At 72.3% G+C, this 111,961-nt stretch carries 104 protein-coding genes, 3 tRNA genes, 2 pseudogenes and 1 riboswitch (1 of these 110 cut by a window edge); of the genes and pseudogenes, 67 read left to right on the forward strand and 42 right to left on the reverse strand.

Going from position 1 to position 111,961, the window contains the following annotated elements:
- Positions 1-17: 17 nt before the first annotated feature.
- The gene (locus OG965_RS33010) at positions 18-2,369 is read right to left on the reverse strand and encodes a Tex family protein (RefSeq protein ID WP_371657125.1); all 2,352 of its coding nucleotides are present in this window, start codon (positions 2,367-2,369) and stop codon (positions 18-20) included.
- A 66-nt stretch (positions 2,370-2,435) separates the two neighbouring features.
- On the reverse strand, positions 2,436-3,299 hold the full coding sequence (locus OG965_RS33015) for a hypothetical protein (RefSeq protein WP_371655714.1): 864 nt from the start codon (positions 3,297-3,299) through the stop codon (positions 2,436-2,438).
- A gap of 122 nt (positions 3,300-3,421) precedes the next feature.
- On the opposite strand from OG965_RS33015, the gene OG965_RS33020 reads away from it, so the two are divergent.
- Positions 3,422-4,384 (forward strand): GlxA family transcriptional regulator, encoded by a 963-nt coding sequence (locus OG965_RS33020; protein ID WP_371655715.1) that lies wholly within the window; start codon positions 3,422-3,424, stop codon positions 4,382-4,384.
- A gap of 32 nt (positions 4,385-4,416) precedes the next feature.
- Entirely contained in the window at positions 4,417-5,052 is a 636-nt protein-coding gene (locus OG965_RS33025; RefSeq protein WP_371655716.1) for a DJ-1/PfpI family protein, read from the forward strand.
- A gap of 7 nt (positions 5,053-5,059) precedes the next feature.
- Here OG965_RS33025 and OG965_RS33030 read toward each other — a convergent pair whose 3' ends face one another.
- Positions 5,060-5,815 carry an enoyl-CoA hydratase/isomerase family protein gene (locus OG965_RS33030; RefSeq protein ID WP_371655717.1) on the reverse strand — a complete coding sequence of 252 codons (756 nt, stop codon included), beginning with the start codon at positions 5,813-5,815 and terminating at the stop codon, positions 5,060-5,062.
- Between the two features lie 75 nt (positions 5,816-5,890).
- Between OG965_RS33030 and OG965_RS33035 the strand changes: the two genes are divergently transcribed.
- Together OG965_RS33035 and OG965_RS33040 are read left to right on the forward strand one after the other, a co-directional pair.
- The gene (locus OG965_RS33035; protein ID WP_371655718.1) at positions 5,891-6,559 is read left to right on the forward strand and encodes an HdeD family acid-resistance protein; all 669 of its coding nucleotides are present in this window, start codon (positions 5,891-5,893) and stop codon (positions 6,557-6,559) included.
- Between the two features lie 133 nt (positions 6,560-6,692).
- Positions 6,693-7,193 (forward strand): ATP-binding protein, encoded by a 501-nt coding sequence (locus tag OG965_RS33040; protein ID WP_371655719.1) that lies wholly within the window; start codon positions 6,693-6,695, stop codon positions 7,191-7,193.
- Here OG965_RS33040 and idi read toward each other — a convergent pair.
- Together idi and OG965_RS33050 are read right to left on the reverse strand one after the other, a co-directional pair.
- Positions 7,168-7,761, reverse strand: coding sequence for an isopentenyl-diphosphate Delta-isomerase (gene idi / locus OG965_RS33045; RefSeq protein ID WP_371655720.1), 594 nt, complete (start codon positions 7,759-7,761; stop codon positions 7,168-7,170). The genes OG965_RS33040 and idi overlap by 26 nt on opposite strands.
- Positions 7,762-7,951: 190 nt before the next feature.
- Positions 7,952-8,893: a cation diffusion facilitator family transporter gene (locus tag OG965_RS33050; protein ID WP_371655721.1), complete on the reverse strand. Its 942-nt coding sequence runs from the start codon at positions 8,891-8,893 to the stop codon at positions 7,952-7,954.
- 442 nt (positions 8,894-9,335) lie between these two features.
- Between OG965_RS33050 and OG965_RS33055 the strand changes: the two genes are divergently transcribed.
- The 19 genes from OG965_RS33055 to OG965_RS33145 all read left to right on the forward strand — a co-directional run bounded on the left by OG965_RS33055 (position 9,336) and on the right by OG965_RS33145 (position 30,406).
- Positions 9,336-11,171: a DUF5941 domain-containing protein gene (locus OG965_RS33055; protein WP_371657126.1), complete on the forward strand. Its 1,836-nt coding sequence runs from the start codon at positions 9,336-9,338 to the stop codon at positions 11,169-11,171.
- Positions 11,168-11,905: a sugar phosphate nucleotidyltransferase gene (locus tag OG965_RS33060; RefSeq protein WP_371655722.1), complete on the forward strand. Its 738-nt coding sequence runs from the start codon at positions 11,168-11,170 to the stop codon at positions 11,903-11,905. The genes OG965_RS33055 and OG965_RS33060 overlap by 4 nt, the downstream gene beginning before the upstream one ends.
- Entirely contained in the window at positions 11,893-12,954 is a 1,062-nt protein-coding gene (locus OG965_RS33065) for an iron-containing alcohol dehydrogenase family protein (protein ID WP_371655723.1), read from the forward strand. The genes OG965_RS33060 and OG965_RS33065 overlap by 13 nt, the downstream gene beginning before the upstream one ends.
- On the forward strand, positions 12,932-13,711 hold the full coding sequence (locus OG965_RS33070; RefSeq protein WP_371655724.1) for a CDP-alcohol phosphatidyltransferase family protein: 780 nt from the start codon (positions 12,932-12,934) through the stop codon (positions 13,709-13,711). The genes OG965_RS33065 and OG965_RS33070 overlap by 23 nt, the downstream gene beginning before the upstream one ends.
- Complete coding sequence (locus tag OG965_RS33075) at positions 13,708-14,592, forward strand: glycosyltransferase family 2 protein (protein ID WP_371655725.1); 885 nt, start codon at positions 13,708-13,710, stop codon at positions 14,590-14,592. Before OG965_RS33070 ends, OG965_RS33075 begins: the two co-directional genes overlap by 4 nt.
- A gap of 100 nt (positions 14,593-14,692) precedes the next feature.
- Positions 14,693-15,574, forward strand: a complete 882-nt coding sequence (locus OG965_RS33080) for an ABC transporter permease (protein ID WP_371655726.1) — start codon at positions 14,693-14,695, stop codon at positions 15,572-15,574.
- Positions 15,567-16,370, forward strand: coding sequence for an ABC transporter ATP-binding protein (locus OG965_RS33085; protein ID WP_371655727.1), 804 nt, complete (start codon positions 15,567-15,569; stop codon positions 16,368-16,370). The genes OG965_RS33080 and OG965_RS33085 overlap by 8 nt, the downstream gene beginning before the upstream one ends.
- 429 nt (positions 16,371-16,799) lie before the next feature.
- Positions 16,800-17,693, forward strand: a complete 894-nt coding sequence (gene hpnC, locus OG965_RS33090; RefSeq protein ID WP_371655728.1) for a squalene synthase HpnC — start codon at positions 16,800-16,802, stop codon at positions 17,691-17,693.
- Positions 17,690-18,640, forward strand: coding sequence for a presqualene diphosphate synthase HpnD (hpnD, locus tag OG965_RS33095; RefSeq protein WP_371655729.1), 951 nt, complete (start codon positions 17,690-17,692; stop codon positions 18,638-18,640). Before hpnC ends, hpnD begins: the two co-directional genes overlap by 4 nt.
- Positions 18,641-18,776: 136 nt before the next feature.
- Positions 18,777-20,174 carry a hydroxysqualene dehydroxylase HpnE gene (hpnE, locus tag OG965_RS33100; RefSeq protein ID WP_371655730.1) on the forward strand — a complete coding sequence of 466 codons (1,398 nt, stop codon included), beginning with the start codon at positions 18,777-18,779 and terminating at the stop codon, positions 20,172-20,174.
- Complete coding sequence (locus OG965_RS33105) at positions 20,171-21,274, forward strand: polyprenyl synthetase family protein (RefSeq protein ID WP_371655731.1); 1,104 nt, start codon at positions 20,171-20,173, stop codon at positions 21,272-21,274. The genes hpnE and OG965_RS33105 overlap by 4 nt, the downstream gene beginning before the upstream one ends.
- 111 nt (positions 21,275-21,385) lie before the next feature.
- Positions 21,386-23,380: a squalene--hopene cyclase gene (gene shc / locus OG965_RS33110; protein WP_371655732.1), complete on the forward strand. Its 1,995-nt coding sequence runs from the start codon at positions 21,386-21,388 to the stop codon at positions 23,378-23,380.
- Positions 23,380-24,033: a 1-hydroxy-2-methyl-2-butenyl 4-diphosphate reductase gene (locus OG965_RS33115; RefSeq protein WP_371655733.1), complete on the forward strand. Its 654-nt coding sequence runs from the start codon at positions 23,380-23,382 to the stop codon at positions 24,031-24,033. Before shc ends, OG965_RS33115 begins: the two co-directional genes overlap by 1 nt.
- A 5-nt stretch (positions 24,034-24,038) precedes the next feature.
- Positions 24,039-25,061 carry an adenosyl-hopene transferase HpnH gene (gene hpnH, locus OG965_RS33120; protein ID WP_371655734.1) on the forward strand — a complete coding sequence of 341 codons (1,023 nt, stop codon included), beginning with the start codon at positions 24,039-24,041 and terminating at the stop codon, positions 25,059-25,061.
- A 4-nt stretch (positions 25,062-25,065) separates the two neighbouring features.
- Entirely contained in the window at positions 25,066-26,235 is a 1,170-nt protein-coding gene (ispG, locus tag OG965_RS33125) for a flavodoxin-dependent (E)-4-hydroxy-3-methylbut-2-enyl-diphosphate synthase (RefSeq protein WP_371655735.1), read from the forward strand.
- Between the two features lie 44 nt (positions 26,236-26,279).
- Positions 26,280-28,187, forward strand: a complete 1,908-nt coding sequence (gene dxs / locus OG965_RS33130) for a 1-deoxy-D-xylulose-5-phosphate synthase (protein ID WP_371655736.1) — start codon at positions 26,280-26,282, stop codon at positions 28,185-28,187.
- Positions 28,184-29,581, forward strand: a complete 1,398-nt coding sequence (locus OG965_RS33135) for an aspartate aminotransferase family protein (RefSeq protein ID WP_371655737.1) — start codon at positions 28,184-28,186, stop codon at positions 29,579-29,581. Before dxs ends, OG965_RS33135 begins: the two co-directional genes overlap by 4 nt.
- A 62-nt stretch (positions 29,582-29,643) precedes the next feature.
- A complete protein-coding gene (locus OG965_RS33140; RefSeq protein WP_371655738.1) occupies positions 29,644-30,252 on the forward strand; it encodes a helix-turn-helix domain-containing protein in 609 nt (202 codons plus the stop codon).
- A 10-nt stretch (positions 30,253-30,262) separates the two neighbouring features.
- Positions 30,263-30,406 carry a DUF6126 family protein gene (locus tag OG965_RS33145; RefSeq protein ID WP_371655739.1) on the forward strand — a complete coding sequence of 48 codons (144 nt, stop codon included), beginning with the start codon at positions 30,263-30,265 and terminating at the stop codon, positions 30,404-30,406.
- Positions 30,407-30,430: 24 nt separating this feature from the next.
- Here OG965_RS33145 and OG965_RS33150 read toward each other — a convergent pair whose 3' ends face one another.
- Positions 30,431-31,246, reverse strand: a complete 816-nt coding sequence (locus OG965_RS33150) for a tyrosine-protein phosphatase (RefSeq protein ID WP_371655740.1) — start codon at positions 31,244-31,246, stop codon at positions 30,431-30,433.
- A gap of 196 nt (positions 31,247-31,442) precedes the next feature.
- Here OG965_RS33150 and OG965_RS33155 point away from each other — a divergent pair, with 196 nt between their 5' ends.
- The 3 genes from OG965_RS33155 to OG965_RS33165 all read left to right on the forward strand — a co-directional run bounded on the left by OG965_RS33155 (position 31,443) and on the right by OG965_RS33165 (position 35,976).
- On the forward strand, positions 31,443-33,557 hold the full coding sequence (locus OG965_RS33155; RefSeq protein ID WP_371655741.1) for an alpha-galactosidase: 2,115 nt from the start codon (positions 31,443-31,445) through the stop codon (positions 33,555-33,557).
- A 387-nt stretch (positions 33,558-33,944) separates the two neighbouring features.
- Positions 33,945-34,111, forward strand: a riboswitch (cyclic di-AMP (ydaO/yuaA leader).
- A gap of 4 nt (positions 34,112-34,115) precedes the next feature.
- Positions 34,116-35,054 (forward strand): peptidoglycan DD-metalloendopeptidase family protein, encoded by a 939-nt coding sequence (locus OG965_RS33160; protein WP_371655742.1) that lies wholly within the window; start codon positions 34,116-34,118, stop codon positions 35,052-35,054.
- A 130-nt stretch (positions 35,055-35,184) separates the two neighbouring features.
- Entirely contained in the window at positions 35,185-35,976 is a 792-nt protein-coding gene (locus OG965_RS33165; protein ID WP_371655743.1) for an SGNH/GDSL hydrolase family protein, read from the forward strand.
- 130 nt (positions 35,977-36,106) lie between these two features.
- Here the strand turns inward: OG965_RS33165 and OG965_RS33170 are convergent, their stop codons facing one another.
- The 4 genes from OG965_RS33170 to OG965_RS33185 all read right to left on the reverse strand — a co-directional run bounded on the left by OG965_RS33170 (position 36,107) and on the right by OG965_RS33185 (position 39,419).
- On the reverse strand, positions 36,107-37,102 hold the full coding sequence (locus OG965_RS33170) for an NAD-dependent epimerase/dehydratase family protein (RefSeq protein WP_371655744.1): 996 nt from the start codon (positions 37,100-37,102) through the stop codon (positions 36,107-36,109).
- Between the two features lie 92 nt (positions 37,103-37,194).
- Positions 37,195-37,992: a polysaccharide deacetylase family protein gene (locus tag OG965_RS33175; protein WP_371655745.1), complete on the reverse strand. Its 798-nt coding sequence runs from the start codon at positions 37,990-37,992 to the stop codon at positions 37,195-37,197.
- 118 nt (positions 37,993-38,110) lie between these two features.
- The gene (locus tag OG965_RS33180) at positions 38,111-39,112 is read right to left on the reverse strand and encodes a pentapeptide repeat-containing protein (protein ID WP_371655746.1); all 1,002 of its coding nucleotides are present in this window, start codon (positions 39,110-39,112) and stop codon (positions 38,111-38,113) included.
- Between the two features lie 127 nt (positions 39,113-39,239).
- Positions 39,240-39,419: a hypothetical protein gene (locus OG965_RS33185; protein WP_371655747.1), complete on the reverse strand. Its 180-nt coding sequence runs from the start codon at positions 39,417-39,419 to the stop codon at positions 39,240-39,242.
- Between the two features lie 147 nt (positions 39,420-39,566).
- Here OG965_RS33185 and OG965_RS33190 point away from each other — a divergent pair, with 147 nt between their 5' ends.
- From OG965_RS33190 to OG965_RS33220, 7 genes are all read left to right on the forward strand, one after another.
- Positions 39,567-40,007, forward strand: a complete 441-nt coding sequence (locus tag OG965_RS33190; protein ID WP_371657127.1) for a PPOX class F420-dependent oxidoreductase — start codon at positions 39,567-39,569, stop codon at positions 40,005-40,007.
- A 97-nt stretch (positions 40,008-40,104) separates the two neighbouring features.
- A complete protein-coding gene (locus OG965_RS33195) occupies positions 40,105-41,298 on the forward strand; it encodes an MBL fold metallo-hydrolase (protein ID WP_371655748.1) in 1,194 nt (397 codons plus the stop codon).
- Positions 41,299-41,494: 196 nt separating this feature from the next.
- Positions 41,495-43,414, forward strand: a complete 1,920-nt coding sequence (locus tag OG965_RS33200; protein WP_371655749.1) for a sensor histidine kinase — start codon at positions 41,495-41,497, stop codon at positions 43,412-43,414.
- Positions 43,415-43,421: 7 nt separating this feature from the next.
- Positions 43,422-43,856 carry a roadblock/LC7 domain-containing protein gene (locus OG965_RS33205; RefSeq protein WP_101391062.1) on the forward strand — a complete coding sequence of 145 codons (435 nt, stop codon included), beginning with the start codon at positions 43,422-43,424 and terminating at the stop codon, positions 43,854-43,856.
- Positions 43,857-43,858: 2 nt separating this feature from the next.
- Positions 43,859-44,230 (forward strand): DUF742 domain-containing protein, encoded by a 372-nt coding sequence (locus OG965_RS33210; RefSeq protein ID WP_067166125.1) that lies wholly within the window; start codon positions 43,859-43,861, stop codon positions 44,228-44,230.
- Positions 44,208-44,822, forward strand: coding sequence for an ATP/GTP-binding protein (locus tag OG965_RS33215; protein WP_371655750.1), 615 nt, complete (start codon positions 44,208-44,210; stop codon positions 44,820-44,822). Before OG965_RS33210 ends, OG965_RS33215 begins: the two co-directional genes overlap by 23 nt.
- Positions 44,819-45,388, forward strand: coding sequence for a GAF domain-containing protein (locus OG965_RS33220; protein WP_266985702.1), 570 nt, complete (start codon positions 44,819-44,821; stop codon positions 45,386-45,388). Before OG965_RS33215 ends, OG965_RS33220 begins: the two co-directional genes overlap by 4 nt.
- A gap of 26 nt (positions 45,389-45,414) precedes the next feature.
- Here OG965_RS33220 and OG965_RS33225 read toward each other — a convergent pair whose 3' ends face one another.
- Entirely contained in the window at positions 45,415-46,620 is a 1,206-nt protein-coding gene (locus OG965_RS33225; protein WP_371655751.1) for an acyl-CoA dehydrogenase family protein, read from the reverse strand.
- Between the two features lie 610 nt (positions 46,621-47,230).
- Between OG965_RS33225 and OG965_RS33230 the strand changes: the two genes are divergently transcribed.
- From OG965_RS33230 to OG965_RS33250, 5 genes are all read left to right on the forward strand, one after another.
- Entirely contained in the window at positions 47,231-48,415 is a 1,185-nt protein-coding gene (locus OG965_RS33230) for a Gfo/Idh/MocA family protein (RefSeq protein WP_371655752.1), read from the forward strand.
- 108 nt (positions 48,416-48,523) lie between these two features.
- Positions 48,524-48,600, forward strand: a tRNA-Pro gene (locus OG965_RS33235).
- A 186-nt stretch (positions 48,601-48,786) separates the two neighbouring features.
- Positions 48,787-51,009: an NADP-dependent isocitrate dehydrogenase gene (locus tag OG965_RS33240; protein WP_371655753.1), complete on the forward strand. Its 2,223-nt coding sequence runs from the start codon at positions 48,787-48,789 to the stop codon at positions 51,007-51,009.
- A gap of 281 nt (positions 51,010-51,290) precedes the next feature.
- Positions 51,291-52,334 (forward strand): trypsin-like peptidase domain-containing protein, encoded by a 1,044-nt coding sequence (locus tag OG965_RS33245; protein WP_371655754.1) that lies wholly within the window; start codon positions 51,291-51,293, stop codon positions 52,332-52,334.
- A 3,034-nt stretch (positions 52,335-55,368) separates the two neighbouring features.
- On the forward strand, positions 55,369-55,608 hold the full coding sequence (locus OG965_RS33250; protein WP_371657128.1) for an acyl carrier protein: 240 nt from the start codon (positions 55,369-55,371) through the stop codon (positions 55,606-55,608).
- Positions 55,609-55,679: 71 nt separating this feature from the next.
- Here the strand turns inward: OG965_RS33250 and OG965_RS33255 are convergent, their stop codons facing one another.
- From OG965_RS33255 to OG965_RS33300, 10 genes are all read right to left on the reverse strand, one after another.
- Complete coding sequence (locus OG965_RS33255) at positions 55,680-56,042, reverse strand: ArsR/SmtB family transcription factor (protein ID WP_371655755.1); 363 nt, start codon at positions 56,040-56,042, stop codon at positions 55,680-55,682.
- A gap of 75 nt (positions 56,043-56,117) precedes the next feature.
- Entirely contained in the window at positions 56,118-56,843 is a 726-nt protein-coding gene (locus OG965_RS33260) for an SDR family NAD(P)-dependent oxidoreductase (RefSeq protein ID WP_371655756.1), read from the reverse strand.
- A gap of 73 nt (positions 56,844-56,916) precedes the next feature.
- Positions 56,917-58,293, reverse strand: coding sequence for an aldehyde dehydrogenase family protein (locus OG965_RS33265; RefSeq protein WP_371655757.1), 1,377 nt, complete (start codon positions 58,291-58,293; stop codon positions 56,917-56,919).
- On the reverse strand, positions 58,293-59,390 hold the full coding sequence (locus OG965_RS33270; protein WP_371655758.1) for a phenazine biosynthesis protein: 1,098 nt from the start codon (positions 59,388-59,390) through the stop codon (positions 58,293-58,295). The genes OG965_RS33265 and OG965_RS33270 overlap by 1 nt, the downstream gene beginning before the upstream one ends.
- 216 nt (positions 59,391-59,606) lie before the next feature.
- Positions 59,607-60,473 carry an inositol monophosphatase family protein gene (locus OG965_RS33275; protein WP_371655759.1) on the reverse strand — a complete coding sequence of 289 codons (867 nt, stop codon included), beginning with the start codon at positions 60,471-60,473 and terminating at the stop codon, positions 59,607-59,609.
- Between the two features lie 4 nt (positions 60,474-60,477).
- The gene (locus OG965_RS33280) at positions 60,478-61,335 is read right to left on the reverse strand and encodes an NAD(P)H-binding protein (protein WP_371655760.1); all 858 of its coding nucleotides are present in this window, start codon (positions 61,333-61,335) and stop codon (positions 60,478-60,480) included.
- 44 nt (positions 61,336-61,379) lie between these two features.
- The gene (locus tag OG965_RS33285) at positions 61,380-62,066 is read right to left on the reverse strand and encodes an FmdE family protein (protein ID WP_371655761.1); all 687 of its coding nucleotides are present in this window, start codon (positions 62,064-62,066) and stop codon (positions 61,380-61,382) included.
- A gap of 62 nt (positions 62,067-62,128) precedes the next feature.
- Positions 62,129-62,746 (reverse strand): hypothetical protein, encoded by a 618-nt coding sequence (locus OG965_RS33290; protein WP_371655762.1) that lies wholly within the window; start codon positions 62,744-62,746, stop codon positions 62,129-62,131.
- On the reverse strand, positions 62,743-64,203 hold the full coding sequence (locus OG965_RS33295; RefSeq protein ID WP_371655763.1) for an adenylosuccinate lyase family protein: 1,461 nt from the start codon (positions 64,201-64,203) through the stop codon (positions 62,743-62,745). The genes OG965_RS33290 and OG965_RS33295 overlap by 4 nt, the downstream gene beginning before the upstream one ends.
- Positions 64,200-65,471 carry a Glu/Leu/Phe/Val dehydrogenase dimerization domain-containing protein gene (locus OG965_RS33300; RefSeq protein WP_371655764.1) on the reverse strand — a complete coding sequence of 424 codons (1,272 nt, stop codon included), beginning with the start codon at positions 65,469-65,471 and terminating at the stop codon, positions 64,200-64,202. The genes OG965_RS33295 and OG965_RS33300 overlap by 4 nt, the downstream gene beginning before the upstream one ends.
- A 144-nt stretch (positions 65,472-65,615) precedes the next feature.
- On the opposite strand from OG965_RS33300, the gene OG965_RS33305 reads away from it, so the two are divergent.
- The gene (locus OG965_RS33305) at positions 65,616-66,089 is read left to right on the forward strand and encodes a MarR family winged helix-turn-helix transcriptional regulator (RefSeq protein ID WP_371655765.1); all 474 of its coding nucleotides are present in this window, start codon (positions 65,616-65,618) and stop codon (positions 66,087-66,089) included.
- 366 nt (positions 66,090-66,455) lie between these two features.
- Here the strand turns inward: OG965_RS33305 and OG965_RS33310 are convergent, their stop codons facing one another.
- Both OG965_RS33310 and OG965_RS33315 read right to left on the reverse strand, forming a co-directional pair.
- Entirely contained in the window at positions 66,456-67,565 is a 1,110-nt protein-coding gene (locus tag OG965_RS33310) for a nitric oxide synthase oxygenase (RefSeq protein ID WP_371657129.1), read from the reverse strand.
- A 459-nt stretch (positions 67,566-68,024) separates the two neighbouring features.
- Positions 68,025-68,876 (reverse strand): annotated as a pseudogene (locus OG965_RS33315) (helix-turn-helix transcriptional regulator); the annotation flags it as partial.
- Between OG965_RS33315 and OG965_RS33320 the strand changes: the two are divergent.
- Entirely contained in the window at positions 68,862-70,043 is a 1,182-nt protein-coding gene (locus tag OG965_RS33320; protein ID WP_371657130.1) for an MFS transporter, read from the forward strand. The pseudogene OG965_RS33315 and the gene OG965_RS33320 overlap by 15 nt on opposite strands.
- Here the strand turns inward: OG965_RS33320 and OG965_RS33325 are convergent.
- Both OG965_RS33325 and OG965_RS33330 read right to left on the reverse strand, forming a co-directional pair.
- Complete coding sequence (locus tag OG965_RS33325; RefSeq protein ID WP_371655766.1) at positions 69,995-70,906, reverse strand: diacylglycerol kinase family protein; 912 nt, start codon at positions 70,904-70,906, stop codon at positions 69,995-69,997. The two genes, OG965_RS33320 and OG965_RS33325, sit on opposite strands and share 49 nt — an antisense overlap.
- A gap of 37 nt (positions 70,907-70,943) precedes the next feature.
- A tRNA-Ala gene (locus tag OG965_RS33330) sits at positions 70,944-71,039 on the reverse strand.
- A gap of 220 nt (positions 71,040-71,259) precedes the next feature.
- Between OG965_RS33330 and OG965_RS33335 the strand changes: the two genes are divergently transcribed.
- A complete protein-coding gene (locus tag OG965_RS33335) occupies positions 71,260-71,931 on the forward strand; it encodes a GDSL-type esterase/lipase family protein (RefSeq protein ID WP_371655767.1) in 672 nt (223 codons plus the stop codon).
- 5 nt (positions 71,932-71,936) lie between these two features.
- Here OG965_RS33335 and OG965_RS33340 read toward each other — a convergent pair whose 3' ends face one another.
- Positions 71,937-73,163, reverse strand: coding sequence for an aminotransferase class III-fold pyridoxal phosphate-dependent enzyme (locus OG965_RS33340; RefSeq protein WP_371655768.1), 1,227 nt, complete (start codon positions 73,161-73,163; stop codon positions 71,937-71,939).
- Between the two features lie 140 nt (positions 73,164-73,303).
- Here OG965_RS33340 and OG965_RS33345 point away from each other — a divergent pair, with 140 nt between their 5' ends.
- Positions 73,304-74,236: a DUF2156 domain-containing protein gene (locus tag OG965_RS33345; protein WP_371655769.1), complete on the forward strand. Its 933-nt coding sequence runs from the start codon at positions 73,304-73,306 to the stop codon at positions 74,234-74,236.
- Positions 74,237-74,262: 26 nt separating this feature from the next.
- On the opposite strand, the gene OG965_RS33350 is transcribed toward OG965_RS33345, so the two are convergent.
- The 3 genes from OG965_RS33350 to OG965_RS33360 form a co-directional block, all read right to left on the reverse strand.
- Positions 74,263-75,000, reverse strand: a complete 738-nt coding sequence (locus OG965_RS33350; protein WP_371655770.1) for a BTAD domain-containing putative transcriptional regulator — start codon at positions 74,998-75,000, stop codon at positions 74,263-74,265.
- A gap of 256 nt (positions 75,001-75,256) precedes the next feature.
- Positions 75,257-76,150: a hypothetical protein gene (locus OG965_RS33355; RefSeq protein WP_371655771.1), complete on the reverse strand. Its 894-nt coding sequence runs from the start codon at positions 76,148-76,150 to the stop codon at positions 75,257-75,259.
- Positions 76,147-77,157 carry an SPFH domain-containing protein gene (locus OG965_RS33360; protein WP_371655772.1) on the reverse strand — a complete coding sequence of 337 codons (1,011 nt, stop codon included), beginning with the start codon at positions 77,155-77,157 and terminating at the stop codon, positions 76,147-76,149. Before OG965_RS33360 ends, OG965_RS33355 begins: the two co-directional genes overlap by 4 nt.
- A gap of 250 nt (positions 77,158-77,407) precedes the next feature.
- Between OG965_RS33360 and OG965_RS33365 the strand changes: the two genes are divergently transcribed.
- Positions 77,408-80,068: a TIM-barrel domain-containing protein gene (locus OG965_RS33365; protein ID WP_371655773.1), complete on the forward strand. Its 2,661-nt coding sequence runs from the start codon at positions 77,408-77,410 to the stop codon at positions 80,066-80,068.
- A 54-nt stretch (positions 80,069-80,122) separates the two neighbouring features.
- On the opposite strand, the gene OG965_RS33370 is transcribed toward OG965_RS33365, so the two are convergent.
- The gene (locus OG965_RS33370) at positions 80,123-80,710 is read right to left on the reverse strand and encodes a CGNR zinc finger domain-containing protein (RefSeq protein ID WP_371655774.1); all 588 of its coding nucleotides are present in this window, start codon (positions 80,708-80,710) and stop codon (positions 80,123-80,125) included.
- 69 nt (positions 80,711-80,779) lie between these two features.
- Between OG965_RS33370 and OG965_RS33375 the strand changes: the two genes are divergently transcribed.
- Both OG965_RS33375 and OG965_RS33380 read left to right on the forward strand, forming a co-directional pair.
- Positions 80,780-81,487 (forward strand): AzlC family ABC transporter permease, encoded by a 708-nt coding sequence (locus OG965_RS33375; protein WP_371655775.1) that lies wholly within the window; start codon positions 80,780-80,782, stop codon positions 81,485-81,487.
- Positions 81,484-81,792 (forward strand): AzlD domain-containing protein, encoded by a 309-nt coding sequence (locus OG965_RS33380; protein ID WP_371655776.1) that lies wholly within the window; start codon positions 81,484-81,486, stop codon positions 81,790-81,792. The genes OG965_RS33375 and OG965_RS33380 overlap by 4 nt, the downstream gene beginning before the upstream one ends.
- A 25-nt stretch (positions 81,793-81,817) precedes the next feature.
- Here OG965_RS33380 and OG965_RS33385 read toward each other — a convergent pair whose 3' ends face one another.
- Both OG965_RS33385 and OG965_RS33390 read right to left on the reverse strand, forming a co-directional pair.
- Complete coding sequence (locus tag OG965_RS33385) at positions 81,818-82,702, reverse strand: DMT family transporter (RefSeq protein WP_371655777.1); 885 nt, start codon at positions 82,700-82,702, stop codon at positions 81,818-81,820.
- A complete protein-coding gene (locus tag OG965_RS33390; RefSeq protein ID WP_371655778.1) occupies positions 82,699-83,610 on the reverse strand; it encodes a phosphatase PAP2 family protein in 912 nt (303 codons plus the stop codon). The genes OG965_RS33385 and OG965_RS33390 overlap by 4 nt, the downstream gene beginning before the upstream one ends.
- Before the next feature lie 168 nt (positions 83,611-83,778).
- Between OG965_RS33390 and OG965_RS33395 the strand changes: the two genes are divergently transcribed.
- On the forward strand, positions 83,779-84,378 hold the full coding sequence (locus OG965_RS33395; RefSeq protein WP_371655779.1) for a TetR/AcrR family transcriptional regulator: 600 nt from the start codon (positions 83,779-83,781) through the stop codon (positions 84,376-84,378).
- A gap of 33 nt (positions 84,379-84,411) precedes the next feature.
- Here OG965_RS33395 and OG965_RS33400 read toward each other — a convergent pair whose 3' ends face one another.
- Positions 84,412-85,191 (reverse strand): DeoR/GlpR family DNA-binding transcription regulator, encoded by a 780-nt coding sequence (locus OG965_RS33400; protein WP_371655780.1) that lies wholly within the window; start codon positions 85,189-85,191, stop codon positions 84,412-84,414.
- Between the two features lie 173 nt (positions 85,192-85,364).
- On the opposite strand from OG965_RS33400, the gene OG965_RS33405 reads away from it, so the two are divergent.
- From OG965_RS33405 to OG965_RS33420, 4 genes are all read left to right on the forward strand, one after another.
- Entirely contained in the window at positions 85,365-86,249 is an 885-nt protein-coding gene (locus OG965_RS33405) for an SIS domain-containing protein (protein WP_371655781.1), read from the forward strand.
- A gap of 49 nt (positions 86,250-86,298) precedes the next feature.
- Positions 86,299-87,156, forward strand: coding sequence for a ketose-bisphosphate aldolase (locus OG965_RS33410; protein ID WP_371655782.1), 858 nt, complete (start codon positions 86,299-86,301; stop codon positions 87,154-87,156).
- Between the two features lie 137 nt (positions 87,157-87,293).
- Complete coding sequence (locus OG965_RS33415; protein WP_371655783.1) at positions 87,294-88,514, forward strand: cytochrome P450; 1,221 nt, start codon at positions 87,294-87,296, stop codon at positions 88,512-88,514.
- 299 nt (positions 88,515-88,813) lie between these two features.
- Complete coding sequence (locus OG965_RS33420) at positions 88,814-89,590, forward strand: cobalt-precorrin-6A reductase (protein WP_371655784.1); 777 nt, start codon at positions 88,814-88,816, stop codon at positions 89,588-89,590.
- On the opposite strand, the gene cobF is transcribed toward OG965_RS33420, so the two are convergent.
- Positions 89,559-90,314: a precorrin-6A synthase (deacetylating) gene (cobF, locus tag OG965_RS33425; RefSeq protein WP_371655785.1), complete on the reverse strand. Its 756-nt coding sequence runs from the start codon at positions 90,312-90,314 to the stop codon at positions 89,559-89,561. The two genes, OG965_RS33420 and cobF, sit on opposite strands and share 32 nt — an antisense overlap.
- An 81-nt stretch (positions 90,315-90,395) precedes the next feature.
- On the opposite strand from cobF, the gene OG965_RS33430 reads away from it, so the two are divergent.
- Genes OG965_RS33430 through OG965_RS33440 form a run of 3 tightly spaced genes read left to right on the forward strand, consistent with a single transcriptional unit; the run spans position 90,396 to position 93,284 of the window.
- A complete protein-coding gene (locus OG965_RS33430; RefSeq protein WP_371655786.1) occupies positions 90,396-91,151 on the forward strand; it encodes a (Fe-S)-binding protein in 756 nt (251 codons plus the stop codon).
- Positions 91,152-91,188: 37 nt separating this feature from the next.
- Complete coding sequence (locus OG965_RS33435; protein ID WP_371655787.1) at positions 91,189-92,607, forward strand: LutB/LldF family L-lactate oxidation iron-sulfur protein; 1,419 nt, start codon at positions 91,189-91,191, stop codon at positions 92,605-92,607.
- Entirely contained in the window at positions 92,604-93,284 is a 681-nt protein-coding gene (locus OG965_RS33440; protein ID WP_371655788.1) for a lactate utilization protein C, read from the forward strand. Before OG965_RS33435 ends, OG965_RS33440 begins: the two co-directional genes overlap by 4 nt.
- 27 nt (positions 93,285-93,311) lie before the next feature.
- Here the strand turns inward: OG965_RS33440 and OG965_RS33445 are convergent, their stop codons facing one another.
- The gene (locus tag OG965_RS33445; protein ID WP_371655789.1) at positions 93,312-93,788 is read right to left on the reverse strand and encodes a DUF309 domain-containing protein; all 477 of its coding nucleotides are present in this window, start codon (positions 93,786-93,788) and stop codon (positions 93,312-93,314) included.
- A gap of 106 nt (positions 93,789-93,894) precedes the next feature.
- Here OG965_RS33445 and OG965_RS33450 point away from each other — a divergent pair.
- Positions 93,895-93,971, forward strand: a tRNA-Pro gene (locus OG965_RS33450).
- 292 nt (positions 93,972-94,263) lie between these two features.
- On the opposite strand, the gene OG965_RS33455 is transcribed toward OG965_RS33450, so the two are convergent.
- Entirely contained in the window at positions 94,264-95,268 is a 1,005-nt protein-coding gene (locus OG965_RS33455; protein ID WP_371655790.1) for an AraC family transcriptional regulator, read from the reverse strand.
- A 243-nt stretch (positions 95,269-95,511) separates the two neighbouring features.
- Here OG965_RS33455 and OG965_RS33460 point away from each other — a divergent pair, with 243 nt between their 5' ends.
- The gene (locus OG965_RS33460) at positions 95,512-96,762 is read left to right on the forward strand and encodes a hypothetical protein (RefSeq protein WP_371655791.1); all 1,251 of its coding nucleotides are present in this window, start codon (positions 95,512-95,514) and stop codon (positions 96,760-96,762) included.
- Positions 96,763-96,855: 93 nt separating this feature from the next.
- On the forward strand, positions 96,856-97,056 hold the full coding sequence (locus OG965_RS33465) for a hypothetical protein (RefSeq protein WP_371655792.1): 201 nt from the start codon (positions 96,856-96,858) through the stop codon (positions 97,054-97,056).
- A gap of 29 nt (positions 97,057-97,085) precedes the next feature.
- Here the strand turns inward: OG965_RS33465 and OG965_RS33470 are convergent, their stop codons facing one another.
- From OG965_RS33470 to OG965_RS33480, 3 genes are read right to left on the reverse strand one after another with little or no spacing between them, the layout of a single operon-like run.
- Positions 97,086-97,745 (reverse strand): phosphatase PAP2 family protein, encoded by a 660-nt coding sequence (locus OG965_RS33470; RefSeq protein WP_371655793.1) that lies wholly within the window; start codon positions 97,743-97,745, stop codon positions 97,086-97,088.
- Positions 97,742-98,323 (reverse strand): phosphatase PAP2 family protein, encoded by a 582-nt coding sequence (locus OG965_RS33475; RefSeq protein WP_371655794.1) that lies wholly within the window; start codon positions 98,321-98,323, stop codon positions 97,742-97,744. The genes OG965_RS33470 and OG965_RS33475 overlap by 4 nt, the downstream gene beginning before the upstream one ends.
- Positions 98,323-98,988 (reverse strand): DedA family protein, encoded by a 666-nt coding sequence (locus tag OG965_RS33480; RefSeq protein ID WP_371655795.1) that lies wholly within the window; start codon positions 98,986-98,988, stop codon positions 98,323-98,325. Before OG965_RS33480 ends, OG965_RS33475 begins: the two co-directional genes overlap by 1 nt.
- Positions 98,989-99,104: 116 nt before the next feature.
- On the opposite strand from OG965_RS33480, the pseudogene OG965_RS33485 reads away from it, so the two are divergent.
- The 5 genes and pseudogenes from OG965_RS33485 to OG965_RS33505 all read left to right on the forward strand — a co-directional run.
- Positions 99,105-99,500, forward strand: a pseudogene (locus OG965_RS33485) (BlaI/MecI/CopY family transcriptional regulator); the annotation flags it as partial.
- A gap of 137 nt (positions 99,501-99,637) precedes the next feature.
- Positions 99,638-100,570: a M56 family metallopeptidase gene (locus OG965_RS33490; protein ID WP_371655796.1), complete on the forward strand. Its 933-nt coding sequence runs from the start codon at positions 99,638-99,640 to the stop codon at positions 100,568-100,570.
- A gap of 130 nt (positions 100,571-100,700) precedes the next feature.
- Positions 100,701-101,273, forward strand: coding sequence for a DoxX family membrane protein (locus OG965_RS33495; protein WP_371655797.1), 573 nt, complete (start codon positions 100,701-100,703; stop codon positions 101,271-101,273).
- A 162-nt stretch (positions 101,274-101,435) separates the two neighbouring features.
- Positions 101,436-101,888 (forward strand): aspartate 1-decarboxylase, encoded by a 453-nt coding sequence (gene panD, locus OG965_RS33500; RefSeq protein WP_371655798.1) that lies wholly within the window; start codon positions 101,436-101,438, stop codon positions 101,886-101,888.
- A gap of 15 nt (positions 101,889-101,903) precedes the next feature.
- Positions 101,904-102,533 carry an aspartate/glutamate racemase family protein gene (locus tag OG965_RS33505; RefSeq protein ID WP_371655799.1) on the forward strand — a complete coding sequence of 210 codons (630 nt, stop codon included), beginning with the start codon at positions 101,904-101,906 and terminating at the stop codon, positions 102,531-102,533.
- Between the two features lie 56 nt (positions 102,534-102,589).
- On the opposite strand, the gene gndA is transcribed toward OG965_RS33505, so the two are convergent.
- Positions 102,590-104,032 carry an NADP-dependent phosphogluconate dehydrogenase gene (gene gndA, locus OG965_RS33510; RefSeq protein ID WP_371655800.1) on the reverse strand — a complete coding sequence of 481 codons (1,443 nt, stop codon included), beginning with the start codon at positions 104,030-104,032 and terminating at the stop codon, positions 102,590-102,592.
- A 164-nt stretch (positions 104,033-104,196) separates the two neighbouring features.
- On the opposite strand from gndA, the gene OG965_RS33515 reads away from it, so the two are divergent.
- Complete coding sequence (locus tag OG965_RS33515) at positions 104,197-105,399, forward strand: transglycosylase family protein (protein WP_371655801.1); 1,203 nt, start codon at positions 104,197-104,199, stop codon at positions 105,397-105,399.
- Here OG965_RS33515 and OG965_RS33520 read toward each other — a convergent pair.
- Positions 105,369-106,319 carry a DMT family transporter gene (locus OG965_RS33520; protein WP_371655802.1) on the reverse strand — a complete coding sequence of 317 codons (951 nt, stop codon included), beginning with the start codon at positions 106,317-106,319 and terminating at the stop codon, positions 105,369-105,371. The two genes, OG965_RS33515 and OG965_RS33520, sit on opposite strands and share 31 nt — an antisense overlap.
- Positions 106,320-106,635: 316 nt before the next feature.
- Here OG965_RS33520 and OG965_RS33525 point away from each other — a divergent pair, with 316 nt between their 5' ends.
- Both OG965_RS33525 and OG965_RS33530 read left to right on the forward strand, forming a co-directional pair.
- The gene (locus tag OG965_RS33525; RefSeq protein ID WP_371655803.1) at positions 106,636-107,328 is read left to right on the forward strand and encodes a (2Fe-2S)-binding protein; all 693 of its coding nucleotides are present in this window, start codon (positions 106,636-106,638) and stop codon (positions 107,326-107,328) included.
- A 117-nt stretch (positions 107,329-107,445) separates the two neighbouring features.
- Positions 107,446-108,972 (forward strand): SDR family NAD(P)-dependent oxidoreductase, encoded by a 1,527-nt coding sequence (locus tag OG965_RS33530; RefSeq protein WP_371655804.1) that lies wholly within the window; start codon positions 107,446-107,448, stop codon positions 108,970-108,972.
- Between the two features lie 69 nt (positions 108,973-109,041).
- Here OG965_RS33530 and OG965_RS33535 read toward each other — a convergent pair whose 3' ends face one another.
- Positions 109,042-109,611: an inositol oxygenase family protein gene (locus OG965_RS33535; RefSeq protein ID WP_371655805.1), complete on the reverse strand. Its 570-nt coding sequence runs from the start codon at positions 109,609-109,611 to the stop codon at positions 109,042-109,044.
- 342 nt (positions 109,612-109,953) lie between these two features.
- On the opposite strand from OG965_RS33535, the gene OG965_RS33540 reads away from it, so the two are divergent.
- The 3 genes from OG965_RS33540 to OG965_RS33550 form a co-directional block, all read left to right on the forward strand.
- A complete protein-coding gene (locus OG965_RS33540; protein ID WP_371657194.1) occupies positions 109,954-110,124 on the forward strand; it encodes a hypothetical protein in 171 nt (56 codons plus the stop codon).
- 210 nt (positions 110,125-110,334) lie between these two features.
- Positions 110,335-111,510 carry a DUF6777 domain-containing protein gene (locus OG965_RS33545; RefSeq protein ID WP_371655806.1) on the forward strand — a complete coding sequence of 392 codons (1,176 nt, stop codon included), beginning with the start codon at positions 110,335-110,337 and terminating at the stop codon, positions 111,508-111,510.
- Positions 111,511-111,546: 36 nt separating this feature from the next.
- Positions 111,547-111,961: the 5' portion of a SpoIIE family protein phosphatase gene (locus tag OG965_RS33550; protein WP_371655807.1), read on the forward strand. It continues 1,631 nt past the right edge of the window; 415 of the gene's 2,046 nt are visible here — the first part of the coding sequence; the start codon lies at positions 111,547-111,549; its stop codon lies beyond the right edge, outside the window.

Here is a 111,961-nt window from a genome sequence, read left to right on the forward strand (position 1 = left end):
CACCCCGCCCGCACCCCTCAGCGGCGACCCTTCGGGTCCAGCAACCCGGCCTTGCGAAGGGCATCCGCCATGGCCCCGTTCGTCGGGGGCGGCGACTGACGGCCACCGCGGTCCCGGTCGCCGCCACCCCGCTGCTGCTGGCGCTGCTGCGGGGGCCGCCCACCCCTCTCCTCCCGCTTCTGCCCGCCGCCCGAGGCGTCGTCATCCAGCCGCAGCGTCAGCGAAATCCGCTTGCGCGGCACATCCACCTCCAGGACCTTCACCTTGACGATGTCGCCCGGCTTGACCACCTCGCGCGGGTCCTTCACGAACGTCTTGGACAGCGCCGACACATGCGCGAGCCCGTCCTGGTGCACCCCGATGTCGATGAACGCGCCGAACGCCGCCACGTTCGTCACCACGCCCTCAAGCACCATCCCCGGCTCCAGGTCGCCGATTTTCTCGACGCCCTCCTTGAAGGTCGCCGTCTTGAAGGCGGGCCGCGGGTCGCGCCCGGGCTTCTCCAGCTCGCGCAGGATGTCCGTGACGGTCGGCAGACCGAACGTCTCGTCCACGAACGTGTCGGGCCGCAGCGACCGCAGCACCGCCGTGTTGCCGATGAGCGCCGCCACCTCGCTCCCCGTCGACTTCACCATCCGGCGCACCACCGGGTACGCCTCGGGGTGCACGCTGGACGAGTCCAGCGGGTCGTCGCCGCCGCGGATCCGCAGGAAGCCCGCGCACTGCTCGTACGCCTTCGGGCCCAGGCGCGCCACGTCCTTGAGCGCCCTGCGGGAGCGGAACGGGCCGTTGGCGTCGCGGTGCGCCACGATGTTCTCGGCGAGCCCGGCGCCGATGCCCGAGACGCGCGAGAGCAGCGGCGCGGACGCCGTGTTGACGTCCACGCCCACCCCGTTCACACAGTCCTCGACGACCGTGTCGAGCGAGCGCGAGAGCTTCACCTCGGAGAGGTCGTGCTGGTACTGGCCGACGCCGATCGACTTGGGGTCGATCTTCACCAGCTCGGCGAGCGGGTCCTGCAGGCGCCGGGCGATGGAGACCGCGCCGCGCAGCGACACGTCCATGTCCGGCAGCTCCTGCGAGGCGAACGCCGACGCCGAGTACACCGAAGCGCCCGCCTCCGACACCATCACCTTGGTGAGTTTCAACTCGGGGTGCTTGGTGATCAGTTCACCGGCGAGCTTGTCGGTCTCGCGGGACGCCGTGCCGTTGCCGATGGCGATCAGGTCGACCGAGTGCTCCTTGGCGAGCCGCGCCAGCTTGGCGAGCGCCTCGTCCCACTTGTTGGCCGGGACGTGCGGGTAGATCACGTCCGTCGCCACGACCTTGCCCGTCGCGTCCACGACGGCCACCTTCACGCCCGTACGGAACCCGGGGTCGAGCCCCAGCGTCGCGCGCGTCCCGGCCGGGGCGGCGAGCAGCAGGTCGCGCAGGTTCGACGCGAAGACCCGCACCGCCTCGTCCTCGGCGGCCGTGCGCAGCCGCAGCCGCAGGTCGATGCCGAGGTGGACCAGGATCCGGGTGCGCCACGCCCAGCGGACGGTGTCCGCCAGCCACTTGTCGCCCGGCCGGCCGCGGTCCGCGATGCCGAAGCGGCGCGCCACCATGTTCTCGTACGCGGAGGGGCCGGGGACTTCCGACGGTTCCTCGGGCTCCAGGACGAGGTCGAGGACGTCCTCCTTCTCGCCGCGCAGCATCGCCAGGACCCGGTGCGAGGGCAGCGCGGTGAACGGCTCGGTGAAGTCGAAGTAGTCGGCGAACTTGGCGCCCGCCTCCTCCTTGCCCGCGCGGACCTTCGCCGCGAGGCGGCCCTTCGTCCACATCCGCTCGCGCACCTCGCCGATCAGGTCGGCGTCCTCCGAGAACTGCTCGGTGAGGATGGAGCGGGCGCCCTCCAGGGCCGCCGCCGGGTCCGCGACGCCCTTGTCCGCGTCGACGAACGCGGCCGCGGCGGTGAGCGGCTCCACCGACGGGTCGGTGAGCAGGCCCTGCGCCAGCGGTTCGAGGCCCGCCTCGCGCGCGATCTGCGCCTTGGTGCGCCGCTTGGGCTTGAAGGGCAGATAGATGTCCTCAAGGCGCGCCTTGGTGTCGGCGCCGCGGATCTGCCGCTCCAGCTCCTCGGTCAGCTTGCCCTGCTCGCGTACGGAGTCGAGGACCGCCGTGCGGCGGTCCTCCAGCTCGCGCAGATACCGCAGCCGCTCCTCCAGGGTGCGCAGCTGGGCGTCGTCGAGCATCTCGGTCGCTTCCTTGCGGTAGCGCGCGATGAACGGCACGGTCGACCCGCCGTCGAGCAGCTCGACGGCGGCCTTCACCTGCCGCTCCCGTACGCCGAGTTCTTCGGCGATCCTGCCTTCGATGGACGTCGTCACGATCACGTACCGCCTTCTCGCAGAGCTTGAGGCGCCATTGTGGCAGGCGGCACCGACAACCGGCGGTCAGCCCTTGCCGGAGAGGTCGGCCGGGAACGCGCCCGCCGCCACCGCCGCCAGCAGGAATCCCCGGGCCAGTTCGGTCAGCCGGTCCACGCCTTCCGCGCCGAGCAGTTCGTACGGGGCGAGGTCGAGCCGGTCGGTGCGGTCCTCGACCTCGGCGCGCAGCGCGGTGCCCGCCTCGGTCAACTCGCCCTCGGCGTCCAGGATCCCGCGCTCGCGCAGCCGTACGGCGGCCGCGTCCCAGTCCGCGCGCCGCCAGCCGCGCGTGCCCAGGATCCAGCGCGGCGCCATGCCCTTGCCGGTGGCGGTGTGGCTGACCAGCGCCTCCAGCGGGTCGAGCCCGGCGTCGAGCAGCGCCGCGAGATGGCCGTCGCCGCGGTGCTCGCGCAGCAGCGTCGCCGCGTGCCAGTACGCCAGGTGCGGCTCCTCGGGCACCGGCAGGTCGGCGTGGGCGGCGTACAGCGGCCGGGCGTAGCGGGTGCAGCCCTCGGCGGCCCGCAGCGCGAGGCGCGCGGCCTCGGCCATCTCCGGCGAGGCCACCGCCTCGTCGCCGAGCAGGCGCCGCAGGGTGCTGTCGACGGCGCGCAGCCGGGCGGCGAGGACCGTCTCGGGGGAGGCGATGTCCCAGACGGCGGGCACGTGCAGGGCGACCAGCTCGTGGTTGAAGTTGTAGAAGGTGGCGGTGACCGTGCCGGGGCCCACCGCGCCCAGTGCGGCGGCGCGTCCGGCGAAGTAGGCGGCGCGCGGGTCCTCGATGCCGATCTCCGCGAGCTCCTTGGCGAAGTCGGGGGAGAAGTAGACGGTCGAGTGCAGCGGGTTGACGGAGTTGTGGCAGCGGCGGCCGGCGCGCGGCGGGAGAGACGTCATACCCGCAGGTTACCGACTGGTCGGTACGCCGTGAAGCCCCGGGGCGGGACGGGCGCCCCGTGGCAGGAAAGGTGGGGTACTCGTCATTGCAGACACCACTGGCACCCCGAAGAATCGTGGGCATGGCACAGAGATCCGTACTCATCGTCCTCTTCGAGGACGTCCAGAGCCTGGACGTCACCGGCCCCATGGAGGTCTTCACCGGGGCCGGCCACTTCGCCGAGGCCGTCGGCGACGAGTACCTCGTCCGCACCGCCACGCTGGACGGCGGCCCGGTCCGCAGCTCCAGCCGCCTCACCCTCGTCCCCGACTTCGCCCTGGCCGAGGCGCCCGAGCCGCACACCCTCCTGGTGCCGGGCGGCCGCGGCACCCGCGCCCCGGACCCGGCCCTGATCGCCTGGCTGCGCGAGCACGGACCCCGGGCCGAGCGGCTGGTCTCCGTCTGCACCGGGGCCGAGCTCCTCGCGGCGGCGGGGCTGCTCGACGGGCGCCGCGCGACCACCCACTGGGCGTACTGCGAGTCGCTCGCGCGCCGGCACCCGAAGGTCACCGTCGAGCCCGACCCCATCTACGTACGCGACGGGAACGTGGCCACCTCGGCGGGGGTGACGGCCGGGATCGACCTCTCCCTCGCGCTCGTCGAGGAGGACCTGGGGCGCGAGGCCGCGCTCACCGTGGCCCGGCACCTGGTGGTGTTCCTGCGCCGCCCCGGCAACCAGGCCCAGTTCAGCGCCCAGCTCTCCGCCCAGACCGCCCGGCGCGAGCCGCTGCGTGAGGTGCAGCACTGGATCACCGAGCACCCGGGCGAGGACCTCTCGGTGGAGGCGCTGGCCGCCCGTGCCCGGCTCTCGCCGCGCCACTTCGCCCGCGCCTTCCACGCCGAGACCGGCTCGACGCCCGGCCGCTATGTCGAGCGCGTCCGCGTCGAACACGCCCGGCGCCTGCTCGAAGACACCGCCGACGGAGTCGAGGAGATCTCCCGCGCCTGCGGCTACGGCACCCCCGAAGCCATGCGCCGCGCCTTCCTCAAGTCCCTCGGAACCGCCCCCGCCGAGTACCGGCGCCGGTTCCACCCCGCCAACTGACCCACCGCCCGAACCGCCCCGAGAGGAACCCGATGCAGATCGCCATCCTGCTCTACGACCGCTTCACCGCCCTGGACGCCATCGGCCCGTACGAGATGCTCTGCCGCCTGCCCGACGCCGAGACGGTCTTCGTCGCCGAGCAGGCCGGTCCGGTGATCAACGACAGGGGCAGCCTGCGCATCGTCGCCGAGAAGACCCTCGACGAGGTGCGCACCCCGGACGTCGTGGTCGTCCCGGGCGGCCCCGGCACCCGGGAGATCCTCGGCAACGAGGCCCTGACCGGTTGGCTGCGCGCGGTCGACGCCGGCACCACCTGGACGACGTCGGTGTGCACCGGCTCGCTGCTGCTCGCGGCGGCCGGGCTGCTGAAGGGCCGGCGCGCCACCACGCACTGGCTCGCCTACGACGCCCTGGCCGCGCTCGGTGCCGAGCCGACCGGCGAGCGGGTGGTGACCGACGGCAAGTACCTCACCGCCGCCGGGGTCTCCTCCGGCATCGACATGGGGCTCACCCTGGTCGGCCGCCTCGCCGGCGACGAGTTCGCGCAGGCCGTGCAGCTGCTGACCGAGTACGACCCGCAGCCGCCCTACGACGCGGGCTCGCCCGACAAGGCCCCGGCGGAGCTGGTGGCCAGGCTGCGCTCGGGGGGCCACGCCGTCGTGGAGTGAGCCCGGTTCAGTCCGAAGCGGTCCAGCCGAAGCGCGGGGCCCTGCGCTCCAGGAACGCGGCGACGCCCTCGGCGGTGTCGTCGCTGCCGCGCGCCTGCTCCGTCCAGTAGGCGTCCCGGTCGGTGCGCCCGTTCGCGAACTCCTTGGCCGCCGCCTGGGTCAGCTGTGAGCGGGCGGCCAGGACGCGGGTGAACTCGGCCACCCGCTTGTCCAGTTCACCGGCCGGCAGCACCTCGTCCACCAGGCCGGTCCGCAGCGCCCGCGCCGAGTCGATCAACTCGGCCGAGAACAGCAGGTACTTGGCGGTCGAGGGACCCACCAGGGCGGCCAGGCGCCGGGTCGAGGACGAGGCGTAGACGATGCCGAGCCTGGCGGGCGTGATCCCGAACGAGGCGCCCTCCTCCGCGAAGCGCAGATCACAGGCGGCCGCGAGCTGACAGCCGCCGCCCACGCAGTAGCCGCGCACGGCGGCCAGCGTCGGCTTGGGGAAGGCGGCGAGCGCCTCCTCGGCCCCCACCGCGAGCGACCGCGGGTCCTCGCCCGGCCCGGGCGCGCGCAGCGAGGAGATGTCCGCGCCCGCGCAGAACGTCGGCCCGGCACCGGTCAGCACCAGGGCCCGTACGTCCCGGTCGGCGGCCAGCTCGTCGAGCAGCGGCGGCAGCGCCCGCCACATCCCGGCCGTCATCGCGTTGCGCTTGGCGGGGTTGCTGATGACGACGGTGGCCACCCCGTCCGCCACGGTGTGCTCCAGCTGCGGCTCCATGCGCCGGATGCTATCCGGGCGGGCCGCTCCTATGATCAAGAGGGGGCCGACCGGCGATGCCACGAGGAGACGCTGATGGCCGCACCCGCAACCGCCCGCGACAGCAGGAAGCTCCGCCGCAGTTTCGGACGACTGACCGTCCTCGGCGCGATCCTCGCGCTCGCGGGCCTGGTCGGTCTCGTCTACACGGGCGTGGCGACCCTCACCTCGATGCTCCTGTTCGGCTGGCTGCTGCTCGTGGGCGGCGTGGTCGGCCTGATGCACGCGATCCAGTCGCGCGGCGGGAACTTCTTCTGGCTCGGCGTGGTGGTCGCGGCCCTGAACATCGCGGCCGGTGTGGTGGTCATCCGCCGCCCCGAGGGCTCGGCCGAGGCGCTGACCATGTTCGCCGCGCTGCTCTTCCTCACCGGCGGGGTGTTCCGGCTCGCGGGCAGCGTGGTGGTGCGCGGGCCGCAGATGGGCTGGACGCTGCTGCAGGGCGCCTTCGGCGTGCTGCTCGGGGTGCTGGTGCTGGCGAGCTGGCCGAGCAGCAGCCGCTATGTGATCGGCTGCTTCTTCTCGCTCGGCCTGCTCTTCGACGGCCTGGGCCTGATCGCGCTCGGCGTCGGCGGTCGGCGGATCGTGGGCCTGGTGACGGACGCGCGGGTGGACACCGACCTCGGAGAGTCCGAATCCGTATCGCAGACACCCCCGCAAGCCGTGGCAAAGCCGTCAGGCAGTGATCAGGGGCGCTTTGGGAGGTGACATCGGCGGGCGATTGCGATCAGAAAGCGTCGATACGCGCTGACTTCTGTTCAGTCGCCCGGTCCGGACCATCCCACTCCCAGACACTCGTTACCAAGAGCCTGACAGCCGAGTGCGAGGGTGGTGCCGGAATATGGAGATCCGCGGGAGCGTGCCACCCGACGCCGCGCCGGCCAGGCCGCTCCCGTACGAGGGGGTCTGGCGCTTCACGGCCCCCGCCATCGACGCCTCGGTCCCACAGGCCCGGCACGCCGTACGCGACCTGCTCCGCCGGCAGGGCGTGCCCATCCACGACGACCTCGTCCAGGGCCTGCTCCTGATCGTCTCCGAACTGGTCACCAACGCGGTCAAGCACGCGGCCCTGCTCTCCCCGCAGGTGGCCGTGGAGGTCGCCATCGGCGCCGAGTGGATCCGGGTCTCGGTGGAGGACAACCACCCCTACCGCCCCAAGGCGCTGGAGACCGACTACGGGCAGACGGGCGGGCGCGGCCTGCTGCTGGTGCGCGAGATCACCTGCGAGGCGGGCGGGGCCTGCGACGTCGAGCAGACCGCGAGCGGCGGCAAGATCATCTGGGTGGCCCTGCCGCTGGCCCCGGTCTCCGGCGCGGTCACCAGCCCGCGGCAGGCCCTGTGAGCTCCCTGACCGCGGGCCGGGCCGCGTCCAGGACCGTCATGAACCACGCGGAGAAGGGCGCCCGCTCGTGCAGCGCGGCCAGCTCCTGCGGGGAGACGAAGGCGGTCTCGTAGACCTCCTCCGGGTCCGGCAGCACGGGCGACTGCACCAGGCCGACGAAGAGGTGGTTGTACTCCTGCTCCACCAGGCCCGAGTCCGGGTCCGGGTGGTTGTAGCGGACCGTGCCCGCCTCGGCGAGCAGCGAGGGCGAGACGCCCAGCTCCTCGTAGGTACGCCGGGCGGCCGCCGCGAAGGGGGACTCGCCGGGGTAGGGGTGTCCGCAGCAGGTGTTCGACCAGACGCCGGGGGAGTGGTACTTGCCGAGCGCGCGGCGCTGGAGCAGCAGCTTGCCCGCCGGGTCGAAGAGGAAGACGGAGAACGCCCGGTGCAGCTTGCCGGGGGCCTGGTGGGCGGAGAGCTTCTCCGCGGTGCCGATGGTGTTGCCGCTCTCGTCGACCAGTTCGAGCATGATCTCTTCGGCGGTCCCGTTCGACGAGCTGTTCGCCGTAGTGGCTGGTGTGGTCGGCATAACCATCCTTCGCTTCGGTCCTCAGCTGCCAAGTCTGCCGTACAAAAGCGGCGTGTCCGCACTTCGACGGGCGGCGCATGTCCGTAATGCGTCGGGTGCGCGACACCACCGAAGAAGGGATCGTGCCCAGCCGCACCGGAGCGGAATCATCGAACGTGCGAGCGAGCCGGGGTGTCCGGCCCGGTGCCGGTCAGTGGCAGAGCCCGGCCTCGTGGGCCGCGTGGCCGCTCGGCTCCAGCTGGAAGGTGCAGTGCTCCACATCGAAGTGATCACCCAGGCAGCCCTGCAGATCGTGCAGCAGCTTCTCGTGGCCCACCGAGTCCAGGGCCTCCTGGCTGACCACCACATGGGCCGAGAGCACCGGCATCCCGGAGGTGATCGTCCAGGCGTGCAGGTCATGGACGTCCTCGACGCCCGGCAGGGCCACGATGTGCGCCCGCACCTCGCCCATGTCGACGCCCTTGGGCGCGGCCTCCAGGAGCACGTTCAGCGTCTCCCGCAGCAGCTTCACCGTACGAGGGACGATCATGAGGCCGATCACCAGCGAGGCGATCGGGTCGGCGGGCTGCCAGCCGGTCGTCATGATGATCACGGCCGAGAGCAGTACGGCCACGGAGCCGAGCGCGTCCGCGAGCACCTCCAGAAAAGCGCCGCGCACATTGAGGCTCTCCTGCTGGCCGCCGACCAGGAGTGAGAGCGAGACCATGTTGGCGACCAGACCGATCAGGCCGAAAATGATCGTCGTCGGCCCCGAGGTGTCGGCCGGTTCGACGAACCGCTGGACCGCCTCGTACAGCACGTATCCACCGACACCGAGCAGCAGCAGACAGTTGGCGAGCGCGGCCAGGATCTCGGCGCGGGCGTAGCCGAACGTCCGGTTGTGGCCGGCCGGGCGGTTGGCGAAGTGGATGGCGAGCAGCGCCATCGCGAGCCCGAGGGCGTCCGTCGCCATGTGCGCCGCGTCCGCGACCAGCGCCAGCGAGTCCGCGAGCAGCCCGCCGACGATCTCGACCACCATCACGCCCAGCGTGATGCCCAGGGCCACCCGCAGCCGCCCCCTGTACGCCGCGGCGGCCGTCCCGGTGGGCGCCGGTCCGCCGTGTGCGTGCCCGTGGTCGTGCCCAGCCCCCATGGAAGGCCACCTCTCAGACTGTCGGCAAGGTTGTGCGATCTGCGTACGAGGGGTCAGTGAACTACGGGCGGGGGGTATGGAGCAACACGGCACTGAACACCGTTGTCATGTGCTCTGACCTGCGGAAACGCTCTCCTCGCGATGTTTGTTCGCCGTTCGCACGAGCGTCGCAGGTCAGAGCGGTGCGCGGCCGTCCGGTACGGCTCGGAGCCCAGGGGCCGACGGACGGGGGGCGGTTTGTGGGGCGCGCCCTTGATCGACGATGATGATCCACGCGGCGGTCCCCCGCCGTAGGGCCCGATCGGGGCGTAAACAGGCGATGAACTCCCGGTTCCACGCATCCGATAGCCTCCCGATAGCCTCTGCCGACGTGCCGCCCGCCGTTTGTTTCCGGGCCGGGCCGTCGGCCATCAGCCATGCCAGCTCCAAGGAGTGAGTTCGTCTGTCGACCGCCATCCTGACCGGGCTCCCGGTCCCCGGGTCGCAGCTCGGGCCCGAGCTTCGCTCGCTGGGCTTCGACGTGCGGTCCGCCCAGCGGCCCGAGGACCTGCCCGGCCTGCTCGCCGAGGTCCCGCCCGGTGAGCGGGTCGCCCTGGTCGACCCGTCCTTCGTGGGCCACACGCACGCCCTGCGCCTCGCCCTGACCGACCCCCGGTTCCCGGCGGCGGCGGTCACCGGAGCCATGACGGTCCAGGCGGAGGCCCGCCCCGCGCTCGTGCGCGCGCTCGCGGACCTCGCCGGGCCGCCCGCGCCGCCCGCCGCGGGCGCCTCGGTCGCCGTGAACGCCCCGTCCACCGGGACCGGCGTCCTCACCGACCGCGTCGCCTCCGCCCTGGCGGACGGGGGCGTCGCCGTGCACCGCCCCGATCTCGGCTCGCTGGTGGCCACCGTGCCCGCCGGACCCGAGGCCGCCTTCGCCGCCCGCCGGGCCGTCGACGCCGTGGACGACGAGGCCGTGCGGCTGCGTACGGCGGTGAAGTCCCGCGACGGGTTCTTCACCACCTTCTGCATCAGCCCGTACTCGCGCTACATCGCCCGCTGGTGCGCGCGCCGGGGCCTCACCCCCAACCAGGTCACCACCGCCTCGCTGCTCACCGCGCTGATCGCGGCCGGCTGCGCGGCGACCGGTACCCGGGTCGGCTTCGTCGCGGCCGGCGCGCTGCTGCTCTTCTCCTTCGTCCTGGACTGCACCGACGGGCAGCTCGCCCGCTACTCGCTCCAGTACTCCACGCTCGGCGCCTGGCTGGACGCGACCTTCGACCGGGCCAAGGAGTACGCGTACTACGCGGGCCTGGCGCTCGGCGCGGCCCGCGGCGGCGGCAGTGATGACGTATGGGCGCTCGCGCTCGGCGCGATGGTCCTCCAGACCTGCCGCCACGTCGTGGACTTCTCGTTCAACGAGTCCAACCACGACGCCAGCGCCAACACCAGCCCCACCGCCGCCCTCTCCGACAAGCTCGACTCGGTCGGCTGGACGGTCTGGGTGCGCCGGATGATCGTGCTGCCGATCGGCGAGCGGTGGGCGATGATCGCGGTCCTCACCGCCGTCACCACGCCCCGTACCGTCTTCTACGTACTGCTCATCGGGTGCGCGTTCGCGGCCTGCTACACCACGGCCGGGCGCGTGCTGCGCTCGCTGACCCGCCGGGCGACCCGTACCGACCGGGCCGCCCAGGCCCTCGCGGAGCTCGCGGACAGCGGGCCGGTCGCCGAGCTGGTCGCCGCGAAGGGCCCGCGGATCGCGGGTGCCCCGGTGATCGCCGCCGTCGGGGCGGTCGCCCTCGTCGCCGCCGCGCTCACCCAGCCGTTCGGCAGCCGCCAGATGATCGTCGCGGCCGTGTTCTACGCGATCACGTCCGGCCTCGCCGTCTCCGCCCCCCTCAAGGGCGCCCTCGACTGGCTGGTGCCGCCCTTCTTCCGGGCCGCCGAGTACGGCACGGTCCTGGCCCTCGCCGCCCGCTCCGAGGTGGACGGGGCCCTGCCCGCGGCCTTCGGACTGGTGGCGGCGGTCGCCTACCATCACTACGACACGGTCTACCGCATCAAGGGCGGCTCCGGCGCGCCGCCGCGCTGGCTGGTGCGCCTGAGCGGCGGCCACGAGGGGCGGACGCTGGTGGTCGCGGTGCTCGCCGCGGCCCTCGCCACCCGCGGCACGGACTTCACCCTGGCGCTCACCGCCCTCGCGGTAGGCATCGCGCTCCTGGTGGTCGTGGAGTCCATCCGCTTCTGGGTGTCCTCCGGAGCACCCGCAGTACATGACGAAGGAGAACCCGCATGATCGGCCTCGTACTCGCAGCCGGTGCCGGACGGCGTCTGCGCCCCTACACCGACACGCTCCCGAAGGCCCTCGTGCCCGTCGACGGTGACACCACCATCCTCGACATCACCCTCGGCAACTTCGCCGAGATCGGTCTCACCGAGGTCGCGATCATCGTCGGCTACAAGAAGGAGGCCGTCTACGAGCGCAAGGCCGCGCTTGAGGCGAAGTACGGCCTCAAGCTGACCCTGATCGACAACGACAAGGCCGAGGAGTGGAACAACGCCTACTCCCTGTGGTGCGGCCGTGACTCGATCAAGCACGACGTGATCCTCGCCAACGGCGACACCGTGCACCCGGTCTCCGTCGAGAAGACGCTGCTCGCCGCCCGCGGCGACGGCAAGAAGATCATCCTCGCCCTCGACACGGTGAAGAACCTCGCCGACGAGGAGATGAAGGTCATCGTCGACCGCGAGAAGGGCGTCCAGAGGATCACCAAGCTGATGGACCCGGCGACGGCCACCGGCGAGTACATCGGCGTCACCCTCATCGAGGGCTCCGCGGCCGACGAGCTCGCCGACGCGCTGAAGACCACCTTCGAGCGCGACCCCGACCTCTACTACGAGGACGGCTACCAGGAGCTCGTCCACCGCGGCTTCAAGATCGATGTCGTGCCGATCGGCGAGGTCTCGTGGGTCGAGATCGACAACCACGACGACCTCGCGAAGGGCCGTGAGATCGCGTGCCAGTACTGACCCGGCTCATTCCGTCGCCGGTCGTCGTCGACATCAGCCGGGGCGCCCTGGACGACCTGGCGGGCCTCCTGGCCGACCAGCGGATCTCGGCCTCCGGCAAGCTGGCGATCGCGGTCAGCGGCGGCTCGGGCCAGGCGCTGAGCGAGAAGCTGGCGCCGGTGCTGCCGGGCGCCGACTGGTACCCGGTCGCGGACGGCACCATCGACTCGGCCGTGCAGCTCGGCGACGACATCAAGGGCAAGCGGTACGACGCGGTCGTCGGCCTCGGCGGCGGCAAGATCATCGACGTGGCGAAGTACGCCGCGGCGCGGGTCGGGCTGCCCATGGTCGCGGTCGCCACCAACCTCTCGCACGACGGCATCTGCTCGCCGGTCTCGATCCTGGACAACGACAACGGCCGCGGCTCCTACGGCGTGCCCACGCCCATCGCCATGGTCATCGACCTCGACGTCATCCGCGAGGCACCGGTCCGGTTCGTCCGCTCGGGCATCGGCGACGCGATCTCCAACATCTCCGCGATCGCGGACTGGGAGCTCTCGCACGAGGTCAACGGCGAGCCGGTGGACGGCCTGGCCGCCGCCATGGCCCGCACCGCGGGCCAGTCGGTGCTGCGCCACCCCGGCGGCGTCGGCGACGACGAGTTCCTCACCGTCCTGTCCGAGGCGCTGGTGCTCTCCGGCATCGCCATGTCGATCAGCGGGGACACCCGCCCCTCGTCCGGCGCCTGCCACGAGATCAGCCACGCCTTCGACCTGCTCTACCCCAAGCGCTCCGCGCTCCACGGCGAGCAGGTCGGCCTCGGCGCCGCCTTCGCGATGCACCTGCGCGGCGCCGCCGAGCAGTCCGGTCTCTTCACGGAGGTACTGCGGCGGCACGGCCTGCCGGTGCTGCCGCAGGAAATCGGCTTCTCCGCCGACGAGTTCGTCCGGGCGGTGGCCTACGCGCCGCAGACCCGGCCGGGCCGTTTCACGATCCTGGAACACCTCAACCTGTCCACAGCCCAGATCAAGGACGCTTACGCCGACTATGCAAAAGCCATCGGTAGCTGAACTCCGCCCGGTCGTGCACCCTCCGGGCGTCAAGGACCGGCGGAGCGGCGAGCACTGGGGCGGCCGGCTCTACATGCGCGAGATCTCCCTGCGCGTCGACCGGCACCTGGTGAACACGCGGGTCACGCCCAACCAGCTGACCTACGTGATGACCGTCGCCGCCGCCTTCGCGGCCCCGGCCCTGCTGGTGCCGGGGATCTGGGGCGCCGTGCTCGGCGTGGTGATGGCGCAGGTCTATCTGCTCCTGGACTGCGTCGACGGCGAGGTCGCCCGCTGGAAGAAGCAGTACTCGATGGTCGGCGTCTACGTGGACCGGGTCGCCGCCTATGTGCTCGACGCCGCCGTGCTCGTCGGCTTCGGGCTGCGCGCCGCCGACATCTGGGGCACCGGCCGCATCGACTGGCTGTGGGCCTTCCTCGGCACCCTCGCCGCCCTCGGCGCCGTGCTGATCAAGTCCGAGACCGACCTCGTCGGCGTCGCCCGCCACCAGCAGGGCATGCCGCCGGTCAAGGAGACGGCGTCCGAGCCGCGTTCGTCCGGCGTGGCACTGGCCCGCCGGGCCGCCGGCGCGCTCAAGTTCCACCGGCTGGTCATGGGCATCGAGGCGACCCTGCTGATCCTGGTCCTGGCGATCGTGGATCACGTGCGGGGCGACCTGTTCTTCTCCCGGCTCGGCGTCGCCGTCCTCGCGGGCATCGCGCTCCTGCAGTCGGTGCTGCACCTGGTGTCCATCCTCGCCTCCAGCAGGCTCAAATGAGTGCCCCGCTGAAGGTCGGCGCGGTCGTCATCACCATGGGCAACCGCCCCGAGGAGCTGCGCGCGCTGCTCGACTCGGTCGCCAAGCAGGACGGCGACCCGGTCGAGGTCGTCGTGGTCGGCAACGGCGCCCCGGTCCCGGACGTCCCGGCGGGCGTGCGGACCGTGGAGCTGCCCGAGAACCTGGGCATCCCCGGCGGGCGCAACGTCGGCATCGAGGCGTTCGGCCCGTCCGGCGCCGAGGTCGACATCCTGCTCTTCCTCGACGACGACGGGCTGCTGCCGAACACCGACACGGCCGAACTGTGCCGCCAGGCGTTCGCCGCAGACCCGAAGCTCGGCATCGTCAGCTTCCGCATCGCGGACCCGGAGACCGGGGTCACCCAGCGCCGCCACGTCCCGCGGCTGCGCGCCTCCGACCCGATGCGCTCCTCGCGCGTGACGACCTTCCTGGGCGGCGCCAACGCCGTACGGACGAAGGTCCTCGCGGAGGTCGGCGGGCTGCCCGACGAGTTCTTCTACGCCCATGAGGAGACCGATCTGGCCTGGCGGGCGCTGGACGCCGGCTGGATGATCGACTACCGCGCGGACATGGTCCTGTTCCACCCCACGACGGCGCCGTCCCGGCACGCGGTCTACCACCGGATGGTGGCCCGCAACCGGGTCTGGCTGGCCCGGCGCAATCTGCCGGCCCTGCTGGTCCCCGTCTATCTGGGGGTCTGGATGCTGCTCACGCTCGCCAGGAAGCCCTCCGGGCCCGCCCTCAAGGCGTGGTTCGGCGGCTTCAAGGAGGGCTGGACCACTCCGTGCGGACCGCGCCGCCCCATGAAGTGGCGTACGGTCTGGCGGCTGACCCGGCTGGGCCGTCCGCCCGTCATCTGACACTCTCGGGTCTGAGCACAGCGGGTGTGGGCCGTCAGGCCCTGGGCACTTCGGGTCATGGTCATCGGGCGTACTTCTTTGAAAGCGAAAGTTTCCACTTGTGAGTGACACAACTCTGTCCCCGGCGGACCTCGCCGCCAAGCACGGCCTGGCGGTGAGCGGCGCCCGGCCGGGGCTGTTCGAGTACTGCCGCCAGCTCTGGGGGCGGCGCCACTTCATCCTGTCGTTCTCGCAGGCGAAGCTGACCGCCCAGTACAGCCAGGCGAAGCTCGGCCAGATCTGGCAGGTGGCCACCCCGCTCCTCAACGCGCTGGTCTACTACTTCATCTTCGGCGTGCTGATGGACGCCAAGCGGGGCATCCCGTCGGACGTGTACATCCCGTTCCTGGTGACGGGCGTGTTCGTGTTCACCTTCACCCAGAACTCGGTGAACGCGGGCGTCCGGGCGATCTCCGGCAACCTCGGCCTGGTGCGCGCGCTGCACTTCCCGCGCGCCTCGCTGCCCATCTCCTTCGCGCTCCAGCAGCTCCAGCAGCTGCTGTTCTCGATGATCGTCCTGGTCCTCGTGGTGGTCGTGTCGGGCACCATGCCGATGGCGTCGTGGCTGCTGATGGTGCCGGTCCTGGCGCTCCAGTTCGTCTTCAACACCGGACTGGCGATGATCATGGCCCGGCTCGGCAGCAAGACCCCGGACCTGGCCCAGCTGATGCCGTTCATCCTGCGCACCTGGATGTACGCGTCGGGTGTCATGTTCAGCATCAAGGTGGTCCTCCAGGGCAAGCCGCACTGGCTCGCCCAGGTCCTCCAGGTGAACCCCGCCGCGGTCTACATGGACCTGGCCCGGTTCGCCATGATCGACGGATACGGTGCCCACAACCTGCCGCCGCACGTCTGGCTGCTGGCGGTCGGCTGGGCCCTCGTCGTGGGCGCGGCGGGCTTCGTGTACTTCTGGAAGGCAGAGGAGCAGTACGGCCGTGGCTGAGGACAACAACCGGCTCGCCGACGCGAGCGGCGAGCGCATCCCCACCGTCATCGCCGACGACGTACACATCGTGTACACGGTCAACGGCGCGGGCGGCGGCCGGGGCAGCGCCACCGCCGCGCTGAGCCGGATAGTGAAGGGGGACAAGGGCGAGTCCCGCGGCATGCGCAAGGTGCACGCCGTACGGGGCGTCTCCTTCACCGCGTACCGCGGCGAGGCGATCGGCCTGATCGGCACCAACGGCTCGGGCAAGTCGACCCTGCTGCGGGCGATCGCCGGGCTGCTGCCGCCGGCCAAGGGCCGGGTGTACACCAACGGCCAGCCGTCGCTGCTCGGTGTCAACGCCGCGCTGATGAACGAGCTGACCGGCGAGCGCAACGTGGTCCTGGGCGGCCTGGCCATGGGCATGTCGCGCGAGGAGATCAAGGAGCGGTACGAGGAGATCGTCGACTTCTCCGGCATCAATGAGAAGGGCGACTTCATCACCCTGCCGATGCGGACGTACTCCTCGGGCATGGCGGCCCGGCTGCGGTTCTCCATCGCCGCCGCCAAGGACCACGACGTCCTGATGATCGACGAGGCGCTCGCCACCGGTGACCGCAAGTTCCAGATCCGCTCCGAGGAGCGCATCCGCGAGCTGCGCAAGCACGCGGGCACGGTCTTCCTGGTCAGCCACAGCATCGGCTCCATCAGGGACACCTGCAACCGGGTGCTCTGGCTGGAGCGGGGCGAGCTCCTGATGGACGGCCCCACCGACGAGGTCGTCAAGGCGTACCAGAAGGAGACCGGCCGCTGACGGTCGGTCACCGTTCGAATGATCCCGAAGGCCCCCGCCGATCAACCCCGGCGGGGGCCTTCGCGTCCTTGGGGGCGGCCCGCAGGACGGCCCGGAATGTCAAGGCTCCGTCAAGTCGCCTGCGCCGGGGGAAGGTTGGCGCGGATTGAAGTGTTCTTGTAATGCGCGCAACACCCCGACGTGTTGTCAGGCGTTGTACAACGTAAGCTGTACCGGTGTTGATCGTGACGGACGGGCGGTACCGCCCCGGGCAGCCCGCGCGGGAGCCGTCCTCCACTCGGGAGGCTCGGCGGCGTGTCCGAAATGGGATGTTTTGGGTCGGCGGTGTAGAACGGGAGATGTGACGGCAATGGGTACGGGAAATCTCCAGCTACGAGAGACCTCCGCCGTTCCCGTACCGGGCGGCCCCCGGTGACAGGTGTCCGGGACGTGCGCACCGAATCCCCCTCGCGCACCACGCTGGGCAAGGCCACGGAGGAGAACTTCCCGGTGGCCCCCTTCTTTCTGCCGCGCGCCTGGCGCGACGACCTGATGGCGGTGTACGGCTACGCGCGCCTGGTGGACGACATCGGCGACGGCGACCTCGCGCCCGGCGGCGCCGACGCCCGGTACCTGGGCGTGGCCCCCGCCGACGCGGACGACCGGCTCGTGATGCTCGACGCCTTCGAGGCCGATCTGCGCCGCGTCTTCGACTCCACCCCGCACCACCCGCTGCTCAAAGCCCTGCAGCCCACCGTCCGCCGCCGCTCGCTCACCCCCGGTCCTTTCCTCGGCCTGCTCGCGGCGAACCGGCAGGACCAGCAGGTCAGGCGGTACGAGACCTACGAGGACCTGGTCGCGTACTGCGAGCTGTCGGCCAACCCCGTGGGCCGCCTGGTGCTGGCGATCACCGGCACCGAGAGCCCCGAGCGCGTCCGCCGCTCGGACGCCGTCTGTACGGCGCTCCAGATCGTCGAACACCTCCAGGACGTCACCGAGGACCTCGGCCGGGACCGCATCTACCTGCCCGCCGAGGACATGAAGCGGTTCCATGTCACCGAGGCCGATCTGGCCGCGCCGCGCGGGGGCGCGTCGGTGCGCGCCCTGGTCGCGTTCGAGGCGGAACGCGCCGCACAGCTGCTGAATGAAGGCACCTCCCTGGTGGGTAGCGTCCACGGCAGACTCAGGCTGCTGCTGGCCGGATTCGTGGCCGGGGGGCGCGCCGCGATCGATGCGGTGGCGGCCGCCGGCCACGACGTACTCCCTGGACCTCCCAAGCCCACCAAGTCCAGTCTGCTGCGCGAAGTGGGAGCCGTGTTGCGTAGAGCGCGTAGAGAGGGGTGAGCCGGACCGTGGATCCACACGCACACGTGTCCGCGCCGGTACAGGCCGCGTACAGCTACTGCGAGGCGGTGACCGGACAGCAGGCGCGCAATTTCGCGTACGGCATCAGGCTGCTGCCGACCGACAAGCGCCAGGCGATGTCCGCGCTCTACGCGTTCTCGCGGCGCGTCGACGACATCGGCGACGGCACCCTGCCCCCCGAGGCCAAGAAGCAGCGCCTGGAGGACACCCGCGCGCTGCTCGGCCGGGTCGCCGAGGGCGCGGTCGAGGAGGACGACACCGACCCGGTGGCCGTGGCGCTCGCGGACGCGGCGCGCCGCTTCCCGATCCCGCTGGACGGGCTCGACGAGCTCATCGACGGCGTCCTGATGGACGTGCACGGCGAGACCTATGAGACCTGGGACGACCTGAAGGTCTACTGCCGGTGTGTCGCGGGTGCCATCGGACGGCTCTCCCTGGGCGTGTTCGGTACACAACCGGGCGCACCGGGCGCCGAGCGCGCTGCCGAGTACGCCGACACGCTGGGTCTCGCGCTGCAACTCACCAACATCCTCAGGGACGTTCGCGAGGACGCGGGCAACGGGCGCACCTATCTGCCCGCCGATGACCTGGCGAAGTTCGGGTGCGCCGCGGGCTTCCACACCCCGGTGCCGCCCGCCGGCTCCGACTTCGCGGGCCTGGTCCACTTCGAAGTGCGCCGCGCCCGGGCCCTGTTCGCCGAGGGCTACCGGCTGCTGCCCATGCTCGACCGGCGCAGCGGCGCCTGTGTCGCCGCGATGGCCGGAATCTACCGCCGCCTGCTCGACCGCATCGAGCGCGACCCGGAGGCCGTGCTGCGCGGCCGGGTCTCGCTGCCCGGCCGGGAGAAGGCGTACGTGGCGGTACGCGGACTGTCCGGGCTGGACACCCGTACCGTCTCCCGGCAGACCGCCAGGAGGCGCGCCTGATGGCCCATGGGCACCTGGACGTGCGGCCGAGGAGCATTACGCGCAGAGGGTGTGCAACCCTCGCTCCGGCCGGGGCGTCCCTGACTGCGACGGCCGGGCGTGCGCGCGACACCGGCACGGCCGGAGGGGAGGGCGCATGACAACCCCGCAGCCCGAACGCGCGGTGGTCGTCGGCGGAGGCCTGGCCGGAATCACCGCCGCGCTCGAACTGGCCGACGCCGGCCTCGGCGTGACCCTGATCGAGGGCCGCCCGCGCCTGGGCGGCCTCGCCTTCTCCTTCCGGCGCGGCGAACTCACCGTCGACAACGGCCAGCACGTCTACCTGCGCTGCTGCACGGCCTACAGCTGGTTCCTCGACCGCGTCGGCGGTACGCACCTGGCGCCCCTCCAGAGCCGCCTCGACGTGCCCGTCCTGGACGTCGCCCACCCCGGCGGACCCCGCCTCGGCCGGCTGCGACGCTCGGCCCTGCCCGTCCCGCTGCACCTGGCCAGGAGCCTCGCCACCTATCCGCACCTCTCGCTCGCCGAGCGGGCCTCCGTCGGGCGCGCCGCACTCGCGCTCAAGCGCCTCGACCCGGCCGACCCGGCGCTCGACGGGGTGGACTTCGCGACCTGGCTCGGCCGCCACGGCCAGTCCGCCCGGACCATCGAGGCCCTGTGGGACCTGGTCGGCGTGGCGACCCTGAACGCCACCGCGCCGCACGCCTCCCTGGGGCTCGCCGCGATGGTCTTCAAGACCGGCCTGCTCTCCGAGCCCGGCGCGGCCGACATCGGCTGGGCCCACGTACCGCTGGGCGAGCTGCACGACACGCTGGCCCGCAAGGCGCTCGCCTCGGCCGGGGTCCGCGTCGAGACCCGTACCAAGGCCGAATCCGTCTCCCGTACCGAGAGCGGCGGCTGGCGGGTCGAGGTGAGCGGCGAGACCCTGGACGCCGAGGCGGTCGTGCTGGCCGTTCCGCAGCGCGAGGCGCACGACCTGCTGCCCCAGGGCGCGCTCGACGACCCGGGCAAGCTGCTCGACATCGGCACCGCGCCGATCCTCAACCTCCATGTCGTCTACGACCGCAAGGTGCTGCGGCAGCCGTTCTTCGCCGCCCTCGGCTCGCCCGTGCAGTGGGTCTTCGACCGCACCGAGTCCTCCGGGCTCGCGGGCACTCCCGACGGCCGGGGCTGCCAGTACCTGGCCGTGTCCCAGTCGGCCGCCGAGGACGAGATCGACGAGCCGGTGGCCGCGCTGCGCGCGCGCTATCTGCCCGAGCTCGAACGGCTGCTGCCCGCCGCACGCGGCGCGGGCGTACGGGACTTCTTCGTGACCCGGGAGCGTACGGCGACGTTCGCGCCCACCCCCGGCGTCGGCAGGCTGCGGCCGGGCGCGCACACCAATGCGCCCGGCCTGTACCTGGCGGGCGCGTGGACCGCCACCGGCTGGCCCGCGACCATGGAGAGCGCCGTACGCAGCGGATTCAGCGCCGCGGGCGCGGCTCTCGCCGTACTCGGCCGCTCCCACGCCCACCCGCTTCAGGAGGCGGCATGACTGTTAGCACCACTGGAACAAGAGGAGAGACCGTGCCGACTGTGCCTTCGGCGAACTCGGCTGTCGACACCGTGGACGTCGCCGCCCTTCTGGAGCGCGGGCGGACGCTGTCCACACCGGTGCTGCGCACGGCCGTGGACCGGCTCGCGGCTCCCATGGACACCGTCGCCGCCTACCACTTCGGGTGGATCGACGCCCAGGGCAACCCGGCGGACGGCGACGGCGGCAAGGCCGTGCGGCCCGCGCTCGCGCTCCTCTCCGCCGAGGCGGCCGGGGCCCTGCCCGAGGTCGGCGTGCCCGGCGCGGTCGCGGTCGAGCTCGTCCACAACTTCTCGCTGCTCCACGACGACCTGATGGACGGCGACGAGCAGCGCCGCCACCGCGACACGGTGTGGAAGGTGCACGGCCCGGCGCAGGCGATCCTCGTCGGCGACGCGCTCTTCGCGCTGGCCAACGAGGTCCTCCTGGAGCTGGGCACGGTCGAGGCGGGGCGCGCCACGCGCCGGCTGACCACCGCGACCCGCAAGCTCATCGACGGCCAGGCCCAGGACATCTCCTACGAGCACCGCGAGCGGGTCACCGTCGAGGAGTGCCTGGAGATGGAGGGCAACAAGACGGGCGCGCTGCTCGCCTGCGCCTGCTCCATCGGCGCGGTGCTCGGCGGCGCGGACGACAAGACGGCCGACACCCTTGAGGCGTACGGCTACCACCTCGGCCTCGCCTTCCAGGCCGTCGACGACCTGCTCGGCATCTGGGGCGACCCGGAGGCCACCGGCAAGCAGACCTGGAGCGACCTGCGCCAGCGCAAGAAGTCCCTGCCGGTGGTGGCCGCGCTCGCGGCCGGCGGCCCGGCCTCGGAGCGCCTGGGCGAGCTGCTCGCCGCCGACGCCAAGAGCAACGACTTCGACACCTTCTCCGAGGAGGAGTTCGCCACCCGGGCGGCGCTCATCGAGGAGGCCGGCGGCCGGGAGTGGACCTCGCAGGAGGCCCGTAGACAGCACGCCGTGGCGATCGAGGCGCTGAGTGCCGTGGACATGCCCGAGCGGGTGCGGGCGCAGCTGACCGCGTTGGCCGACTTCGTGGTCGTACGGAAGAGATGATCACCATTCGCATATGACGCGACGTCGCCGGAGCGGGCCCGCCAGGGGGCCGCGTCCGACGGAGACCCCAGCACAGCAGAAGAACCACTGCACTTGCATTAAGGGGAAGCCATGACAGCGACGACCGACGGAAGCGCCGGGGCCACGCGGCCCCCGGCCGCCGCGGCCAGCGAAGCGACCGCACCACCACCCGGCGCCGACGAGGTGCTCGACACCGCCCGGCGGGCCGCGGACCGCGCGGTCGAGCATCTGCTGGGCAGGCAGGACGCCCTCGGCTGGTGGAAGGGCGACCTGGAGACCAACGTCACCATGGACGCCGAGGACCTGCTGCTCCGTCAGTTCCTCGGGATCCAGGACGAGAAGACCGTCCAGGCGGCCGCGCTCTTCATCCGGGGCGAGCAGCGCGACGACGGCACCTGGGCCACGTTCTACGGCGGCCCGTCCGAGCTCTCCGCCACCGTCGAGGCGTACGTGGCGCTGCGGCTCGCCGGGGACCGGCCGGACGACCCGCACATGGCGCGGGCCTCGGCGTGGGTCAGGAGCCAGGGCGGCATCGCCGCCTGCCGGGTCTTCACCCGGATCTGGCTGGCCCTGTTCGGCTGGTGGAAGTGGGACGACCTGCCGGAGCTGCCGCCGGAGCTGCTCTTCCTGCCCAAGTGGTTCCCGCTCAACATCTACGACTTCGGCTGCTGGGCCCGGCAGACGATCGTGCCGCTCACCGTGGTCTCCGCCAAGCGGCCGGTGCGGCCCGCGCCCTTCGCGCTCGACGAGCTGCACACCGACGCGCGCGACCCCAACCCCGCCAAGCCGCTCGCTCCCGCCGCGAGCTGGGACGGCGCCTTCCAGCGGCTCGACAGGGCGCTGCACGTCTACCACCGCCTCGCCCCGCGCAGACTGCGCCGCGCCGCGATGAACACCGCCGCCCGCTGGATCGTCGAGCGCCAGGAGAACGACGGCTGCTGGGGCGGGATCCAGCCGCCCGCCGTCTACTCGGTGATCGCCCTGCACCTGCTCGGCTACGACCTCCAGCACCCGGTGATGCGGGCCGGGCTCGAATCCCTCGACCGGTTCGCGGTGTGGCGCGAGGACGGCGCCCGGATGATCGAGGCCTGCCAGTCCCCGGTGTGGGACACCTGCCTCGCCACCATCGCGCTCGCCGACGCCGGGCTGCCCGCCGACCACCCGGCCCTGGTCAAGGCCGTCGACTGGATGCTCGGCGAGGAGATCGTCCGGCCTGGCGACTGGGCGGTGAAGAAGCCCCAACTCCCGCCGGGAGGCTGGGCGTTCGAGTTCCACAACGACAACTACCCGGACATCGACGACACCGCCGAGGTGATCCTCGCGCTGCGCCGGGTGCGCCACCCCGACCCCGAGCGGGTCGAAGGGGCGATCCGCCGGGCCGCGCACTGGACGCTCGGCATGCAGTCGAGGAACGGGGCGTGGGCCGCCTTCGACGCCGACAACACCAGCCCGTTCCCCAACCGGCTGCCGTTCTGCGACTTCGGCGAGGTCATCGACCCGCCGTCGGCCGACGTGACCGCGCACGTGGTGGAGATGCTGGCGGTCGAGGGCCGGGCCCATGAGCCGCGCGTCCGGCGGGGCATCGAGTGGCTCCTCGCCGAACAGGAGGCGAGCGGCGCCTGGTTCGGGCGCTGGGGCGTCAACTACGTCTACGGCACCGGCTCGGTGGTGCCGGCGCTGACTGCGGCCGGCATGCCCGCCTCGCACCCCGCGATCCGCCGGGCCGTCACCTGGCTGGAGTCGGTGCAGAACGAGGACGGCGGCTGGGGCGAGGACCTGCGCTCCTACCGCGAGGAGCAGTGGATCGGGCACGGCGCCTCGACCGCCTCCCAGACCGCCTGGGCGCTGCTCGCGCTGCTGGCGGCGGGGGAGCGGGAGGGCAAGGCGGTCGAGCGTGGCGTCGCCTGGCTCGCCGCGACCCAGCTGGCGGACGGCTCCTGGGACGAGCCGTTCTTCACCGGCACCGGGTTCCCCTGGGACTTCTCGATCAACTACCACCTCTACCGCCAGGTGTTCCCGCTCACCGCGCTCGGCCGCTATGTCCATGGAGAACCGTTCTCCCCCAACGGCCACAAGGGGAAGTGATGGACGTGAGCCCCGCCCTGCCGGAGCCCGTACCGCTGCTGGTCGCCTGCGCCCTCACCATCGAGGAGCTGGCGCTGCGCAGCGGCGGCCGGGGCCGCACCCCCGGCCAGGTGGTGACCGTGCTGCGCAGCGGCATGGGACCCAGGGCCGCCGAGCGGGCCGTGCTGCGGGGCCTGGGCACATCGGCGAACCGCGAGGCGGCCGTGATCGCCTCCGGTTTCTGCGCCGGCCTGGCCCCCGGGATGCACCCCGGGGACCTGGTCGTCGCCTCGGAGACCCGCGACCCGCGCGGCACCACTGCCTGCGTGGGTACGGAGGTGCTGGCCAAGGCGCTGAGCGTGGCGCTGCCCGGCCGCACCGTGCACACCGGTCCGCTCACCGGCTCCGACCACGTGGTGCGTGGTCACGAACGGGCCGAGCTGCGCGCGACCGGGGCGATCGCCGTGGACATGGAGTCCGCGGCGACGCTGTGGAGCGCCGTCGGGGCCGGAGAGCGTCCGGTTGCGGCCGTACGGGTGGTCGTGGACGCTCCAGAACATGAACTCGTCCGGATTGGCACGGTACGCGGTGGAATATCGGCTTTCCGCGTTCTTCGTGCCGTCCTTCCCGCTTTCTTTGAATGGCACCGTTCTTTGCCGCTCCCCAGGAGGTGAGCCAGATGGCCATGCCGCTTCGCCAGTCCATCAGGGTCGGGACCTATCTTTTTGAACAGAAGCTCCGCAAGCGTGAGAAGTTCCCGCTGATCGTCGAGCTGGAGCCGCTCTTCGCCTGCAATCTGAAGTGCGAGGGCTGTGGGAAGATCCAGCATCCGGCCGGGATCCTGAAGCAGCGCATGCCGGTGGCGCAAGCCGTCGGCGCCGTCCTGGAGTCGGGCGCCCCGATGGTCTCCATCGCGGGCGGCGAGCCCCTGATGCACCCTCAGATCGATGAGATCGTGCGCCAGTTGGTGGCGAAGAAGAAGTACGTCTTCCTCTGCACCAACGCCCTGCTGCTGCGCAAGAAGCTGGAGAAGTTCACCCCGTCCCCGTACTTCGCGTTCGCCGTGCACATCGACGGGCTGCGCGAGCGGCACGACGAGTCGGTGGCGAAGGAGGGCGTGTTCGACGAGGCGGTGGCGGCGATCAAGGAGGCCAAGCGCCACGGCTTCCGGGTCACCACCAACTCCACCTTCTTCAACACCGACACCCCGCAGACGATCATCGAGGTGCTCAACTTCCTCAACGACGACCTCCAGGTCGACGAGATGATGATCTCGCCCGCGTACGCCTACGAGAAGGCGCCCGACCAGGAGCACTTCCTGGGAGTCGAGCAGACCCGCGAGCTCTTCAAGAAGGCGTTCTCCGGGGGCAACCGGCGCCGCTGGCGGCTCAACCACTCCCCGCTCTTCCTGGACTTCCTGGAGGGCAAGGCGGACTTCCCCTGCACGGCCTGGGCGATCCCCAACTACTCGCTCTTCGGCTGGCAGCGGCCCTGCTATCTGATGAGCGACGGGTACGTACCGACGTACCGGCAGCTCGTGGAGGAGACCGACTGGGACAAGTACGGCCGGGGCAAGGACGACCGGTGCGCCAACTGCATGGCGCACTGCGGCTACGAGCCCACCGCCGTCCTCGCGACCATGGGGTCGCTCAAGGAGTCGCTGCGCGCGGTCCGCGAGACCGTGCAGGGAAACCGCGGGTGACGTGATGAGGACCGGAGAGCCCGTCTCCCTGGGTCTCCCCGCGCTGCCGACCCGACCGCTGGCGATGCGCCGCCCCTCGCGGCGCATCCAGGTCGGGTCGGTGGCGGTCGGCGGGGATGCTCCTGTGTCGGTGCAGTCGATGACGACGACGCGGACGTCGGACATCGGGGCGACGTTGCAGCAGATCGCGGAGCTGACGGCGTCGGGCTGTCAGATCGTGCGGGTGGCCTGCCCCACGCAGGATGATGCGGATGCGTTGGCGGTGATCGCGAAGAAGTCGCAGATCCCGGTGATCGCGGATATTCATTTCCAGCCGAAGTATGTGTTCGCGGCGATTGACGCGGGGTGTGCGGCGGTGCGGGTGAATCCGGGCAACATCAAGCAGTTCGATGACAAGGTGAAGGAGATCGCGCGGGCGGCGAAGGACGCGGGGACGCCGATTCGTATCGGGGTGAACGCGGGGTCGCTGGATGCGCGTCTGCTGAAGAAGTACGGCAAGGCGACGCCGGAGGCGTTGGTGGAGTCGGCGCTGTGGGAGGCGTCGCTCTTCGAGGAGCATGATTTCCGGGAGATCAAGATCTCGGTGAAGCACAACGATCCGGTGGTGATGGTCGAGGCCTACCGTCAGCTGGCGGCGCAGTGCGACTACCCGCTGCATCTGGGTGTGACGGAGGCGGGTCCGGCGTTCCAGGGGACGATCAAGTCTGCGGTGGCGTTCGGTGCGCTGTTGAGTCAGGGGATCGGGGACACGATCCGGGTTTCGCTGTCGGCGCCGCCGGCGGAGGAGATCAAGGTGGGGATGCAGATTCTGGAGTCGTTGAATCTGCGTCAGCGTCGTCTGGAGATTGTGTCGTGTCCGTCGTGTGGTCGGGCGCAGGTGGATGTGTACAAGTTGGCGGAGGAGGTCACGGCGGGTCTGGAGGGTATGGAGGTGCCTTTGCGGGTCGCGGTGATGGGGTGTGTGGTGAACGGGCCGGGTGAGGCGCGTGAGGCGGATCTGGGTGTGGCCTCGGGTAATGGCAAGGGGCAGATCTTCGTGAAGGGTGAGGTGATCAAGACGGTTCCCGAGTCGAAGATCGTCGAGACGCTGATCGAAGAGGCGATGAAGATCGCCCAGGAGATGGAGGGGGAGGGCGTCGCCTCCGGCGTCCCGAGCGTCACCGCGCGGGGCTGACCGGCACCACCGAGAGCTGAACGGGATCCGAAGGGGGCTCCAGCGTGACGATCTTGGAGAATGTTCGGGGGCCGCACGACCTGAAGGCGCTTGACGGCGCCCAACTCGCCGCGCTGTCCCAGGAGATCAGGGATTTCCTGATCCACGCGGTGGCGCGGACCGGGGGCCATCTGGGGCCCAATCTGGGGGTGGTGGAGCTCTCCATCGCCCTCCACCGGACCTTCGAATCGCCGGTCGACCGCATCCTGTGGGACACCGGGCACCAGAGTTACGTACACAAACTGCTCACCGGGCGCCAGGACTTCTCGAAGCTGCGCTCCAAGGGCGGGCTCTCCGGCTACCCCTCGCGCGCCGAGTCCGAGCACGACGTCATCGAGAACTCGCACGCCTCGACCGTGCTCGGCTGGGCCGACGGGCTCGCCAAGGCCAACAGCATCCTGAAGAAGGACGCCCATGTCGTCGCGGTCATCGGCGACGGCGCGCTCACCGGCGGCATGGCCTGGGAGGCCCTCAACAACATCGCGGCCGCCCGGGACCGGCCGCTGATCATCGTCGTCAACGACAACGAGCGCTCCTACGGCCCGACCATCGGCGGCCTCGCCAACCATCTCGCCACCCTGCGCACCACCGACGGGTACGAGCGGTTCCTGGCCTGGGGCAAGCAGGTGCTCCAGCAGACACCGGTGGTGGGGCGGCCGCTCTACGAGTCGCTGCACGGCGCCAAGAAGGGGTTCAAGGACGCGTTCGCGCCGCAGGGCATGTTCGAGGACCTGGGGCTGAAGTACCTGGGGCCCATCGACGGGCACGACATCGAGGCCGTCGAGTCGGCGCTGCGGCGCGCCAAGCGGTTCCACGGCCCCGTCCTCGTGCACTGCCTCACCGAGAAGGGGCGCGGCTACCAGCCGGCCCTGGACGACGAGGCCGACCGCTTCCATGCCGTGGCCGCGATGGACCCGCTGACCTGCGAGCCGCTGACGCCGTCCAACGGCCCCTCCTGGACCTCGGTGTTCGGCAAGGAGCTGGCCGCGCTCGGCGAGGAGCGGCCCGACCTCGTGGCGATCACCGCCGCGATGCTCCACCCCACCGGGCTCACCGAGTTCGCCGCGCGCTTCCCGGACCGGGTCTGGGACGTGGGAATCGCCGAGCAGCACGCGGCCGTCTCGGCGGCCGGGCTCGCCACCGGCGGCCTGCACCCCGTCGTCGCCGTCTACGCCACCTTCCTCAACCGCGCCTTCGACCAGGTCCTGATGGACGTCGCCCTGCACAAGTGCGGGGTGACGTTCGTCCTGGACCGGGCCGGGGTCACCGGGGTCGACGGCGCCTCGCACAACGGCATGTGGGACCTCTCCGTCCTCCAGGTCGTGCCCGGGCTGCGGATCGCCGCCCCGCGCGACGCGGCTCAGCTGCGGGACCAGCTGCGCGAGGCGGTCGAGGTCGACGACGCCCCGACGGTGCTCCGCTTCCCCAAGGAGGCGGTCGGCCCGGACCTCCCCGCGCTGGACCGCGTCGGCTCCATGGACGTGCTGCGCCGCGACGAGGACGCCGAGGTGCTGCTCGTGGCGGTCGGCGTCCTCGCGCCTGTCTGCCTCCAGGCCGCCGACCTGCTCGCCGGGCGCGGCATCCGGTGCACGGTGGTGGACCCCCGGTGGGTCAAGCCCGTCGACGAGCAGCTGGCGCCGCTGGCCGAGCGGCACGCGCTGGTCGCGGTCGTGGAGGACAACATCCGTACCGGCGGCGTCGGCTGGGCCGTCGGGCAGGCGCTGCGGGACGCCGGGGTGGACACCCCGCTGCGCGGCTTCGGCATCCCCGAGCAGTTCCTCGCGCACGCCAAGCGCGCCGAGGTTCTCGCCGACATCGGGCTCACCCCGGTGGAGATCGCGGGACGGATCAGCGGCGCCCTTGCGGCGCGCCAGGACGCCGCCGCGGCGGCCGAGAAGGAGAACGACGGATGACCGACGGCGGGCCCAAGGGCTTCGACCTGGCCCGGCTCCTCGCCGAGCGCGGGGCCGAGCGCTACGAGCTGCACACCAAGTACCTCAACCACCAGCTGCCGCGCATGCTGCACACCATCGGCTTCGACAAGGTCTACGAGCGGGCCGAGGGCGCGTACTTCTGGGACGCGGAGGGCCAGGACTACCTGGACATGCTCGCCGGGTTCGGGGTGATGGGCCTGGGCCGCCACCACCCCGTCGTGCGCAAGGCGCTCCACGACGTGCTGGACGCCTCGCTCGCGGACCTCACCCGCTTCGACTGCCAGCCGCTGCCCGGCCTGCTCGCCGAGAAGCTGCTCGCCCACAGCCCGCACCTGGACCGGGTGTTCTTCGGCAACAGCGGTACGGAAGCGGTGGAGACCGCCCTGAAGTTCGCCCGGTACGCCACCGGCCGGCCCAGGGTCCTGTACTGCTCCCACGCCTTCCACGGGCTGACCACCGGCTCGCTCTCGGTCAACGGCGAGTCGGGCTTCCGCGACGGCTTCGCCCCGCTGCTCCCCGACACGGCGGTCCCGCTCGGCGATCTCGCCGCCCTGGAGCGGGAGTTGAAGCGCGGCGACGTGGCCGCGCTGATCGTCGAGCCGATCCAGGGCAAGGGCGTCCACGAGGCGCCCCCCGGCTATCTGCTCGCCGCGCAGGAACTGCTCCACAGGCACAAGGCGCTGCTGATCGCGGACGAGGTGCAGACCGGGCTCGGCAGGACCGGCGACTTCTACGCGTACCAGCATGACAAGGGGGTCGAGCCGGACCTGGTCTGTGTCGCCAAGGCGCTCTCCGGCGGCTATGTGCCGGTCGGCGCGACCCTCGGCAAGGAGTGGATCTTCAAGAAGGTCTACTCGTCGATGGACCGGGTCCTGGTCCACTCCGCCAGCTTCGGCTCCAACGCCCAGGCGATGGCGGCGGGGCTCGCGGTGCTCGCGGTGATGGAGGACGAGGACGTCGTCGCCAACGCGCGCGTCACCGGCGAGCTCCTGAGGTCCCGGCTCGCCGCGCTGGTCGACCGCTACGAGCTGCTGCACGACGTGCGCGGGCGCGGGCTGATGATCGGCATCGAGTTCGGCAGGCCCTCCTCGATGCGGCTGCGCGGACGCTGGACCATGCTCCAGACCGCCCGCAAGGGCCTGTTCGCGCAGATGGTCGTGGTGCCGCTGCTCCAGAAGCACCGGATCCTCACCCAGGTCTCCGGGGACCATCTGGAGGTGATCAAGCTGATCCCGCCGCTGACGATCGGCGAGCGCGAGGTGGACCGGTTCGTGGAGGCGTTCACCGCCGTCATGGACGACGCGCACGGCGGGGGAAGCCTGATGTGGGACTTCGGCCGAACCCTGGTCAAGCAGGCGGTCGCCAACCGGTAGGCGTTTTTGCCTCTGGGGCAAAAGATTTGCCCCAGAGGCAACCCGCTGACTGAATGGGGTGCATGAGCACTCCCGCCGAAGGCGCCGGGGAGCCGTCCGGTGCCGCGCTCCCCGATGTCGCCCCGCGCCTGCGCGACCTGCGGCGCCGCCGCGGCCTCACCCTGGAGGCCGCCGCCCCGCGGGCCGGTCTCTCACCGGCGCACCTGTCCCGGCTTGAGACGGGCGCTCGCCAGCCCTCGCTGCCGATGCTGCTCGCGCTCGCCCGTACCTACGGTACGACGGTTTCCGAGCTGCTCGGCGAGATGCCGGCCGAGCGCGAACCCGTCATCCGGGGCGGCCGCGCCGAGCCCGCCGAGGCCGACGGCTGGACCTACCACCGGGCGGGCCACCCGGGCCGGGCCATGCAGGCCCTGCGGGTGGAGGTCCCGTACGGCACCCAGCGCGAGCTCGTCCGCGTCCACCCCGGCGAGGAGTGGCTCCACGTCCTGTCCGGGCGGCTGCGGCTCACCCTCGGCGACGCCACGCACGAACTCGACCCCGGCGACAGCGCGCACTTCGACTCGCTCACCCCGCACCGGATCTCCGCCGTCTCGCACGGCGGGGCCGCGTTCCTGTTCGTCCACACCCTGCTCCAGAGCCCCGATCCGCATCCGCACCACCCGCACGGCTGAGAGGTACGCCATGTCGCAGAACCAGGGACGGTCCGACGCGAGCACCCAGGAGACGAAGTTCCCCCGGGGGCTCGTGGTCCGGCTCTTCGCCTACCTGATCGCGGGCCACATCTTCGCGGCCTTCCTCTACCTCCTGTTCACGGTCGGCAAATGATCGGCAGATGACCCGCCGGGCGGCTTACGCCGCGTCCTCGACCAGCCGCTCCCGCAGCCGCTCGCGGGTCTTGGCCGTGAGGCCCAGGCCCTCGGTCAGATAGCGGTCGGTGCTGCCCCAGGTCTCCTCGATGGTGTCGAAGGCCGCGTGCAGATAGCCGGCGCGGGCGTCGAAGAGGGGGTTGAGCAGCTCCACGATCTCCGCGCTCATCCCGGCCGCGGAGGTGTCGCTGCGGTGCATCTTGTAGCGGCGGTGCGGGTCGTTGGACTTGAGGTAGTCCGCCTCGATGGCCTCCCGCTCGACGCCCACCGCGAGCAGCGACACCGCGATCGAGAGCCCGGCGCGGTCCTTGCCCGCCGCACAGTGCATCAGCGCCGGGACGCTGTCCTCGGCGAGCGCGTGCAGCACCCGGCTGTGCTCGGCGGTGCGCTCGCGGATGATCGTCCGGTACGACCGGGACATCCGGTCGGCGCCCCGGCCCTCGGAGAGGACCGACCGCAGCTGGTTGATGTCGCCGTCGCGGACCATCTTCCAGAACTCGGCCCCGTCGGCGGGGTCCGTCAGCGGTATGTTCACATTGCGCACCCCCGGCAGGTCCACGTCCGGGCCCTCAAGACGCTGGTCCGCCGCGTTGCGGAAGTCGAAGATGGTGTGCAGCCCGAGGGTGGCGAGGAAGGCCGCGTCCTGCTCGGTCGCGTGTGCCAGGTGGCCGCTGCGGAAGAGCCGTCCGTGCCGCAGCCGGCGGCCGTCCACGGTCGGCAGTCCGCCCACATCACGGAAGTTGCGCACCCCGGAGAGCTCGGGTTCGGTCGAAGGGACCTGCGGAGTCTGCTGCGTCACGTTGGCTCCTGATGTGGTTCGAAAAAAGATCACGCCGCCTCGATCCGACGATACGACATGGGTTCCCGGGGCAATCATCTCGACGGCCCGACCGGAAGGCGACCCCCTCGCACCCGTTGCCCTCGCGGGTACGGCACCCCGATCCTGTTCCTGGTGTTCGTGCCTGTGCGTACCTGTGCGGAACTGGGGAGTCGGGATGATCGAGACTGCGGACGACGGACGGGTGTGGCTGCTGACCGGTCGCACCAGCGGCTATGCGCTGCACCTCACGGACCACGGGGAACTCCTGCACCTGCACTGGGGCCCGCGCCTGGCCCTCGCCGACGCCGAGGCACTGGCCGCCCAGCCCCTGCCGCCCCACTGGCCCTTCGAGTCACCACTGGATGGCCAGGAGGAGTACGTGGTGGAGGGCGGGCCCCGTTTCGCGCGCCCCGCGCTCTCCGTACGGACCTCTCAGGTGCGCGGCACCGAGTGGACCTTCGCGGGCGCCGCGGTCGACGGCGACGAACTGCGGCTGCGCTTCACCGACGCCGTGCACCACCTGGGGCTCACCCTGCACTACCGGACGCGCGACGACACCGACGTCGTCGAGCGCTGGGCGACCGTCGCCCACGAGGGCACGGCCGGGGACCCGGACCTGGAGCTGCTGCGGGCCGACGCCGCCGTGTGGACGCTGCCGCTGCGCGACGGCTGGCGGCTCAGCCAGCTGCACGGCCGCTGGGCCGCCGAGTCCCGGCTCGTACGGGCCGACCTCACCCCGGGCGACAAGGTGCTCGGCAGCCGCCGCGGCCACACCGGCCACCAGCACCTGCCCTGGGTCGCCCTGGACGCCGAGGGCGCCGCCACCGAGGAGAGCGGCGAGGTGTACGGGTGCGCGCTCGGCTGGTCCGGGTCCTGGCGCATCGCCGTCCAGCACCTGCCGGACGGCCGGGTGCAGATCAGCGGCGGCGCCGGGTACGACGACTCCGGGCTGCTGTCGCTCGCGCCCGGCGACTCGTACACCACACCGGTCTTCGCCGGGTTGTGGAGCCCGGACGGCTTCGGCGGGGCCAGCCGGGAGTGGCACGCCTGGCAGCTGGCCCGGGTGATCCCGGATGCCGAGCGGGTGCGGCCGGTGCTCTTCAACTCCTGGGAGGCCACCGGGTTCGACATCTCCGAGCCTCAGCAGCGGGCGCTGGCGCACCGGGCGGCCGCGATGGGCGTCGAGCTGTTCGTGATCGACGACGGCTGGTTCGGGGAGCGCACCCACGACGCGGCCGGGCTCGGCGACTGGACGCCCAACCCCGAGCGCTTCCCCGGCGGCCTCAAGCCGCTCGCGGACGAAGTGCACGTGCTGGGCATGCGGTTCGGGATCTGGGTCGAGCCGGAGATGGTCAACGCCGACAGTGCGCTGTACCGGGCGCACCCGGAGTGGGTGCAGCACCAGAGCGGACGCCGGCGCACCGAGTTCCGCAATCAGCTCGTGCTCAACCTGGCCCGCCCGGACGTCCAGGAGTACCTCTGGGAGCAGCTGGACGGGCTTCTTTCGAGTGCGCCCGTCGACTATGTGAAGTGGGACTTCAACCGCTGCTTCACCGATGCGGGCTGGCCCGGGGAGGAGTATCCGCAGAGGCTCTGGACCGAGCATGTCCGGGCGCTGTACGGCCTGTTGGACCGGCTGCGGGCCGCACACCCCTCGGTCGACTTCGAGTCCTGTTCGGGCGGCGGCGGCCGGATCGACCTCGGCATCCTCTCCCGTACGGACCAGGTGTGGACCTCCGACAACACCGACCCGCTGGACCGGCTCGCCATCCAGGACGGCTTCAGCCAGCTGCACCCGGCCCGGGTGATGGCCGCCTGGGTCACCGACAGCCCCAACACCCTGCTCAACGGCCGCCGCAGCAGCCTGCGCTTCCGCTTCGTGAGCGCGATGGCCGGGGTGCTCGGCGTCGGCGGCGACCTCAGCCGGTGGAGCGAGGCCGAACTGGCCGAGGCGCGCGGGTGGGTGGAGCTCTACAAGGCGATCCGGCCGGTGGTGCAGCTCGGGGCCCAGTACCGGCTGCGGCCACCGAGGGGCGGGCTCAGCGCCGTCCAGTACGTGCGCGGCGACGACACCGTGGTCCTCGCGTACCTCCAGGCCCAGCGCTACGGCGAGTGCCCCCCGGCCGTGCGGCTGCGCGGCCTGGACCCGGCGGCGGCCTATCGGTGCCTGGACACCGGGGCCGTACACAGGGGAGCGGTATTGCTGCATCGGGGCCTGGACACCGGACTGCGGGGCGATCTTGATGCGACGGTGTTCCGATTCCGGCGGCTGAGCGCGCGTCCGGCATAAGGAATTCGCGTTCTTGGCGCGGTAAAGATCTTCATCGGGATGTAATGGCTAAAACTGGACAGAGTGGGGCGATCGGTGGCGGGAAGGGGTGAATGGGTTAGGACTTTCACCCTGATTGGGCGATTTGATGCACCCTGTCCATCTCCCCGGCAGGAAGGGGAGGTTGCCCGTGAGCAGCGTCATATCCGTGACGTTCCGTGGTGGCGGCCCCGAATGAATTCCCCCGTCCGGCGGGGCCTGTTGGGAATTCCGGTCGACGCAGGGTGACCGCAATTCCCGGAGGAATTCCCGGCCGGGAATGCCGAAGGCGAATGGGCACTTGTCGTGGCCCGCCGGGCTCGCTTACGGTCACCGCAATCCGGGTGGACCGCCGAATCCTGCCACCGCTCGGAATCCGCACCCATCCACGCGTGGCAGGAGCGGGGGACCCAGGTAAGCGCCGTCCGGAATTCCGGCACGGCTCGGGGTGAAGCCGGAACACCGCACGCGGTGCCCCGGCCGGGCAGCTCCAGCCCGAACCCGACAGCTCACCTCGCAGGCGCCGGAGAGGAATCCGCCATGCCCGCGAAGGGTAAGCACCGCCGTCCCAAGTCCAGCCCGATATCCCGGGGCATGGTCGCCGCCGGTACGGGCGGCGCCGCGCTCGCCATCCCGCTGCTGGGCGCCACCGGCGCGCACGCCGCGGCGCAGACCGCCGCCCCCGCCACCGCGCCTCAGCAGGCCGTCCGCGCCGCCGGGGCCTTCGCCGCCGCTCCGCAGACCGCGCCCACCACGTACAAGGTCAAGAGCGGCGACTGCCTGTCGCGGATCGCCGAGGACCACCGGCTCGGCGGCTGGCAGCGGCTCTACAAGGACAACCGCGAGGTCGTCGGCTCCGACCCGGCGCTGATCCGCCCGGGCATGAAGCTCACCCTCGGGGCGAAGGCCCCGGGCGGCGGCGCGCCGCACGGCTCCGCCAAGGCGAGCGGTTCGCACGACTCCGGTACGAAGAAGTCGGCCCCCCGCACGTCGAAGTCCTCCCCGGCCGCCTCCGCCCCCAAGGCCGCCGCCGACACCTCCTCGTCCGCCACCGCGAACCAGGGCTCCGCCTCCGGCTTCCGCGCGCCGCTCGACAGCGTGAGCATCGGCACCCCGTACCGCATGGCCGGATCCATGTGGTCCAGCGGCTACCACACGGGCGTCGACTTCGCGGCCGAGACCGGCACCACGGTGAAGGCCGTCGGCGCGGGCACGGTCGTCTCGGCCGGCTGGGGCGGCGCGTACGGCAACCAGGTCGTCATCCAGCACGCCGACGGCATGTACTCCCAGTACGCCCACCTCTCGCAGTTCTCCGTCTCGGCCGGGCAGACCGTGACCGAGGGCCAGCAGCTCGGGCTCTCCGGCGCCACCGGCAACGTCACTGGCCCGCACCTGCACTTCGAGATCCGCACCACGCCCGACTACGGCTCGGACGTCGACCCGATCGCCTACCTCCGCCAGCAGGGCGCGAGCCTCTGACGCCCTTGCCCCGCCCGGCAATTGGCGCGTATTCCCGCTGCGGGAAACTGACCGGGTGGCCTATATCACCCACCGTCAACCCCTCCTTACGGTCGCGTAGGTCACACCCATAAGGGAAAGATATGGTCTCGTGGCAGACGATTCGAGATCATTCAGCAGCGGTACGTTCGGGTCGTACACGGCGATCGGCGACAGCTTCACGGAAGGTGTCGGCGACCCCGGCCCGGACGGGGCGTTCGTCGGTTGGGCGGACAGGTTCGCCGTGCTACTGGCAGACGAGCGACCGGAGGGGGCCTTTCGCTATGCCAATCTCGCGGTCCGCGGCAGGCTCCTCGACCAGATCGTCGAGGAGCAGGTGCCGCGGGCCAAGGAGCTCGCACCCGACCTGGTGAGCTTCTGCGCGGGGGGCAACGACATCATCCGGCCGGGCAGCGACCCGGACGACGTGGCCGAGCGCTTCGAGCGCGCCGTGGCCGACCTGAAGAGCGCGATCCCCACGGTCATGGTGACCACCGGGTTCGACACGCGCGGGGTGCCGGTCTTCAAGCATCTGCGTGGCAAGGTCGCCACGTACACCGCGCATGTGCGCTCCATCGCGGACCGCTACGGGTGCCCGGTGCTCGACCTGTGGTCCCTCAAGTCCGTTCAGGACAGGCGGGCGTGGGACGGCGACCGGCTGCACCTGTCGCCGGAGGGGCACACCCGGGTCGCGCTGCGCGCCGCCCAGGTGCTCGGACTGGAGATCCCGGCCGACCCGGACCAGCCGTGGCCCCCGCTGCCGCCGCGCAACACCCTGGACGTGCGGCGCGACGACATCCACTGGGCGCGCGAGCACCTGGTGCCGTGGATCGGACGACGGCTGCGCGGCGAGAGCTCGGGCGACCACGTGGAGCCCAAGCGCCCGGATCTGCTGCCTCTCTGACGCATCATCAGGGCCGTATCGGAGCAGCTTTCCTCGGTACGGAGCAGCTTTCCTCAGTGCGGTGCGGCACCGCGCCCCTGTCAGGGGCGCGGAGAACCGCGCGACCAGCCACAGACGAACCGCAGCCGAATCACCGCGGCGCCAGCAGCCTCCGCTCCGTCTCCGGGTCGAGTCCGACCCGGGGGCGGTCCGGCCGCTGCGGAGCCTCGCCGCCGATCGACTCGATCCAGGCCCAGGTGTCGGCGACCGTCTCCTCGACGGGGCGGCAGCGCAGCCCCGACAGCACGGCCTTCCACACGTTCGAGCCGTGCATCGTGCCGTGATCCTCGCCCGGCGGGATCCACACCGGCAGATGGCTCCACGGCTCGACCCCGGCGGCCAGGATCGGCTCCGGGTCCGTCCAGCGCAGCTCCGCGCCGCCGCCGGTGACCCGCGCGCACGCCTCAAGCAGCTCGCCCATGGTGGTGTGGTCGGGCGGGGAGACCAGGTTGTACGGGCCGCAGAGCCCGAAGTCGGCCGCGCTCACGATCCACTCCGCCAGGTCCCGGGCGTCGATGAACTGGACCGGCAGATCGTGCGGCCCCGGCGCGAGCACCTCGCCGCCGCGCGCCATGCGCCCCAGCCACCACGGCAGCCGCCCGATGTTCTCCCACGGGCCGAGGATCAGTCCCGCGCGCACCAGGAGCGAGCGCTCCGGGCCGAACTCCTGGACGGCGGCCAGCTCGCCGCCGCGCTTGGCCTGCGGATAGTCCACCTCGCCCTCGGCGTCGGGCGATCCGTCGACCAGTGGCGCACTCTCGTCGGCCCCGGCCGGGGTCGGGTACGCGTACACCGACCGGCTCGACACATAGACGTACCGGGCGGCGCGCCCCTGCGCGAGCAGCCGTGCCGCGTCCCGTACCACCGAGGGCGCCCCCGACCAGGTGTCCACGACCACGTCCCACTGCCCGTCGGTGAGCGCCGCCAGACCGCCCTCGGCCGTCCGGTCGCCGAGCAGGGTGCGCACGCCCTCGGGCGGCTCGTGGCGGCCCCGGTGGAAGACCGTCACCTCGTGCCCCCGCGCCAGCGCGGCTTCGGCCACGGCGCGGCCGACGAATTCCGTACCACCCAGTATCAGTAGCTTCATGGCCGCAACTCTGCCTGCCGGAACGGGTCCTGAGAACCGTTGCATGCTGAGGGCGAAATCCCGGCCGCGTCCGCGCGCGGCCCCGGGGAGCGTCAGGGGCGGTAGAGCTGGCCGGGCTTCGGGGCGGCGGGGGCGAGCAGCTGGGGCACGGTCACGAAGGTGAAGCCGCGCGCCTTGAGGGCGTCGATGATCCCGGGCACGGCGGGCACGGTCCCGTCGTAGATGTCGTGCAGCAGGATGATGCCGTCGCGGTCGGCCTGGTCGAGGATGCGCTCGGTGATCAGGGCCGAGTCGTTGGTGGAGTAGTCCTTGGCGGTCGCGCTCCACAGGATCTGCGAGAGCCCCAGCTCCTTGCTGACCTTGGTGACTTCCTTGTTGGTACGGCCCTGCGGCGGTCGCATCAGGACCGGCTTGCGGCCGGTCAGCTTGGCCACCGCCTCCTGGGTGCGGTTGAGCTCGGCGCGTATCTCGGCGGGCTTCAGGTTGTCCAGGCGCTCGTGGGACCAGGTGTGGTTGGCGACCTCGTGCCCCTCGGCGGCGATGCGGCGCACGGTGTCGGGGTACTTCTCGACGTGGTTCTTGCCGAGCAGGAAGAAGGTGGCGTGCACCTTCTTCTCCTTGAGCGTGTCGAGCAGTTGGGGCGTCTTCTTGCCCGGCCCGGCGTCGAAGGTCAGGGCTATGCACTTGGCCTTGCGGCAGTCCACCCCGGCGGCGCTGCCCGCGTCGGCGCCCGCCGCGGCCTTGCTGTCGAGTGCGTCGTTGCGGGCGGAGCGGGGCGAGACGGCGCCGTCGGAGCAGCCGGTGAGCGTCAGGCCCAGCGAGGCCACCGCGACCAGCGCGGCGGCCGCCCGCCCCCGGGCACGACGCACTTCGGAATTGCTGCTGCGCATGACGCGGCTCCCCTTCGGCCTGGACCAGAACATGACGGGGACTATACGCGAGGTGTATACACGGCATGCATAGTGGGGTGGCCCCGAGCCCGTAAGGGCCCGGCGGGCGGGCGATCGGCTACTTGCGGCGGGGCCCGGCCGGGCCGGAGTCCCTGCGCCGGGAGGAGCCCGGCTTACGGGACGGGCCGCCCTTACGGCCGGAGGCGGCCGGGGCGGCGTTCTTGTGCCCGGACGGCGTGGCCGGGGCGGTGGCGTTCTTGTTCCAGTGCGACGGGCGCTCCAGGCCGGTCGGGAGGTGGGTGGCGGCGTCGCCGTGCGCCGCGTTGACCTGCGTCTGGGTGAGGAAGAGGCAGTCGGTGAGGTCGGCGCCCGCGAGGTTCGTGTCCCGGAAGTCCGCGCCGATGACATCGGCGAGCCGCAGGTCCGCGCCGCTCAGGTCGGCGGCGATGAGGTACGCGCCGCGCAGATCGGCCCCGCGCAGATCGGCGCCCTTGAGCCGGGCCCCGAACAGGTCGGCGCCTCTGCGGTCCTTCTTCTTGCCCCGGACCTCGGCACGCACCAGCTCGCTGGTGCGCAGCAGCAGGACGTTCACCTCGGCGCGGTGCGCGGCCACGTCCAGGCCGAGCAGCGTGTCCACGTCGCTGAGCGTCAGGCGCTCGATCTTCTCCAGCTCGGCCCGCACCTGGCGGTGGACCGGCCGGGCGGCGGGGCGGGCCAGCGCCTCGGAGAGGTACCAGAGCAGCTCGTGGAACTGCCGCATCACCGGAAGCGCCGCGAACATCTGCCGCGACCCGTCCGGGGACTCCCGCCAGTTCCGGCCGACAAAGGTGACCTGCGAGATCTTCTGGCCCGCACCGAAGCAGTCGTACACCGTGCACCCCTGGAAACCCTTGGGACGCAGCTTGTCGTGGATGCCGCAGCGGAAATCCTGCTGAAGGTTGGAGCAGGGGTCCCCGACGGCCTTGTCGACGGCGAAGTCCGTGGACCGCGAGAACGCCAGCGCGACACAGCACAGGCCGAAGCAGTTCGCGCAGTCGGCGCGCAGCTCGGAGCGGTTGTCCGCCGGTCCGGGCGCCGCGGCGGCCTGCTCACGTACGCGGTTCTCGGATGTCTCGGACAAAGCGGGCGCTCTCCTGCGGTCTCGATCGGCCCGGGGGCCGCGGCGGGGTGTGCCACAGGCCCGGCGCGGGCATGCGGGAAGGTCGAGCCTATCGCCCGGGCCGGAGCGCCCAGGGGCGGTGACGGGGCTACGCGGCCTCGCCGAGATCGGCGGTCGTGGCCGCCGCCCACAGCGTGAGCAGCCGCTCGTACTCCTCCGAGGGCCAGCCGCCGTCCGGGTCCGCGCTGTCGACGAGCTCGCGAATCGCCTCATTGGCGGCTTCGGCGTCCGGCAGTACGGAACCAGGGAGGTGGGCGGTAGTGGACATGCGTCCAGCCTAAGCGCACGGTCCGACAATCGGCCCGAATAGTCACTGCCAGGTCCATCACACGGTCATCGGCCATCCCCCACATCACCTTCACCACGCGCGCGCGTGCGCGGGAATCGGCGGTGGGTGTGCGCTGTTCCAATGGCCATGACGGCATTCGACGCACACGAGGAAGCACTGCTCAAGCTGGTCGCGGCGGAGAAGGGCGGTGTCCTCGCCACCCTCAAGCGTGACGGGCGCCCCCAGCTCTCCAACGTGAACCACGCGTACTACGCGGAGGAGGGCGTGATCAAGGTCTCCCTCACCGACGACCGCGCCAAGACGAAGAACCTCCGCCGCGACCCGCGCGCCAGCTACCACGTCACCAGCGACGACCGCTGGGCCTGGACCGTGGCCGAGGGCGTCGCGGACCTCTCCCCGGTGGCCGCCGACCCGCACGACGCGACCGTCGAGGAGCTCGTTCAGCTGTACCGGGACGTCCAGGGCGAGCACCCGGACTGGGAGGACTACCGGCGGGCCATGGTCCGCGACCGGCGCGTGGTGCTCCGGCTGCGGGTGGAGCGCGCCTACGGGCAGCCGCGCGCCTGAGCCGTCCCCGGCGGGTCGCTGCCGCGTAACGGCGCGGTTCCCGCGTTGTCGTACCCGCCGCACATAATGGAACGACCCCCGAGCCCCAGGAGGTGCCGTGACCGGCGCTGGTTCTCTGCTCCCACTCCGCTCCCGGCTGCGCGAGCTGCGCCCCGCCGCGTTCGGGGCCGACCCGGCGGGGGAGCGCCTGGAGCGGATCCGCCGCTCGCCCAACTTCGCGGACGGGGTCTTCCAGAACCCGGAGGGCGCGCGGACGCGGCCGTCCGGCTCGATGGTGGAGTTCGCCAAGATCTACTTCGAGAAGGAGCAGCGGGCCCTGCGCGCCCCGGTGGGCAACATCCCGGTGCACGCGACGACGCTCGCCGACCTCGCCAAGCCGCCCGCCACCGGCCTGCGGCTCACCTGGATGGGGCACTCCAGCGTCCTCGCCGAGATCGACGGCCGCCGGGTGCTCTTCGACCCGGTGTGGGGCGAGCGCTGTTCCCCCTTCGCCTTCGCCGGGCCCAAGCGCCTGCACCCGGTGCCCGTCCCGCTGGCCTCGCTGGGCCCCGTGGACGTCGTGGTCATCTCGCACGACCACTACGACCATCTGGACCTGCCCACCATCCGCGCCCTGGCGGGTACGGGGACGGTGTTCGCGGTCCCGCTCGGCGTGGGCGCCCACCTGGAGTACTGGGGCGTCCCGGCCGACCGCATCCACGAGCTCGACTGGGACGAGTCGACGAAGGTCAACGGGCTCACCCTCACCGCCACCCCCGCGCGCCACTTCTGCGGCCGCGGCCTGCGCAACCAGCAGCACACGCTGTGGGCGTCCTGGGCCGTCGCCGGTCCCGAGCACCGGATCTACCACAGCGGTGACACCGGCTACTTCGACGGCTTCAAGGACATCGGCGCCGAGCACGGCCCGTTCGACGCCACGATGATCCAGATCGGCGCGTACAGCGAATTCTGGCCGGACATCCATATGACTCCGGCCGAAGGCATGCGAGCCCACCTCGACCTCCAGGGCGGCCGGCCGCACGGCGTGATGCTCCCGATCCACTGGGGCACCTTCAACCTCGCCCCGCACCCGTGGGCCGAGCCGGGCGAGGGGACGATGGCCGCCGCGGCGGCGTCGGGCACCGGGATCGCGCTCCCCATCCCGGGTGAACCCTTCGAACCCACCTCGGAAAACGTGCCGTCCGCGCCCTGGTGGCGCCCGGTCGCGCCGACCCCCGCGGGCGGCTGGCCGGTGCACACCCGCAGGCCCGCCAAGGCGGGAGAACAGGAGACGGCACCGGTCGTCTCCTAGGAGATGTCCTGGCATTTCGCGCTGCCGTACGAGGCGTCATACCAGAGCGGGACGCGGTAGGGGGAACTTTTCCAACTGCGCACCGAGGGTGAGGGGTTGACCACTACTGTGAGTGGCCGACGATCAACGCGGGCCCGCATCGGTTGAGTTGGGCCCGGGATCACGATCTCTGGGACCCCACGTACCGAGGACGCAGATGTCTCATCTTCGCGCACCCGCCGCGCGGTCCGACCGCCGTGAGGGCGGGCGGCACGGACGTACGGCACACCGGCCGCAGCCCCCGGCCGCACCCGCGGGCGCCCCGGCTCCGGCAGGACGACCGCCGAGCGGGCAGCGGCCGTCCACCGAGGGCCGCATACGACCCCAGCTGCTGCGCACCGCGGTGCTGCCCGCCGTGGCCGCCGTGCTGTGCGGCGCGGCCGCCGTCGTCTTCACCCTCCACTCCACCCACGCCCACCCCTCGAAGATGCTCTGGGCGGCGCTCGGCGGCATGGCGGTCCTCGCCGCCGCGTCCGTGGCGGCCGCCGCGGTGGGCGCCGACCGGGCCGCCAAGACCGTGCTCGGCCGCGCCAACGGGCTGCGCCGGGGCAGCGCCCGCTCGGCCTCCGACCTGCGCACGGTGGTCGACGGACTGCGCCGCGGCGAAGGCCCGCCCGCCCGTCGCGGGCCCGCTCAACTCCCGCCGGGTGCCGATGAGTTCGAGCTCCTGGCGCACGAGCTGACCCGGTCCCACGAGGCGGCCGTGGCCGCCGTGGTGCAGGCCTCGCAGCTCTCCAGCAGCGTCGGCAACGAGCAGAAGGTCGAAGTCTTCGTCAATCTGGCCCGCCGGCTGCAGTCCCTCGTCCACCGCGAGATCCAGCTCCTGGACGAGCTGGAGAACGAGGTCGAGGACCCCGAGCTGCTCAAGGGCCTGTTCCACGTCGACCACCTCGCCACCCGCATCCGCCGGCACGCGGAGAACCTCGCCGTCCTCGGCGGCGCCATCTCCCGCCGCCAGTGGTCCCACCCGGTGACCATGACCGAGGTGCTGCGCTCCTCGATCGCCGAGGTCGAGCAGTACCCCCGGGTCAAGCTGGTACCGCCGATCGACGGCACGCTGCGCGGCCACGCGGTCGCCGACGTCATCCACCTGCTCGCCGAACTCGTCGAGAACGCCACGCTGTTCTCCGCCCCGCACACCCAGGTGCTGCTGCGCGCCCAGCTGGTGACCGCCGGGCTCGCCGTCGAGGTCGAGGACCGCGGTCTGGGCATGCCCGTCACCGAGCAGAACAAGATGAACGCGCTGCTCTCCGACCCCGATCAGGTGAATGTCGCCCACCTCCTCCAGGACGGGCGGATCGGCCTCTTCGTGGTCTCCGCGCTGGCCCGCAGACATGGCATCGCGGTCCGGCTCCAGACCAACATCTACGGCGGTGTCCAGGCCGTACTGGTGCTGCCGCAGGGCCTGTTGGGCGCCGACTCCGAGAGCCTCAAGGACGGGCAGACGGCCGAACGGCAGCCCCTCCCGGAGCCCGCCAGGACCCCGCTCCCGGCCCACCCCCAGCCCCCCGCCGGCGCCCCGCAGACACCCGCGCCCGCCCCCGCCCCCGTCCCGGCCCCGCCCGCGCCGATGCCGCCGCCCGCGCACCGCACCCCGGCGCACCGCACGCCCGCGCACGGCACCGCGCTGCCGCCCCTGCCCCGCCAGCCCCAGCACGGCGAGACCGTGTCCACGCACGGCACGACGCCGCTGCCGGTGCGCGCCGCCCACGAGGAGCGGCCCAACCCGGCCGCCGCCCTCCCCGGCACCCACCGGGCGCAAGGGGAGGCAGCGGTGCCCCCGATACCCGTGGCGAACGGTACGGTGCGCGGCGCGGGGCGGCCCGATCTGCCCCGGCGCCGCAGCCAGGAGCATCTCGTCCCGCAGCTGCGGGACGCTCCGGCCGCGCGCAAGGAGGACGAACACGCCCTGCACGACCCGGGGTTGATGGCGGCGTTCCAGCGGGGCATCGGTCTCGCCGAGTCACAGCCGGCCCCGCACGACAGTCCCGCCGTACCGCAGCCGCACCCGCCCCACCCCGCACAGCCTTTACATCACCCCCAGGCAGAAACTGACGCCGACCACTCCAAGGAGTAGATGCACCATGGCGAGCGATGCGCCGACCGGACACGTCTCGGACCTCGACTGGCTGCTCAGCGGACTGGTCCAGCGGGTGCCCTACACACGCAACGCGGTCCTGCTCTCCTCCGACGGGCTGGTGAAGTCCGTTCACGGTCTGGACGTCGACAGCGCCGACCACATGGCGGCCCTGGCCTCCGGGCTCTACTCGCTGGGCCGCAGCGCGGGTGCGCGCTTCGGCGACGGCGGCGAGGTCCGCCAGGTGGTGGTGGAGCTCGACTCCACGCTGCTGTTCGTCTCCACGGCCGGCTCGGGCACCTGTCTCGCCGTGCTCGCCGGACGCGAGGCGGACGCGGCGGTGCTCGGGTACGAGATGGCGATGCTGGTGAAGAGCGTACGGCCCTACCTCGTGACGCCGGCCCGGCAAGGCGCCGGTACACCGAGCGGCACGAGGCACTGAGCGTGCCGGCCCCGCAGGACGGCCCATGGCTCGACGACGCGGCCGGGCGGCTGATCCGTCCGTACACCGTGAGCAACGGCCGCACCCGACCGACCGCCACGCTGGACCTGCTCTCCCAGGTGATGGCGACCGGGCAGCCGCCCCAGACGCACCTCGGGCCCGAGCACTCCCAGGCGCTCGGGCTCTGCGAGGGGCCGACCTCGGTGGCGGAGATCGCGGCCCATCTGCGGCTGCCCGCCGTCGTCACCAAGGTGCTGCTGTCCGACCTGGTGGACTGCGGGGCGGTGACGGCCCGCGCGCCCCGCTTCCACCACACCCCCACCGACCGTTCTCTGCTGGAGGCAGTGCTCGATGGCCTACGACGAAGGCTCTGACGTCAGCCCAGCCGTGGATCTCTTCCCCACCGCGCTGAAGATCCTCGTCGCCGGCGGCTTCGGGGTCGGCAAGACGACCTTCGTGGGCGCGGTCAGCGAGATCGAACCGCTCTCCACCGAGGAGCTGCTCACCACGGTCAGCGTGGCGCACGACAGCCTCGAAGGGGTGGAGTCCAAGACCACCACGACGGTCGCCATGGACTTCGGGCGCATCACGCTCGACGACCGGCACGTCCTGTACCTGTTCGGCACGCCCGGACAGGAGCGTTTCTGGTTCATGTGGGACGAGCTCTCCGAGGGCGCGCTCGGCGCGGTGATCCTCGCGGACACCCGGCGCCTGGAGGACTGCTTCTCCGCCGTGGACTTCTTCGAGCGGCGCGGGATCGGCTTCCTCGTCGCGGTCAACGAGTTCGACGGGGCCTACCGCTACACCCCGGACGAGGTCAGGTCCGCCATAGACCTCAAGCCGGAGGTCCCCGTCGTGCTCTGCGACGCCCGCATCGGCAGCTCCGGGATCGGGACCCTGGTCACCCTGGTCCAGCACCTGCTGTCCACCTTCCCGGCCGCCACCAGCCATGGAGCGCACACATGACGTACGACCCGACCGGCCATCTGCTGCTCACCCCCGTCGACCGGGAGGCGCCCGTCCGCGTACAGCGGCTGCGCCAGCTCGGCATGGGGGAGCATCCGGATCCCGCGTTCGACGAGTTCGCCCATAAACTCGCGGAGGTCACCGCGGCGCCCTATTCGATGGTCAACTTCATCGACGAGAACCAGCAGTTCTTCGCCGGGCTGCACACCCCGGAGGGGGCGCACGCGGGCACCGATCTGAACGCGGTGGCCGCGTCGGGCGGGGTGAGCCGGTTCATGGCCCGCGACCACGGCTACTGCCCGCACGTCGTGGTGCGCCGCAAGGCCCTGGTCCTGGAGGACGTCTGCGACTACCCGCGCTTCGCGGGCAACCCGGTGGTCGACGAGATCGGCATCCGCTCCTACCTCGGCGCCCCGCTGATCGACCGGACCGGGATCGCGCTCGGCACCATCTGCGTCGTCGACACCGAGCCGCGGCCGTGGGGCCGGGCCGGCCTTGAGACGATCAAGTCGATGGCGGCCGAGCTGATCGAGCAGATCCACCGCCGGGAGGACGGCGGCTTCTGACCGCCGCCCCGCCGGTTCCTGTGCGGTCAGTGGGCCGCCGCGAACTCCTCCGTGCGTACGACATCGGAGAGCCGCTGTGACCACTGGCCCTTCGCCGTACCCAGCGCCACTTCGGCCAGCCGCAGCAGCTGGACGTCCGTGGTGCCGGCCGGGGCGGAGATGTGGTGCGCGTCCCGCAGGTACCGCTCGATCGGGCGGTCGGTGAAGAGACCGGCCGCCGCGTGGATCTCCATGGCGCTGCGCGCCGAGTCGAGCGCGGACTCCACGTTGACCACCTTGGCGTTCATCAGCTCCGCGTCGCACGGCAGGCCCTGGTCGAGCAGGTGCACCGCGTGGTACGCGGCGAGCCTGGCCGTCATCAGCCGGGACTGCAGCTGCCCCAGCTTGATCTTGATGTTGGGCAGTTCGTACAGCGGCTTGCCGTAGCGGATCCGCTCGGTGCAGAACTTGGTGGTCTCCTCCAGGATCGCCCGGTGGATCCCGAGCGAGACGGCCGTCAGATTGGCCCGGCCGTACAGCACGCTGGAGGAGTAGGCCACGGCGAGTCCGTCGCCCTCCTCGCCCAGCCGGCTCTCCACCGGCACCCGGCAGTCGTCGAAGTGGAGCTCGCCGAAGCTGAAGCCGTGCAGGCCCATCGTGTCGCGCTGGGCGCCGAGCGAGAACCCGGGCCGGTCGGGCTCGACGAGGAACGCGGTCAGCCCCCGGGAGCCGGGGCCGGTGCGGACGACGACGCCGTGCACATCGCCGACATGGCTGTTTCCGACGTACACCTTGCGGCCGTTGAGGATGTAGTCGTCGCCGTCGCGGACCGCGCTCGCCGTCATCCCCAGCACATGGCCGCCGGACTCGGGCTCGGTCACGGCGATCGTCGGAAGGCAGTCACCGGCGGCGATGGCGGGCAGCCAGTGCTTCTTCTGCTCCTCGCTGCCGAAGTGGACTATCTTGGCCACTCCCAGCTGGGAGGCCTGCGCCATGGCGCCCATGGCGCCGCTGACCCGGGACAACTCCTCGATGATGATGGTCTTCCCGAGGTGTCCGACGCCCATTCCCCCGTACGACGGGCTGACGGTGGCACCGATCCAGCCCTGCCGGGCTATCAGCCGGGACAGGTCGTACTGGACGGAACGTGCCGCCTCCATCGCCGCTATCCGGGGCCGGATCTCGCCTTCCGCGAACTGCCGTACACGCTCCCGTAGTTGGTGGTGCGGGCGGCTGCTGAAGTATCCGTCCATGGCGAGCCCTCCTCCGCGAAACGCCTGCTCGTAACGGTGTTCGAGCAGGTGGTGCATCGGCAGTGGTCCCCGTCCCGAAGAGGCCGACCTCATCATGTTGTTGATCATTCGGTGGCGCTTCAACGTCCTTGTCAACTTTGGCCAAAACGCGGCGTGTTGACGTTTGACTACTGGTGTGTTCTGTGAGGTCGGCCTCCTCGGTTCCACTCGGTTGGCATTCCCCGGTCTCCACTTTTTGCCACATGCCAAGGGCAAAGGTTTCGTGGGCATCCGGCACTGAGGGACAGGTTCTGGTCCCAGATGTGTACAGGAATGGCATCCAGGAGCACGCCGGGACGCGATTGGGCGCCGGGCGTGAACGCAATCGGACGCCCGCAGGCCGCCCGTCGCGCGGCCTCCGGTCTGTGCGAACCTGATCGTTTCGCCCTGCGACGGCCAAGCCCCGTTCCGGACCGGCGCGTTGGAGTGCCGTCAGGTGGCGGCGGCGCGAAATAGTTGTCCCAGGCGCATAGTCCGGCGCGCGGCACCGGGTCGGGCGCCGATGTCATCATCGGGCACCGGACCCCCCGGCGCGCCGGGCCACCAGGCCCAGACCGTAAGGAAGTTGACCATGACCGACCTCCGTATCGGCGTCCTCGGCTTCGGCCTGCGCGGCAGCCTCGCCCGCGTCGCCCACCGCCCGGGCCGCGGCTCCGTCGTGACCGCGCTCGCCGACCCCGACCCCCGGGCCCGCGCGGAGGCGGCCGGGGCCTTCCCCGACGCCACCATGACCGGCGACCACCGCAAGGTCGTCGAGGACCCCGACATCGACGCGCTGCTCGTCCTCACCCCCGACCACACCCACGCCGACATCGCCTGCGCGGCCATGCGGACGGGCAAGCCGGTCTTCGTGGAGAAGCCCCTGGACATCTCGGTCGAGCGCTGCGACACGATCCTGCGCACGGCGTACGAGACCGGGTCGCGGCTGTACGTCGGCCACAACATGCGCCACATGCCGGTGGTCCGGCTGATGCGCGACCTCGTCGAACGCGGTGCGATCGGCACGGTCAAGACGGTCTGGATCCGCCATTTCGTCGGCTACGGCGGCGACTGGTACTTCAAGGACTGGCACGCCGAGCGCGCGAACACCACCGGTCTGCTGCTCCAGAAGGCCGCCCACGACATCGACGTGCTGCACTGGCTGGCCGGCGGCTACACGCGCGACGTCCAGGCGATGGGCGACCTCATGGTCTACGGGGACAATCCGCACCGGCGGGCGGAGGGCGAGCCCAAGGCGGACGACTGGTACACCAAGGACGGCCACTGGCCGCCGCACACCCAGCGCGCCCTGAACCCGGTGATCGACATCGAGGACGTCTCGCTCCTGAACATGCGCCTCGACAACGGCGTGCTCGCCGCCTACCAGCAGTGCAACTTCACCCCCGACTACTGGCGCAACTACACGGTCATCGGCGACGCGGGCCGCCTGGAGAACTTCGGCGACGGGCCGGGCAGCCGGGTCAAGGTGTGGAACGCCCGGCGCTCCCACTTCCGGGACGAGCCCGACGAGGTCCACGAGGTGCCGCCCGCCCCGGACGGCTCGGGCCACGGCGGGGCGGACCCGCTCCTGATGGACGAGTTCCTGCGCTTCGTACGCGAGGGCGGCCGCACCGACACCTCGCCGGTGGCCGCCCGGATGGCCGTGGCCGCGGGCTACCAGGCGACCATGTCGCTGCGCGACGGCGGCACACCCCGGCGGGTCGAGCCGCTGGACCCGGAGCTCGCCGCCTATTTCGCGGCCGGTCAGGTCCGCTGAGGCGGCCCGCCGGATCCGACGGCCGAAAGGGGTTCGTGACCACCGGTCGAAGTGCGGTATTGTTCTGGTGCGCGTTCGGCCGGGGGAAACCCCAGGTCAGACGGGCATCGGGACGTGGCGCAGCTTGGTAGCGCACTTGACTGGGGGTCAAGGGGTCGCAGGTTCAAATCCTGTCGTCCCGACCAGCGTTTTCGCAGGTCGGAAGTCGTCTTCTCCATCGGAGAAGGCGGCTTTCCGTGCGTTCGGGCACAGTTTTCCCCGCTTTTCCCGCCGTTCTTCCCGTATCCCCGGGCCGGGCCCCTGTCCGGCCGGGGTCCGTCACGAGATATCTTGATGTCGAGCAATGTTGCATACGTGGAGTGGAGCACCCGGTGACTGACTCGACCATCATCTACACCCACACTGACGAGGCGCCCGCGCTGGCGACGTACTCGTTCCTGCCTGTGGTCCAGGCGTATGCCTCGACGGCCGGGGTCACGGTGGAGACGCGGGACATCTCGCTGGCCGGGCGGATCATCGCCCACTTCCCGGAGTACCTCCAGGAGGGGCAGCGCGTCGACGACGCCCTCGCCGAGCTCGGCGAGCTGGCGAAGACGCCCGACGCGAACATCATCAAGCTGCCGAACATCTCGGCCTCGATCCCGCAGCTCAAGGCGGCCGTCGCCGAGCTGCAGGCGCAGGGCTACGCGCTGCCGGCCTACCCGGACGACCCGCAGACCGACGAGGAGCGCGACATCCGCTCCCGCTACGACAAGGTCAAGGGCAGCGCCGTGAACCCGGTGCTGCGCGAGGGCAACTCCGACCGCCGCGCCCCCGGCTCGGTCAAGAACTACGCCAAGGCCCACCCGCACCGCATGGGCGCCTGGACCGCCGAGTCGAAGACGAACGTGGCGACCATGGGCGCCGACGACTTCCGCTCCACCGAGAAGTCCGCGGTCGTCGCCGGGGCCGGCTCGCTCCGTATCGAGCTGGCGGCCGAGGACGGCACCACCACCGTGCTGCGCGAGTCCGTACCGGTCCTGGCGGGCGAGGTCGTCGACGCCTCCGTGATGCGCGTCGCCGCGCTCCGGGCGTTCCTCACCGAGCAGATCGACCGCGCCAAGGCCGAGGGCGTGCTGTTCTCGGTGCACCTCAAGGCCACGATGATGAAGGTCTCCGACCCGATCGTCTTCGGTCACGTGGTGCGCGCGTTCTTCCCGCAGACCTTCGCGAAGTACGGCGAGGCGCTGGTCGCCGCCGGTCTGTCCCCGAACGACGGCCTCGGCACCATCCTCAAGGGCCTGGACTCCGTGCCGCACCTCGGCGCCGAGATCAAGGCGTCCTTCGAGGCCGAGCTCGCCGAGGGCCCGGCCCTCGCGATGGTCGACTCCGACAAGGGCATCACCAACCTGCACGTCCCCAGCGACGTCATCGTCGACGCCTCCATGCCGGCCATGATCCGCACCTCCGGCCACATGTGGGGCCCGGACGGCCAGGAGGCCGACACCCTCGCCGTCCTGCCGGACAGCAGCTACTCCGGTGTGTACCAGGTCGTCATCGACGACTGCCGCGCCAACGGCGCCTTCGACCCGGCCACCATGGGCTCGGTCCCCAACGTCGGTCTGATGGCGCAGAAGGCCGAGGAGTACGGCAGCCACGACAAGACCTTCGAGATCGCCGCCGCGGGCACCGTCCGCGTCGTCGACACCGAGGGCAACGTCGTCCTGGAGCAGCCGGTCGCCGCCGGTGACATCTTCCGGATGTGCCAGACCAAGGACCTGCCGATCCAGGACTGGGTCAAGCTCGCCGTCACCCGCGCCCGCGCCACCGGCGACCCGGCCGTCTTCTGGCTGGACGCCGAGCGCGCCCACGACGCCGTCCTGATCGAGAAGGTCAGGACGTACCTCGCGGAGCACGACACCGAGGGCCTGGACATCAAGATCCTGTCCCCGGTCGAGGCGACCGCGTTCTCCCTGGAGCGCATCCGCCGCGGCGAGGACACGATCTCCGTCACCGGCAACGTGCTGCGCGACTACCTGACCGACCTGTTCCCGATCCTGGAGCTGGGCACCAGCGCCAAGATGCTCTCGGTCGTCCCGCTGATGAACGGCGGCGGCCTCTTCGAGACGGGCGCCGGCGGCTCCGCCCCCAAGCACGTCCAGCAGCTGGTCAAGGAGAACTACCTGCGCTGGGACAGCCTGGGCGAGTTCCTGGCCCTCGCGGTCAGCTTCGAGCACCTCGCCACGACCAAGGGCAACGCGCGCGCCCAGGTCCTGGCCGACACGCTCGACCGCGCCACCGGCGCCTTCCTCAACGAGGACAAGTCCCCGAGCCGCAAGCTCGGCGGCATCGACAACCGCGGCAGCCACTTCTACCTGGCCCTGTACTGGGCCCAGGAGCTGGCCAACCAGACCGGCGACGCGCAGCTCGCGGAGGCGTTCGCGCCGCTGGCCAAGACGCTGGCCGAGCAGGAGCAGACCATCGTCGGCGAGCTGATCGCCGTCCAGGGCTCCCCGGCCGACATCGGCGGCTACTACCAGCCCGACCCGGCGAAGGCGGCGGCGGTCATGCGCCCGTCGGCGACCTTCAACCAGGCCATCGCGACCCTGGCCTGATCCGACAGCGGCACCCGTACCGCCCCGGCCGGCACTGCGCCCGGCCGGGGCGGTCCCCTTTTCCGGGGCCCCTCCCGGGATTTCCCCGACCGACCTTCGCGGACCGCCCGCGAAAGCGCCGCCGCGCTGGCACGATGGGGAAATTCCGGCGCCGCGCCAGCGCTCCGCCGGAGGTGCGGATGTTCGTCTGCGGGTCGTCTGTGGCTGGTCGCGCAGTTCCCCGCGCCCCTCAGGGCGCGCCGTATCGCATCGGACTTTCACCAGGCTGCTCAGGGGGAGCAATGGTCGAACTCACCGTGGAAGAGCGTCAGCGGCTCGTCACCCTGCTGGCCGCCGTGCCGGTCCTCGGCTCCCCGTCCGGGCGCGCCGAGATCCTGACCCTGGCCGGTCTGGGCGATCTCGTCCCGCACATCGACCTCGAAGGCGCCACGCTCGTGGCGGTCAGCCGCGTCGTCACGCACCTCTCCGCGTACGGCAGGGTCTCCTACGACAACGAGGCCCTCGGCCTCCTGCTCAATGTGATCGCCACCCTCACCGGCAAGGAGCAGCAGGACTTCATCGCCGCCCTGCTGCTGCGCCACCGCATGATGGTCCCGGTCTCCCCGGCCCCGGCGGTCGCCGCCTGGAAGGGCGCCACCAGCCCCGAGGGACTCGAAGAGAAGATCATCGCCGCCAATACGCTGCGGCCGGTCCACTTCCTGGAGCTCGCCCTGGCCGCCGCCCGGCCGGTCTGCCAGATCGTGGTGGACCACACCACCGGCCGTTGGACCGGCACGGGTTTCCTGGTCGCGGACGACCTGCTGCTGACCAACGAGCACGTACTGCCGCACGCGGACCTGCTCGGCAGCGCCCGCTTCCTCTTCAACTACGAGGACGACTCGGCGGGCCGGCCGCGCCCGGTGCACGCGGCCCGCGCCACCGGGCGGCTGTACCTCGCCGACACGCGCTGCGACTTCGCGCTCGTCGAGCTCGCGGAGAGCCCCGGCAGAGAGTGGGGGCATCTGGAGATATCGGGGGCGCCGCCCCGGCAGGGCGACCGCGTCAACATCGTGCAGCACCCCGCCGGGCGGCCCAAGCAGATCGCGTTCCAGAGCAACTTCGTGGAGTACGTCGACGCCGACGTCGTCCAGTACGTGACGGCCACCCTGCCCGGCTCCTCCGGCGCCCCCGTGCTCACCGACGACTGGCGGGTCTGCGCGGTCCACCACGCCGGCGGCAACCTCCAGGAACCCGCCACCGGCAGCTACTACTACCGCAACGAGGGGATCCTGCTCAGCCGGATCCTGCGGGAGCTCCCGTCCGACGTCCGCTCCCGCCTCGGCTGATCACCCGGCGCACCCCGGAGAGACCGCCATGCCAGATTCCGACCGCGCCGGGCTGCGCGGCAGACTTATCCAGAGCTTCGCCACGCTGCCCGGCATGAACGACCCCGGGCAACGGGCGTTCCTCCTGGAGAGCGCCGGATACGGGGAGTCGCTCCAGCACGTCGCCCCCGCCACCACCACCGTCTCCTTCTTCACCTCGGTCGTCGCCCAGGTCGCCCGGGACGGCCCGCGCGCCCTCGCGGACTTCGTGCGCGCGCTCGCCGCGGTGGCGGTCGTCGGCGTGGACCGCAAGGAGGCGATGGCCCGGCTCGCCGACGAGGTCGCCCGGCTCGACCCGGCCGACCTCGACGCGCTCACCGCCACCGGCACGCCCTTCGCCGGGCTGCGCGAGCGGGCCCGGCGCACCACCCTGCGGGAGATATCCGAGATCGGCTCCAAGTACCTGCGCGAGCTCTACTTCCGCCACCACGAACTGGAGGACCGGGTCGAGGAGTTCCTGGCCAACGACAGCACCTGTCTGCTGGTGGTCTCCAAGCCCGGCCGGGGCAAGACCAATCTGCTCTGCTCCCTCGCCGAACGCCGCCTCGACGACTCGCCGGTGCTGCTGATGTCGGCGCGCGTCCCGGTCTCCGAGCCGCACGGGCTGCTCAGCCTGATCGCGACCCGCCTCGGCTACGGCACCGACTGGCCCGGCTGCTTCGCGGACCTCGCCCGCACCGCCGCCCCCGGCCGCCCGCCGCTGCTGCTCCTCGACGCGATCAACGAGTCCCCGGCCAAGCCGGACGCGATGAAGGCGGCGCTGCACGAGCTGCTGCGGCAGGCCGAGAGCGCCGGGGTGAAGGTGGTGGTCACCTGCCGCACCGACTTCTGGCAGTTCTACCGCGCCCCGTTCTGGGCCAGCTACGTCTGGCAGCGCGAGCCCGCGCAGAGCGGCCCCAGGGCCACCCCCGCGACCCGGGTCGAGGACGTACCGCTCTTCCCCCTCGCTTCCTTCCCCGAGATCGCCGCCGCCTACTTCAGCGCCTTCGGCATCCGGGGGCAGCTGCGCGGCGAGGCCGCCGAGCGCTGTCGGCACGCCCTGGTGCTGCGCATCCTGTGCGAGGCGTACCGCGACCGCGACATCGGCGTGGTCGAGGACTTCCGGCTCTTCCGCCTCTTCAAGCTGTTCTGGGAGCGCAAGATCGAGCAGGTCGCGTACGCCACCTCCCTCAAGGGGAAGGGTGCGGTGGCCGAACTCGTCCTGGACGTGGCCAGGTTGATGCGGCAGAGCCGCTCCACCTCGGTGCCGCGCAGCGCCGTCGCCGCCACCCTGCGCGCCACGGCGGCCGAGCTCGACACCAGCGACTCGCTCTACAGCCGGGTCATCGACGAGGAGATCATCCTTGAGGAGAGCATCGACGACGAGATCGGGGTGCGCAACGTCGTCTTCATCTACGACCGCTTCGCGGAGTACGTGCTGGCGCTGAGCCTCTACCTCGACCAGGGCTGGGAGGCCAAGCACCCCGACGACATCGCCGCCGACGCGCTCGTCCTGATGGCGCAGGAGCCCGGATTCGCCACGCTGCGCGGCGCGCTTGAGTTCCTGGTGCTGCGCCTGGAGGACCGCAGGGCGGCCGACGAGGCGCACACCGCGGTGATCCGGGCCATGCTGGAACGCGACTGGAAGTGGCGGGGCATCGGCACCCAGCTGGTCTTCCAGCTGGACCCGCACCGCACCCGGTTCTGGGACTTCGTGTACGAACTCGCCTCGCAGGAACACTATTTCGTACGCCGAATCGTCGCCGACCAGATGGACCGCCTCGCGGTGACGGGCGGGCCGCAGGTGCTGCGCTCCCTCAACAGGCTGCTGTGGGACGGGAATCCGACCGTACGGGCGTCGGCGCGGCGCACCCTGCTGCGGCTGCCCGACGACGTGGCGTCGGAGGAGGTCCGGCTGCTGCTGGCCCGCCCGGACGGCGACGCGGTGGAGCTCGCGGCACGGCTGCTGGTGGGCACTGCGGAGACCGGTCCGGGGCTGTCGGCCGAGCGCGTGGCGCAGGTGGCCGCCGAGCACGCCTCGCACGGGCGCCTGCCGGACGCGGTCCTTGCCGTGGTGGAGGAGACCCGGGGGATCGCGTACACCGAACTGCCCTGGCTGGCCGAGTGCGAGGAGGTGTTCGCGGCGGCGCCGGGACGGGCGGCCGAGCGCTGCCGCGAGCGTGTCCGGGCGATCAGGCTGCGCCGGGAGGCCGAGCTGGAGCAGGACAGGCTGTTCCTGCGGGAGTTGTACGAGCGGATCGGCCGGGCGCGCGGCGCGGCCGAACTGTCGGTGGGACGGAGTGCCGCGACCACGACCTTCCTGAATGCCTTGTGGGAGCGGATGAAGGCCGAGGGCGTTCCCGGGCCCCGGCTCAAGCGCCTTGAGGCGGAGTCCCGCGGCTGGCTGTTCACCTCCGCGATGAACGACCTGTGGCATATCGGCCGGGAGGTCCTCGGCTCGCCGGGCCTGAGGAGCGGCCCGCGGGAAGGCCGCTACGAATGGGTCCACTTCTGCCTGCGTACGGCCGGTCGGGCCGGACACCACATGGATGAGCGCGAGGCCCTCGCACTCGCCCACCCCGAGCAACTGGTGCTCTGGATATGGGAGAGCGAGCAGGTCAGACGGGCGCGGGTGAGCGGGCTCGACACGCTCGTGGCGCGTCTGGAGAGCGTGCCGGTGGCGCGGCTGGCCGAGGAGTTCGAGGTGTACCAGCACCAGGAGCAGCTGGCGCAGACCTCGCTCGCCGATCTGCTTGAGGCGCTCTGCCGGGTGCTGCGCGGCAGCCCCACCGCCCCCGCGCAGGCCCTCGCGCCGCTGGTCGTCTGGCACGAGACCCGGGACAGCCGGGTGGTCGACTCGGCGCTCGACGAGCTGCACTGGATGGACCCGGACGCGTTCTGGTTCCTCCTGCAGTCCTTCCTCAACCATCCCGACCAGCGCCTGATCGACACGGCCTCGCGGGCGGGGGAGCGGGCCGAGCAGACCGACGAGAGCGGGTCGGACCGGCGCCGGGAGATCCTGGACGGCCTCGCGGAGATCATCAACGAGATCGCCGGGATCCCCGTCGAGGAGGTCCGGATGGGGGCGCGCTTCAACGAGGACCTGGAACTCGACTCGCTGTCGATGGTGGAAGTGGTGGTCGCGGCCGAGGAGCGTTTCGACCTCCGTATGCCCGACGAGGACGTCGTGGGCGTACGGACGGTGCGCGAGGCGGTGGACTACATGATCAACGCGCCGTCCCACAGGCGCAGGTGACGTGGGGTCAGTTGACGCGTACGGCCGCGCGCCCCGCCGCCATCGTGGCTGTGCGGCGGCGGATCAGCTCGTCAGTCGTGCGGCGGGAGGGCGCCGAGCTGGTGGTCGGCCACGTTCAGCGCCTCGTCGACCAGGCGCCGCAGATGGCCGTGGCGCAGTGAGTAGACCACCCGGCGGCCGTCCTTGCGGGTCGCCACCAGACCGGCCAGGCGCAGCTTGGCCAGGTGCTGGCTGACCGACGGGCGGGCGGCCCCGCAGGCCTCGGTGAGGGTGGTGACATCGGCGTCGCCCGCGCCGAGCTCCTTGAGCAGGGCGAGCCGGGTGCGGTCCGCGAGCAGCGTCAGCACGGCGACCGCGACGTCCAGGCGCGCGTCATCGCCAGTGGTGTGCGGGTGCGGGGAGTGCGCATCTGACAGGTTCTCGCTCGCGCTCATCTCCCCATCGTAGAGGGCCGGTACGGGCTCGCCAGGTGGCCGGCCCGCACCGGTTCGCTGTTCAAAGACAGGCTCTCAGCGGGTCGGTATCACGCCGCCGTCGACGCGGACGACCTGTCCCGTGATGTGCCGGGCGGCGGGCGACGCCAGGAACCGTACGACCTCCGCCATGTCCTGCGGCTGTCCGGCCCGGCCCACCAGGGTCTCCGCCACCCGGGCCTCGTGGAACTGCTCCGAGCGGCGGTCGCGGAAGAACTCCGTCTTCTCGACGTAGCCCGGCGCGACCACGTTGCAGGTCACCCCGCGCGGCCCGAGCTGGCGGGCGATGAAGATGTTCCAGCTGTTCATGGCCGCCTTGGCCGCGCCGTACGAGCCCGCGCCCCGGTCGGCCGCGAAGGAGCTGATGTTCACCACGGCCCCGCCGGAGGCGAGCTGCTTGTCGACGGCGGCCGTGGTCAGCACGGCGCCGAGCAGATTGGCGTCCAGGTTGGCCCGCCACCGCTCGGCCAGGCTCCGCAGATCGCCCGGCGGCGGGGCGTCGAACTCCCGGTTGCCGCCCGCGTTGTTGACGAGTACGTGCAGGACGTCCGGCAGCCGGTCGCGGAAGGCCTCCAGCTGCTCGGGGTCGGTCACGTCGCAGGGCAGCGCCGTCACATGGCCGTCGAGCTCCTCGGCGGTCCGCAGCAGCACGTCCTCGCGGCGGCCGCTGATGACGACGTGGTCGCCGTCGGCGAGGAACGCCGCCGCTATCGCCTTGCCGATGCCGGTGCCGCCACCGGTCACCAGGACGGTTCGAGTCATCTCCACACACTCCAGGGGTCGTTGCAGCGAGGTAGGGCGGGGTCGCGGGCCGCACGTGTGGCGCGGGCCCTGCTCAGGCCGAGGTGCCGAAGGCCCGGGCCTCCATCAGCTCGTGGCTCAGATAGCCGTCGTGCGGACTGGTCCGGCCCGCCTGGTACGTGGGGATGGGGCCCAGCAGGACCTTGCGGATCGACCGCTCCCGCAGCGCCTCGCGCGCCAGCGGCTCGTCGCCGCCGAGGATGGTGAGCGCGAGCGTGTCCCGCAGCGGGCCGAACCCCTGCTCGCGCCGCCACGGCAGGATCCACACGCACGGGAACGAGAGCTCGATCCGGGCGCCGGGGTGGTCCGGGCGGTCGCAGAGCAGTACGGCGGGCCGCAGCGCGCCCGACCCGTCCCCGAGGTCCGCCACCGGACCCTCGGGGTAGAGCTTCGCCGCCACGTCGACGGCCCCTTCCAGCCGTCCCTCCAGGTGCTCCCGCAGTGCCCGCGCCTGAGCGAGCGGCAGCACCGGCACCTGTGCGTCGGGCGACTGGGGCGGCGCCGGGGTGAGCCGTGCCAGGCGCTCGGCCACGGCCGCCGCGAGGGCCGCCGGGTCGGCGTCGGTGAACACGGCGGTCGCGTTGGTGCAGCGCATCCCCGCGTCGTAGCCCACCGACCGGCAGATCACGTCGACGGTCTGCTCGGTGATCTCACCGGTGTGCAGCAGCTTGGAGCGGCCCGGGCCGCGCAGGATGACCCGGCGGTCCTCGCCGTAGCGCCGGGCCGCCGCGTCCCCGCCGAAGACCAGGCTCAGATCGGCGGCCTCGACCAGCGCGTCCCCGGTGGCGTGGCTGCCGGGCAGCAGCGAGAGGTAGTGCGGGGCGACGCCCGCGTCCAGGAGCGCGGCGATCATCCGGGCCGGGGTGAACGGATCCCGTGTCCCCGGCCGCACCACCAGCCGGTACCCGCAGGCCAGCGCCGTGAGCCACTGGGTGTGGGTGCCGGGGTTGTTGCTGGGCGCGATCACGGCGAGCACGTCGCCGCGCCGCGTCCACACCGTGGAGATCTCCCCGGGGACGGGCGTGGCCGAGGCACCGGTGGGGCGCTCGGCCAGGAACCGCGCCCCCACGCCCGCGAACGTCTCCGCGACGTCCCGCAGCGAGTGCCGGGCCACCGCGACGGGCACCCCGGCGACCCGGGACTGGAGCTCGCAGTAGGCCTGCGGGGAGAGCCCGTTGAGCGTCGCCGTCTCGAAGAGCTCACCGGCCGCCGCGATGCGTTCCGGCTCCGGCGTCCGCTCGGCCCCGGCCCGCGCGTCCGCGACGGTGAGGCGCGCCAGGAGCGGCGGGGCGAGGTGGACGAGCGCCAGCAACGTGCCGTCGACGCCCGTGAGTTCGGCGCGCTCGGCCGAGTGCCTGGGCAGGCCCGCCCGGATCAGCGGGATCTCGTGGAGGTCCTTGGCCTCGGCCATCAGTAGACCCCCTCGACCACGGAGGTGCCCGCCGACTCGTAGGGGCGGACCCCGGAGAGCTCGATGCCGGGGAAGCCGTCGGCCGAGGCCCGGCGGGTGGCCAGGTCGCGCTCCAGGGTCGGCGGGGTGAAGTAGTCCCGGGTGAGCACGGTGATGACGACCCGGCCGTCCTCGTCGTCGGCGACGATCCGGTCGGGCTGTGCGGGGTCGACGAGTTCGACCACGGTGTACGGATAGAACGGGCGGAAGACGCACGGTGCGGCGTCGCCGGGCCGGGGGGTGCGCTGGGGCGCCACGCCCATCATCGTGTTGCCGTACGCACCGGCCAGCTTGGCCTGCGGGAACAGCTCCTCGTCGATCAGGCGCAGGGTCTCGCCGTCCATGCTGGTGCCGCCCCAGATGATGCCGCGCACGCTCTCGCGCAGCAGGGCGAACACGTCCTCGCGGGCGCCGATGGACTCCAGGATGCGCGGGGTGGTGGAGATGCCGCGGATGTCCTGGGTGCGCAGGACGTCCTTGACCTGGTCGAGGATGTGGTCGACGTACCTGCGGAACTCGGTCTGGCGCCCCTCGCTGACACAGCGTCGCACCCAGCGCGGGTCGAGGTCGACGAAGTAGCAGAGCATCCCGCGCAGTTCGGAGAGGGTGGAGATGTTCTTGGCCATCACGTGCGGGCCCGTCGGGCCGATGTGGAGCCAGTTGCCCTCGCCGGAGGGGAACCCCTGCTCGTCGAGCAGTCGGCTCTGCCACTCGACGTTGCGGCGCCGCGAGGTGGCGTCCACGATCCGCTTGGGCGCACCGGTGGCCCCGCCCGACTCGTAGATCCCGTACCGCACCCCGGGCGCGCTGCCGCGCGGCACGAGCTGGTCAGCCGGTATCCGGCTCCAGTCGACCGGCACGTCCGCGAACAGGCGCAGGTCCGCGAGGCGCTGGACGTCGGTGCGCGGGTCGAAGGAGAAGCCCTTGGCGCGTTCGACCCAGTACGGGCTGCCGGTCAGCGGCGAGAAGTGCCACTCCATGGTCGCGCGGACGAGGTCGTCGATGTCGGGCAGCTGGTCAAGTGGGGGCTCGAACACGGAAGTGAAGTCATCGGCCATCTCGGTTCGGTCCTGTCCGTTCTGGGTGGCGATCGGCGACCCGGCGTCGCAACGCGCGGCGGGCGTAGAACAGTTGACTGATTGTCAGAGGTGCTGATTGTTGGCAGTATGTTGAGCGCGGGAAGGGGCGTCAAGACTCCCCGCGCACCAGTGGGGAGCTGGTCGCGCGGGTGAGACGCCCTGGACGGCCGGGGGGCCGGGCCCGGCCCCCCGGTCTCACCCCGCGGATGGTGGCGCCGGACGGGCCCCGGGGCCGGGGAGCACCGCGGCCGGCCGGATGCCGTGTCCGGCGAAGGCGGTCAGAAGTGTCCTGGTGAGCCTCGGGCGGCAGATCACGGCGAGGGGCGCGGAGCGGCCCGGACGCCCTTCCGGCGGGCCGCTCAGCCTGCTCACCTGCAACCCCGCCGCCTCCGCCACCCGGAACAGTGCCTCGTCGCCCCAGTCCCACGCGCCCGTGGTGTGGATGTAGGCGTCGGCGTCGCCCTGGATCACCGCCAGGGTCTTGGCGCCGGGCGAGCCCATCGGGACCAGCTCGGCCCCGGTCTGGCGCACCACCGTACGGGCGAAAGGGGCCGGGTGCCGGGTGTCGACCACCACCCGGGGCCGCTGCCGGGGGATCGGCAAGGGGTGCCGCCACCCCGCGTCCCGGTCCGCCGTGCACACCACTTCGCACAGCGCGGGGACCGCGACGGCCGCGGCCACCACACCCCGCTCGCGCTCCCACAGCGCGAGCTGCACCGACCAGTGCGGATCCCCGTCGGCGTGATACTCCTCGGCCGAGTCCAGCGGCTCGACCAGCCACACCCGGCGTCTGCGCAGGGCGTCCGGCGGCCGGGAGGCCGGGCCGGTGAGCACGCCGTCGCGCGGATATCGGGCGCGGATCCGGTTGCGCAGCAGCAGCCCGGACCAGGTGCGGCCCAGCTGTGCCATTTTGGCGCCGCCGGGTGCGAGGCCGTCCTCGTGCTGCATGCGCAGATCGAGGAGCAGCCGTCCGGCCGCCACCGTGGCGCGGGCCGCGAAGCCCGCGGCGAGGAAGTCGTCGGCGACGACGGTCCGTTCGGCGGTACGCGGGGTCGCGGGCATCGGCTCAGCCTTCCGAGTCCGGCAGGAAATGGTGGAGGTGCGCCTTGAGGAAGTCCGCGACCGGGCGCGGCTCGTGCCCTGTGACACGGTGCACGTCCTCGGTCACCGCCTCGCCCGCGCCCTCGCGGAACTGCCCGAAGAGCGCGTCGAGTTCGGCCTCCCAGGGCCGGTGCTCCCGGGCCAGCCACGCCGCGAGCTCCGGTCCGGCGAGCTCGCTGGCCGAGACCCGTACGGACATCAGCCCGGCCAGCAGCTCCGCGAGCTCCGCGAAGGTGGGCGCGGCCGGGCCGGTGAGGGCGTAGGTGCGGCCCTCGTGGCCCGGCTCGACGAGCACCCGCGCGGCCACCTCGGCCACGTCGTGCTCGTCGACCACGCTGACGCCCCGCCCGCCCGCCGGGTCGACGAGCACCCCGCGCCGCCGCACCTCGGGCGCGTAGTGCCGGATCAGCTCCTGCATCGGGTAGTTGGGGGAGAGGATGGTGTACGGCAGGTCCCGCTTGGCGAGGTACCGCTCGGTGATCCAGTGGTGGCGCGCCCCGGGCGCGGGGCTGTCCTCCCGTACCGCCGCCTGCCACGGCGACATCTTCACCAGCCGCGCGCCGACGTCGGCGGCGACGTCCACGGCGGCGCTCTGGCACTCGACGTCGCAGGAGGCCGAGAGGAACAGGCTGGTGCAGCCCTCGGCGGCCGCCCTGACCGAGGCCGGGTCCGACAGGTCCCCGGCCACCACCCGCACGCCCGGCCCGGCCGGGACCCGCTCGGGGTCCCGGGCCAGGACGGCCACCTCCACATCACGTTCCCGCAGCGCGCGGACCACCAGTTGCCCGAGCCCGCCGGCCGCGCCGATCACGAACACTGTCACGGCCGCAGGGCCCCTTCCGTACGTACGCGCTCGGTCCTCATCGGTCAGTGCTTGTGCTCGTGCTTGTGCTCGTGGTGGTGCTTGTGGCTCTGCGGGTGGTGCCCGTGGTCGCCGTGCCCCTCGGGCAGCACCCCGCCGTGCGCGGCCAGGTGGCAGGCCGGGCAGACCATCCGGCCGCGGTGGTCGTGCAGCGTCTCGACGCTGGTGGGCTCGCCGCAGTCCACACAGAGGTCGGTACGGGCCAGGTGCTTGACGCCGGGCGCCGCGGCCTCGACCTTCTCGACCACCAGGATGTCGTCGTCCGCCACGCCGAGCAGCGCGGAGATCCGCTCGCCCTGCAGCCGCTCGAAGGCCGCCCGGTCCTCCAGGGTCGCGGTGCCGTCGTCGATCCGGCCGGCCAGCGCCCAGATCTCCTCGGTGCGGAAGACGATGCTGTCCGCCTTCGCCCGTATCCGCACCCCGGCGGAGCCGTCGCGCTCCCAGAGGGTGAACACATTGCGGCCCGCGTCCTGATGGATCAGGTTGCGCTTGCCGTACGTACAGCCCGTGAGCACCTGGAGCGCGTCGACCGCACACGCGTCGGTCTCGGAGACCAGGACCAGGGGCGTGCCCGGGTCCTTCAGGTCGAGGGCGGTGAGGGCGGCCTCCGCGACGCGTACGCCGAAGGCGGCGCCGGGGCATTCGTGGCCGTGGAAGCGGATGACGTCGTTATAAGCCTGGGTGCGATCCATGACGACCTCTTGATGAGTGAGAGACGGAAGTGTGCGGTACGGGTGCGGGAGGCCGGGGCTGTTCAGGCCCCGGCGGTACGCATTCCGGGCAGCGGCGGGACGATGCGGACGGTCGCCTCGCGGTCGTTGTCGCCCTCGAAGAACGCCCGCAGGACCGGGCGGTGCAGATCGACGACGGACAGGATGAACGTCCACTGGCCCGACTCGGCGGCCAGCACCCGGTCCAGACGGGTGCAGGTGTCCCGGACCGGATCGTGCGGCCAGGGCACGCGGTGGGTGTGGTAGTTGCCGAACAGCACCCAGCCGGCGTCGTCGCAGGCGTCGTCGATGTCCATCAGCTCGCGCGGATCGGCGATCCAGCCGCGCTGGTCCATCGGCGTCTCGGACGGGATGGCGTGCTCCTCGACCACCTCGTCCATCCGGGCGCGGTGGCCGCTGTCGTGGCGCATGTTGACGATGAGCGGGAAGACGGAGCCGACCTGGATGCCGCCCGGCACCGGGCGGCCCGCGAGCATCCCGAACGCCTTGCGCTCCTCGGTCTCGCCCGCCAGGTAGTGGCCGGTGAACTTGCGTACCGCGTGCGCCACCAGGCTGGAGTAGAGCGGACGGGGGAAGACGATCTCGCGGGCCCGGGATATCTCCCCGGTGTCCGGCTCGGCGGTCGCGGGCGCGGCGCTCATCGCGCGTCGCCGCCTTCCGCCTGCGCGGGCCGCGCCAGGGCGGCGCGGGCACCGGCCACCGCCCGGCCGGTCAGGGCGACGGATTGGCCGAGGTAGGTCGCCGGATCGAAGATCTCGTCGAGGGCGGCGGCGTCCAGCGGCGCGCCCGCGAGCCCGTCGCGGCCGGTCACCTCGCGCATGGAGGAGCCGTTCTCCCGTGCCGCCTGGACGAGTTCGTACACGTACTCATGGGCGGTCTGCTTGCCGATGTGCTTGCCGAGCGCCAGCATCAGCTTCTCGGTGGCGATCTGCTCGGCGACCGCGGAGACGTTGGTACGGATGCGCTCCGGCCGCACCGCCAGGCCGCCGATGAGGTGGGTGACGATCTCGCAGGCCGAGAGGGCGTAGTGCGAGGCGTCGGGCACACAGGCCCATTCGATGCGCAGCGACCGGGAGTCGCGCTCGTGGTCGCCGCCCATGCAGGCCAGCGCGTTGGCCATCTGCGCGGCCGCGAGCCGGGCCATGACGACGGCCTGCTCGCACGCCTCCGGGTTGCGCTTGTGCGGCATGGTGCTGCTGCCGACCTGGCCGTGCCGCCAGCCGATCTCCAGCTCGCCGAACTCGGGGCGGGACAGGATGCGCACCTCGTCCCCGATCCGGCCCATCGTCCCCGCGACCATGGCGAGACACGACACGAACTCCACGACCCGGTCCCGCGACACGTGCCAGCCGACCGCCGGCGCCGCGAGCCCGAGGCGGGCGGCGAACGCGTCCAGGAGCGGCAGCGCCAGCTCGCCGAACCCGGCCATGGTGCCGACCCCGCCGAAGAGCTGGGCCGCGAGCACCCTCGGCCGCAGCTGCTCGATGCGCTCCAGATGCCGGACGATCTCGTCCAGCCAGCTGGCGATCTTGACGCCGAAGCCCATCGGCAGGGCGGGCTGGGCGTGGGTGCGGCCCAGGGCGACGGTGGCGCCGTTGGCCTCGGCCAGATCGGCCAGCTGCCCGGCGAGGGCCCGCAGCAGCGTCTCCAACTCGTCCAGGACGTCCCGCATTTCGAGGACCTGCGAGGTGTCCTGGATGTCCTGGGTGGTGGCGCCGTAGTGCACGTACTCGCCGGAGCCGCCCTCGCAGGAGGCCTGGAAGACCCGTAGGAATCCGACGAGGGAGTGGCTGGTGCGGCGGATCTCGGCCTGGATGGCGGGCAGGTCCAGCCGGTCCACGTGGGCGGCGTCCGCGATCATCCGGGCGGCGGCCGCCGGGATGATGCCCAGCTCGCCCTGGCTCAGGGCGAGCGCCGCTTCGACGTCGAGCCATCGTTGGTACCGACATCGGTCACAGAAGATGCGGTGGCTGGCCTGGGTGCTGTACCGGTGCCCGTAGAACCGCGAGTCGGTGATGTGACTGCGTAAGTGGGCGCACTCGGCGTCGGCCGGGGGCTGACTGGTGATCGGGGTCTCCGGCGAGGGTGCGGTGGTCATGACGGTCGCCTCTCGGACTTCAGCGGGGTACGGACGGAACGCCCCCGGCCACCCCGGGGCGCGGGGCGGGCCGGGCGGTAGGGACTTGCGCCGTAGGGCTTGTCGCCGGGCGACACGATCGCCGAGGCCGCGATGTCGGCGGCCACCTGACGGGGGCTCACCCGACGGTCGCGGGCTCCGCAGAGGATGTCCCCGACGAGCTCGCGCATCATCGCGCCGATGGTGTCGAGCACCTCGGGCGCCGTCGGTGTGGTGCGGGGCCCGAAGAGCGCCTCCATCGACGCCGAGCCGCCGATCCCGCCGATGAAGTCGGGGACGACCACGACTCCGCGGTCGAGCAGGAGTTGCTCGGCGGTGGTGCTCAGGCCGCAGTTGGCGCCCACGGCGACGATCGGCACCGGCAGCACCGCCGCCCGCGAGGGCGTGACCGCGTCCTCGCCGCCCGCGAGGACGAGTACGTCGGCGGGCAGCTCGAAGAGGGCCTCGCGGGGCAGCCGCATCGGCTCGGCCAGCAGGCTCTGGACCGGGCGGCGCTGGTCGAGGGTGAGCATGCGCGCGATGTCGAGGCCGCGCGGGTCGACCGCGCAGCCGTACTCGTCGGACACGACCGTGATCCGTACGCCCGCCTCCAGCAGGGCGAGCGCGGCGGCCCGGCCCAGGTTGCCGAAGCCCTGGAGGGCGACGCTGACCTGGCTGTCGCGGCGGCCGGTGTGGGCGGTGGCGGCGAGCGCGGAGTGGGCGAGGGCCTGGCCCGCCCGGCGCTGGCCGAGCGTCAGCAGGCCCACCCGGGTGTTGAGCAGGTCCATCCGGGCGCGGAACTCGTGCTCGGTGATCCGCTGGGCCCGCCGGACGGCGGTCTTGGCGGAGCCGATGCCGAGCGCGGCGGCCATCCGGTCGAGCTCCTCGAACCGGGTGCCCATGTCGCAGCCCATGCTGAAGCGGGTGGTGAGCTCTCCGGCCAGGAAGGCGACGAACCGGCGCAGCACTTCCACGCGGTGCGGCCCGTGCGGGTCGTAGGCGATGCCGCACTTGGCGCCGTCGACGTTGACCCCGAGCACGCGCTGCTTGAGCGTCATGCGCCCCGCGAGGGTCTGAAGGGTTTCGGCGGTGAGTCCGGCCTGCATACGGCACCCGCCCGCCGCGAGGCGGCAGTCGGTGGCGTCGTACACCAGGTAGCCCGGACAGTGCACAACCGGATCTGCATACTCGATGACGCTGACCATGGTTCCCCCGTCGGTCATGAAGAGCGCGCACGTGAAGGCGCGCAAATTGAGCAAGATAGATTGTCTGCTACAGTGACAATCAGGTGCTCTGTTGAACCGGGAGCATGGCCGACCGGTGACTTGGGAGTCAAGGGTCTTGATACGCGGCCCTCATGATGGACCGTCACCACTGGAGGGTGAACCGAAAAAGTGGTGGCGAAGAGGGAACCGAACAGTGGGACACAGCCGTTGTTCCAGGGGTTGCAAGGCTGGCACGGCTTCCTTCTCCGCAAGGCCGGCCAGCGCTTCACCGAGCAGGCCGAGCAGGCCCTGGTCCATCTGAACATCACGCTGCGTCAGTTCGGGGTGCTGAACGTGGTGGACTCCGAGCCCGGGATCAATCAGCGCATGGTCGGGCAGACCCTGCGCATCGACCGGACGACCATCGTCGGCCTCGTCGACGACCTGGAGCAGAAGGACCTTCTGGAGCGCCGTCGCGGCGCCGACCGCAGAACCTTCGCGCTCTATCTGACCGACCGCGGCACCGTGTGCTTGCGGGATGCCGGGGACCTGATGGTCAAGATCCACGAATCGTTCCTGCAGCCCCTGTCGGTGGCGGAGCGCGATGTGCTGCGTGAGCTACTGCAACGGCTCGCGGTCGCGGACGATTCGTCGGCCCTTTAGCGCGAAGCTCCGGGGTCAACGCCCCAATTCTCGTATACCAACGCCCTTTTGATGATCCGTCAGCCCATTGCTGTCCGTCACTCTTGCGCATCATGTGCAAGTACGCCAGTCTGGCAGTGGGCCTGTCGTCCTGCCCGTCTGCCCTACGGACGCCGTCCGCCCGGCCGCGTACGGCGCCCTAGGCGGCACCGCCCCCTGTCGGGGGTCATGGCGACTGCGTACATCAAAGGGTTCGGGCTCGCGGCGGATGACCCCGGCAGACGGAAGTACCAGAACATCTCAGATTCCCAGGGGACACCGCAGTACGCCCGCGACCCCGCGCCCGCCTACGTACGCCCCCCTCCCCGGGGACTCGGTGGGTGCGCGTCATGGCATGCGCCGAATCGATTCCCCGCGGGCCCGGGCGGCCGCCTCCGGATGGTGCGCGAACCCCGGCCGGAGCTCCACGGCGTCGTAGGTGCGGTGGAACACCTCGGTCGTCGCCCCCGACATCGGCGGCACGATCCACGACCAGTCGGCGGGCACCGAGCGGCCCTTGTTCTCCTCGCGCTCCAAGTGCCGTACGAAGCGCCGGGACTCCGTGTGGTGGTCGGCCATGGCGACCCCGGCCCGGTCGAAGGAGTGCAGCACGGCCCGGTTGAGTTCGACCAGAGCGCGGTCCTTCCACAGCGAGCGGTCGTCGGTGGTGTCCAGGCCGAGCCGCCGGGCCACGCGCGGCAGCAGGTCGTAGCGGTCGGTGTCGGCGAGGTTGCGGGCGCCGATCTCGGTGCCCATGTACCAGCCGTTGAAGGGCGCGGCCGGATAGTGGATGCCGCCGATCTCCAGACACATCCCCGAGATCGCGGGCACGGCGTGCCAGCGCAGCCCCCACTCCCGGCTCCACGGGTCGTCGGGGTGGTCGAGCGGCACCTCCAGGACGGCGTCCCGGGGCAGTTCGAAGACGCGAGGCTTGTCGTCGACGCCCTCCACGACCAGCGGCAGCACGTCGAACGCGGTGCGCGGGCCGCCCGGCCAGCCGAGCCGCAGCGCCAGGTCGGTGAGCCCGGCGTTGCGCGGGTCGCCCAGGACCCGGCCGTCCTCGGCGCGGTAGCCCGCGTACCGGATGAGCTGCTCGTTCCAGATGCGCGGGGCCGGGCGGCCCGGCGTGTCCGGGGCGAACACGGTGATCAGGGGCCGGATGCGGCCGCCGTTCGTGGCGTGGACCAGATGCTCGGCGCACGCCTCGGCGATCGGCTCGGCGTCGGTGAGGCCGCGCAGATCGCGCACCCGCAGCGAGCGCCAGTAGAGGCGGCCGATACAGCGGTTGCTGTTGCGCCAGGCCACCCGGGCGCCGAACGTCAGCTCCTCGGTGGTGTGCCGGTACGTCCCCGTGGCGCGGATCTCGTCGCGTATCTCCGCGAGGCGGCGCTCCGGCCTCCCCAGCGCGGGCTCCTCCGCGCGGTGCAGCCGGACGAACTCGGCGGCCTCCCGCCACAGCGCCCCTTCGGCCGGAGACGGGCCGCCGCGCGCGGGACGCCCCGGCCGGCGCCTCGGCCTGGCGAGGAATTTCCGTATCACGCGCGCACCTCCGGGCCCAACGACGTTCGGTTGGGCCCCGATGATGCCCGCGATCCGGTCGCGGTGGACGTCCGTTACGGAGCAGTGATGGGCAATGGCGTGTTCGGATCGCGCGATGACCGCTTTCGATCGGGTGGGGGGTGTGCGCGACGGCGGTGCGGGACTGGCTGGGGGGAGAGAATCAGCCGCGCGGGACCGGGAGCACCCCCGTGACCCCCGGTCCCACGCGGCCCCGCTCGGCCCGTCGGCCGGGCCGTCCACACAGGGTGGCAAGGGCCCCATATGCTCGGCGTCAACCGTCCGTTGGGTCCGGGGTAAACCTGCGCGGTACACCCGACCCGGACCCGACACCCGACCCGGATCCGCCCGCCGTGCCCCCGGCGTGTGGCCGAACGCCCGCCGGAAGACGTCGATGAACGCGCTCGTCGACGACCACCCGCACTGCTGGGCCACCGAGGTGACCGAGGCGTCCCCGGCCAGCAGCACCAGGGCGTGGTGCAGCCGCAGTTGGGTGCGCCACTGCGGAAACGTCATCCCCATCTCCGCGCGGAACAGCCGGGCCAGCGTGCGGGCGCTCGCCCCCACCGCCGCACCGAGCGCCGCCAGCGGCCGGGGGTCGGCCGGGTCGTCGTCCAGGAGCGCGCAGACCGCAGCGAGCCGTGGATCGCGGGCCGTTGGCAGGTGCAGCGGCTGCTCGGGCGCGTGCCGCAGCTGGTCCAGGACGACCGCCAGCATCCGGTGGGCCTCGGGCGTCTCCTTCGGACCGGGCGAGCTGTACGCGATGATCAGCTCGCGCAGCAGCGGCCCCACCGCCAGGACCGCGGGCCGGGCCAGAGCCAGCGGATCGCGGTCCACCGGAACGCCGACGGTGTGCAGGGCGGTCTCGCCGTACGCCCGGTGCTCGTGCGGCGTCCCGGCCGGCACCCAGATCGCCCGGGTGGCCGGGGCGACCCAACTGCCCGCGTCCGTCGTCACCGACAGGACGCCCCGGCCCGCGTAGACGACCTGGTGCACGTCGTGGTGGTGCGCCCGCACCCCCGTACCCGGCGCGAGGTATCTGGTCGTGGTGGGGATGTGCGGCGGACCGTGGCGGAATATCGGCACAGCCCGGCACTTTATCGGAAGCCCGCCGACGGGCCGGGCTCGCAGGATCGAGGGGTGACGACGACAGCGCAGCCACCGGGCTCCACCGAACGACCGTCCGCGATATCCGTGATGGCCCTCGGCCACGCCACGGTCGACTTCTACCAGGGGGCGGTGCCCGCGCTCGTCCCCTTCCTGGTCGCCGAGCGCGGCTACGGCTACCCGGCCGCCTCCGGCATCGTTCTCGCCGCGACCCTGCTCTCCTCGGTGGTCCAGCCCCTGTTCGGGGCGCTCACCGACCGCTGGACGATGCCGTGGCTGATCCCGGTGAGCAGCCTCTGCGCGGGCGTGGGCATCGCACTGTCCGGGATCGGTGACTCGTACGTCCTCACCTGGCTCGCGGTCGCGCTCGCCGGGATCGGCGTCGCGGCCTACCACCCCGAGTCCGCGCGGCTCGCCCGCGCCGCCGGCCGGGGCGGCCACGTCGCCATGGGGTGGTACTCGCTGGGCGGCACCCTCGGCTTCGCGCTCGCGCCGGTCGTCGTCGGGCCGGTGCTCACGGCCGGGGGGCTCGGTGCGACGCCGTGGCTGGTGGTGCCCGCGGTGGCCGGGGTGCTGGGGACGGCGTCCGCGGTCCGGGTCCTCGCCCGCCGGGCGGCGGTCGGGCAGGCCGCCGCCGCCCGGTCCGCCGCGCCGGACAACTGGCCGGTGTTCCTGCGGCTTTCGGCGATCGTGGTCTGCCGCTCGGTGGTCTTCGTCGGCCTGAGCGCCTTCATCGGGCTGTACGCCCAGGAGCGCGTCGGCGGCGGTCCCGCGACCGGGTCGGCCGCGCTGTTCACCCTCTTCGCGGGCGGGGCCATGGGCACGGTCGCCGGGGGACGGCTCGCGGTGCGCTGGGGCCGGGTCCGTACCGTACGGCTCGCGTACGCCGCCTCGGTCCCGGTCGTGGCGGGCGTGGTGCTGGTGCCGGGGCCCGCGCTCTTCGTCTTCGCGGCGCTGGCGGCCGCCGTGCTGTACGTGCCGTTCTCCCTCCACGTGACCCTCGGGCAGGACTTCCTGCCGAGCCGGGTCGGCACGGCCAGTGGGGTCACGCTCGGGCTCGCGGTGAGCGTCGGGGGAGTGGTCTCGCCGGGGATCGGCGCGCTGGGGGAGGAGGCAGGGCTCGGGGTGGCGCTCGCCCCGCTGATCGGTCTGTGCGCCCTCGCCTGGTGGCTGGCGCGCGGGCTGCCCGAGCCGGATGATCCGGACGATCCGGACGCGGGAGCCTATGGGGCGAGCACCGGCAGCGCGCTCGGGACCACGTCCAGCGTGTAGCGGGCCGAGCCGGTGTACAGCAGGTCCCCGTCGTGCTCGAAGAAGAGCGGCTCGCCGTCCGTGCGCTCCACCACCACCCGGCGGCCCCGCGCGTACACCACCCCGTCCCGGCCCACATGGCTGCCGTCCCGGGCCAGGCGCACCATGTCCCGCAGCGGCAGTTCGGCGCCCGCCACACAGATGTCGAGCAGCCCGTCGTCCAGCACCGAGCGCGGCAGCGGCATGAACTGCCCGCCCCGCCGCCGCCCGCCGCCCACCAGGACCGAGACGGTCGCCCCCGACTGCACGACGACCCCGTCCACGCTCACCCTGCCCCGGTACGGCCGAAAGGCGATCATCGTCCGTGCCACCGCCGTCTGATAGCGCCGCCGGCCCGGCCCCAGCGCGTCCCGCACACTGGTGAGCGCCTGCGCGGCGAGCCCCGACGAGGCGCCGAGCAGGGCCAGTTCACCGGTCTCGGCGATCCGCGCCAGATCGACTCGGCGCACGTGCGGCGCCGACAGGGCGGCCTCCAGGGCGGCGGGCCACGGGCGGTCGGACCAGAGCTCCCGGTAGAAGGAGTTGCCGCGGCCGCCGGGCAGGACGAGCAGGGCGGCGCGCCGCTCCTCCCGCCCGGCGAGCAGACCCGTCATGATCTCGTGGGCGGTGCCGTCGCCGCCGACGCAGACCAGTACGGCCGGGCCGCCCGGCCCGCCCGCGGTGCGGGCGAGCTGCTGGGCATGGCCCGGCCGCTCTGTCACAGCCAGCTCGACGGGCGTACCGGCCCCCGCGATCCGTCGCGCGACCTCGTGAGCCATCTCCCGCGAGTACGTTCCCGCGGCTGGATTGGCCACCACCAGAACGGACTTGGGGGACGGACTCATCGACGGACACCTCGGCGCGCTCGGCGAAGCAGTGCTGTGGCGGAGAGGACAGGATTCGAACCTGCGCGGGCTGTTCGCGCCCGGCCCCGGAACACGCCCGGAACCCCCGTTCGACCTCTTCGGGTACCTCTCCCATCGTCGTACGGATGGATCCTCGCGGGGGTCGCTGAGACCCCACTGAGACGACACTGAGACGCGTGTCCTACCCGGCTCGCCACACCGTCACGCCGTCTGTCCGGCGCATGGCCCGATCCGCCCGCAGAACAACTGTCCTTGTGCCACCGGCAGTTGACTACCGGTGCGCCGGTCATTACGACGGCAGCGCGGGGGCGAGCGAAAGGCTGGGCTGTGCGATGGAGGACGACGATCCACGCTGTCTGCGCCCGGGCGAGGCCCGGACCCTGCTGGCCGGCCTCGACTGGCGGCGGGCCGTGGTGCTCAGTGGGCAGGAGGGGCGACTCGCCCGGGGCGCCGTCGTCCCCGGCTACCGGCCCCGGGTCTGGCCCGACCGGGTGGCCCGGGCGCTGCGCGAGGCCCGCCCCGGCCTCGCCTGCCTCCTGGTGCAGGCCCGGCGCGAACTCGTACTCGCCGAGGTGCGCTCCCGCCAGCTGGCCCAGGCGCTCGCCTTCCGGGCCGACCTCGCGCTGATCGCGTGCGGCGGGCCCGATGTGCGGGCGCGCCGGTTCGACGCGGATGTGGTGGAGACCGAACTCAGCCGAATTCTGGCCTCGTTGAAGGAGACGGCCTGCCGCCACACCGTGGTGGTCAGTCCCTTCGACTGGTCCGCCTCCGGCCAGGTGACCCCTGCCCAGCGCGACCGGGTGCGGTCCCGCCAGCGCCTCCTCGTGGAGCGGCTGACGATAGTGACGCTTCGTCATGGGGCGCTGCACATCGATCTGATGACGCAGCCGGACACCGACCCCGGGACGCTGTGGAGCCCGCAGCCGGGCCGCCTGAACAGCCGGGGCCACGCGCTCGCCGCAGCGGTGGTGGTACGGGCGCTGGCGGCCCGCCTCGCGCCGTAGCCCCCTCAGTCTGTCGAGCGGCGGCCCGTCTCGGCGCGGCAGGACCGGTCCAGCGCCTCGTACAGATGGTCCAGATCGGCCCGGGTGAGCACGGCGGGCGGGGCGAGACGCAGGACGTGCGGGGCCCTCGGCGCCCGGCCGGTGATCACGCCGTGCCGGACCAGCTCGATCAGCAGCCCGGCCGCCGCGTCCGGGCCGGTGAACTCGATGCCGAGGAGCAGCCCCCGCCCGCGCACCTCGCGCACCGCCCCTGCGTAGTGCCCGCGCACGATCCGGCCGGTCACCCGCAGGATCTCCTCGCCGAGCACCCGGGCCCGCCCGACCAGGTTGTCCTCGCGGAGCGCCGCGACCGCCCCGCGCGCGGCCGCCATCGCCAGCGGCGCCCCGGAGCAGGGGTACGGGTCGGCGTACGGGGCGTGGTCGAACGCGGCGGAGACCCCGGCCGTCGCCACCACCGCCGCCAGCGGGACCACCCCGCCGCCCAGCGCCCCGCCGACGAGGAGCAGATCCGGCGCGACCTCCTCGATGCCCGCGCCCCACCAGGCCCCGAGCCGCCCGAGCCCCGTGGTGGTCTCGTCGAGGGCGAGGAGCGCCCCGTACTCCCGGCACAGCGCGGCGACGCCCCGCAGAAAGCCGGGCGGCGGCAGCACCACCCCCGCACCGCCCTGGACGGGCTCGACGAAGACACACGCCCGCCCGGGCAGACCCGCGAGCATCCGCCGCAGCGCGGCCGCGTCGCCGTACGGGACCCCAGAGCCGCCCGTGGGCATCAAATCGTCGAGACACGCCTCATGTTGACTGCCCGTCATGAAAATGGCCCGGGTCCGTCCACGGGCTCGGGCCATGCGGGCTGCCAGCGTCAGGGCCTGGACGGCCGAGCCCGTGAAGTGGACCCGCTCCAGGCCCGGCGGGGCGACCGAGAGGAGCGCGTCGGCGGCGAGCGCGGACTGCGGCTCGGGGAAGAGGCCGCTCGCCACCGGGCGGTGCTCCAACTGCTCGCGGACGTGGCGCAGTACGGTCGGATGGCGCGCGCCGGTCAGGGAGATGCCGAGGCCGCCGCAGTCCAGGAACCGGCCGCCCGCGTCGGTGGTGATCCAGGCGCCCTGGGACGCCACTTCCACCTGGCCGCCGAGGAGTTCGCCGAGGGCGTGCCCCTCGCCCGTCCGGGAGCGGTACAGCCTGCGCAGTGCCTCGCGGCCGGTCCGCTGCCGGACGACCGCCGCCACCGTCATCTCCCGGTTCGCCCCCTCTCCCGAAGAACACGGGAAAGCTGCCACCGCTCGCTGAGAGGACTCTGAGACGGGACTGAGACGCGCGTGTCAGGGAATTGGGGCCCACGGCTGCCAAGATGCTCATGGCAGGGGGGAATGTCATGAGTATCGGTACGTTCGACGTTGACGGCGGCGACACGGTTTTCGGGGAATTACGCGCCTACGGCGAGAATCCCAGCGCGTTTCTCGCGATGAGCGAGGGAAAAGAGTACTTCACCGTGGCGGGCAGGCACGGAGTGATCCCTTATCGGGACACCGGCGGCCATCTGCACCAGTCCGCCGGAGTGATCGCTTCCCACGACGGCCAGGAGCCGTTGCTGCGCGCCTTCACGGAATTCGCCGCGGAACGCCGCCGTAAAATAGTGGCCACCCGGCTGCGGCGCCCGGAAGCCGAACTCTTCTCGCGCTGCGGCTTCACCGTGAACCAGGCGGGCTCGTCCTATTCGGTCTACCTTCCCGAATTCCGCCTCGGCGGCCCGCGCCTGGCCGAGCTGCGCCTCGCGGTGTCCCGGGCGTGGCTGGCGGGGGTCGAAGCGGCCGAAGTCGCTGAAGTGGCGTACGAGGACATCGCGGCCGGGACGGCCGAAGCAGCCGACGGGCGGCGGGTGTTCGCCGGCCGGATCGGGGACGAGGTCGTCGCGTCCCTCACGTATCTGCCGGTCTTCGGTACCCGCCCCGGCTGGCTGCACCACACCGCGCACCGGGTGCCGGGCGCGCCCGAGGGCGCCCTGGAAGCGGTCAACCTGGAGGCGATACGGGTCTTCGGGGCCGAGGAGGCGCAGTGGCTGCACCTCGGCTTCACCCCGTTCGCCGGACTCTGCGCGCAGTACGAGCTGGGGTCCGCCGGCGTGCTCGCGGCGCGGCTGCTGCGGCTGGCCGCCGAGCGCGGCGAGTGGCGGCACGCGGCGGCCGGGCGGCTGGCCTATCAGCGGATCTGGGATCCGCATCTGGTGCAGCCCGGCTATCTGGCGTGGCAGGGCCGGGCGGCCGCCGGGGCGCTGGCCGAGCTGCTGCGGCTGGCCAAGTCGCCCTGACGGACGCCCTGATGGGGCCCTGGCGGTCAGAGGGCTACCGGCTCCCTTCGCAGGATGTCCTGGAAGCGGGCGCGCAGCGCGTCCCCGGGCTCCAGACCGAGGTTGTGCGAGAGCCGCTGCCGGGTGCGGTGGTACGCGTCGAGTGCCTCGGCCTGCCGCCCCGACCGGTACAGCGCGGTGATGAACTGCTCGCAGAACCGTTCGCGCAGTGGGTACTGGGCGTGCAGCTGCTGGAGTTCGGTGATCACCTCGCGGTGCCTGCCGAGGTCGAGCTCGGCGTCGAAGAGGTGCTCGTACGCCATGAGGCGCACCTCGGTGAGCCGGGTGTAGGCGAGCCGGCTGATCATGCCCTGGCCGGTGTCGAGGAGCGCGGGCCCGCGCCACAGCGCCAGGGCCTCGGTGAGCAGTCGGACCACGCGCTCCGGCGACGCCCGGCGCGCGGCCGTGGCCTGTCGCACCAGGGCGGTGAACAGCGAGGCGTCGACGTCCCGTTCGGGCAGCGACAGCGCATAGCCGAAGCTGGACGTCTGGATGAGGCCGCGCAGCCCGTCGCGCCCCGTACGGGACTCGATGATGCGGCGCAGCCGGGCGACATGGCCCTGGAGCGAGTTCTCCGCGTTGCGCGGGAGTTCCTCTCCCCACAGCTCGTCGATGAGATCGTGACGTGAGACGGGCCGGTTGGGCGACAGGGCCAGTGCGGCCACGATCGCCCTGAGCTTCTCGCCGGGAATCCGGAAGGTGAGATGGCCGTCGGTGATTTCCAAAGATCCGAGCAGGCGAACTTTCAACGTGCTTCCCCCGTGCTTCGTGCTGAATCCTATGACTCCGCCGACGCCAGATAGGGATCTTCCGGCAGCGCCGGTGGATTTGGATGATCTCCGCTCGAAGAGCGGCGATCTTACCCCGTAACGAACATGGATGAAGAGTATTTGTCGCTTCTGACACGGTCAACGCAATTGAAAGTCGAGTGACCCACTGTGAGGGGGCTCACGCGGGAGCGCGCCCACGGTCCGGCGCGATTCAGCCGACGAGCCGGAGCGCGGTGTCCGACCGCCCCACGCTCACCGTCTGACCCCACGTCAACTCCAGTGCGTCGGACTCGATTCCGTCGCCGAAGGCGACGAGGCGGTCCGACTCGACGGTGAGACGCAGCCGCTCGGCGCTCTCAAGTACCCCTTCCACCAGGCTCGTTCCGGTCGTGGGTGAGGGCCAGGCCTCCCGTACGAACCAGATGAGCCGGGGGTCGGCCGGGCCCGGCAGTGCGAGGTGGCTGCCGCGCTGCTGCCACAGCGAGCGCAGCCAGCCCGTGGACCCGGTGCCGGTGCCCACCAGGAGGCCGGACGACGCCTGGGGCTCCGGGGCGGCGGCCGGGTCGTCGGGGCCAAGCCGGTAGCGGGCGGTCTGGTGGCCCGGCGGGCCCAGATAGATCTCGTTCAGCGCGAGCAGCCGCTGGGTGTCGTCCGCGACCGCCTCCACCATGGTCAGCTCGTCGGCGCGGGTCGCGGCGGCGCTCGGCAGCAACTTGGCGGCGTCGGCCGGGCGGTGGCGCACCAGCACGCCCGGGTTGCGGCCCGGGTCGGTGTCGATGCCGACCACGGGCTGGCCCGACAGGTACTTGGCCGCGTTGGCGACCAGCCCGTCCTGCCCGACCACCACGACCACGTCCTCCGGGGCGAACAGGAACCGGTCCAGATCGGCGCGCTCCACCCGCGACTGCCGCCACTGGAGCGGCACGGCCGCCGCCACCTCGGCGAGCGCCCGCCGGGTGCGGTGGTGGCGCTCGGCCACCTCGTCCAGGGAGCGCCCGCGCGAGGCGAGGAAGAACGCGGCCTGGCCGTGGGTGCCGTGCCGGGCCAGCAACTCCTCGTACTCCGTGGTGCGGTGGACGAGCACCGCGCGCGGCGCGAGGCTCACCGCTCCTCCCCGGCCGGGCGGGCCAGCTTGGCGAGCAGTCCGGTGAGCACGTCGGGGGAGAGGGTGAGGCTGTCGATCCGGGGCAGGTTCTCGGCCAGCCGGGTCGCGGTGAGCGCGTGGAGCGTCGCCGTGTCGGCGTCGGCGTGCACACGCAGCCAGGCGGCCTGCGCCTGGGCGCGGGCCTCGCCGGTCGTGCGGGCCGCCTCGGCCTCGGCCCGGGCGAGCCGGACCGTACGGGCGGCCTCGGCCTCGGCGCGCACACCGTCGGCGGCCGCGTTCTCCTCGGCCTCGCGGCGGGCGTTGGTGCCGCGCTGCTCGACCAACTGCTCTTCCCTGCGGGCGAGTTCGATCCTGCTGGCGAGCTCGTTCTCGGCGATGGTGCGCTCGCGCTCGACGGCCACGGCCCGGCGCTCGTACGTCGCCCGGTCGGCCTCCTGCTGGATCTGCTCCCGGGCCGGGGTGCGCAGCGCCCGCTCCACCTCCGGCTCGGGCCGGATGGCGACCACCCGAACCGCCACCACCTCGATGCCGGTGGCGGGCAGCCGGGGCTCGGCCGCGAGCCCGTCCGAGATCCGCTCGCGCACCGAGGCCACCCCGTCGACGAGGGCCGCCGCGAGCGGGGTGCGGGCGAGCACGTCGAGCGCGTGCTGCTGGGCGGTCTCGGTGAGCAGGGTGGACAGCTGCTCCAGCGGGGCGCCGCGCCAGACGCCGCTGTCCGGGTCGATCGAGAAGTCGAGCCGGGCGGCGGCGACCGCCGGGTCACTGATCCGGTACGTGACGGTGGACTGCACCGTGACGTCCTGGAAGTCGGAGGTCCGGGCGTGGAAGGCCATCGCCAACTCCCGGTCGTCGACCGGTACTTCGGAGAGCGCCGCGGTCAGTGGCCGGAACCAGAAGCTGAGCCCGGGCCCGTCGTGGACGAGCCGGCCGCGCTTGTGGTGGCGGATGTGGGCGGTGGGCGCGGAGCGTGCGTGCCGCCAGCCGAAACGGCGGTTGATGTCGGCCATGGTGGGGACCCCCTTGTTTTCGTCACAGCGACGATATTGGGTATCGCCGATATCGTCAAGGCGACGAAATGGGCGCCCCGCGGCCACGGTTTTACCCGTCCGGTATCCGCGAAGCCGTTGACATGTACCGGCCGCGTCATGAATCTTAATGCTCGAAACTCCACGGTTCCAAGCATGAATGCGCATGCACTGCACCCTCGTTGTTCGGAAGTAGCTTCGGAATCAGCTCGGTACGAACGGAGAACACTCCTTGCGGAATCTTCGACACCGCCGGGGGAGAGTGGCCGCCGCCGTGCTCGCGGCGGCCGCGCTCACCCTCACCGCGCTCACGGTCCCGGCCGCCACGGCGGCCGACGCCACCCCACCCGCAGGCACCCTCGACGGCGCCTCCAAGAGCCTCACCTGGCAGAGCCCCGTCTACCCCAAGGGCACGGTCGGCTCGCCCGACAAGTGCGGAACCCCCGCCGAGGACCCGGGCAACGCCGTCTGCGCCCGCTTCGACCTGACGGTGAACCCGCCGGCCGGCGAGTGGGACGACAACCCCGAGGGCGGCGTCCCCGTCTCCATCCAGTGGGAGAAGCCCACCGACGACTTCGACCTCTACATCTACGACTCGGCGGGCAAGAAGGTCGCCGAGAGCGCCGGGACCGCCGACCCCGAGGCCACCGTCATCCCCAAGGCGTCGGGCACGTACCACGTGGTCGTCGTCCCGTACGACGTGCACGACAACTCCTTCACGGGCAAGGCCTATCTGCCCGAGGCGAGCGACGCCGGGAACCTCACCGGCTTCAGCGGCGGGCACGGTACGTACGAGATCGCGGCGGGCGCGCTCAAGGCCCGCGCCGAGTTCTTCGAGGACGACACCCTGCGGCTGCAGGCGTCCCCCGACGGCGTCCTCGCGGACCCGCCGGGCAGCCGCATGATCCAGCACCAGCCGAAGCCGCGGCGGGCGACCAGCTCCTTCGACGCGGGCGCCTATTACGGCATCCGCGCCCAGGACACCGTCCTGCGCGTCTACAAGAAGCCCCTGCGGTTCGGGCTCTACAAGGCCGACAACCGCACCGCGATCTGGCAGGAGGCCGACCCGCTGCGCTGGACCAGCGGCGGTCTGCGCCAGAGCCTGACGCGCGGCGCCACGGAGCAGTTCTTCGGCGGTGGCGAGCAGAACGGCAGCTTCTCGCACCGCGACCAGGTGATGAACGTGGGCAACAACACCAACTGGAACGAGGGTGGCTACAACAACTCCCAGCCGTTCTACGTCTCCTCGTCGGGCTACGGCGTCTTCCGCAACACCTTCGCGCCGGGCGTCTACGACTTCGGCCCCCACGTCCGCACCGGCCAGCAGGAACGCCGCCTGGACGCCTACTACTTCACGGGTGACGTGAAGTCCGTGATCGGCAAGTACACCTCGCTGGTGGGCAAGCCGTTCATGCCGCCGGTGTACGGGCTCGAACCCGGCGACTCCGACTGCTATCTGCACAACGCCAACCGGGGCGAGCGGCACACCCTGGACGCGCTCAAGGTCGCCGACGGCTATGTGCAGAACCAGATGCCGCTCGGCTGGATGCTCGTCAACGACGGCTACGGCTGCGGCTACGAGAACCTCGCCGAGACCGGCCAGGGCCTCAACGCCCGGGGCGCCCAGCTGGGCCTGTGGACCCAGGACGGCCTCGACAAGCTCGCCGAGCAGGTCAAGGCGGGCCAGCGGGTCGCCAAGCTCGACGTCGCCTGGGTCGGCAACGGCTACGGCTTCGCCCTCAACGCCTGCGACCAGGCGAAGGCCGGCATCGAGGACAACAGCGACGCCCGCGGCTTCGTCTGGCTGCCGGTCTCCTGGGCGGGCGCCCAGCGCTGCGGCGTCCTGTGGAGCGGCGACCAGAAGCTGAGCTGGGACTACATCCGCTGGCAGATCCCCACCTACGCGGGCGCCACGCTCTCCGGCATCGCCTACAACACCGGTGACGTGGGCAGCATCTTCGCCCACGACCCGAAGATGTACGCCCGCGACCTCCAGTGGAAGGCGTTCCTGCCCGCGATCATGACCATGGACGGCTGGTCGAGCGACCTCACCACGCACAAGCCGCACGATCAGCAGCCGTGGCTGGACGGCGAGCCGTACACCTCCATCAACCGCAAGTACCTCCAGCTGAAGGAGCGGCTCATCCCGTACATGTACGGGCTCTCCAAGGAGGCGACGAAGACCGGCGTCGGCGCGGTCCGGCCGCTCTCCCTGGAATACCCGGACGACCCCAACACGCTCGGCCCGAACGCCAAGTACGAGTTCCTGGCGGGCCCGGACTTCCTGGTCGCCCCGGTCTACAGCGACACGGAGGTACGCGACGGCATCTATCTGCCCAAGGGCACCTGGACGGACTACTGGACCGGCCGGACCTACCAGGGCCCGACCACGATCAACGGCTACAAGGCGCCGCTCGACACGCTCCCGCTGTTCGTCAAGGGCGGCTCGATCGTCCCGATGTGGCCCAAGGGCACACTGTCCTGGCAGACCCGTGACAAGGGCGAGCTGGACTACGACGTCTACCCGCAGGCGGGGAAGTCCGCGTACACGCTGTACGAGGACGACGGCGTGACCCGGCAGTTCGCCCAGGGCTCCTCGGCCACGCAGAAGGTCGAGGTGCGCTCGACCGGCCGCGGTTCGGTCATCGAGGTCGGCCCCAGTGTGGGGAGTTACACGGGCAAGCCCGCCGCTCGCGCGTACCGCTTCACCGTGCACGCGAAGGCGGCGCCCGGCGCCGTCGCGGTCGGCGGTCAGCGACTGCACCGCTACGGCTCGGCGCAGGAGCTGGCGGCGGCGGGGCCCGGGTGGTTCTACGACGCCAGGACCGGTGTGACGGAGGTGAGGACCGCCTCGGTCCCGACCGCGCACGGCTTCACGGTCACGCTCGGCTGAGATCCGGCCGTACGCCAGGGGCCGCACCGGAGTCTTCGGTGCGGCCCTTCGCCGTCAGTGCGCCGCCGCCGGGTGGGTGCGCGCGTAGTGGCGGCGGGCGCGATCGCGGTTGCCGCAGTCGCCGGAGCTGCACCAGCGGCGGGTGCCCGCGCGCGTACGGTCCAGGAAGAACCAGCCGCAGCCGGGTCCCGCGCAGCGCCGCACCCGGGAGGCGCCGGGCCCGGAGAGCAGTTCCTCGGCGCGCAGGGCGAGGGCGTGGCGCAGATCCGTGAGGTCCCGGGCGCCGGGCTCCCACCGCAACGGCAGCCGGGGCGGCAGAGCGGCCGCCTCGCGGGCCCGCAGCAGCGCGAGGCGCAGTGCCTGCCAGGCGGGCGCGGGCGGCGCCTGCCCGTCCGTGACGGCGTCCAGGACCGCTTCGAGCGCGCCGCGAAGTTCGAGCAGCCCGGCCAACTCGCCGTCCCCTGTGGGGAGTTCATCGTCCGGGACGGCCGGAAAGACCTCCGCCGTCACCGCCCAGCGCAGCCAGCCCTCCGTACCGCTCACGCGATCGACCCGGCGGTCCGCGTCGGTGCGCCAGGCCACGGTGTTGACGAAGTCCAGGACCGGGTGGCCGCCGATGAAGGAGGGCTGTTTCTCACTCACCGGCCCATCGTATGCGGGGGGTCGGAAAACATAACGAGCTAAACAGCTTTTACTTGTTAGTGTGCCCGTATGGACACTCAACTGCCGGACCGGGGCGGGGCGATGCCGCGCGACCGCTTCCACGCGGGACTCAGAGCCGGAGCCGGGCTCGCCGCGGCCGCGTTCCTGCTGGCCATCAGCTTCGGCGCGATCAGCCAGGCGCAGGGCTGGGGCCCCGTCGCCCCGGTCGTCTGCTCGCTGGTCGTCTTCTCGGGCTCGGCGCAGTTCGCGCTGGCCGCAACCCTTGGCGCGGGCGGCGGGGTGGTCGCGGCCGTCGTCGCTGCGGCCCTGGTCAATGTGCGGTACGTGCCGATGGGCATAGCCGTGGCCCGGGATCTGCGCGGCGGCCCGCTGCGCCGCGCGGTGGAGGGGCAGGCGGTGGTCGACGGCTCCTGGGCCGCCGCGCACCTCGGCGGCGGACGGTTCGACCGGGCGTTCCTCTTCGGCGCGACCGCCGTCCAGTGGCCCGCCTGGGTGGCGGGCACCGCACTGGGCGTCGTGGTGGCCCCGGACCCCGCACTCGTGCACCGGCTCGGCCTCGATGTGCTCACGCCCGGCCTCTTCCTGATCCTGCTCTTCGACGAGGTGCGCCGCGACCGCGCGGGCCGGCTGCCCGCCGCCCTCGGCGGGGCCGTCGCCGCGGCGCTGCTCCTGGTCCTGCCGACCGGCCCGGCCCTGATCGGCGCGGCAGCCGCGGCGCTGCTCGCCCTGCGCACCACCCGGGAGGCCGTCCGATGATCGTCTGGACCGCGATCGGCACCGTCGCGGTGCTCGGCTTCGCGCTCAAGGGAGTCGGGCCCGCGCTGCTCGGCGGCCGTGAACTGCCCCCGCGCACCCGCTCGATGCTCGCCCAGCTGGCGCCCGCGCTGCTCGCCGGGTTCGTCGTGGTGGCGGTCGCGGGCCGGGACTGGGCGGCCGTCGACGGCACGGTCCTGGGCGGCCTCGCCGTCGCACTCGTCCTGCGGCTGGGCCGGGCCCCGCTGCCGGTGGCCATGCTGGGCGCGGTGGTGGCGACGGCCCTGCTCAGAGTGCTGACAGGGTAAGAAGCTGACGGTATGTCGGATCTTCTCAGACCGGCACGTGGGCCGGTTCCGGGGTGCGCGGGGCCGGGACCTGCACCGGCTCGGCGCCGGTCAGCATGAGCACACCGCGCGCGGCGACCACTGCCGCGGCTGCCGCCGTGAGCCAGCCGAGCGGCCCGCCGTGGAACCGCTCGCCGAGCAGTGCCACGCCGATCACGGAGGCCGCGGCCGGGTTGGCGAGGTTCACCACGGCGAGGGGTGCGGCGAGTCCGCCCCGGAACGCGGCCTGCGAGAGCAGCAGCCCGCCCACCGCGAACGCCGCCACCAATACGGCGAGCAGGGTCGTCTGCCACCAGGCCATCGGCCCGCCCGGCAGTTCGCGGGCGAGCGAGGCGGTGACGGTCTGGGTGAGCGCGGAGGCCACACCCGAGGCGACGCCGGACGCGGTGGCGTGGCCGAGCCCGACGCGGCCCGAGCCGGATCCGGCGCGAGCGGCCACCGCGATCAGGAGCGCGGTGGCCGCCGCGACGGCGAGCCCCTCGCGCAGGCTCAGCGCGTCGCCGGGCGTCGCGGGCCCGGTCACCGCGATCAGGCCGGTCAGCCCCGCGAGCGTCCAGGCGGCGCCGCGCCATTCGCGCCGGGTGACCCGGCGCCGCTGGTAGTACGCCCCGATCGGCAGTGCCGCGACGAGGGTGAGCGCGCCCAGCGGCTGGACCAGGGTGAGCGGACCGTAGTGGAGCGCGGCGACGTGCATCAGCGCGCCCCCCGCGTTGAGCCCGACGGCCCACCACCACTGGGGCCGGGCGAGCAGGGCGGCGAGTCCGCCGCCCCCGTTCGCGGAGGCCAGCCGGGACTGCGCGACGGCGGCGAGGGCGTACCCGGCGGCCGAGGCGAGCGAGAGCAGGATGGCGAGAACCGCGGACTCGTTCATCGCAGCGCCTCCGCGAGCCGTGGAGCGTCGTCGGAATCGGGGACGCCCGTGCGCCCGGAGGTCAGGGCAGAGTCCGGGGCACGGGCGGGTTCGGGGGCCTCGGCGGGCTGGGCCGGCCGGGGCGCGGGGGTGTGGCGCACCTGTACGGCGACGGTGCGACCGCCGCGTACCGGCTTCGGACGCGGCACGAGGTACAGGGCGGCGCCGAGCAGCGCGGCCGCGACGAGCGCGTCCAGCCAGTAGTGGTTGGCGGTGCCGACGATCACCAGCAGGGTGAGCGCCGGGTGCAGCAGCCACAGCCACCGCCACCGGCCGCGGGGCGCCGCGATCAGGCCGATCGCCACCATCAGCGCCCACCCGAAGTGCAGCGACGGCATCGCCGCGAACTGGTTGGCCATGCTGTCCGTTTCCGGCGTCGCCGCGTACACCGACGGCCCGTACACCTGCGCGGTGTCCACAAGCCCGGCCGACGCCAGCATCCGGGGCGGCGCCAGCGGCAGCAGGATGTGCAGGGCGAGCGCGGCCGTGGTCAGCAGCGCCAGGACCCGGCGGGACCAGAGGTAGTGGGCGGGCCTGCGCACGTACAGCCAGACCAGGAAGGCGATCGTGGCGGGGAAGTGCGCGGTCGCGTAGAAGGTGTTGGCGACGTGGATGACGGTCTCGTTGTGGAGCAGGAGCCGCTGCACCGCGCCCTCGCCGGGCAGCTGGAGCGCGCGCTCCCAGTCCCAGACGCGGTCGGCGTTGTGGAAGGCGCGCGTCTCGTGGCCGTTCGCCAGCTGCCTGCCGAACTTGTACACGACGAAGAGCGCGGTCACGAGCAGCAGCTCGCGCACCAGGGGCGGCCGGGGGGTACCGGTCGTCTCCGGTCCGGTGGGACGCCGGGTCCCTGGACGTATACCGGCAGCCATTCTCCGGCCCCTTCGAGCAAGAAATCGAGCAGAAATCGGACAAGCAAACGTAGGAAGGCTAGATCGGATTTCATCGAGACGCAAACGTCTCGATACGTTTGCGTCTCGGTTGAGCGGCGCCTACTCTCGTATGTGCAGGAGCAGTGCCCCACGCACCGGAGGAACGCGATGTCGACGCAGGCCGCGACGGCCGCCGCACGCCGCAGCAAGATCAGCCCCGAGCGGGAGCTGGAGCTGTACGAGGCGGTGCTCGACCTGCTGCGTGAGGGCGGCTACGACGCCGTGACCATGGAGGGCGTCGCCGCGCGCACCAAGTGTGGCAAGGCCACGCTCTACCGTCAGTGGAAGTCCAAGCCGGTGCTGGTCACGGCGGCGCTCGGCGCCAGCCGCTGCTCGTTCTTCACCGGGATCGACACGGGCACGCTCGCGGGCGACCTGCGCGAGGCGGCGCACGCCGCCTCCCGCCGCAAGGGCCGCGACACCGAGCTGATGGAGGCCGTGGGCCAGGCCTATGTGATGCACCCCGACCTGCGCGAGGCGCTGCGCGAGACCGTCCTGAACCCGGAGATCGCCGCGCTCGACGCGATGGTGCGGCGCGGGGTCGAGCGCGGCGAGGTGGACGCGGGCAACCGGGCGGCCGACTTCGTCGCCCCCGCGTTCATGGGCGTCCTACGGGTGGAACGCCTCTTCGAGGACCGCTTCACGGAGGCGGAGGCCCTGCCGGAGTTCCTGGAAGCGGTGATCCTTCCGGCGCTGGGCATTTCCTGACGCTCAGTCAGTCAGCGTATCCCGCAAGGCTGTTCAGACCGCCAGCACCGTCACGCCCGCGTCGGTGAACCGGGCGACCGTCTCCTCGGACACCGCTGTGTCCGTCACCAGCGTGCCGACCTGATCGGTCGCGCAGATCCGCGCGAACGTCCGCTTGCCCAGCTTGGTGGAGTCGGCGGCGACGATCACCCGCTCGGCCCGCTCGCACAGCAGCCGGTTGATCCCGGCCTCGTCCTCGTCGTGCGCCGAGGCGCCGTGCGTGACGTCGAAGGCGCCGACGCCGAGCACCGCCGCATCCATGGTGATCTGGTTGAGCACGCCCCCGGCCAGCGGCCCGGTGAGCTCGTACGACTGGGGCCGGGCCACCCCACCGGTCACCACGATCTTGAACTGGGGCCGTACCGCCAGCTCGTTGGCGATGTTCAGCGCATTGGTCACGATCGTCAACGCCGGTGACCCGGAGGCGAGTTCGGGCCGTACGGCGAGGGCCCGCGCCACCTCCGTGGTCGTGGTGCCGCCGGTGAGCCCCACCGCCTCGCCGGGCGCGATCAGATCCGCCACGGCCTTCGCGATGCGCTGCTTCTCCGAGGCCTGCCGGGCCGTCTTGTAGCGCAGCGGCAGCTCGTACGACACCCCGTGCACGACCGCACCGCCCCGGGTGCGGACCAGCATCTGCTGCTCGGCGAGCTGGTCGAAGTCGCGGCGGATGGTCGCGGCGGACACGCCGAGCGCCGTCGCCGCCTCCTCGACGTCGAGGCGGCCCTGCTCCACGAGCAGTTCGAGAAGCGCCTGCCAGCGGGCGTCGCGCGACATCCGGATCCTCTTCTCTCCCGTGCTCTCCGGCGCATTTCGCCGTCGTCACCGTCGGTGATGACTTTAACCCACCCCCAGATGCTTGATTGTGCTCGAAAGCTAGCTATATTTTGCACAAACACGCATCCGGATACGGATCCGAGCCACGGATCCAGAGTGAGTGGGAGCCCGGCATGAGCCATGTCGAGAACGAACTCAGCAGCCAGCCCGAGTGCTGGAAGCGCGCCGCCGAGCTGGCGGTGCACCACAAGGACGCCCTTCCCGCGCCGGGCGAGCGGGTCGCCATCGTCGGCTGCGGCACCTCGCTGTTCATGGCCCAGGCCGCCGCCGCGCTGCGCGAGAGCGCGGGCCAGGGCGAGACCGACGCCTTCGCCGCGTCCGAGTATCCGGCCGGCCGCTCCTACGACCGGGTGGTCGCCCTCACCCGCTCCGGCACCACCACCGAGGTCCTCGAACTCCTCGCCGCGGTACGCGGCGGCGCCCGCACCACCGCGATCACCGCCGACCCGGAGACGCCGGTGATGCGGGCCGCCGACGACATCGTCGTCCTGGAGTTCGCGGACGAGGAGTCGGTGGTCCAGACCCGCTTCGCCACCACCGCGCTCACCCTGCTCCGCGCCCACCTCGGCCTGCACACCGAGCAGGCCGTCGCCGACGCGCGCACCGCGCTGGCCGAGCCGCTGCCCGAAGGGCTCGTCGGGCGCCGCCAGTTCACGTTCCTGGGCCGCGGCTGGACGGTGGGGCTCGCCCAGGAGGCCGCGCTGAAGATGCGCGAGGCATCGCTGTCCTGGACGGAGGCGTACCCGGCCATGGAGTACCGCCACGGCCCGATCAGCATCTCCACCGACACCACCGCGACCTGGATGTTCGGCGAGGCCCCGGACGGGCTCGCCGAGCAGGTGCGCGCCACCGGGGCCCAGTGGGTGGCCGGTCACCTCGACCCGCTGGCCGAGCTCGTACGGGCACAGCGCCTCGCGGTCGCCGTCGCGGCCGCCCGCGGCCTCGACCCGGACCGCCCGCGCCACCTCACCCGCTCGGTGATCCTCGACGGCTCCTGAAGCACCCGACCGCACAGAGGACAACCGCACAGACGACAGGGGAAGCACGATGCCACTCGCCCAGACCGGGGCCCTGGTCACCGAGGCCGCCGCCAAGCGCAGCGCCGTCGCCGCCTTCAACATCATCACGCTGGAGCACGCCGAGGCCGTCATCGCCGGCGCCGAGGCCGCGCACTCGCCGGTCGTCCTGCAGATCAGCGAGAACGCGGTGAGGTTCCGCTACGGCCGGGTGCTGCCACTCGCCCGGGCCGCCGTCGCCGCGGCCGAGGCGGCCGCCGTACCGGTGGCGCTCCACCTCGACCACGTCAAGCGCGACGACCTGCTGCGGCAGGCCGCCGACGCCGGATTCAGCTCGGTGATGTACGACGGCGGCCATCTGCCGTACGACCAGAACCTCGCCGCGACGCGTGCCGCCGCTGATTGGGCGCACACCCAAGGCCTGTGGATCGAGGCCGAGTTGGGCGAGGTCGGCGGCAAGGACGGCCGGCCGCCGCTGGACGCGCACGCGCCCGGCGCCCGGACCGACCCCGAGGAGGCGCGCGCCTTCGTCGCCGAGTCGGGCGTCGACGCGCTCGCCGTCGCCATCGGCAACACCCACGCGATGACCACCCGCACCGCCGCCCTCGACCACGGTCTGCTCGCCCGCCTCGACGAGGCGCTGCACGTCCCGCTGGTGCTGCACGGCTCGTCCGGCGTTCCCGACGACGAGCTGGCGGCGGCCGTCGCCGGCGGCATGGCCAAGATCAACATCGGTACGGCGCTGAACATCGCCATGACCGACGCGATCCGCGCGTATCTCGCCGCCAACCCGGAGGCGGTGGACGCCCGCAGCTATCTGACGGTCGGGCGACAGGCGATGGTGCAGGCGGTCACCCGTCTCATCGGGGTGCTGGCCACCGAAGCCTGACGCGCGCGGCGCGGCCGCCGGGCCCCCTTCCCCGGGCCCGGCGGCCGCCCGTGCCCCTGGTGAGTCGCGGACCACCGCGCACGTCCGGCCCGACCGGTGCTCTTCCGCCGTGGACCCGCTTCGTACACGATGAGCCTGTGGACAGGCATGAGCACGCACGGCTCGACGCGCTCCAGCGCGACCCCTATCCGCACTACGCGCGCGCCCGCCGCGCCGAGGGCCTGACCTTCGTCCCCGAGCTGGACGCCTGGCTGGTCGCGCGCGACGCCGACGTACGGGAAGTGCTGCGCCGCCCCGAGGCGTTCTCGTCGGCCAACGCACTGCGCCCGGACGTGATCCCCGGCCCCGCCGTCCTCGCCGAGCTCGGCTCGGGCTTCGGCGGCCGCCCGGTCGTGGTCACCTCCGACGGCCCCCAGCACCAGCGGCTGCGCGCCCCCGTCGTCCAGGGCCTCTCGGCCGCCCGGGTCGCCGCCGTACTCCCGTACGCAACCGAACGCGCGACCGCCCTGGTGGAGTCCTTCGCGGCGCGGGGGCGGGCGGAGCTCATGGGGGAGTACGCGATGCTGCTCCCCGGGGACGTCATCGGGCGGCTGATCGGCCTGGACCCGGTGGACGTGTCGGTGGCGGTACGCGGCGGACACCGGGCGGAGGAACTGCTGTTCCGGCCGCTGGAGGAGCCGGAGCAGATCGCCGCGGCGCGGGACGTGGTGACGATGCAGCAGCTGCTCGACACCTATCTGCGGGCCAGACGGGCCCGGCCGCGCGACGACCTGTGCACGGGCCTGCTGACCGCGCTGGCGCCGGGCACCGGCGAGCTGACCCTGGAGGAGCGCCACGAGCTGGTGGCCCACCTCCAGAACTTCCTCCTGGCGGGCCATCTGACGACTACGGCGTTTATCGGCACGACCGTCCTCCACCTGCTGCGCCACCGCACACAGTGGGAACTGCTCTGCGAGAAGCCGGAGTTGATTCCGGCGGCGATCGAGGAGGCGGCGCGTTACGACACGGCGCTGCAGGGTTTCCGTCGCATCACAACGCGCCCGGTGCTGCTGTCCGGAACCGAACTCCCCACAGGGGCCGCCGTCTTCGTGGCCTTCGGCTCGGCCAACCGCGACGCCCGCCGCCACGAACGCCCCGACGTCTTCGACATCACCCGCCCCCCGTCCCGCCACCTGGCCTTCGGCCACGGCGCCCACGTCTGCCCCGGCGCCCAACTGGCAAGAGAGCAACTCCGCCTGACGATCCACCTCCTGACCACGCACTTCCCCACCCTGCGCCTGGCGACCCCCGATGCGCCGGTTGTGATGCGCCCGACGTTGATCCATAGATCGCCGGAGGTGTTGGAGGTGGTGTGGTGAGGGTTCGTCTGCGGGTTCGGTGGGGGCTGGTCGCGCAGTTCCCCGCGCCCCTAAAAGTCGGCACCTCTAGCCCCTCCGGCGTCTGAGGAGTGGGGTGCCCTAAGGGGCGCGGGGAACTGCGCGACCAGCCACAGACGACCCGCAGACGAAACGGGGTCCGGGGCGGAGCCCCGAAGCGGGGTGCAGGGGCCGCAGGCCCCGCAAGGGGGTCCGGGGGCGCAGCCCCCGGGAAACCCACCTCCACCCACCCCCGGAGGGTTAAGGGAACGGGCGGGGTGGGGGGAACTATCCTCGGCCACATGCCCGCCCCCCACGCCCTGATCCTCGGCGGCACCGCCGAAGCCCGAGCGCTGGCCGCCGCCCTCACCGCCACCGGCATGCGCGTCACCACCTCCCTCGCCGGCCGCGTGGCCGCACCCAGGGCGCTCCCGGGCGAGCTCAGGACCGGAGGGTTCGGCGGAGCCGAGGGGCTGGCGTGCTGGATGCGGGAGCACCACGTCACCGCACTCCTCGACGCCACCCACCCCTTCGCCCACCGCATCAGCGAGAACGCCGCCGAGGCGGCCCGCCGCACCGGCACCGAGCTCATCGCGCTCCGCCGCCCGGGCTGGGCCCCCGCCCCCGGCGACCGCTGGCACAGCGTGCACACCCTCGACGAGGCCGCCGCCCTGCTGCCCGCCCTGGGCCGCCGGGTGTTCCTCACCACCGGCCGCCTCGGCCTCCACGCCTTCGTCCCGCAAGGCGGCGCCGACCCCCTCCACGACCTGTGGTTCCTCGTACGGTCGGTCGAGGCCCCGGACCCCCCGACCCCCCGCCACTTCCAACTCGTCCTCGACCGAGGCCCCTTCACCCTCGAAGGCGAGCGCGAGATCCTCCGGGAGCACCGCATCGACGTCCTCGTCACCAAGGACAGCGGCGGCCCCGCCACCGCCGCCAAGCTCACCGCCGCCCGTGAGCTCGGGCTGCCGGTCGTGGTGGTGCGGCGGCCCGACCCGCCCGCCGGGGTGCACACTGCCCCGGACGTACACACCGTGCTCGGGCTGCTCAGCCCCGCCGCAGCAGATACGTATCCATGATCCAACCCTTGCGCTCCCGCGCCCGCGCCCGCAGCTCCTCGATGCGGTCGGAGACGTCCGAGAGGCGCCCCTGGACCAGGATCTCGTCGGGTGTGCCGACGTACGCACCCCAGTAGATGTACAGGTCCTGGTCGAGGTGGCGGGTGAAAGCCTGGCGCGCGTCCAGCATCACCACCACGTCGTCGACGCCCTCCGGCCAGCCCTCCGCGAGCCGCCGCCCGGTGGTGATCTGCACGGGGCGGGCCACCCGGTTCAGACCCGTCCGGTGCTTGGCGAGGAGCGCCGAGACACTGCTGATGCCCGGCACCACCTCGTAGGTGAACTCCACCGAGCCCCGCTCCAGGATCTCCTCCAGGATGCCGAGCGTGGAGTCGTACAGCGCGGGATCGCCCCACACCAGGAACGCCCCGCACTCGTCCTCGGCCAGGTCGTCCACGACGAAGCGCTCGTAGAGGTCGGCCCGGCGGCGCCGCCAGTCGTCGACGGCGGGGGAGTAGTCCGATGTCTTGCGGTCCCGCTCCGGATCCCGCGCCTCGACGAGCCGGTACGGCCGACCGGTCGCATGCGCGTCGAGAATGTCCCTGCGCAGCCGGGTCAGATCGGACTTCTCCTCGCCCTTCTCCATGATGAAGAAGGCATCCGCCTTGTTCAGCGCCTTGACGGCCTGGAGCGTCAGATGGTCGGGGTCGCCCGCCCCGATGCCGATCACATAGATCTTTCTCACGGCCCCGAGTCTGCCGCATCCGTACGAGGGCGTGAACGGCGAGGCCTACCGGGGCCGGGAGTCACCGCCTATCCTCCGACCATGCGTGTCGCACTCTTCGTCACCTGCGTCAATGACGCGGTGTACCCGGCCACGGGCATCGCGACGGTGAGACTCCTCGAACGCCTCGGCGTCGAGGTCGACTTCCCGCCCGGCCAGACGTGCTGCGGACAGGCCCAGTTCAACACCGGCTACCGCCGTGAGACCGAGCCGCTGGTGCGCCGGATGGGCGCGGTCTTCGAGGGGTACGACCACGTGGTCACCCCGTCCGGCTCCTGCGCGGCGATGGTCCGCGACAACTACCCCCGCATCGCCCGCAAGGCGGCCGCCGAGGGCCGGGGGACGGAGCTCGGTGAGATCGCGGGATCACTCGTCCCGCGCCTGTACGAGCTGTCCGAGTTCCTCGTCGACGTCCTCGGCGTCACGGACGTCGGCGCGTACTTCCCGCACACCGTCACCTATCACCCCTCCTGTCACGGTCTGCGCACGCTGGGGCTGGGGGAGCGGCCGCGCCGGCTCCTGGAGGCCGTCAAGGGCCTGGAGCTGCGCGAACTGCCCGGCGCGGAGGAGTGCTGCGGCTTCGGAGGCACCTTCGCGCTGAAGAACCCGGACGTGTCGGCGGCGATGGGCACCGACAAGGTGAACAGCGCGCTCACCACCGGCGCCGAGGTGCTCTGCGGGGCCGACAGCTCCTGTCTGATGCACCTCGGCGGCATCCTCCGGCGCCGGGGCGACGACCTGCGGCCCCTGCACCTCGCAGAGATCCTGGCCGGCACGGAAGCGGAGCCGTACGTATGACGGATGCCGTCCGTAGGACAGAAGTGGAGCCCCGCCCATGAGCGGCACCTTCGTCGGTATGCCCGCGTTTCCCGAGGCGGCCAGGGACGCGGTCGGCAACACCACCCTGCGCGCCAACCTCCGGCACGCCACCCACACCATCCGCGACAAACGTGCCAAAGCGGTCGCCGAGCTCGCCGACTGGCAGCAGCTGCGCGAGGCGGGCAAACAGATCAAGAACCACACCCTGCGCCATCTGGAGCGCTATCTGGTGCAGTTGGAGGAGTCCGTCGTACGGGCCGGGGGCACCGTCCACTGGGCCGCCGACGCCGACGAGGCCAACCGCATCGTCGCGGACCTGGTCAAGGCCACGGGGGAGCGCGAGGTCGTCAAGGTGAAGTCGATGGCCACGCAGGAGATCGGCCTCAACGAGGCACTCGCCGCCGAGGGCATCTCCGCGTACGAGACGGACCTCGCCGAACTGATCGTGCAGCTCGGCCGCGACCTTCCGTCCCACATCCTGGTCCCCGCGATCCACCGCAACCGGGGCGAGATCCGTGACATCTTCCGCGAGGAGATGGGGAAATGGGGCCGCGCGGCCCCGGACGCTCTGACCGACAGTCCCGCCGAGCTGGCCGAGGCGGCGCGGCTGCATCTGCGCGAGAAGTTCCTGCGCGCCAAGGTCGGCGTCTCCGGCGCGAACTTCATGGTCGCCGAGACCGGCACCCTCGTCGTCTTCGAGTCCGAGGGCAACGGCCGGATGTGCCTGACCCTGCCCGAGACGCTGATCTCCGTGGTCGGCATCGAGAAGGTGATCCCCACCTGGCAGGACCTGGAGGTCTTCCTCCAGACGCTGCCGCGCTCGTCCACGGCCGAGCGGATGAACCCGTACACCAGCATGTGGACGGGCACCACGGACGGCGACGGCCCCTCCGTCTTCCACCTGGTCCTGCTGGACAACGGCCGTACCGACACGCTCGCCGACGAGGTGGGCCGCCAGGCCCTGCGCTGCATCCGCTGCTCGGCCTGCCTCAACGTCTGCCCGGTGTACGAACGAGCCGGCGGCCATGCGTACGGCTCGGTCTACCCCGGCCCCATCGGCGCCATCCTCAGCCCCCAACTCCGGGGCACCGAGAGCGAGATCGACGCCTCGCTGCCGTACGCCTCGTCGCTCTGCGGGGCGTGTTACGAGGTGTGCCCGGTCGCGATCGACATCCCCGAGGTGCTGGTCCATCTGCGCGAGCGCGTGGCGGACCGGGGCGGCAAGGGCCACCGCCTTGAGAAGGCGGCGATGAAGGCGGCGAGTTGGGCGATGGACCGGCCGGGAGTGATGGCGGCGGCCGAACGCGCGGCGACCCGGACCCGCCGACTGCACCCGAAGAAGGTGCCGGGCACCGGGGCCTGGACGGACAGCCGCGCGCTGCCGGAGCTGCCGGAGAAGTCGTTCCGCGACTGGTGGAAGGGGGAGGGCCGATGACGCGGGGGGACGGCGAGACGGGCGCCGCTTCGCGTACCGGCACGGGGACCGGCTCCCGCGACCGCATCCTGGCCCGCGTCCGCACGGCCGTGGCCGACGCCCGCGAGGCCCCCGAGGTCACCCGCGACTACCTGACCACCCACACCCCGGACGACCCCGCCGCCGTACTCGACCTGCTGCACGAGAACCTCGCGGAGTACCGCGCGCTCGTGCACCGCACGGACGCGGAAGGGCTGCCGCCCCTCCTGGCGCGACTGCTCGCCGAGCGCGGCTCGGCCACGGTCCTGGCCCCGGCCGGGCTGCCCCCCGAGTGGCTCGGCGCGACCGACGCCGTACGCGTCCAGGACCGGCCCGAATCCACCGCGGCCGAACTGGACGCCGTGGACAGTGTTGTCACGGGGTGCGCCCTCGCCATCGCCGAGACGGGCACGATCGTCCTGGACGGCGGCCCCGACCAGGGCCGACGCCGCATCACGCTCGTCCCCGACCACCACATCTGCGTGGTCCGGGCGCCGGACCAGGTCGTGGCGTCGGTACCCCGGGCGATGGTGCGGCTCGACCCCACCCGCCCACTGACCTGGATCTCGGGCCCGTCCGCGACGAGCGACATCGAGCTGGACCGGGTGGAGGGGGTGCACGGCCCGCGCACGCTGGAAGTGGTCCTGGTCAGCGACTGAGCCGGGGCGGTCCGGAGCGGGGCCCGCTCAGCCGGTGAGCCTCGGCGCCTCGGCCCGCGCGTCCACCGGCCCCGGCAGCCGCTCCGCCAGTTCCCGCGCCCACGCCATGAGCCCGGCCAGGTCGATCCCGTACAGCGGTATCCCCACATACCGCCCCAACGAGTCGCCGCCCCGCGCGAGCAGCGCGGCGCCGCCCTTCGCGTTGCCGCGCGCGGCGTGGGTGAGCCCGACGGCGAGCTGAGCGAGCCCCCGCCACAGTTCGCGCTCGCTCTGAGGCCCCGACTTCCAGGCGTCCTCGAACACCTCGTGCGCGTGGAACGGCATCCCCGCGTCCAGCAGCCGCTGCGCCTCCCGCACGGTCTCGTCCGGGGTGCGCGCCACGCCCTCCGGCTGCCGCTCCACTCCGGGTGCCCCGTACGGCAGCGGCCGCCCGAGCCCGTCCCTGGGCCGCGCGTTGCGCGCCCGCCCCTCGGTGTCCCGGTCCCGGCGAGAAGAAGTCTCCATGCACCCATTGTCCCCCGCCGTCGCTCCCCGTACCGGAACACGGCCGTGAGTGAGGTATGGTTCTCATGCACGACCGGCCGGGGGAAACCCCAGGTCAGACGGGCATCGGGACGTGGCGCAGCTTGGTAGCGCACTTGACTGGGGGTCAAGGGGTCGCAGGTTCAAATCCTGTCGTCCCGACCAGCGTTCTTCGCAGGTCGAAGCCCGCTTTCGCAGAGATGCGAAGGCGGGCTCATCCGTTTTTCCGGCCCTTCGCGCGCAGGCCGCCGCCTCGCGTCGACCGCGGGCTGTCCCCGGCTCAGCGGGGGGAGCTGATCTGGCCCAGGAACAGCCCGCGTGCTGCCGTCGACCACGGCGCCGACGCCGTGCCGGATCCCGGCCACGTGCTGTCAACGTATCGCCGGGATCTCCCTCGGCCGATCCGGGATGCGTGGCCGTTTCCCGCAGCCTCGGGGAGCCGTGCGAGGCCGGTCGGTCAGGGGGTGCCGAGTGTCTGGGAGGGCAGTTCGCCGAAGCGCGTGCGGTAGCTGTCGGCGAAGCGGCCCAGGTGGGTGAAGCCCCAGCGGTAGGCCGCCTCGCCCACGGTCAGTTGGGCGGGGTCGGCCTGGCGCAGCTCCGCGTGGACGCGGGTCATGCGGACGTCGCGCAGATACGCCATCGGGGACATGCCCACATGGCGGCGGAAGCCCTCCTGGAGCCAGCGGGTGCCGACTTGGCCTATGCCGGCGAGTTCGGTGGTGGTGAACGGGCGCTCGGGGTGGGCGTGTATCGCGTCCACTACCCGCTTCACCGGGCCGGGCAGCCCGGCCTTCACGGGCTTGTCGAGCTCCTCGCGGTAGCGGTGCCCGGTGGCCAGGAGCAGCCCTGTGAGCAGGGCGTCCTGGAGCCGCGCCGCCATCAGCGGCTGGGAGAGCGCCCCGTGTTCGTTGTCCATCTCCTGGACGGCCAGCCCGACCAGGCGCGCCCAGCTCAGGCCCGGCCCCTGGCGGATGTCGAGTTCGGGTGCGAGTCGCATCGAGGTGGGAACCGAGTGGTCGAGCAGGATCTCCAGATGGCGCCGCAGGTCCTGGGCGCAGATCTTGACGGCGAGGAGGCGGCAGTCGCCGTTCCACCGCTCCAGGGTCGTCTCGCCCTCGGGGTGGAAGACGGCCGCGCGCCGGGCGTTCGCGGTGGTGGACGTCCGCGTCCCCTGCCGCCAGACGAGCTCTCCCGAGAGGGGGATGTCGACGTGGTACGCGCCCAAGTCGCCGAAGCGCATGTGCACATCGGTGCCGCAGCGCAGGTCCCCCAGGGTCAGCGGCCCCAGCCGCACCACCTCGAAGGCGGCGTCGAGCGGGTGCTCGCGGTCCAGTACGCCGATGGAGTTGGCGTAGTACGTCTCGCCGATCACCTGGCGTGCCTCATCGAGGTCCCCGGTCCGGAACGAGAGCCGGGACGCGGTCGGCGCACGCCGCGTGCCGGTGTTCGAAGTTGCCCGCATGGCCCACATCTTCCCGGTGGGCGGGCCCGGCCGTCACCACTCTTCATGAACTGTTTCCGGAGTGGGCGCGCATCCGGTCGCGGGAATTGAGGTCGTACGGGAGAAATCCGGTGCGGCCGCTCTGTGTTTACCGTGAAAGACGTTGAACGCGTCGTACTCTGAGGCGGTTATCGGCTATCGGGTCAATTCAGAACTCTCCGGTCCGCACATCAAGGGCCCGCGGGACGACTGACGGGAGAGGCGATGCGTGAGATCACCCGAAGGGGACTGCTGGGGGCCGGACTTGGTGCCGTCGCGGCGGCCGGAGTCGCCGGATGCGGTACGGAGGGCCAGGAAGGTGCCGCGGGGCGGCCGCTTTCGCCGGGGAACGGGCCGGGCCATCCGGCGGCACCCAACGCCCCGGTAAAACCCAAGGTCAAGCTGATCGGTGACGGCTCGACAGCCGATGCCGGCCGACAGCCGCACCAGCCAGAGGAGCCCCGACGGCTCGAACCGGGCGAGACCCCGCCGCAGTTCGTGATCTTCTCCTGGGACGGCGCCGGAGAAGTCGGCAACGGGCTCTTCCCGCGCTTTCTGGAGCTCGCCCGCGACCACGGCGCCTCAATGACGTTTTTCCTCTCCGGGATCTATCTCCTGCCCGAATCGAGCAAGTCGCGCTACCGGCCGCCCAACAATCCGGTCGGCGCCTCCGACATCGGCTATCTGGCCGACGCACATGTGCGCGAGACGCTCAAATGCGTGAGCGAAGCCTGGTATGACGGCCATGAGATCGGGACCCATTTCAACGGGCACTTCTGCGGCGGTTCCGGCTCGGTGGCCAACTGGTCGCCCGGCCAGTGGCGCAGCGAGATCGAGCAGGCCGTCTCCTTCGTCACCGAGTGGCGGACCAACACCGGCTGGCACGACCTCGACCCGCTGCCCTTCGACTACCGCAAGGAGCTGATCGGCGGCCGGACGCCGTGTCTGCTCGGGCAGGACAATCTGCTGCCCACCGCCCGGCAGCTCGGCTGGCGCTACGACGCCTCCTCGCCCGGCGGGCGCCAGGTCTGGCCCGAGAAGCGCCAGGGCGTCTGGGACCTGCCGCTCCAGGGCGTGCCCTTCCCGGGGCACTCCTTCGAGGTGCTGTCGATGGACTACAACATCCTCGCCAACCAGTCGAAGAACACCACCCGCGGCATGCCGTCGCGCTACCCGGGCTGGCGGGAGCAGGCGACCCGCGCCTATCTCGCCGGGTTCCAGCGCGCGTACGAGACGAATCGCGCGCCGTTCTACATCGGCAACCACTTCGAGGAATGGAACGGCGGCATCTACATGGACGCCGTCGAGGAGGCCCTGAAGGGGATGGCCGGGAAGAAGGACGTACGGCTGGTGTCCTTCCGCCAGTTCGTGGACTGGCTCGACGCCCAGGACCCCCGCGTGCTGGACAGGCTGCGCGCGCTGGATGTCGGCCAGGCCCCGGCAGGCGGCTGGAACGCGTACTTCAAGAGCGCTTGAACGAGCCTGAGCGAACTTGAGCGAACCTGACGCGGCTGAACGCGAACGCACCTGATCGCGAACGCACCTGAACGAAACGAAAGGGACGCTGTCGTGCACGAGATGAGAGCCGAGCGGGACCCCGGCGGGGCCGGGGCGGCGGGCCGGGCCGCCCTGCTCTGGCACGTCATGAGCGCCGACGAGCCGAGGACGATGTGCGGCCGCGTCCTCGGCCGCCCGGAGGCGGCGGTCCCGCCGGACCCGGACCTGTCCGACGCCGACCGCTACTGCGCGGCCTGCATGGCGGCCTGCTGAGCGGTTCGAGGCATGCCTCCCGGCGCCGCTCAGCGGCCCGGCACGGGCTCCTCGTGCCGCATCTCGGCCGGTACGTGCCGCGCCGTCACCAGTGTGCCGAGCGTCAGCCACACCGCCGCGAACAGCCAGCCCCCGAGCACATCGGTCAGCCAGTGCACCCCTAGGTAGACGCGGGACAGGCCGACCGCCGCGCCCCACAGGAGGATCAGCGCGGCGGTGAGGTGCGCGGAGGCCGAGCGGGAGCGCGCGGTCACGCCCCACACCAGGAGTCCGGCCGTCAGCGCGGCGGTGGTGGCGTGGCCGGAGGGGAAGGAGTGGCCGGAGGCGTGCGTGGCCCAGTCGGCCATCGCGGGGCGCGGGCGGGCGACGGCGTTCATCACCCCGTACCGCACGGCCTGGCCGAGGGCGAGGACCGCGAGTGCCCCGGCGGCCGCGCACAGGCGCTGGCGGGCGTCCCGGCCGGCCAGCAGCCCGGCGCCCACGGCCAGCAGATAGGGGAGCGCCCCGGTGCCGGTGGCGGTGATCGCGCGGGCCGTCGCCAGCGCCACCGGCGGCCGGTGGGCCGACGCCCAGGCGTGCGAGGCCCGGTCGCCGGGCAGCGGTGCCCCGTCCCGTACGGTGACGGCCACCGTGAGCAGGACGAACAACAGCAGGCACACCGCGGCCCCGACGCGCCGGGCCCTCGTCATCGGGCGGCCACCAGCGGGCGCAGCCGGGTCGCGCCGAGCCGGTCCACCAGCGGCCCGGCCCGGCCTGCGAGCAGGGTGAGCACCAGGGCGACCACGGCGCCGACGGCCAGGCCGACCAGGACGTCGTGCGGATAGTGCGCGCCGATCCAGACCCGGGAGGCGGCCATCAGCAGCGCGGCGGGCACGGCGATCGCGCCGAGGAGCCGGTCGCCCAGCAGTACGGCCACGGCGGCCGCGGCCGCGATCGCCGCGTGGTTGCTGGGGAAGGACCAGTCGCCCAGCGGCGGACAGGCCTCCACGGTCACCACGTGCAGGGTCTGGCAGGGCCGCTGTTCGTGGACGGCGGACTTGAACAGGTCGTTGACGGCGAAGGCCGCGACCACGGCGAGCGGCGCGGCCAGCGCCATGGCGAGCCGGGCGCCGCCCGCCGACCGGGCCCGCCACCAGGCGAGGACCATCAGGACCGCGAAGAGCCCGAGGCCGTAGTCCGACCAGAGCCGGACGGCGGTGTCGAGCGGTCCGGGGGTGTCCTGCGCGAGCTCGGTGACCCAGGTGTACCACCCGTTGTCGAAGTGCATCAGGGGGTGTCCTCGGTGGTGCGGGCGCGGCGGGCGCGCAGGACTTCCAGGGCGATCGGGAGCAGCGAGACGGCGACGACCAGCGCCACGAGCGGCAGCAGATAGCGGTCGACGTTCGGGATGGAGGAGCCCAGTGCGTACCCGCCGAGGACCAGGCCGCACGTCCACACCGTGCCGCCGATGACCTGCCAGAGCGCGAAGACCCCGGCCGGGACGTCGAGCACGCCCGCGAGGGGGTTGAGCACGGTCCGGACGATCGGGACGAAGCGGGCCAGGACGATCGCCTTCGCGTGGCCGTACTTGCCGAGCAGCTCCTCGGCGCGGGCCGCGCCCTCATGGAGCTTGCGGGACTTGGCGCGGGCCAGCAGCGCGCGGCCGCCGCGGCGGCCGATCCAGTACCCCACCTGCGCTCCGACGAGCGCGCCCGCCATGGAGGCGAGCAGGACCTGCGGCAGGGAGAGTGACACCGGCCCGTCGCCGCCCGGCACGCACAGCAGCCCGGCGGTGAACAGCAGCGAGTCGCCGGGCAGGAAGAAGCCGACGAGCAGCCCGGTCTCGGCGAACAGCACGACGGCGACGCCGATCGCGCCGAACGCCGAGAGCAGCGAGCCCGCGTCCAGCACGTTCACGGCCTGGGGGGCGGTGGCGAACAGGGGTACGGCCATGGCGGTGGGCCCTCCCATAATGGTTTTCGGGCCGCGAGCAGCGCGGAGCCCGACTGACTACAGTGGTGTAGACGGTCTACAGAACTGTAGACGAAAGATCGAGGAGGATCGTTCCCATGGGGGTCGTTGACGGGTCCGGCCACTTCGGCGACCGTGCGGGCGGCGACGCGCGGCGGCCCGCCGGCGAGCTGGAAGCGGGCGTCCTCGCGGCGCTGTGGGCCGCCGAAGGCCCGCTCACGCCCGGTGAGGTCCAGGGCGCGCTCGGCGGCAGCCTGGCCCGCACCACCGTGACGACGATCCTCACGCGGCTCTACGAGAAGGGCACCGTCACCCGCGGCCGCTCAGGCCGGGGCTTCGCCTACACCCCGACCGAGGACTCACCGGGCCTCACGGCCCGCCGGATGCACACCGAACTCGCCAAGGAGGAGGACCGCTCCACGGTCCTCGCCCGCTTCGTCTCGCAGCTCAGCGACGAGGACGAGCAACTGCTGCGGACCCTTCTCGACGGGGAGGCGGGCGCGTCCGGCGAGGCGATATCCGGCGACCGGGCCAGCTCGGGCCGCGACCGGGCCAGCTCGGGCCGTGACCGGGCCACTTCGGGCCACGACGGGGGCGCCTCGGGCCGCGACCTGGCCGGGGGTGACCGGGGGTGATCTTCGCGGTGTGGATTCCGCTGCTCGTGCCGTTCCTCGCCGTCCCGGCCGCGCGCCGGCTCGCCGAGGCACTGCCGCCCAGGCCCGCCGCATGGCTGCTCGCCGCCGCCTCGACCGGCCTCGCTCTCTGCTCGGCGGCCGCCCTCGGACTGCTCGCCCTCGCGGGCGCCCTGCGGCTCCCGTTCGTCGCGGCCCTCGGCCATCTGGTGACCCCGCTCGACGAGGTGCCCGGCGCCGTCGCCCTGCCCGCCGCCTGCGCGGCCGCCGCGCTGCTCGCGCTCCGCGGCGTCGCCCTGATCCGCACCGCCCGCCGCCAGTTCGGCGAAGTGCGCACCGCCCGCCGCCGCCTCGCGCCCTCCACCGGCGAGCTCGCGGTGGTGCGCGACCCCTGCCCGTACGCCTACGCGCTGCCCGGCCGCCCCGGCCGCATCGTCGTCACCACCGGCATGCTCCGCGCCCTCGACCCGGCCGAGCGCGAAGCCCTGTTCGCCCATGAGCGGGCCCATCTGCGCGGCCGCCACCACCTCTTCCTCGCCGCGGCCGAGCTCGCCGCGCATCTGCACCCCTCGCTCCGCTCGCTGCGCGCGCCCCTCGAATACGCCCTGGAGCGCTGCGCCGACGAGGCCGCCGCCGGAGCCGTGGGCGACCGCGGGCTCGCCGCCCGCGCCATCGGCCGGGCCGCCCTCGCGAGCCGTACGGGCGAGCCCGCGCCGCGGCCGCGCGCGGCCCTCGCGGCGGTGGCGGGGCCCGTGCCGCGCCGGGTCGCCGCGCTCCTGGACCGCGGCCCGGCCGCGGCCCCGCTCCGCTCGCGCGGCGCCCGGCTGGTAGCGGCCGCGCTGGTCGCCTGCCTCTGCGCCTCCGCGGTCTCGGCGGTCGATGCCGCCGCCGATCTGCACGGCGGCATCGAGACGGCCCAGGGCGAGGACTGACCCTCGGCGCACGTGGGGGCACCCCAACGGCCCAGCAACGCTGAGGCCCGGCGCCCGGCGCCCCGGAGAGTGGATCCCGTACGCCGGTGACGGCGTGCCACGCCACGAGCGGCCACCCCGGGAGGCAGCCATGACATGCATCAACCGACGGGACCTCGGACTCCTGGTCCTGCGGGTGGGCACCGGCGCCGTCCTCGCGGCGCACGGCACCCAGAAGCTCTTCGGCTGGTTCGGCGGCGGCGGGATCGAGGGCACGGCCGCCGCGATGGAGCACATGGGCTTCCGCCCCGGCAAGCAGAGCGCGGTGGCCGCCGGGCTCGGCGAGGCGGGCGGGGGCGCACTCCTCGCCCTCGGCCTCGCCACCCCGGCCGCCGGGGCCGCGGCGGCCGGAGCGATGGCGGGCGCGGTCGCCGTGCACGCCCCGGCCGGGTTCTTCGCCCAGGGCGGCGGCTTCGAGTACCCGGCGTTCCTCGGCTTCACGGCCGCCGCGATCGGCGTCGCCGGGGCCGGGCGCTACTCCCTCGACCACGCCTCCGGCCACGTCCTGGACCGGCCGTGGACGGTCGCCCTGGCGTTCCTCGGCAGCGCGGCGGCCGCCGCCCTGGTCGTCGGCCGCCGCGCGCAGGACCAGGACGACGGCGACTCCGAGGTCGAGCGGGTGGCGGAGGCCGACGCGTCACCGGAGGCCGGGACGACCGCGTAACCCGCCCGCGCACAAACCGGCCCCAGGGCATTCAACTCGCGCGGCTGTTGAGATCGAGACGCAGGCCACAGGCCCGTGCGGAGGACCCGGGCCGTATTCTGTCCGTCGACGGCGCGTACCCCGACCGGGGGCGCGACCCTTTGTACGGCAGGGAGTGACGCTGTGCTGCGCACCATGTTCAAGTCCAAGATCCACCGAGCCACCGTGACCCAGGCCGACCTCCACTACGTGGGGTCGGTGACAGTCGACGCCGAGCTGATGGAAGCCGCCGATCTACTGCCCGGCGAGCTCGTCCACATCGTCGACATCGACAACGGCGCCCGCCTGGAGACCTACGTCATCGAGGGCGAGCGGGGTTCCGGCGTCATCGGCATCAACGGCGCCGCCGCCCACCTCGTCCACCCCGGCGACCTGGTGATCCTCATCAGCTACGCCCAGGTCGACGACGCCGAGGCGCGCGCCCTGCGCCCGAGCGTCGTCCACGTCGACGCGGACAACCGCATCGTCGAACTCGGCGCCGACGCCTCTGCCCCGGTGCCCGGCACCGACCAGCGCCGCAGTCCGCACGCCGTCGCCCCCGCCCCTTCCCGCCCCGTCGCCGTTCCCCAGCACTGATCCGGGAGAAACGTCATGCTCGCGCTGCTGCACACCTCGATGGTGCACGTGCCGGTCTTCAACGCCCTGCGCGACGAGAACCACCCGGGCCTCGAACTGCGCCACCTGGTCTACGAGGAACTGCTCGGCCGCGCCCGCGGGCTGGGCCCGGCCGGTGCCGCCGAGGCCACCAAGACGGTCATCTCCGAGATCACCGCCGAGGGCGCTACGGCCGTGCTGTGCACCTGCTCGACGATCGGCGCCGTCGCGGAGGCGGCCGGGGCCGAACTCGGCGTGCCCGTCCTGCGGGTGGACCGCCCGATGGCCGCGGCGGCGGTCGCCTACGGCTCCCGGATCACGGTCCTCGCCGCCCTGGAGGCCAGTCTGCGCCCGACCTCGGACCTGCTCCACGAGGAGGCGGCCGCGGCGGGCCGCGAGGTCTCGCTGCGGCCGGTCCTGGTGCCCGACGCCTGGCGCCGCTTCGAGAAGGGCGACCTGGAGGGCTACGCGTGGGCGGTGGCCGAAGCCATCGAGGAGGTCGAGGACGCGGACGTCATCGTCCTGGCCCAGGCCTCCATGACACCGGGCGCGCAGCTGGTCCCGTCGAAGATCCCGGTGCTGTCCAGCCCGCGCCTCGGCCTGGAGGCGGCGGCGAAGCTGGTGTGAACGAGCGTGGTCCGGGGGCGCTCCGGTTGCGGAGCGCCCCGGACCGTGCCCGCCGCTCAGCCCGCCTCGACCTCCGTACGGTCCCCGCCCCACAGCGTGTGGAACGAGCCCTCGCGGTCCACCCGGCGATAGGTATGCGCCCCGAAGAAGTCCCGCTGCCCCTGGGTGAGCGCCGCCGGCAGCCGCTCGGCCCGCAGCGCGTCGTAGTACGCGAGCGCCGCAGAGAAGCCCGGCACCGGCACGCCCTGGCGCGTCGCCGCCACGACCACCGCGCGCCAGTCCTCCTGCGCCGCCCCGATCTCCTCACCGAACCGCTTGTCCGCGAGCAGGCTCACCAGCTCGGGCTCGGCGTCGTACGCGGCCCGGATCCGGTCCAGGAACGCCGCCCGGATGATGCACCCGGCGCGCCAGATCGCGGCCACCGAGCCGAGGTCCACACCCCACTCGTACTGCTCGCTGCCCGCCCGGATCTGGTGGAAGCCCTGGGTGTACGACACGATCTTCGAGGCGTACAGCGCCTGCTCCACCTGGGCGGCGAAGGTCTCGGCCGCCTTCTCGTCGAGCGGCTCGGGAGCCGGTCCGGCGAGCGCGCGGGACGCCTCGCGCAGATCCGCGTGGCCCGAGAGGGAGCGCGCGAACACCGCCTCGGCGATGCCGGAGACCGGCACGCCGAGGTCGAGGGCGATCTGCACGGTCCACCGGCCTGTGCCCTTCTGCTCGGCCCGGTCCTGGACGACGTCGACGAACGGCTTCCCGCTCGCCGCGTCCTCGTGGGCGAGCACCTCCGCCGTGATCTCGATCAGATACGAGTCGAGGCGGCCCGTGTTCCAGCCCCGGAACGTCTCCGCGATCTTGGCGGGGGAGTACCCGGCGACCGTGCGCAGCAGGTGGTAGGCCTCGGCGATCAGCTGCATGTCGGCGTACTCGATGCCGTTGTGCACCATCTTCACGAAGTGGCCGGCCCCGTCCGGGCCGACGTGCGTGACGCAAGGGGTGCCGTCCGGTGCGTTCGCCGCGATCTTCTCCAGGAGCGGGCCGAGCGACTCGTACGACTCGGCCGAGCCGCCCGGCATGATGCTCGGGCCGTGCAGCGCGCCCTCCTCGCCGCCCGAGACGCCCGCGCCCACGAAGTGGATGCCGCGCTCGCGCAGCTCGCGCTCGCGCCGCCGGGTGTCCTCGAAGTGCGCGTTGCCGCCGTCGATGATGACGTCGCCGGGTTCGAGCAGCGGCGCGAACTCCTCGATCACCGCATCCGTCGGCTCGCCCGCCTTCACCATGACGACCAGCCTGCGCGGCCGCTCCAGCGCGGCGACGAACTCCTCGGGCGTCTCGGCGGGCACGAACCGCCCCTCCTCGCCGAACTCCTCGACCAGCGCCCGGGTCTTGGCCGCCGTCCGGTTGTGCACCGCCACCGTGAGGCCGTTGCGAGCGAAGTTGCGGGCGAGGTTGCGCCCCATGACGGCGAGTCCGGTCACGCCGATCTGGGCTGTTCCACTCATGGCTGTGCTCCTGAATCATCGGGTGCGCTGCTCGATCAACCCTACGGAAGACACCAAGCACCGCGACTCGGCCTGCATTCCCTTCGAAGCGTGGGTACGCACTCTTGTCACGGTCCGTTCAGAGCCCCTACTTTGGCGACTCCCGATGCGTTCGAGGGGGACCCATGTCCGTACGCGGGCGGCACCGCCGGTATCAGCCGAGCCGTATCAACCGGGCTTCGCTGACGGTGACGGCGGGTGGGGCGGGCATGGCCCTGCCCCTGATCGGCGCGGGCGCCGCGCACGCCGCCTCGCTGGACGTCTGGGACAAGGTCGCGGCCTGCGAGTCCACCGACAACTGGAAGATCAACACCGGCAACGGCTACTACGGCGGGCTCCAGTTCAGCCAGTCGACCTGGGTGGCCTACGGCGGACGGCAGTACGCCCCGCGCGCCGACCTGGCCTCCAAGAGCGAGCAGATAGCCGTCGCGGAGAAGGTGCTGGAGGCCCAGGGCCCGGGTGCCTGGCCGGTCTGCTCGGGCGAGGCGGGGCTGGCCCGGGGCGCCGCGCACGCCACCCCGGCGGCGCAGTCGCACCACGCGCCCGCGCCCGCGCCGAAGAAGACGGCGAAGAAGGCCACGCCGCAGACCGACCCCACCAAGGCCCCGGGCAAGCGCGAGGGGTACACGGTCGTACGGGGCGACTCGCTCTCCCGGATCGCCCACACCGAGCACGTCAGGGGCGGCTGGCACGAGCTGTACACCGTCAACCGTGAGGTCGTCGGCCCGAACCCGGACCTGATCCTGCCCGGCCAGCGCCTCGCGCTCCCGGACACCGCCGCCCCGCCGAAGGCGCGCCCCGTGCCGACGCACCGGCCCGCCGAGCACCCGCCGACCAAGCACCAGCCGGCCAAGCCGCAGCCCGCGAAGCCCGCGGCCCCGCACAAAGAACCCCCGAAGACGGCCCCGGTCAGCCACAAGACCGCCGGGTTCGCCGCGCCCGTCGACGCCGGCCCCAGCACCCCGTACCACAAGGCCGGTTCGTCCTGGGCGAGCGGTTACCACACGGGCGTCGACTTCCCCGTCTCCACCGGGACCTCGGTGAAGGCCGTGGCCCACGGCAAGGTCGTCGAGGCGGGCTGGGGCGGCTCGTACGGCTACCAGGTGGTGATCCGGCACGCCGACGGCAAGTACAGCCAGTACGGCCATCTCTCGGCGGTGAACGTACGGGCCGGACAGCAGGTCAACGCCGGTCAGCGCATCGGCCGTTCCGGCTCCACCGGCAACGCGACCGGGCCGCATCTCCACTTCGAGATCCGCACCGGGCCCGCGTACGGGTCGGACATCGACCCGCTGGCCTACCTCAGGGCGGGCGGCGTCAGCCTCTGATCGGACTCGGTGCTCGCGGTGCCCGTGGTGCTCTCGGCGCTCTGGCCGGGCGCCGGGATGCCCGGCAGGGTCTTGTGCTCGGTGCGTGAGCGGCGGGAAGCCGCGCCGAGGCGCTCGGTGGTGAGCAGGATCAGACCGCCCGCCGCCACGACGCCGCTGGCGAGGGCGAAGACGAGACCGGCCGTCCCGTAACGGAACTCCTCGCCGAAGAGGGTGAGCCCGACGGTCGCGGCGACCACCGGGTTGACGACGGTGACGGTCGCCAGCGGCGCCGCGAGCCCGGCGCCCCGGTAGGAGGCCTGGGAGAGCAGCAGACCCGCGGCGGCGAGCACCGCTATGGCCAGCAGGCTGGGCACCTCGCTGAGCTGGAGGCCCGCGTCCCAGTCCTCGGCCACCAGCTTGGTGAAGACCGACGCCATGCCGAAGGAGACACCGGCCGCGGCGGCGAGCAGCACGCTGCGCAGCACCGGCCCGTGCACCGCGCGCGAGGCGAGGAAGAGCACCGCCATCCCGCCGAAGGTGGCCGCCGCGAGCAGCAGCCGCTGGCCGCCGCCGACCGAGTCGGCGTCCGCGTCGGTGGTGAGGGCGAGCAGCCCGGCGAGGCCGGCCGTCGCCATGACCGCGCCGCGCCAGGCCGCCGCGCCCGCCTTGCGGCGGACGAAGACGGCGGCCATCGGCAGCGCGAAGACTATGGTCAGGGCGCCCAGCGGCTGGACGAGGGTGAGCGGCCCGCACGCGAGTGCCACGACGTGCAGCAGGGCGCCGAGACCGTTGAGTGCCACGGAGACCCACCAGGCGCTTTGGCGGAGGTAGGTGCTGTCGGGGGTGGCCGCGGCCACGCGCTCCTGGACGATCGCCGCGGCCGCGTAGGCGACGGCGGAGACCAGGGAGAGCAGCACGGACAGGGCAAGGGCACTCATGCATCCACGATCTCTCGCGAATCGCCTTCCGTCGTCGTCCTTGAGACCGCATTGACACGTACTGCCATAGGAGTAGGCGCCTACTCCAGAAGTCGTCCATACATCGGACATTCGGTACAACTGCTGGTGAGGGTGGGTCTGTTTGGATCATTTCGGCCAGGCGTGCGACCAGGATGTCCGGTAGTAGTCGTACGTAAGTTCGGTCGAAAATCTGTAAGAATCGCGGCGATCCTGGCGCGGGCACGTCATGTCTTCGGATGTCTTCCAGGGGTCGGCGCCTGCGGGCGGAAACAAGCGGAAACAAAGGGGACGAGTGGTGGATCTGGCGGCGGTGGCATCGGTGGGCGGGTTCTTCGCGCTGCGCACCGGACCGGCCGATGGCGCGCACCTTCCGCTGGCGCGGCTGTACGCGGGCGAGGGCGGGCCGCTGGCGGCCCGGATCGACACCGTCGCGGCCGCCCTGCGCGCGCCCGACCGCCGGACCGCCGCCTCCATCGCCCACCTGGGACTCGTCGCCCGGCTCTGGTCGGTCTCCCTCGGGTCCGCAGTGCTCCACGGCGAGCTGCCCGACCTCGATCCGCGGGCCCTGTCCTGGGACGGCGGCCGCGGCGCCCCCGACGACCTGGTGCTCGACGAGGTCCGGGCGCTGCCCGGCACCGCCGAGCGGATCCGCGAGAGCGTCCAGTACGGCCACCTCGTCCCGCTCGCCGAGGCCTTCCGCCGCGACACGCCCGTCTCGTCCGGCCTGCTGTGGGGGAACGCGGGCTCCGCGCTCGCCGGGGCCGTCCGCGAACTGCACCGCTGGGCGCGGCGCGCGGGCCGCCCCGAAGCGGCCCGGCGGGCGCTGGAGCTTGGCGGCGAACTCTTCGCCCACCCCGACCTGGCGGGCACCGGCACCCTGCTCCCCGGCCCGGCCTTCCGGCGCCGCAGCTGCTGCCTCTACTACCGCTGCCCGGGCGCGGGACTGTGCGGCGACTGCGTCTTCGACCGGCCGCCGGCGCGCGGCTGACCGGCGGCCCGGAAGCCCGCGGTTTGGTGTGCGGCGCCCTCGCTCCGTACGATTCCGCTTTTGGGAACTTCCACTCGCGGGCGAGACCGCACACATGACCGAGGAACGGCGACGGCGATGACGGTGACAGAGGACATCCAGGACCAGGGGTACGGTCCCGGCATCGGCCAGGAGCCCGGCGAACCCGACGTGGAGTACGGCCCCGGCATCGACCCGGAGCGCCTCGCCGTCTGCCTCGGTGTGCTGGACGAGCTCGACACCATCGAGGTCGACCACCCGGACGCGATCGCCGTGCGCCGCGCCACCGCCGCGATCTACCGGACCGTGAAGCAGCGCCGCCGCCAGGAGCGCCGGGCCGCCAAGACCGCCCACGACCGGGCCGTCACGGAGGCCACCGCCACCGGCTCCGCCGAGCGCATCGACGACGAGACCGAGGGCATCCTGCCGTCGTCCGCGACCCCCACCGGAGAGATCGCCGGGATACTCCAGCGCCCGCGCTCCTGCTACATCTGCAAGTCGCGGTACGTCGAGGTCGACTACTTCTACCACCAGCTCTGCCAGAAGTGCGCCGCCGAGAACCGGTTCCGCCGGGACGCCCGCACCGACCTCAGCGGCAAGCGCGCGCTGCTCACCGGCGGCCGGGCCAAGATCGGCATGTACATCGCGCTGCGGCTGCTGCGCGACGGCGCCCACACCACCATCACCACGCGCTTCCCCAAGGACGCCATCCGCCGCTTCAAGGCCATGGACGACTCCGCGGAGTGGATGCACCGCCTCGAAGTCGTCGGCATCGACCTGCGCGACCCGGCGCAGGTGGTCGCCCTGGCCGAGCAGACCGCGGAGCAGGGCCCGCTGGACATCCTGATCAACAACGCCACCCAGACCGTGCGCCGGCTGCCCTCCGCCTACGCGGCCCTGGTCGACGGCGAGGGCGCCCCGCTGCCCGCCGGTGAGCTCCCCGCCCACCACGTCATCGGCGCCTTCAACTCCGGCGCGGTTGACGGTCTGGCCGCGCTGCCGCTGGGCACCTCGGGCCTCGACGCCCAGCGGGTCGCCGACCTCGCCCTGGTCGCGGGCAACGCGAGCATCGCCCGGCACCACGACGGCACCGCCATCGACGCGGGCGGCCTGCTCCCGGACGTCGTCGACACCAACACCTGGGTGCAGTCCATCGACCAGATCTCCCCGGTCGAGCTGCTTGAAACCCAGCTGTGCAACTACACCGCGCCGTTCATCCTGATCAGCATGCTCCGCCCGGTGATGGCCGAGGCCGCCCGCAGGGCGCCGAACCGCCGCGCCTACGTGGTGAACGTCTCCGCGATGGAGGGCGTCTTCGGCCGCGGCTACAAGGGCGCCGGGCACCCCAACACCAACGCCGCCAAGGCCGCCATGAACATGGTCACCCGGACCAGCGGCCAGGAGATGTTCGAGACCGACAAGATCCTGATGACCTCGGTCGACACGGGTTGGATCACCGACGAGCGCCCGCACCACGACAAGCTGCGGCTCGCCGAGGAGGGCTTCCACGCCCCGCTCGACCTGGTCGACGGCGCCGCCCGCGTGTACGACCCGATCGTGCGCGGTGAGGCGGGCGAGGACCTGCACAGCGTCTTCATGAAGGACTACGCGCCCGGGAACTGGTAGACCGCACCGGGTTGAGCGAACAGTGGCCGGGCTCCCCGCGGGAGTCCGGCCACCGGTGTGTGGCCCGCGTCAGGCGCCCCGCGCGCCGCCGTGTCGCGCGGCCACCAGCTCCAGGACCGGCCGCCAGTCCTCCATCACGCCCACGTCCAGGCCGACGACCTTGCCGGCGTCGTCGGCCTGGCGCAGGGTGAGTGCCGCCTCGGCCTCCGGGTCGAGCGCGAAGGCGTCCGCCTCCTCGGGCGTCATCACCCCGCCCTGCGCCCGCAGGGTCAGTTCGCTCTGCGGCGACAGCGTCCGGTCGGGCTCGACCGCCGCGAGGTAGCGCTTGGCCGGAACGTGCAGCCGCACCAGCCGGGCCACCCGCGCCCCGAGCAGCGGGCGCACCGCGTCCGCCGCGCGGTCCGCGTGCCCGGCGTCGTCACCCGGACGGAGCAGATGCCCCAGGTCGTGGACGAGCCCCGCGATCTGGAGCTCCTTGTCACTCGGATGGGCGCGCCGCAGCAGATGGGCGGTCTGCAGGGCGTGGTCGTGCAGATCGACCGGATCGCCGCTGCGGTCCGGTGTGTCCCAGGCGTCCCGGCAGGCGTGCAGCAGGTCCATCAGTTCCGTGACGGACCGAGGCCGGCTCGGCAGGTCCATGTGAACTCCTCCCCGGGTGGCGGCCAATGCCGGTCAGCAGATCATGGCTGGATGAACTCCGTGCTGAACGGGCGGCGAAGGAAAGTTGACGCAAAGGAAATGGCCCCATCGAGCGGGGCCCCGCTCATTTGGTTACTCTGACCCCGACGGAAGCCATCAAAGGATCCACCAGTCCTCGATGCCCGTTCCGGGACCGGCCTGCAACCTTGGCCGCACTTCCGACAGAGTGCCGGCGCCACCGCGTCAGAACTGCCCCTGCCCCCTGCCCCCTTGAGCGGCCGGCGACCGGGAAGACCGGAGCCGCCAGTACGCCCAGGGTTACGCGACACAGAGGAGTGCGCGGTGACACCAGAGATGACAGAACGCGAAGAGCGGACGCCGGAACGCGGCGGCCGGCCGGCCCGGCCCGAAAAGCTCCGCAACCTGGAGGTCTGGGCCCGTTCGGCCCCGATCCGACTGGCCGGCTACGAGGACGACTTGGCCGAGCCGCACATCCTGCCTGGCATTGACTGAGTGAGTCCGTGCGACGTGTGCCCCCTGTTCCGGCAGGGGGCACACGTCGTTCCGGCGCGGCGCGCGTGATCCCTCCGGGTGACACGTATGCCGGTCGTCCGCTTGCGGGACCGGCGGACATCCGGCAGACAATAAGGGATAACTCGGGGCGAAAGGTGGGAGATCTAAGTGCGCCCGATCCCGCGCCGGTTCACCCTGGCGGCAGTAGTCATGTCCTTCGGAGTGTTGGTCGCGGCCTGCGGCGGCGACAGCGGCGGCAACAGCGCCTCCGATCAGAAGGAGCTGTTCCTGCAGCCGGTCGCCGCGTCCGGCCCCGACCCCTTCACGGAGTCGACCGCCAAGGCCGCCAAGCCGCTCACGCCCTCGCAGCCGCCGTCGAACGCCCCCAGCAGCCCCACGGCGACCGTGCAGGCCGTCCGCGCCGTGTCGGGCTCCACGCCCGGCCTCTACGGCGGCACCCAGTCGGTGGCCAGCTGCGACGTGGAGCAGCAGATCCGCTTCTTCAACGCCGACCGGGTGAAGGCGCGCGCCTTCTCGGAGACCGCCGGGGTCAACCCGGACGACCTCCCCTCGTTCCTGCGCGGGCTGACCCCCGTGGTGCTGCGGGCCGACACCCGGGTCACCAACCACGGCTTCAAGGACGGCCACGCCACGGCCTTCCAGTCCGTGCTCCAGGCCGGCACCGCCGTCCTGGTCGACGACCACGGCAGCCCACGCGTGCGCTGCGCCTGCGGCAACCCGCTGAAGCCGCCCGTCGCCACCCAGGGGGCCGCCTCCCGCGGCCAGTCCTGGCCCGGCTACCAGCCGCAGCGGACCGTCGTCATCAACCGCACCACCACGGTCATCAACAGCCTGATCATCGTGAACGTCATCAACAACACCTGGATCGAGCGGCCGACCGGCGACAACGGCACGCGCGACCGCGAGCGGCCCGACATCCAGATCGACCCGACGGCGCCGGTGGTCACCGACTCGCCGAGCACGTCGGTGAGCCCGGACCAGTCCAGCCCCGCCGTCTCGCCGAGCGAGTCCACGCCGTCCACGTCCAGCACCTCCCCGAGCACCAACTGCCCGAGCACCACCCCGACCGTCACCGTGACGCAGTCGCCCCCGACAGTGCCGCCCGGCGGCACCACGCCGAGCGCGCCCACGTCCTCGGGCTGCCCGACGGCCACCGTCACCGTCAGCCCCAAGCTGACCTCCAAGCCTCCGTCGACCCCGGCCACGCCGAACCAGCCGCTGGTGCCGACGCCGTCCACCGAGCTGCCCACACTGCCCTCCGAGCCGGCGCCGGTCTTCCCGCCGGAGCCGTCGGGCGGCGGCCAGATGCCGTCGGGCACCTCCGACTTCGACACCGAGCCGCCGCTGGACGCCAGCCTCTCCTGACGGACGCCCCCGATCGGACCGAGGATCGGAGTGACGATGGACGAGTGGCCCGCGGCCCCGGGTCTCAGCCTCGCCCTCAACCGCATGGGCACCTTCGACTGGGACCTCACCAGCGGGCAGCTGCACATGGACCGGTCGGCGCTCGACGTCTTCGACATGGAGCCCGAGGAGTACGACGGCCGGCCCGAGACGCTGGGCAGCCGGGTGACCCCGGCCGAGGCGACCCGGCTCGACGCCCTGGTATCGCAGGCGCTGAAGAACGGCAGCGTCCACTACGGCGCGTACTTCCGCGTCCGGCTGCGCGACGGCACCGCGCGCTGGACGCACACCCAGGGGTACGTGCGGCGGGACGCCACCGGCCGCCCGCAGCGCATCATCGGCGTGGTCCGGGACGCCACCCAGGAGCTCACCGAGTACTCCGACCGCCCCGCCGCCGACGACGAGCACCACC

The sequence above is a fragment of the Streptomyces sp. NBC_00224 genome (assembly GCF_041435195.1).
Classification (GTDB): domain Bacteria; phylum Actinomycetota; class Actinomycetes; order Streptomycetales; family Streptomycetaceae; genus Streptomyces.

Bases quoted from the DNA above. Each gene is read 5' to 3' on its own strand.
- OG965_RS33015 (WP_371655714.1), bottom strand. From the start codon at position 3,299: ATGACGTCTCTCCCGCCGCGCGCCGGCCGCCGCTGCCACAACTCCGTC.
- OG965_RS33020 (WP_371655715.1), top strand. From the start codon at position 3,422: ATGGCACAGAGATCCGTACTCATCGTCCTCTTCGAGGACGTCCAGAGC.
- OG965_RS33025 (WP_371655716.1), top strand. From the start codon at position 4,417: ATGCAGATCGCCATCCTGCTCTACGACCGCTTCACCGCCCTGGACGCC.
- OG965_RS33030 (WP_371655717.1), bottom strand. From the start codon at position 5,815: ATGGAGCCGCAGCTGGAGCACACCGTGGCGGACGGGGTGGCCACCGTC.
- OG965_RS33035 (WP_371655718.1), top strand. From the start codon at position 5,891: ATGGCCGCACCCGCAACCGCCCGCGACAGCAGGAAGCTCCGCCGCAGT.
- OG965_RS33040 (WP_371655719.1), top strand. From the start codon at position 6,693: ATGGAGATCCGCGGGAGCGTGCCACCCGACGCCGCGCCGGCCAGGCCG.
- idi (WP_371655720.1), bottom strand. From the start codon at position 7,761: ATGCCGACCACACCAGCCACTACGGCGAACAGCTCGTCGAACGGGACC.
- OG965_RS33050 (WP_371655721.1), bottom strand. From the start codon at position 8,893: ATGGGGGCTGGGCACGACCACGGGCACGCACACGGCGGACCGGCGCCC.
- OG965_RS33060 (WP_371655722.1), top strand. From the start codon at position 11,168: ATGATCGGCCTCGTACTCGCAGCCGGTGCCGGACGGCGTCTGCGCCCC.
- OG965_RS33070 (WP_371655724.1), top strand. From the start codon at position 12,932: ATGCAAAAGCCATCGGTAGCTGAACTCCGCCCGGTCGTGCACCCTCCG.
- OG965_RS33075 (WP_371655725.1), top strand. From the start codon at position 13,708: ATGAGTGCCCCGCTGAAGGTCGGCGCGGTCGTCATCACCATGGGCAAC.
- hpnE (WP_371655730.1), top strand. From the start codon at position 18,777: ATGACAACCCCGCAGCCCGAACGCGCGGTGGTCGTCGGCGGAGGCCTG.
- OG965_RS33105 (WP_371655731.1), top strand. From the start codon at position 20,171: ATGACTGTTAGCACCACTGGAACAAGAGGAGAGACCGTGCCGACTGTG.
- shc (WP_371655732.1), top strand. From the start codon at position 21,386: ATGACAGCGACGACCGACGGAAGCGCCGGGGCCACGCGGCCCCCGGCC.
- OG965_RS33115 (WP_371655733.1), top strand. From the start codon at position 23,380: ATGGACGTGAGCCCCGCCCTGCCGGAGCCCGTACCGCTGCTGGTCGCC.
- hpnH (WP_371655734.1), top strand. From the start codon at position 24,039: ATGGCCATGCCGCTTCGCCAGTCCATCAGGGTCGGGACCTATCTTTTT.
- ispG (WP_371655735.1), top strand. From the start codon at position 25,066: ATGAGGACCGGAGAGCCCGTCTCCCTGGGTCTCCCCGCGCTGCCGACC.
- OG965_RS33135 (WP_371655737.1), top strand. From the start codon at position 28,184: ATGACCGACGGCGGGCCCAAGGGCTTCGACCTGGCCCGGCTCCTCGCC.
- OG965_RS33140 (WP_371655738.1), top strand. From the start codon at position 29,644: ATGAGCACTCCCGCCGAAGGCGCCGGGGAGCCGTCCGGTGCCGCGCTC.
- OG965_RS33145 (WP_371655739.1), top strand. From the start codon at position 30,263: ATGTCGCAGAACCAGGGACGGTCCGACGCGAGCACCCAGGAGACGAAG.
- OG965_RS33155 (WP_371655741.1), top strand. From the start codon at position 31,443: ATGATCGAGACTGCGGACGACGGACGGGTGTGGCTGCTGACCGGTCGC.
- OG965_RS33160 (WP_371655742.1), top strand. From the start codon at position 34,116: ATGCCCGCGAAGGGTAAGCACCGCCGTCCCAAGTCCAGCCCGATATCC.
- OG965_RS33170 (WP_371655744.1), bottom strand. From the start codon at position 37,102: ATGAAGCTACTGATACTGGGTGGTACGGAATTCGTCGGCCGCGCCGTG.
- OG965_RS33175 (WP_371655745.1), bottom strand. From the start codon at position 37,992: ATGCGCAGCAGCAATTCCGAAGTGCGTCGTGCCCGGGGGCGGGCGGCC.
- OG965_RS33185 (WP_371655747.1), bottom strand. From the start codon at position 39,419: ATGTCCACTACCGCCCACCTCCCTGGTTCCGTACTGCCGGACGCCGAA.
- OG965_RS33190 (WP_371657127.1), top strand. From the start codon at position 39,567: ATGACGGCATTCGACGCACACGAGGAAGCACTGCTCAAGCTGGTCGCG.
- OG965_RS33200 (WP_371655749.1), top strand. From the start codon at position 41,495: ATGTCTCATCTTCGCGCACCCGCCGCGCGGTCCGACCGCCGTGAGGGC.
- OG965_RS33205 (WP_101391062.1), top strand. From the start codon at position 43,422: ATGGCGAGCGATGCGCCGACCGGACACGTCTCGGACCTCGACTGGCTG.
- OG965_RS33215 (WP_371655750.1), top strand. From the start codon at position 44,208: ATGGCCTACGACGAAGGCTCTGACGTCAGCCCAGCCGTGGATCTCTTC.
- OG965_RS33220 (WP_266985702.1), top strand. From the start codon at position 44,819: ATGACGTACGACCCGACCGGCCATCTGCTGCTCACCCCCGTCGACCGG.
- OG965_RS33225 (WP_371655751.1), bottom strand. From the start codon at position 46,620: ATGGACGGATACTTCAGCAGCCGCCCGCACCACCAACTACGGGAGCGT.
- OG965_RS33230 (WP_371655752.1), top strand. From the start codon at position 47,231: ATGACCGACCTCCGTATCGGCGTCCTCGGCTTCGGCCTGCGCGGCAGC.
- OG965_RS33245 (WP_371655754.1), top strand. From the start codon at position 51,291: ATGGTCGAACTCACCGTGGAAGAGCGTCAGCGGCTCGTCACCCTGCTG.
- OG965_RS33255 (WP_371655755.1), bottom strand. From the start codon at position 56,042: ATGAGCGCGAGCGAGAACCTGTCAGATGCGCACTCCCCGCACCCGCAC.
- OG965_RS33260 (WP_371655756.1), bottom strand. From the start codon at position 56,843: ATGACTCGAACCGTCCTGGTGACCGGTGGCGGCACCGGCATCGGCAAG.
- OG965_RS33265 (WP_371655757.1), bottom strand. From the start codon at position 58,293: ATGGCCGAGGCCAAGGACCTCCACGAGATCCCGCTGATCCGGGCGGGC.
- OG965_RS33270 (WP_371655758.1), bottom strand. From the start codon at position 59,390: ATGGCCGATGACTTCACTTCCGTGTTCGAGCCCCCACTTGACCAGCTG.
- OG965_RS33275 (WP_371655759.1), bottom strand. From the start codon at position 60,473: ATGCCCGCGACCCCGCGTACCGCCGAACGGACCGTCGTCGCCGACGAC.
- OG965_RS33285 (WP_371655761.1), bottom strand. From the start codon at position 62,066: ATGGATCGCACCCAGGCTTATAACGACGTCATCCGCTTCCACGGCCAC.
- OG965_RS33290 (WP_371655762.1), bottom strand. From the start codon at position 62,746: ATGAGCGCCGCGCCCGCGACCGCCGAGCCGGACACCGGGGAGATATCC.
- OG965_RS33295 (WP_371655763.1), bottom strand. From the start codon at position 64,203: ATGACCACCGCACCCTCGCCGGAGACCCCGATCACCAGTCAGCCCCCG.
- OG965_RS33320 (WP_371657130.1), top strand. From the start codon at position 68,862: ATGGCCCTCGGCCACGCCACGGTCGACTTCTACCAGGGGGCGGTGCCC.
- OG965_RS33325 (WP_371655766.1), bottom strand. From the start codon at position 70,906: ATGAGTCCGTCCCCCAAGTCCGTTCTGGTGGTGGCCAATCCAGCCGCG.
- OG965_RS33335 (WP_371655767.1), top strand. From the start codon at position 71,260: ATGGAGGACGACGATCCACGCTGTCTGCGCCCGGGCGAGGCCCGGACC.
- OG965_RS33340 (WP_371655768.1), bottom strand. From the start codon at position 73,163: ATGACGGTGGCGGCGGTCGTCCGGCAGCGGACCGGCCGCGAGGCACTG.
- OG965_RS33345 (WP_371655769.1), top strand. From the start codon at position 73,304: ATGAGTATCGGTACGTTCGACGTTGACGGCGGCGACACGGTTTTCGGG.
- OG965_RS33360 (WP_371655772.1), bottom strand. From the start codon at position 77,157: ATGGCCGACATCAACCGCCGTTTCGGCTGGCGGCACGCACGCTCCGCG.
- OG965_RS33375 (WP_371655775.1), top strand. From the start codon at position 80,780: ATGGACACTCAACTGCCGGACCGGGGCGGGGCGATGCCGCGCGACCGC.
- OG965_RS33380 (WP_371655776.1), top strand. From the start codon at position 81,484: ATGATCGTCTGGACCGCGATCGGCACCGTCGCGGTGCTCGGCTTCGCG.
- OG965_RS33385 (WP_371655777.1), bottom strand. From the start codon at position 82,702: ATGAACGAGTCCGCGGTTCTCGCCATCCTGCTCTCGCTCGCCTCGGCC.
- OG965_RS33390 (WP_371655778.1), bottom strand. From the start codon at position 83,610: ATGGCTGCCGGTATACGTCCAGGGACCCGGCGTCCCACCGGACCGGAG.
- OG965_RS33395 (WP_371655779.1), top strand. From the start codon at position 83,779: ATGTCGACGCAGGCCGCGACGGCCGCCGCACGCCGCAGCAAGATCAGC.
- OG965_RS33400 (WP_371655780.1), bottom strand. From the start codon at position 85,191: ATGTCGCGCGACGCCCGCTGGCAGGCGCTTCTCGAACTGCTCGTGGAG.
- OG965_RS33405 (WP_371655781.1), top strand. From the start codon at position 85,365: ATGAGCCATGTCGAGAACGAACTCAGCAGCCAGCCCGAGTGCTGGAAG.
- OG965_RS33410 (WP_371655782.1), top strand. From the start codon at position 86,299: ATGCCACTCGCCCAGACCGGGGCCCTGGTCACCGAGGCCGCCGCCAAG.
- OG965_RS33420 (WP_371655784.1), top strand. From the start codon at position 88,814: ATGCCCGCCCCCCACGCCCTGATCCTCGGCGGCACCGCCGAAGCCCGA.
- OG965_RS33430 (WP_371655786.1), top strand. From the start codon at position 90,396: ATGCGTGTCGCACTCTTCGTCACCTGCGTCAATGACGCGGTGTACCCG.
- OG965_RS33435 (WP_371655787.1), top strand. From the start codon at position 91,189: ATGAGCGGCACCTTCGTCGGTATGCCCGCGTTTCCCGAGGCGGCCAGG.
- OG965_RS33440 (WP_371655788.1), top strand. From the start codon at position 92,604: ATGACGCGGGGGGACGGCGAGACGGGCGCCGCTTCGCGTACCGGCACG.
- OG965_RS33445 (WP_371655789.1), bottom strand. From the start codon at position 93,788: ATGGAGACTTCTTCTCGCCGGGACCGGGACACCGAGGGGCGGGCGCGC.
- OG965_RS33455 (WP_371655790.1), bottom strand. From the start codon at position 95,268: ATGCGGGCAACTTCGAACACCGGCACGCGGCGTGCGCCGACCGCGTCC.
- OG965_RS33460 (WP_371655791.1), top strand. From the start codon at position 95,512: ATGCGTGAGATCACCCGAAGGGGACTGCTGGGGGCCGGACTTGGTGCC.
- OG965_RS33470 (WP_371655793.1), bottom strand. From the start codon at position 97,745: ATGACGAGGGCCCGGCGCGTCGGGGCCGCGGTGTGCCTGCTGTTGTTC.
- OG965_RS33475 (WP_371655794.1), bottom strand. From the start codon at position 98,323: ATGCACTTCGACAACGGGTGGTACACCTGGGTCACCGAGCTCGCGCAG.
- OG965_RS33480 (WP_371655795.1), bottom strand. From the start codon at position 98,988: ATGGCCGTACCCCTGTTCGCCACCGCCCCCCAGGCCGTGAACGTGCTG.
- OG965_RS33495 (WP_371655797.1), top strand. From the start codon at position 100,701: ATGACATGCATCAACCGACGGGACCTCGGACTCCTGGTCCTGCGGGTG.
- OG965_RS33505 (WP_371655799.1), top strand. From the start codon at position 101,904: ATGCTCGCGCTGCTGCACACCTCGATGGTGCACGTGCCGGTCTTCAAC.
- gndA (WP_371655800.1), bottom strand. From the start codon at position 104,032: ATGAGTGGAACAGCCCAGATCGGCGTGACCGGACTCGCCGTCATGGGG.
- OG965_RS33515 (WP_371655801.1), top strand. From the start codon at position 104,197: ATGTCCGTACGCGGGCGGCACCGCCGGTATCAGCCGAGCCGTATCAAC.
- OG965_RS33520 (WP_371655802.1), bottom strand. From the start codon at position 106,319: ATGAGTGCCCTTGCCCTGTCCGTGCTGCTCTCCCTGGTCTCCGCCGTC.
- OG965_RS33530 (WP_371655804.1), top strand. From the start codon at position 107,446: ATGACGGTGACAGAGGACATCCAGGACCAGGGGTACGGTCCCGGCATC.
- OG965_RS33535 (WP_371655805.1), bottom strand. From the start codon at position 109,611: ATGGACCTGCCGAGCCGGCCTCGGTCCGTCACGGAACTGATGGACCTG.
- OG965_RS33545 (WP_371655806.1), top strand. From the start codon at position 110,335: ATGTCCTTCGGAGTGTTGGTCGCGGCCTGCGGCGGCGACAGCGGCGGC.